98 protein-coding genes, 1 tRNA gene, 1 pseudogene and 1 riboswitch (2 of these 101 cut by a window edge) are annotated in these 115,343 nt (G+C 56.1%); of the genes and pseudogenes, 61 read left to right on the top strand and 39 right to left on the bottom strand.

The window, feature by feature from the left end:
• Window positions 1-1,449 carry the 5' portion of a thiamine pyrophosphate-binding protein gene (locus tag AC2FIB_RS08055; protein WP_496841917.1) on the bottom strand. Its footprint begins 246 nt before the window's first position, so only the first 1,449 of its 1,695 coding nucleotides appear in the window; the start codon lies at window positions 1,447-1,449; its stop codon lies beyond the left edge, outside the window.
• 108 nt (window positions 1,450-1,557) lie between these two features.
• On the opposite strand from AC2FIB_RS08055, the gene AC2FIB_RS08060 reads away from it, so the two are divergent.
• The 7 genes from AC2FIB_RS08060 to AC2FIB_RS08090 all read left to right on the top strand — a co-directional run bounded on the left by AC2FIB_RS08060 (window position 1,558) and on the right by AC2FIB_RS08090 (window position 7,419).
• The gene (locus tag AC2FIB_RS08060) at window positions 1,558-2,262 is read left to right on the top strand and encodes a GntR family transcriptional regulator (RefSeq protein WP_496734659.1); all 705 of its coding nucleotides are present in this window, start codon (window positions 1,558-1,560) and stop codon (window positions 2,260-2,262) included.
• On the top strand, window positions 2,259-2,978 hold the full coding sequence (locus AC2FIB_RS08065) for an aspartate/glutamate racemase family protein (protein WP_496734661.1): 720 nt from the start codon (window positions 2,259-2,261) through the stop codon (window positions 2,976-2,978). Before AC2FIB_RS08060 ends, AC2FIB_RS08065 begins: the two co-directional genes overlap by 4 nt.
• Window positions 2,979-3,107: 129 nt before the next feature.
• Window positions 3,108-3,806: a 7-cyano-7-deazaguanine synthase QueC gene (gene queC, locus AC2FIB_RS08070; RefSeq protein ID WP_496734663.1), complete on the top strand. Its 699-nt coding sequence runs from the start codon at window positions 3,108-3,110 to the stop codon at window positions 3,804-3,806.
• Complete coding sequence (gene queD / locus AC2FIB_RS08075) at window positions 3,806-4,159, top strand: 6-carboxytetrahydropterin synthase QueD (protein ID WP_496734664.1); 354 nt, start codon at window positions 3,806-3,808, stop codon at window positions 4,157-4,159. Before queC ends, queD begins: the two co-directional genes overlap by 1 nt.
• On the top strand, window positions 4,156-4,857 hold the full coding sequence (gene queE, locus AC2FIB_RS08080; RefSeq protein ID WP_496734665.1) for a 7-carboxy-7-deazaguanine synthase QueE: 702 nt from the start codon (window positions 4,156-4,158) through the stop codon (window positions 4,855-4,857). The genes queD and queE overlap by 4 nt, the downstream gene beginning before the upstream one ends.
• Window positions 4,858-4,873: 16 nt before the next feature.
• Window positions 4,874-5,338, top strand: coding sequence for a preQ(1) synthase (gene queF, locus AC2FIB_RS08085; protein ID WP_108859684.1), 465 nt, complete (start codon window positions 4,874-4,876; stop codon window positions 5,336-5,338).
• 224 nt (window positions 5,339-5,562) lie between these two features.
• Entirely contained in the window at window positions 5,563-7,419 is a 1,857-nt protein-coding gene (locus tag AC2FIB_RS08090; RefSeq protein ID WP_496734872.1) for an SLC13 family permease, read from the top strand.
• Between the two features lie 64 nt (window positions 7,420-7,483).
• Here the strand turns inward: AC2FIB_RS08090 and AC2FIB_RS08095 are convergent, their stop codons facing one another.
• The 3 genes from AC2FIB_RS08095 to AC2FIB_RS08105 all read right to left on the bottom strand — a co-directional run bounded on the left by AC2FIB_RS08095 (window position 7,484) and on the right by AC2FIB_RS08105 (window position 12,605).
• A complete protein-coding gene (locus AC2FIB_RS08095; protein ID WP_496734666.1) occupies window positions 7,484-8,746 on the bottom strand; it encodes an HlyD family type I secretion periplasmic adaptor subunit in 1,263 nt (420 codons plus the stop codon).
• A gap of 65 nt (window positions 8,747-8,811) precedes the next feature.
• A complete protein-coding gene (locus tag AC2FIB_RS08100; RefSeq protein WP_496841919.1) occupies window positions 8,812-10,905 on the bottom strand; it encodes a peptidase domain-containing ABC transporter in 2,094 nt (697 codons plus the stop codon).
• Window positions 10,902-12,605 carry an ABC transporter transmembrane domain-containing protein gene (locus AC2FIB_RS08105; RefSeq protein ID WP_496841920.1) on the bottom strand — a complete coding sequence of 568 codons (1,704 nt, stop codon included), beginning with the start codon at window positions 12,603-12,605 and terminating at the stop codon, window positions 10,902-10,904. Before AC2FIB_RS08105 ends, AC2FIB_RS08100 begins: the two co-directional genes overlap by 4 nt.
• Window positions 12,606-12,784: 179 nt before the next feature.
• Here AC2FIB_RS08105 and AC2FIB_RS08110 point away from each other — a divergent pair, with 179 nt between their 5' ends.
• Entirely contained in the window at window positions 12,785-16,345 is a 3,561-nt protein-coding gene (locus AC2FIB_RS08110) for a PA14 domain-containing protein (protein WP_496841921.1), read from the top strand.
• Window positions 16,346-16,351: 6 nt separating this feature from the next.
• Here AC2FIB_RS08110 and AC2FIB_RS08115 read toward each other — a convergent pair whose 3' ends face one another.
• The 6 genes from AC2FIB_RS08115 to bioB are packed head-to-tail and all read right to left on the bottom strand — an operon-like array spanning window position 16,352 to window position 21,734.
• Complete coding sequence (locus AC2FIB_RS08115) at window positions 16,352-17,110, bottom strand: methyltransferase (protein WP_496841922.1); 759 nt, start codon at window positions 17,108-17,110, stop codon at window positions 16,352-16,354.
• Window positions 17,107-17,727 carry a pimeloyl-ACP methyl esterase BioG family protein gene (locus tag AC2FIB_RS08120; RefSeq protein WP_496734674.1) on the bottom strand — a complete coding sequence of 207 codons (621 nt, stop codon included), beginning with the start codon at window positions 17,725-17,727 and terminating at the stop codon, window positions 17,107-17,109. Before AC2FIB_RS08120 ends, AC2FIB_RS08115 begins: the two co-directional genes overlap by 4 nt.
• The gene (gene bioA, locus AC2FIB_RS08125; RefSeq protein WP_496734676.1) at window positions 17,724-19,010 is read right to left on the bottom strand and encodes an adenosylmethionine--8-amino-7-oxononanoate transaminase; all 1,287 of its coding nucleotides are present in this window, start codon (window positions 19,008-19,010) and stop codon (window positions 17,724-17,726) included. The genes AC2FIB_RS08120 and bioA overlap by 4 nt, the downstream gene beginning before the upstream one ends.
• A complete protein-coding gene (gene bioD, locus AC2FIB_RS08130; protein ID WP_496734677.1) occupies window positions 19,007-19,627 on the bottom strand; it encodes a dethiobiotin synthase in 621 nt (206 codons plus the stop codon). The genes bioA and bioD overlap by 4 nt, the downstream gene beginning before the upstream one ends.
• A complete protein-coding gene (locus AC2FIB_RS08135) occupies window positions 19,624-20,757 on the bottom strand; it encodes an 8-amino-7-oxononanoate synthase (protein WP_496734679.1) in 1,134 nt (377 codons plus the stop codon). Before AC2FIB_RS08135 ends, bioD begins: the two co-directional genes overlap by 4 nt.
• Window positions 20,754-21,734 carry a biotin synthase BioB gene (gene bioB / locus AC2FIB_RS08140; RefSeq protein ID WP_496734680.1) on the bottom strand — a complete coding sequence of 327 codons (981 nt, stop codon included), beginning with the start codon at window positions 21,732-21,734 and terminating at the stop codon, window positions 20,754-20,756. The genes AC2FIB_RS08135 and bioB overlap by 4 nt, the downstream gene beginning before the upstream one ends.
• A gap of 389 nt (window positions 21,735-22,123) precedes the next feature.
• Between bioB and AC2FIB_RS08145 the strand changes: the two genes are divergently transcribed.
• On the top strand, window positions 22,124-24,103 hold the full coding sequence (locus AC2FIB_RS08145; RefSeq protein ID WP_496734681.1) for a bifunctional 2',3'-cyclic-nucleotide 2'-phosphodiesterase/3'-nucleotidase: 1,980 nt from the start codon (window positions 22,124-22,126) through the stop codon (window positions 24,101-24,103).
• Window positions 24,104-24,203: 100 nt separating this feature from the next.
• Here AC2FIB_RS08145 and AC2FIB_RS08150 read toward each other — a convergent pair whose 3' ends face one another.
• The 6 genes from AC2FIB_RS08150 to AC2FIB_RS08175 all read right to left on the bottom strand — a co-directional run bounded on the left by AC2FIB_RS08150 (window position 24,204) and on the right by AC2FIB_RS08175 (window position 31,623).
• Window positions 24,204-25,028 (bottom strand): AI-2E family transporter, encoded by an 825-nt coding sequence (locus AC2FIB_RS08150; RefSeq protein WP_496841923.1) that lies wholly within the window; start codon window positions 25,026-25,028, stop codon window positions 24,204-24,206.
• 2 nt (window positions 25,029-25,030) lie between these two features.
• Complete coding sequence (locus tag AC2FIB_RS08155; protein WP_496841924.1) at window positions 25,031-25,300, bottom strand: hypothetical protein; 270 nt, start codon at window positions 25,298-25,300, stop codon at window positions 25,031-25,033.
• A gap of 6 nt (window positions 25,301-25,306) precedes the next feature.
• The gene (locus AC2FIB_RS08160; protein WP_496734683.1) at window positions 25,307-26,110 is read right to left on the bottom strand and encodes a TIGR03084 family metal-binding protein; all 804 of its coding nucleotides are present in this window, start codon (window positions 26,108-26,110) and stop codon (window positions 25,307-25,309) included.
• An 80-nt stretch (window positions 26,111-26,190) separates the two neighbouring features.
• On the bottom strand, window positions 26,191-28,164 hold the full coding sequence (locus tag AC2FIB_RS08165; protein WP_496734684.1) for an acetyl/propionyl/methylcrotonyl-CoA carboxylase subunit alpha: 1,974 nt from the start codon (window positions 28,162-28,164) through the stop codon (window positions 26,191-26,193).
• A 55-nt stretch (window positions 28,165-28,219) separates the two neighbouring features.
• Window positions 28,220-29,839: an acyl-CoA carboxylase subunit beta gene (locus AC2FIB_RS08170; RefSeq protein ID WP_496734686.1), complete on the bottom strand. Its 1,620-nt coding sequence runs from the start codon at window positions 29,837-29,839 to the stop codon at window positions 28,220-28,222.
• Window positions 29,839-31,623, bottom strand: a complete 1,785-nt coding sequence (locus AC2FIB_RS08175; RefSeq protein ID WP_496734688.1) for an acyclic terpene utilization AtuA family protein — start codon at window positions 31,621-31,623, stop codon at window positions 29,839-29,841. Before AC2FIB_RS08175 ends, AC2FIB_RS08170 begins: the two co-directional genes overlap by 1 nt.
• A gap of 167 nt (window positions 31,624-31,790) precedes the next feature.
• On the opposite strand from AC2FIB_RS08175, the gene AC2FIB_RS08180 reads away from it, so the two are divergent.
• Both AC2FIB_RS08180 and AC2FIB_RS08185 read left to right on the top strand, forming a co-directional pair.
• Window positions 31,791-32,372: a TetR/AcrR family transcriptional regulator gene (locus AC2FIB_RS08180; RefSeq protein ID WP_496734690.1), complete on the top strand. Its 582-nt coding sequence runs from the start codon at window positions 31,791-31,793 to the stop codon at window positions 32,370-32,372.
• Entirely contained in the window at window positions 32,369-33,526 is a 1,158-nt protein-coding gene (locus AC2FIB_RS08185) for an acyl-CoA dehydrogenase family protein (RefSeq protein WP_496734692.1), read from the top strand. Before AC2FIB_RS08180 ends, AC2FIB_RS08185 begins: the two co-directional genes overlap by 4 nt.
• Window positions 33,527-34,103: 577 nt before the next feature.
• Here AC2FIB_RS08185 and AC2FIB_RS08190 read toward each other — a convergent pair.
• Window positions 34,104-34,188 (bottom strand) — tRNA-Leu (locus AC2FIB_RS08190).
• A 789-nt stretch (window positions 34,189-34,977) separates the two neighbouring features.
• Here AC2FIB_RS08190 and AC2FIB_RS08195 point away from each other — a divergent pair.
• The 12 genes from AC2FIB_RS08195 (at window position 34,978) to AC2FIB_RS08250 (ending at window position 50,751) form a co-directional block, all read left to right on the top strand.
• Window positions 34,978-35,373: a hypothetical protein gene (locus AC2FIB_RS08195; protein WP_174822482.1), complete on the top strand. Its 396-nt coding sequence runs from the start codon at window positions 34,978-34,980 to the stop codon at window positions 35,371-35,373.
• A 2-nt stretch (window positions 35,374-35,375) separates the two neighbouring features.
• Window positions 35,376-37,388 (top strand): dynamin family protein, encoded by a 2,013-nt coding sequence (locus AC2FIB_RS08200; RefSeq protein ID WP_282119377.1) that lies wholly within the window; start codon window positions 35,376-35,378, stop codon window positions 37,386-37,388.
• Window positions 37,389-37,396: 8 nt separating this feature from the next.
• The gene (locus AC2FIB_RS08205; protein WP_496734694.1) at window positions 37,397-39,106 is read left to right on the top strand and encodes a dynamin family protein; all 1,710 of its coding nucleotides are present in this window, start codon (window positions 37,397-37,399) and stop codon (window positions 39,104-39,106) included.
• A 32-nt stretch (window positions 39,107-39,138) separates the two neighbouring features.
• Complete coding sequence (locus tag AC2FIB_RS08210) at window positions 39,139-39,540, top strand: hypothetical protein (RefSeq protein WP_496734696.1); 402 nt, start codon at window positions 39,139-39,141, stop codon at window positions 39,538-39,540.
• A 23-nt stretch (window positions 39,541-39,563) separates the two neighbouring features.
• A complete protein-coding gene (locus tag AC2FIB_RS08215) occupies window positions 39,564-40,424 on the top strand; it encodes a hypothetical protein (protein WP_496734697.1) in 861 nt (286 codons plus the stop codon).
• Window positions 40,425-40,490: 66 nt separating this feature from the next.
• Window positions 40,491-42,533 (top strand): dynamin family protein, encoded by a 2,043-nt coding sequence (locus AC2FIB_RS08220; RefSeq protein ID WP_496734699.1) that lies wholly within the window; start codon window positions 40,491-40,493, stop codon window positions 42,531-42,533.
• Entirely contained in the window at window positions 42,530-43,816 is a 1,287-nt protein-coding gene (locus AC2FIB_RS08225; protein WP_496841925.1) for a dynamin family protein, read from the top strand. Before AC2FIB_RS08220 ends, AC2FIB_RS08225 begins: the two co-directional genes overlap by 4 nt.
• A 338-nt stretch (window positions 43,817-44,154) precedes the next feature.
• Window positions 44,155-46,317, top strand: coding sequence for a serine/threonine protein kinase (locus AC2FIB_RS08230; protein ID WP_496841926.1), 2,163 nt, complete (start codon window positions 44,155-44,157; stop codon window positions 46,315-46,317).
• Between the two features lie 206 nt (window positions 46,318-46,523).
• Window positions 46,524-47,525, top strand: coding sequence for an FHA domain-containing protein (locus AC2FIB_RS08235; RefSeq protein ID WP_496841927.1), 1,002 nt, complete (start codon window positions 46,524-46,526; stop codon window positions 47,523-47,525).
• Window positions 47,526-47,528: 3 nt separating this feature from the next.
• Window positions 47,529-48,314, top strand: coding sequence for a PP2C family protein-serine/threonine phosphatase (locus AC2FIB_RS08240; RefSeq protein WP_496841928.1), 786 nt, complete (start codon window positions 47,529-47,531; stop codon window positions 48,312-48,314).
• 22 nt (window positions 48,315-48,336) lie between these two features.
• Window positions 48,337-49,599 (top strand): type 2 periplasmic-binding domain-containing protein, encoded by a 1,263-nt coding sequence (locus tag AC2FIB_RS08245; RefSeq protein ID WP_496841929.1) that lies wholly within the window; start codon window positions 48,337-48,339, stop codon window positions 49,597-49,599.
• A 45-nt stretch (window positions 49,600-49,644) separates the two neighbouring features.
• Window positions 49,645-50,751, top strand: coding sequence for a peptidoglycan-binding protein LysM (locus AC2FIB_RS08250; RefSeq protein WP_496772684.1), 1,107 nt, complete (start codon window positions 49,645-49,647; stop codon window positions 50,749-50,751).
• Between the two features lie 277 nt (window positions 50,752-51,028).
• Here the strand turns inward: AC2FIB_RS08250 and AC2FIB_RS08255 are convergent, their stop codons facing one another.
• The 7 genes from AC2FIB_RS08255 to AC2FIB_RS08285 form a co-directional block, all read right to left on the bottom strand.
• Window positions 51,029-53,242 carry an NADP-dependent isocitrate dehydrogenase gene (locus tag AC2FIB_RS08255; protein WP_496734708.1) on the bottom strand — a complete coding sequence of 738 codons (2,214 nt, stop codon included), beginning with the start codon at window positions 53,240-53,242 and terminating at the stop codon, window positions 51,029-51,031.
• A gap of 219 nt (window positions 53,243-53,461) precedes the next feature.
• Window positions 53,462-54,487 carry a trans-3-hydroxy-L-proline dehydratase gene (locus AC2FIB_RS08260; protein WP_496734710.1) on the bottom strand — a complete coding sequence of 342 codons (1,026 nt, stop codon included), beginning with the start codon at window positions 54,485-54,487 and terminating at the stop codon, window positions 53,462-53,464.
• Between the two features lie 9 nt (window positions 54,488-54,496).
• Complete coding sequence (locus AC2FIB_RS08265) at window positions 54,497-55,735, bottom strand: NAD(P)/FAD-dependent oxidoreductase (RefSeq protein WP_496734711.1); 1,239 nt, start codon at window positions 55,733-55,735, stop codon at window positions 54,497-54,499.
• Window positions 55,732-56,664, bottom strand: a complete 933-nt coding sequence (locus AC2FIB_RS08270; protein WP_496734713.1) for a 4-hydroxyproline epimerase — start codon at window positions 56,662-56,664, stop codon at window positions 55,732-55,734. Before AC2FIB_RS08270 ends, AC2FIB_RS08265 begins: the two co-directional genes overlap by 4 nt.
• Window positions 56,655-57,614: a dihydrodipicolinate synthase family protein gene (locus AC2FIB_RS08275; protein ID WP_496734715.1), complete on the bottom strand. Its 960-nt coding sequence runs from the start codon at window positions 57,612-57,614 to the stop codon at window positions 56,655-56,657. The genes AC2FIB_RS08270 and AC2FIB_RS08275 overlap by 10 nt, the downstream gene beginning before the upstream one ends.
• Window positions 57,615-57,749: 135 nt before the next feature.
• Window positions 57,750-58,808 (bottom strand): ABC transporter ATP-binding protein, encoded by a 1,059-nt coding sequence (locus AC2FIB_RS08280; protein WP_496697943.1) that lies wholly within the window; start codon window positions 58,806-58,808, stop codon window positions 57,750-57,752.
• Window positions 58,805-59,611 carry an IclR family transcriptional regulator gene (locus AC2FIB_RS08285; protein ID WP_496734717.1) on the bottom strand — a complete coding sequence of 269 codons (807 nt, stop codon included), beginning with the start codon at window positions 59,609-59,611 and terminating at the stop codon, window positions 58,805-58,807. Before AC2FIB_RS08285 ends, AC2FIB_RS08280 begins: the two co-directional genes overlap by 4 nt.
• 149 nt (window positions 59,612-59,760) lie before the next feature.
• Between AC2FIB_RS08285 and AC2FIB_RS08290 the strand changes: the two genes are divergently transcribed.
• From AC2FIB_RS08290 to AC2FIB_RS08335, 10 genes are all read left to right on the top strand, one after another.
• The gene (locus AC2FIB_RS08290) at window positions 59,761-61,020 is read left to right on the top strand and encodes an ABC transporter substrate-binding protein (protein ID WP_058271992.1); all 1,260 of its coding nucleotides are present in this window, start codon (window positions 59,761-59,763) and stop codon (window positions 61,018-61,020) included.
• Between the two features lie 96 nt (window positions 61,021-61,116).
• Window positions 61,117-62,040: a carbohydrate ABC transporter permease gene (locus tag AC2FIB_RS08295; RefSeq protein WP_058271993.1), complete on the top strand. Its 924-nt coding sequence runs from the start codon at window positions 61,117-61,119 to the stop codon at window positions 62,038-62,040.
• Window position 62,041: 1 nt separating this feature from the next.
• Window positions 62,042-62,890, top strand: coding sequence for a carbohydrate ABC transporter permease (locus AC2FIB_RS08300; protein ID WP_058271994.1), 849 nt, complete (start codon window positions 62,042-62,044; stop codon window positions 62,888-62,890).
• Between the two features lie 22 nt (window positions 62,891-62,912).
• Entirely contained in the window at window positions 62,913-64,253 is a 1,341-nt protein-coding gene (locus AC2FIB_RS08305; protein ID WP_496734718.1) for an alpha-glucosidase/alpha-galactosidase, read from the top strand.
• A gap of 25 nt (window positions 64,254-64,278) precedes the next feature.
• A complete protein-coding gene (locus tag AC2FIB_RS08310) occupies window positions 64,279-65,988 on the top strand; it encodes an IlvD/Edd family dehydratase (RefSeq protein WP_496734719.1) in 1,710 nt (569 codons plus the stop codon).
• Window positions 65,988-66,755: an SDR family NAD(P)-dependent oxidoreductase gene (locus tag AC2FIB_RS08315; RefSeq protein WP_496734721.1), complete on the top strand. Its 768-nt coding sequence runs from the start codon at window positions 65,988-65,990 to the stop codon at window positions 66,753-66,755. Before AC2FIB_RS08310 ends, AC2FIB_RS08315 begins: the two co-directional genes overlap by 1 nt.
• Window positions 66,756-66,759: 4 nt before the next feature.
• Entirely contained in the window at window positions 66,760-67,653 is an 894-nt protein-coding gene (locus AC2FIB_RS08320) for a 2-dehydro-3-deoxygalactonokinase (RefSeq protein ID WP_496734723.1), read from the top strand.
• A complete protein-coding gene (locus AC2FIB_RS08325; RefSeq protein WP_496734724.1) occupies window positions 67,650-68,255 on the top strand; it encodes a 2-dehydro-3-deoxy-6-phosphogalactonate aldolase in 606 nt (201 codons plus the stop codon). Before AC2FIB_RS08320 ends, AC2FIB_RS08325 begins: the two co-directional genes overlap by 4 nt.
• Complete coding sequence (locus AC2FIB_RS08330; protein ID WP_496734725.1) at window positions 68,252-69,112, top strand: SMP-30/gluconolactonase/LRE family protein; 861 nt, start codon at window positions 68,252-68,254, stop codon at window positions 69,110-69,112. Before AC2FIB_RS08325 ends, AC2FIB_RS08330 begins: the two co-directional genes overlap by 4 nt.
• Window positions 69,109-71,025: a beta-galactosidase gene (locus AC2FIB_RS08335; protein ID WP_496734727.1), complete on the top strand. Its 1,917-nt coding sequence runs from the start codon at window positions 69,109-69,111 to the stop codon at window positions 71,023-71,025. Before AC2FIB_RS08330 ends, AC2FIB_RS08335 begins: the two co-directional genes overlap by 4 nt.
• Before the next feature lie 37 nt (window positions 71,026-71,062).
• On the opposite strand, the gene AC2FIB_RS08340 is transcribed toward AC2FIB_RS08335, so the two are convergent.
• The 9 genes from AC2FIB_RS08340 to AC2FIB_RS08380 all read right to left on the bottom strand — a co-directional run bounded on the left by AC2FIB_RS08340 (window position 71,063) and on the right by AC2FIB_RS08380 (window position 82,317).
• Complete coding sequence (locus AC2FIB_RS08340; RefSeq protein WP_496734728.1) at window positions 71,063-72,328, bottom strand: ABC transporter permease; 1,266 nt, start codon at window positions 72,326-72,328, stop codon at window positions 71,063-71,065.
• Window positions 72,325-73,245 (bottom strand): ABC transporter permease, encoded by a 921-nt coding sequence (locus AC2FIB_RS08345; protein ID WP_108859642.1) that lies wholly within the window; start codon window positions 73,243-73,245, stop codon window positions 72,325-72,327. Before AC2FIB_RS08345 ends, AC2FIB_RS08340 begins: the two co-directional genes overlap by 4 nt.
• A gap of 11 nt (window positions 73,246-73,256) precedes the next feature.
• On the bottom strand, window positions 73,257-74,369 hold the full coding sequence (locus AC2FIB_RS08350; protein ID WP_058272004.1) for an ABC transporter ATP-binding protein: 1,113 nt from the start codon (window positions 74,367-74,369) through the stop codon (window positions 73,257-73,259).
• A 118-nt stretch (window positions 74,370-74,487) separates the two neighbouring features.
• Window positions 74,488-75,612, bottom strand: a complete 1,125-nt coding sequence (locus AC2FIB_RS08355) for an extracellular solute-binding protein (protein WP_496706236.1) — start codon at window positions 75,610-75,612, stop codon at window positions 74,488-74,490.
• Window positions 75,613-76,070: 458 nt separating this feature from the next.
• Window positions 76,071-77,153, bottom strand: a complete 1,083-nt coding sequence (locus AC2FIB_RS08360; RefSeq protein ID WP_058272006.1) for an ABC transporter ATP-binding protein — start codon at window positions 77,151-77,153, stop codon at window positions 76,071-76,073.
• A 3-nt stretch (window positions 77,154-77,156) separates the two neighbouring features.
• Window positions 77,157-78,812 (bottom strand): alpha-glucosidase, encoded by a 1,656-nt coding sequence (locus AC2FIB_RS08365; protein ID WP_496841932.1) that lies wholly within the window; start codon window positions 78,810-78,812, stop codon window positions 77,157-77,159.
• Between the two features lie 9 nt (window positions 78,813-78,821).
• Entirely contained in the window at window positions 78,822-79,970 is a 1,149-nt protein-coding gene (locus AC2FIB_RS08370; protein ID WP_496841933.1) for a carbohydrate ABC transporter permease, read from the bottom strand.
• A 4-nt stretch (window positions 79,971-79,974) separates the two neighbouring features.
• A complete protein-coding gene (locus tag AC2FIB_RS08375; protein WP_496734732.1) occupies window positions 79,975-80,982 on the bottom strand; it encodes a carbohydrate ABC transporter permease in 1,008 nt (335 codons plus the stop codon).
• 66 nt (window positions 80,983-81,048) lie between these two features.
• Complete coding sequence (locus AC2FIB_RS08380; protein WP_058276650.1) at window positions 81,049-82,317, bottom strand: ABC transporter substrate-binding protein; 1,269 nt, start codon at window positions 82,315-82,317, stop codon at window positions 81,049-81,051.
• Window positions 82,318-82,533: 216 nt separating this feature from the next.
• Between AC2FIB_RS08380 and AC2FIB_RS08385 the strand changes: the two genes are divergently transcribed.
• From AC2FIB_RS08385 to AC2FIB_RS08415, 7 genes and pseudogenes are all read left to right on the top strand, one after another.
• On the top strand, window positions 82,534-83,565 hold the full coding sequence (locus tag AC2FIB_RS08385) for a LacI family DNA-binding transcriptional regulator (protein ID WP_496734734.1): 1,032 nt from the start codon (window positions 82,534-82,536) through the stop codon (window positions 83,563-83,565).
• Window positions 83,566-83,568: 3 nt separating this feature from the next.
• Window positions 83,569-84,873, top strand: a pseudogene (locus tag AC2FIB_RS08390) (GH1 family beta-glucosidase); the annotation flags it as partial.
• A gap of 39 nt (window positions 84,874-84,912) precedes the next feature.
• The gene (locus tag AC2FIB_RS08395) at window positions 84,913-85,893 is read left to right on the top strand and encodes a glucokinase (protein ID WP_496734873.1); all 981 of its coding nucleotides are present in this window, start codon (window positions 84,913-84,915) and stop codon (window positions 85,891-85,893) included.
• A gap of 37 nt (window positions 85,894-85,930) precedes the next feature.
• Window positions 85,931-86,857, top strand: a complete 927-nt coding sequence (locus AC2FIB_RS08400) for a carbohydrate kinase family protein (protein ID WP_496734735.1) — start codon at window positions 85,931-85,933, stop codon at window positions 86,855-86,857.
• A 17-nt stretch (window positions 86,858-86,874) separates the two neighbouring features.
• Window positions 86,875-87,540: a D-lyxose/D-mannose family sugar isomerase gene (locus AC2FIB_RS08405; protein WP_496734736.1), complete on the top strand. Its 666-nt coding sequence runs from the start codon at window positions 86,875-86,877 to the stop codon at window positions 87,538-87,540.
• A 165-nt stretch (window positions 87,541-87,705) separates the two neighbouring features.
• Window positions 87,706-87,981, top strand: coding sequence for a hypothetical protein (locus tag AC2FIB_RS08410; protein WP_496734737.1), 276 nt, complete (start codon window positions 87,706-87,708; stop codon window positions 87,979-87,981).
• Between the two features lie 10 nt (window positions 87,982-87,991).
• Complete coding sequence (locus tag AC2FIB_RS08415) at window positions 87,992-88,462, top strand: phage holin family protein (protein WP_058272016.1); 471 nt, start codon at window positions 87,992-87,994, stop codon at window positions 88,460-88,462.
• 6 nt (window positions 88,463-88,468) lie between these two features.
• Here AC2FIB_RS08415 and AC2FIB_RS08420 read toward each other — a convergent pair whose 3' ends face one another.
• Window positions 88,469-89,638: an acetate/propionate family kinase gene (locus AC2FIB_RS08420; RefSeq protein ID WP_496734738.1), complete on the bottom strand. Its 1,170-nt coding sequence runs from the start codon at window positions 89,636-89,638 to the stop codon at window positions 88,469-88,471.
• Window positions 89,631-91,025, bottom strand: coding sequence for a bifunctional enoyl-CoA hydratase/phosphate acetyltransferase (locus AC2FIB_RS08425; RefSeq protein WP_496734739.1), 1,395 nt, complete (start codon window positions 91,023-91,025; stop codon window positions 89,631-89,633). Before AC2FIB_RS08425 ends, AC2FIB_RS08420 begins: the two co-directional genes overlap by 8 nt.
• Window positions 91,026-91,218: 193 nt before the next feature.
• A riboswitch (cobalamin riboswitch) is annotated at window positions 91,219-91,424 on the top strand.
• A 101-nt stretch (window positions 91,425-91,525) separates the two neighbouring features.
• On the opposite strand from AC2FIB_RS08425, the gene AC2FIB_RS08430 reads away from it, so the two are divergent.
• The 13 genes from AC2FIB_RS08430 to AC2FIB_RS08490 all read left to right on the top strand — a co-directional run bounded on the left by AC2FIB_RS08430 (window position 91,526) and on the right by AC2FIB_RS08490 (window position 103,879).
• Window positions 91,526-91,882 (top strand): DUF1636 family protein, encoded by a 357-nt coding sequence (locus AC2FIB_RS08430; RefSeq protein WP_496734740.1) that lies wholly within the window; start codon window positions 91,526-91,528, stop codon window positions 91,880-91,882.
• Complete coding sequence (locus AC2FIB_RS08435; RefSeq protein WP_496734741.1) at window positions 91,879-92,664, top strand: ABC transporter ATP-binding protein; 786 nt, start codon at window positions 91,879-91,881, stop codon at window positions 92,662-92,664. The genes AC2FIB_RS08430 and AC2FIB_RS08435 overlap by 4 nt, the downstream gene beginning before the upstream one ends.
• Window positions 92,665-92,673: 9 nt before the next feature.
• Window positions 92,674-93,624, top strand: a complete 951-nt coding sequence (locus AC2FIB_RS08440; RefSeq protein ID WP_496734743.1) for an ABC transporter substrate-binding protein — start codon at window positions 92,674-92,676, stop codon at window positions 93,622-93,624.
• A gap of 1 nt (window position 93,625) precedes the next feature.
• Entirely contained in the window at window positions 93,626-94,639 is a 1,014-nt protein-coding gene (locus AC2FIB_RS08445; protein WP_496734744.1) for a FecCD family ABC transporter permease, read from the top strand.
• 151 nt (window positions 94,640-94,790) lie between these two features.
• Window positions 94,791-95,306 carry a ferredoxin-type protein NapF gene (locus AC2FIB_RS08450; protein WP_496734746.1) on the top strand — a complete coding sequence of 172 codons (516 nt, stop codon included), beginning with the start codon at window positions 94,791-94,793 and terminating at the stop codon, window positions 95,304-95,306.
• On the top strand, window positions 95,303-95,596 hold the full coding sequence (locus tag AC2FIB_RS08455) for a chaperone NapD (RefSeq protein ID WP_496734748.1): 294 nt from the start codon (window positions 95,303-95,305) through the stop codon (window positions 95,594-95,596). The genes AC2FIB_RS08450 and AC2FIB_RS08455 overlap by 4 nt, the downstream gene beginning before the upstream one ends.
• The gene (gene napA / locus AC2FIB_RS08460; protein ID WP_496734750.1) at window positions 95,593-98,085 is read left to right on the top strand and encodes a nitrate reductase catalytic subunit NapA; all 2,493 of its coding nucleotides are present in this window, start codon (window positions 95,593-95,595) and stop codon (window positions 98,083-98,085) included. The genes AC2FIB_RS08455 and napA overlap by 4 nt, the downstream gene beginning before the upstream one ends.
• Window positions 98,086-98,112: 27 nt before the next feature.
• Entirely contained in the window at window positions 98,113-98,931 is an 819-nt protein-coding gene (gene napG, locus AC2FIB_RS08465) for a ferredoxin-type protein NapG (protein WP_496734752.1), read from the top strand.
• Complete coding sequence (gene napH / locus AC2FIB_RS08470; RefSeq protein ID WP_496734754.1) at window positions 98,928-99,845, top strand: quinol dehydrogenase ferredoxin subunit NapH; 918 nt, start codon at window positions 98,928-98,930, stop codon at window positions 99,843-99,845. Before napG ends, napH begins: the two co-directional genes overlap by 4 nt.
• A gap of 12 nt (window positions 99,846-99,857) precedes the next feature.
• Window positions 99,858-100,295, top strand: a complete 438-nt coding sequence (locus AC2FIB_RS08475; RefSeq protein WP_282119339.1) for a nitrate reductase cytochrome c-type subunit — start codon at window positions 99,858-99,860, stop codon at window positions 100,293-100,295.
• Window positions 100,296-100,324: 29 nt separating this feature from the next.
• Window positions 100,325-101,026 carry a NapC/NirT family cytochrome c gene (locus AC2FIB_RS08480; protein WP_058272027.1) on the top strand — a complete coding sequence of 234 codons (702 nt, stop codon included), beginning with the start codon at window positions 100,325-100,327 and terminating at the stop codon, window positions 101,024-101,026.
• Between the two features lie 13 nt (window positions 101,027-101,039).
• A complete protein-coding gene (locus AC2FIB_RS08485) occupies window positions 101,040-101,297 on the top strand; it encodes a hypothetical protein (protein WP_058276668.1) in 258 nt (85 codons plus the stop codon).
• 194 nt (window positions 101,298-101,491) lie between these two features.
• Window positions 101,492-103,879: a fatty acid cis/trans isomerase gene (locus tag AC2FIB_RS08490; protein ID WP_496734756.1), complete on the top strand. Its 2,388-nt coding sequence runs from the start codon at window positions 101,492-101,494 to the stop codon at window positions 103,877-103,879.
• Window positions 103,880-104,195: 316 nt separating this feature from the next.
• Here AC2FIB_RS08490 and AC2FIB_RS08495 read toward each other — a convergent pair whose 3' ends face one another.
• Window positions 104,196-104,807, bottom strand: coding sequence for a TetR/AcrR family transcriptional regulator (locus tag AC2FIB_RS08495; protein ID WP_496734758.1), 612 nt, complete (start codon window positions 104,805-104,807; stop codon window positions 104,196-104,198).
• Window positions 104,808-105,220: 413 nt separating this feature from the next.
• On the opposite strand from AC2FIB_RS08495, the gene AC2FIB_RS08500 reads away from it, so the two are divergent.
• From AC2FIB_RS08500 to AC2FIB_RS08535, 8 genes are all read left to right on the top strand, one after another.
• A complete protein-coding gene (locus AC2FIB_RS08500; protein WP_496734760.1) occupies window positions 105,221-105,487 on the top strand; it encodes a hypothetical protein in 267 nt (88 codons plus the stop codon).
• 66 nt (window positions 105,488-105,553) lie between these two features.
• Window positions 105,554-106,618 (top strand): hypothetical protein, encoded by a 1,065-nt coding sequence (locus AC2FIB_RS08505; RefSeq protein ID WP_496734762.1) that lies wholly within the window; start codon window positions 105,554-105,556, stop codon window positions 106,616-106,618.
• 208 nt (window positions 106,619-106,826) lie between these two features.
• Window positions 106,827-108,245 carry an MFS transporter gene (locus AC2FIB_RS08510; protein WP_496734764.1) on the top strand — a complete coding sequence of 473 codons (1,419 nt, stop codon included), beginning with the start codon at window positions 106,827-106,829 and terminating at the stop codon, window positions 108,243-108,245.
• Between the two features lie 170 nt (window positions 108,246-108,415).
• The gene (locus AC2FIB_RS08515; RefSeq protein ID WP_496734766.1) at window positions 108,416-108,688 is read left to right on the top strand and encodes a hypothetical protein; all 273 of its coding nucleotides are present in this window, start codon (window positions 108,416-108,418) and stop codon (window positions 108,686-108,688) included.
• An 18-nt stretch (window positions 108,689-108,706) separates the two neighbouring features.
• On the top strand, window positions 108,707-109,138 hold the full coding sequence (locus AC2FIB_RS08520) for a DUF2141 domain-containing protein (protein WP_282119331.1): 432 nt from the start codon (window positions 108,707-108,709) through the stop codon (window positions 109,136-109,138).
• Window positions 109,139-109,304: 166 nt separating this feature from the next.
• Window positions 109,305-111,077: a DUF1800 family protein gene (locus AC2FIB_RS08525; protein WP_496734768.1), complete on the top strand. Its 1,773-nt coding sequence runs from the start codon at window positions 109,305-109,307 to the stop codon at window positions 111,075-111,077.
• A 4-nt stretch (window positions 111,078-111,081) separates the two neighbouring features.
• On the top strand, window positions 111,082-112,464 hold the full coding sequence (locus tag AC2FIB_RS08530) for a DUF1501 domain-containing protein (protein ID WP_496734771.1): 1,383 nt from the start codon (window positions 111,082-111,084) through the stop codon (window positions 112,462-112,464).
• A gap of 252 nt (window positions 112,465-112,716) precedes the next feature.
• Window positions 112,717-113,253, top strand: coding sequence for a TetR/AcrR family transcriptional regulator (locus tag AC2FIB_RS08535; RefSeq protein WP_496734772.1), 537 nt, complete (start codon window positions 112,717-112,719; stop codon window positions 113,251-113,253).
• 26 nt (window positions 113,254-113,279) lie between these two features.
• Here the strand turns inward: AC2FIB_RS08535 and AC2FIB_RS08540 are convergent, their stop codons facing one another.
• From AC2FIB_RS08540 to AC2FIB_RS08550, 3 genes are all read right to left on the bottom strand, one after another.
• Complete coding sequence (locus AC2FIB_RS08540; protein WP_496734774.1) at window positions 113,280-114,341, bottom strand: 2Fe-2S iron-sulfur cluster-binding protein; 1,062 nt, start codon at window positions 114,339-114,341, stop codon at window positions 113,280-113,282.
• Window positions 114,342-114,424: 83 nt separating this feature from the next.
• The gene (locus AC2FIB_RS08545; RefSeq protein ID WP_496841936.1) at window positions 114,425-115,300 is read right to left on the bottom strand and encodes an ABC transporter six-transmembrane domain-containing protein; all 876 of its coding nucleotides are present in this window, start codon (window positions 115,298-115,300) and stop codon (window positions 114,425-114,427) included.
• Window positions 115,297-115,343 carry the 3' end of an aromatic ring-hydroxylating oxygenase subunit alpha gene (locus AC2FIB_RS08550; RefSeq protein WP_496841937.1) on the bottom strand. 1,105 nt of this gene lie beyond the right edge of the window, so the window shows 47 of its 1,152 coding nt (coding positions 1,106-1,152); its start codon lies beyond the right edge, outside the window — the gene reads right to left on this strand; its stop codon occupies window positions 115,297-115,299. The genes AC2FIB_RS08545 and AC2FIB_RS08550 overlap by 4 nt, the downstream gene beginning before the upstream one ends.

Below are 115,343 nucleotides of genomic sequence, written 5' to 3' on the forward strand. Positions count from 1 at the left end.
GACCGAGTTCGAGAATACGATCGAGGTAATCGGCATTTTGTGCCGCACCATCGTTTCAAACTCACCGCAAGTGAAGCCAAACGATCCATCCCCCATAACGGACAATGTCTTGACCGATGGTCGACCTACATGGGCGCCCATCGCCGCACCAAGCGAATAACCCAACGCTCCATGCGCCCGATTGGTGATAAAATGCCGCCCCGGTTTGCGCCAGCGGTAATGGGCGCTGAAGTAAGGGCACGGGGTGCCCGGATCAGCGACAACAATCGCATCATCGTCCAGGATGTCTGCCAGAGCCGCCATTACGGCTTCGGGCCGGATCGGGGTGTCGCGACTGGCCGCAAGCGGTGCGAACGCTTGCAACTTGGCCTCCCAGGCCGCACGGGCTTGGGCCGCTCCACCAAAACTTGGCAGATCGTGCCGCGTCTCAAGCGACCCCGCCAAAGCCTCTAACGCCAAACGGGCATCGGCACAAATGGCGACTTCGGTCTGATAATTTGCGCCGATCACCATCGGGTCGCTGTCTATATGGATGATGGTGGCATCCCGCCCGGGGCTGCGCCAGCGTTCGGTCGTGACCGACCCCGCGCGGCATCCGACAAATATGACCACATCGGCCTGATCCACAATGGCGCGCGTGGCCGGAACACCACCGTTCGAGCCAACGACGCCCAAGGCCAGCGGATCCGTTTCGGCAATGGCACCCTGACCGGAAACTGTTGTGGCAACTGGGATATCTAACAGGGTGGCAACACGGTGCAATGCCTCTTCAGCCCCGGACAGAACCGGCCCGCCGCCGCAAACGATGACTGCTGATTTGGCTTTGGCCAGGATATCCGCGGCCGCTTCAATGGCATCCAGATCCGGTCCAGCCCGTTCAGCGGGATAGCTGCGGTGGCGTGCATCTGCCCAAACCTCAGCTTCGTCCACCGGACCTTTCTGAGTATCAAAGGGCAGCGCCAGATGTGTGGCGCCCGGCGTTCCGGTCGTCATGGCCCGAAACGCAGCCCGCACCATCGCAGGTAAACGCGAGGCGTCGTCCAGAGACGCATTCCACTTTGCCAACGGCTTGAACAGCGCAGCCTGATCTAACTCAGTCAACGGGTGTTTTCCGCGGCTGGTCGTCGCCACGTCAGAGGTGATCGCCAGAATGGGAACCGAGCTTTCGCTGGCCTCGATCACCCCCGGCAGTATGTAGGTCGCCCCGCCTCCGGACGGGCCTTCGCAGACGCCCGGCTTGCCAGTGACGCGAGCGTATCCATCCGCCATATAGGCCGCGTGACGCTCATCCCGGGTCAGAATGTGCTGAATACCATGATCCATACGCGCCAATGCATCATAGAAAGGCAGCGTTGTATCACCACACAGGCCGAACATGTGTTTCACGCCGTGTGCTTCCAGCATGCGCACCATTGCTTCGGCTCCCGTCAGATAGTTCGTCCCTGTCATGGCTCGGTTCCCTTGATTCTGAACTGCACACAGAACTGTATACAGTTTTGTATATTGATTTCAAGAACGACCTGTGGCACGCCTTGGAAAACGAAAAAGGCAGTACTTATGGCGGGTCCACGCGTTGACGACATCTATGAACAGGTAAAGGCGATGGCCGTCTCGTTTCGCCTGCGGCCGGGTGATCGATTGAATGAAGTGGCACTATCGAAAGAATTGGGTGTCAGCCGAACCCCCCTGCGCGAAGCGCTGAATAGGCTAGTGGCGGAACGCCTGTTTGATTTTCGCCCCGGTCAGGGGTTTTTCTGTCGCCCGCTGGATGCGCAAAGTGTGTTCGACCTGTTCGAACTACGCCAAATCATCGAATCCGCCGCAGCGCGCAGTGCCTGCGAAAAAGCGTCAGACGCAGACCTTCAATCACTTCGCAATGAGCTTTACGCGACCGGCATCGACATCACCGGCCTGACCGTCGAAGAAGCCGTCAGCAGGGACGAGGCCTTTCATCTGGGCATCGCCAAACTGTCTGGCAACAACGAACTGGTGCAAACCCTGACCCGGATCAACGAACGCATCCGATACATCCGCTGGGTTTCCATGAGCTTGGATCGGGTTCAACGCTCGAAAGACGAACATAAACAGGTCATGCAGGCCTTGCTGGATCGCGACGCGGATGAGGCCGCGCGTGTGTTGGGTACCCATATTTCTAAGCGAATGGATCAGGTGCAGGACGCCGTGCGCCACGGGATATCCAGCATCTACATGGAAGGGTTCGAAGACATCTCGGCCCGCATTATCGAGGAGGCGCACGGATGATCGCCCAAGGTGGTAAATCCATTTACGGAGCGTCGGTGGGCATACTGATGCTGGACGCCCAATTCCCACGCATCCCCGGTGATATGGGAAATGCGCTGACATGGCCTTTTCCGGTGCTCTATCGCATTGTTCGGGATGCCTCACCGGACCTAGTCGTTCGACACCGGGCTGATGGCATGTTGGGCGCATTCATTGATGCCGCGCGAGAACTGGTCAAGGACGGCGCGGATGGCATTACCACCAATTGCGGGTTTCTGTCCCTGTTTCAGAAAGAGCTATCCGAGGCTGTGCCGGTTCCGGTTGTGACCTCATCTTTGATGCAGGTGCAGATGGTGAACGGTATCCTTCCGGCCGGAAAACGCACGGGAGTTCTGACCATTTCCGCCTCCACTTTGACCCGTGATCATCTGCGCTGTGCTCAGGTACCAGATGACACACCCATCGGTTCCACCGAAGGTGGGCGCGAGTTTACCCGTGCGATACTGGGGAACGAACTTAGCCTGGATGTCGATAAGGCCCGTGCCGATAACATTGAAGCCGCCCTTGCCTTGCAATCCGAAAACCCTGACCTCGGCGCGATTGTGCTGGAATGCACGAATATGTGCCCATACGCGGCAGATATTCAGCGCGCTACCGGTTTGCCCGTCTTCTCCATTGTGACATTGGTCAGTTGGTTTCAAGCTGGACTTGTGCCGCCGCGCTTTCCCAATCCCTAAAGGGCGCGGCAGTCAGGCCTAAGGTCTCTTTTGCCCACCAATTCGTGCATTGCGCATACCGGAAAAAGACCGTAAGCGTCCCGCCCGCCGGTCGCAGCCTACCCGGTTATCAAAACAAGGACTGAAAAAATGAAAACTACATTGGTCTGCTCCGGCGGACTGGATTCCGTGTCGCTTGCCCATGTGCTGGCCGCGGAGGGAAACCTGTCACGGCTTGTGTCTTTCGACTATGGCCAACGCCACACCAAAGAACTGACCTTCGCTGCCCTCTGCGCGCAGAGGCTGGCCGTGCCCCATCACGTTATTGACCTGCGTTCTGTCGGGGCGTCGCTGACAGGCTCGGCCTTAACCGACGACGTGGACGTGCCTGACGGGCATTACGCGGAAGAGACGATGAAGGTCACGGTTGTCCCCAACCGTAATGCGATCATGCTGACCATCGCTTATGGTGTGGCAGCAGCGCAGGGGGATGATGCGGTTGCTACTGCTGTGCATGGCGGCGACCATTTCATCTATCCCGATTGCCGCCCGGCATTCACAGATGCGTTTGACACCATGCAGCGCGCCGCGTTGGACGGCTACGCGGATGTGGTGCTGCATGTGCCATTCGTGCACCGCAGCAAAGCCGATATTGTCCGCGAAGGCGCGCGCGTGGACACCCCGTTCGATCAGACATGGTCCTGCTACAAAGGCGGTGACCAGCATTGCGGCCGATGCGGAACATGCGTTGAACGGCGCGAGGCGTTCGAGCTGGCCGGAGTGCCGGACCCAACCAAATACGACGACGCCGAATTCTGGAAATCAGCCATCGCAGGAGCAAGTGTCTGATGTACCGGATTACTAAGGAGTTCCACTTTTCCGCCTCACATCAGCTGACCCACTTGCCCGATGATCACCAATGTGCCCGGATGCACGGCCATAACTATATTGTCGTGGTCGAATTGGCCGGGCGCGATTTGAATACGGGTGGGTTCGTGCGGGATTACCACGAGCTGAAACCGCTCAAGACCTATATCGACGATGAATTTGACCACCGGCACCTGAACAATGTGCTGAACGTCGTGTCGACCGCTGAAAACCTCGCGCGCCATTTCTTTGACTGGTGCGCGGCCCGCTGGCCCGAAACCGCTGCGGTGAAAGTGTCCGAAACGCCCAAGACATGGGCCGAGTATCGCCCATGACCCTTAGAATATCTGAAATATTCGGCCCCACGGTACAGGGCGAAGGCGCGCTGATCGGTCAGCCGACGGTATTTGTACGCTCGGGCGGGTGCGATTTCCGGTGCAGCTGGTGCGACAGTCTGCACGCCGTCGACAGCGCCTATCGCCACGATTGGGCAGCAATGGACACGCAGGCCGTCTGGTCCGAGGTTCAGCGTTTGTCAGGCGGGCGGCCACTGACCGTGTCTCTGTCTGGCGGAAATCCCGCCATTCAGGATTTTGGCCCGCTGATCCGGCAGGGCAAGGCGGAAGGCTATGCCTTTGCATGCGAAACCCAAGGATCAATCGCAAAGCCGTGGTTTGCCGATCTTGCAATGCTGGTTCTCAGCCCGAAACCGCCCAGCAGTGGCGAGGATATGGATTGGACGGCGTTTGACGCCTGCCTCAACGTGCGCCCTGCGCAAACTGTCCTCAAGATCGTGATCTTTGACGACACGGATTTCAGCTGGGCACGCAGCGTAGCCGACCGGTATCCGGATCTTCCGCTGTACCTTCAACCCGGCAACCCGGAAACTGATCCGGCCAGCCCGGTTGATTTGACCAATGCCACCAGCCGTATGGAATGGCTGATCGACAAGACTTTGAATGCCGGTTGGTTCGCGCCTCGCATTCTGCCCCAGCTACACGTGCTGATCTGGGGCAACAAACGCGGCGTCTGACCGCAGGAGAGATAACATGACTGATAGTATCTACAGCAACCTCACCCAGTTGGGCGGAGACACCAAAATGCCAGCCAGCCCGGAAGAGGCGGTTCTGGAACGCGTGCAGAACCCGCAGGCTGATGTGGATTACAACGTGCGCTTTACAGCGCCCGAGTTCACCTCGCTTTGCCCGATGACAGGCCAGCCGGATTTTGCCCATCTGGTGATAGATTACGTACCCGATCAGTGGTTGGTGGAAAGCAAGGCACTCAAGCTGTTTCTGGGCTCGTTCCGCAATCATGGTGCCTTTCACGAAGATTGCACCATCTCGATTGCCCGCCGGCTGCAGGAGTTTCTGGAACCCCGGTGGCTGCGTATCGGAGGGTACTGGTATCCGCGCGGGGGCATTCCGATCGACGTGTTCTGGCAAACTGGGCCAACGCCCGAAGGCGTCTGGATCCCGGATCAGGGTGTGCCGCCTTACCGTGGGCGTGGTTGAGCACGATGACTTGAGAGGCGTGAAGGCCCCAGCCTGACAAGCAATCAAAGGGGCCCCCGCACCGGTTTGAAACGTGGCGTTTTGGCAGTGGTGGTAATTTTGTTTCGCCCGAGCTTGCGGTTTTGAAACATCATGACAATCCAACATTGATGGGTTAGATGTTTCCTTAATGTAAGAACAAATTCCTGGTGACGATTGTGGAACAGGTGGCCTTCAATTTTGAGATGGGAGTCGTTTGCGCCCTTCTTGCCTTCACCGTATTTCTCTTTGTATCCGAAATCGTCAGAATTGACCTTTCTGCCATACTTGTTCTGGTCCTTATCGGCCTTCTCAGTTATGCGCCCGGGCTCGAAAAGCTCGCTGACGTGCCGCACCTGTTTGATGGATTTGCATCCAATGCGGTGATTTCCATTATCGCGGTCATGATCGTCGGCGCGGGCCTCGACAAGACCGGCATAATGAACAAAGTCGCCGCCGTTATTCTGAAATATGGCGGTACGTCCGAGAAACGCGTGCTGCCGATTATTTCGGGCACCGTAGGGGTCATTTCCTCGTTCATGCAGAACGTTGGGGCCGCCGCGCTATTCCTTCCGGTCGTCAGCCGAATATCTTCCCGATCAGGCATCCCGTTGTCGCGTTTGCTGATGCCTATGGGGTTCTGCGCCATCCTTGGCGGCACAATGACGATGGTCGGATCTTCGCCTCTTATCTTGCTGAACGATCTGATCCAGTCGGCCAACAATGGCCTGCCCGAAGGTCAGAAAATGGAACAGTTCGGCCTGTTTTCTGTGACACCAATCGGGATTGTTCTGATCCTGACCGGCATCGCCTACTTTCTGCTGCTGGGTCGGTGGGTTCTGCCGGGTGATGAGGGATCGGAAAACACTGGGACCGGACAGGGAACGCAAGAGTATCTGCAACGTGTCTACGGCCTGAAAGCCGATGTTTTCGAAGTAATCGTTCCAGCCGAAAGCCCTTTGGTCGGGCAGATTTTGGCCGACATAAACCACGAAAACCACCTGTACATCATTTCGACATTCTATCGCGGAAAAACCTCAATGGTTCAGGTCCTGACGGCCGAAATTGCCGCGCCTTGCCGATTGGCGATCATTGGCCGGCGCTGGGTCGTAGAGGAGTTTGCGCAAAAATACGGGCTAACCGTCCTGCCGACGTTGGACATCTTTGTCGAAGAATTCGCACCAACCAATGCAGGTATCGCCGAAGTTGTCATAACACCCGACAGCAAACTGATTGGGAAATGCCCACGCGAGCTATTGTTCCGCAAAACATATGGCATGTCGTTGCTTGCCATTCATCGCGGCGAGGAAACGCTCAGCCATGTTGAATCCGAAACGCACGAGTCCACTCAAATCGGGCTTGAGGAGTTTCACGCAGGCGACATGCTAGTGGCCCATACACGGTGGGACAACCTGATGCGGATCAAGCGCGATCCCGATTTTGTGGTCGTCACCACCGACTTCCCACAAGACGAACTGCGCCCGCAAAAGGTCGGTTGGGCGCTGGCGTTTTTCGCCGTTTCCTTGTCGATGATCCTGTTCACCGACATTCGGCTCTCGCTCTGTCTATTAACCGGAGCCGCGGGAATGATGCTGACACGTGTGTTGAGTGTCGATGAAGCCTACCGTGCGGTCGGATGGAATACTGTTTTTCTGCTCGCATGCCTTATTCCATTGGGTCAGGCGGTACAGAATACCGGCACGGCTGCGTGGATTGCACAACAGATCATGATCATTCTGGACGGCTGGCCGATCTGGTCCCTTCAGGCAGGCGTTGCGGTTCTGGCTACGGCGTTTTCGTTGGTGATGTCCAATGTCGGCGCCACTGTTCTGCTTGTGCCATTGGCCGTTTCCATTGCGGTGGCAGCTGGCGGAAATCCGGCCGTGTTTGCCCTGACGGTTGCCATATCAACATCGAACAGCTTCATAATCCCGACCCATCAGGTAAACGCCCTGATCATGGGTCCTGCAGGGTATAAAGTCATGGACTTTGTGCGCTCAGGGGGGGTCATGACGATCCTGTTTCTTGTTGTTTCACTCCTGATGCTCAATTTGCTGTACTGACCGCTTAGACAAGCAGGAATGGGTCCATGGTGCTGACAATGCGCTGACGCTCTGCAGCTGCAAACTACCGCTCACTGAATGCACGTTCCATTGTCATCTGCACCGGCTTCAACAGGTAGGAAAGCAGCGTCTGTTCGCCCGTCGTCATTTCCGCAACAACAGTCATCCCAGCTTGAAGTGGACGTTCCCACGGGCCCGTACCAACCTTGGTTTCGGCCAATTGAAACGAGGCCCTGAAATAGGTTTCACCGGTTTGTTCATCGGTCAGAGGCACAGGATAGATGGATTGCAGGCGTCCTTCAACCTTACCGAAACGCCTGGCATCAAACGTGTCTACGCTTACTGAAACCGGCTGATCCACCGCAACATGGCCGACCTCGGAATTGGTGATACGTGCTTCTACGACCAAGGCGCGACGGGTTGGCAAAATCTCAAAAATCACTTCGCCCGGCGCGATGACTTCCCCTGGGTTAGGAAATGTTACCGCCTGTATAGTTCCACGTGCTGGGGCAGAAATACGCAGTGCAGACAATTTGGAATTTACGACGTCTAGCGATATCTCCAACTCCACGCGCTTTTGCTCAAGTTCGGCCCATCGGGTCAGCACCTCATCTCGCAACGCCAGGGTTTCTTCTGCTTTGGCTGCGCGGGCCAGCATCAATGCGCTCTGGGCTTCGGCAAGGCGCACCCGGGCGTCCGATGCAGCCGCGCGAACCGCGTCCACTTCATCCTCTTCCTCAAGGAAATCGCTCAGGGATTTTAGACCCTGCGTCCGTAGCTGCGCATATCTCTCCAGAATCTCCTCTTTCTTTCGAACGCGGGCCTGAGCGAACTGCGTGGCCCGTGTCAGGATATCCAATGTCCCCTCTTGCTGCTTGATCGTGGCCAGCTGAATGCGTTGGCCTTCAGCATAAAGGTCCAACCTTGCCGCTGCAGAAATCAGGCCCTTGCCTTTGAGCGCATCAATTTCCGCCTTGTCAGGCACAGCTTCGCGATCCAATACCGCCAGTACAGCGGACGCTGTGGCCAAGTCTCGCTGAACCGCAGCAAGCTGGCCCGACGTGACGTCTCTTTCCCGCGTCAGATCCGGGTGATGCAGTTCAACCAGTAAATCCCCCGCCTCAACCAACTGGCCATCGCGGACATGAACAGCCCGGACAATGCCGCCGGGCATCGTTTCGATTTGTGGATACGCGCCAACTGGCAGGATCGTCCCTGGGGCGCGGGTTACCTGGGGAACAGTAGTTTGCCCTGCCAGAACCACCAAGCATCCAACCATGGCCGAAACCGCAAGCGAGAGGAAGGCCGCAAATCTAGGCCGCCGCATTCGGCGCCTCCAATTTGCACGTTGCATTGGACCGGACGTGTCACGTTTCTTTGGACCTGATTTCACTATACCCTCCCAAGCGTTTTCAATACGGCCTGAAGTCTCTTGCGCCCCGCATCACCAGCGCTGTTCACGACAACCTTGTCGCCATTCAGAAAGATGAAACGGTTGGCGATCTGCATGAATGAGCGATCCGCCGTTGCGATTATCACAGTCCTGCGCCCTTGCTGCGCGCGAATCCAGTTTCTGAAACACATCCGTCGATGATCAGACAGGCCGTTGGTTGGCTCGGAAAACAGATAGACCGAAGAAGGGCGCGCCATGCTGCGTGCAAGAACCAGCGACTTTAAGGTTGCCGATGGCATCTGCGCCAGGTCACTGTCGGTCAAACGAGTGTCGATGCCGTCTGGCAGAAGACCTTGGTCATCCAGCAAATCCATATCAGTCAAAGCAGCTATAATATTGTCATCATTGAGAGACGGCGAGGCCAATCGAAAATTCTGGGCGACGGTGCCGTAGAACATCGACATGTCGTAAGTGGCGTAGGTTATGGATTTACGCAATTCGTCCCTGGCAATTTGACGAATGTCGATGCCGCCATGTTCAATCGTACCTGCCAGAGGCGCGTAAAGGCCGTCGATCAGATCCAGCACCGCTGTGCGACCGGCCGCATCGCTGCCCATGACCAGCACCACTTCGCCCGGATCACAGTTGAAACTGGCTTGCGAAAGGACAGGCGCGTTCAAAGGGTCCGGCCGGTACGTGACCGAAGAAAACGCAATCGCGCCGCTTAATGTTTTTTGATGCGTTTGTTCCAGCCCCACCTCGATCTCCACGCCAAGACTAAGGACACGATCCGCCTGATTTCGACTGCGTCGGAAGGAAAGGATCTGGGGGAAGCTGGAATACAGAGACTGAATCGGCGCCAGAATTTTGGACACCAACGCAATCGAGGCGATCAACGCGCCAAAGCTGATATCACCGCGCAACGCGCCATGCGCACACAAGATGATGGCCCCCATCGTCGCAAGTGCCGTAACGGATTGAACCAATGATTGCGCAAGCGCCTGAAACTGACGGCTGCGGCGCGCGGCCGTTTCTGCGCGCTGTGCAAGAGGCATGCAGCGGTCCAACCATTGGTTTTGCATCCCCAGATTTGCAATGGCCCGCTGGTGAAGAATAGCGTCCTGAACGGCCGACTGGCTAGCGGCGGCGGCCTCTGCCGTTTTTTGATCCAACCGTTTTTGGTGTGGGATGATGATTGCACCAAGCAAGACAAGAAAGACCGCCAAGCCGAGCGTCAGCAGCCCGACCTGCGGTGCGAGATATGCAAGGACCGCAAAGAAAATCACCACAAATGGCAGATCCAGAAGGGTCGTCATGACCTGCCCGGTAAATGCATCGCGCAAGGATTCGAATTGGCGAAAACGCGATAGCTGTTGGTTTACATCCGCTTTCCCGAGCTGGCTCAGCGGCAAGGACATCAGTTTGCGAAACAGGGCAACCATCAACTGACGCTCTCCACGCCAGCCAACATATGCCAGCGCCCGCGTGCGCGCATGGCGGAAGCACAGGTCTGACGCCCCCACAATCACCACACCGATCATCAGCGAAACCAGCAAGCTAATAGAACCTGACGGGATGACCCGTTCGTAGATGCCCATGATCAGCAAGGGAGCCATAAGCCCCAGAATGTTGGACAACAACGAGGCGATCAGCAGCCAGGGCAACATCGGGCCTAATTCTGCGAATGCCGAACGGACAGATGTGAACCGCCTGTCTGTCTGGTGATGCGTGAAGCGGTCGATCCGGATGACGGTGCACCATCGGCGGCCGGGCTTGAGGTGGGTCAGATCTGGGTTCAGATCGTCGTTGATTTGCAGCGTGCCACCTATCCGATCCAACGCAAGGTAGCAGGCACCATTGCTCGGTATGATCAATGCCGGGCATTCGTGATCCGTGATCTCGCGTTCACGACATCTGATCTGCGTGTAGGGGATATTGAGGTTTTCCAACGTCTCGAAAATGTCATCCGGGCGGAGCCGATCCAGCACGTGCGGAAACGCCTCAAGCAGCCGGTCTTCATTATTGCGCCAACCGCCCGCCAATAGCAGTCTAAATAGCAACCCGCTTGCAATCTGAGTGTTCATTACGGTCATGCGGCACCCTTTTTCCAGGCTTCCGCAGCAATCCGTTCAAGATCTGCGTCCACCGCCCATGCCGCCAGATCCAGGGCGTTTGACAAACTTAAGAAAACGCACCTGTGCATTATCTGCCTCATCCGAGGGTCCGGGCTTGCCACAAACATCGTAGGCCGCGGAGAAACGGATTGGAGGTAATCCGCCAGAGCTTGGCGTTCCGTTGTATCTAAAACCGCTGTTGGTTCATTCATCAAAAGCACCCGCGGCCGCAGCGCCAAGGCCCGTGTCAATGCAATGAGATGACGGTTCACCGGGTCGGCCTCAAACCCGGTTCCGGTGTTAAGCTGGGTTGCATAACCCATGGGCAAACGGTGAATGCGTTTCTCTAGCCCAAGTGCGACGGCAATCTGCTTGGCGCGATCAATGGTCTCTGCGTCACCAAAAGCGCTGATGTTTTCAAGCAGTGTTCCCGACAGGATCGCGGGCTCGGCTTCGAGCGCAACCAGCGCATCGTGCCCGCGCCAACCGATCAGCTGTGAGGCCGGCATGCCACCTATGGACAACCTGCCCTCATCTGGCTCTCGCTGCCCCGTCATTGCGTCAAACAATGCTTCGACCATCCAGCTTTCTTCGGGCTCAATCAAAACGCCCTGCCCTTGCTCCACCTGAATGTTGAGGGGCGAGAAAGCTCCCCCCTCTCCTTTCAAACGGCGCATGGACAAGCCGGAAACCCTGATCTGACCCAAGTGATCGCAGGAAAGCCCTACACTTTGCCCGATTTCAAGCTGTTCCATTTCGTTCAATCGTGCTTGTGAAATGGCAGAGTTTTCCGACTGAACCCACATCGCCATGAGTTTGGTCAAAGGCTGGATAATTCGGCCATTCAACAGCATGCAGGCAGCCAATTCGGCGATCCCGATCAGGTTGATGATCACCAGGTAGGCCCCCAGCAGCCCCATCGCAGCAACAGTCATCTGCGAAAAGATGGCTCCAAAGCTTTGTGCAAAGCCCGAGAAATGGATCAGCTTTTTGCTGTTATCGACGGTCTGATCTTCAAGCAATTCAAAGCGGCGGGCCATTTGTGGCTCCATCCGGTTAGCCTTGACCGTGGGCATGTTCGACAAAATCTCGGTCAAGAACGCGTATCGGCGTGTGTCCAGGGACTTGCGGTGTTTGAACAGAGCCCACTGCCCCCGCTTCATGACCGCTGCGAAGATGATCACAACGCAGAACGCGCCCAATGGCACCAAAATCAGCCACCCTCCGATCAATCCGATCAAAATCGCAAACAAGACCGTAAAGGGCAGATCAATCGAGAGTGTTTGCCCCTGTCCCGAATGGTAGTCCCGCAACTGGCCGATAGCTGCGTAGCGTTCCGCATAATTGCTGGCGGGTTCGCGCGAGAAGGCCAGAGAATTCGCGTTCAGGACTTTGATCAAAAAGCGGCGGTAATTCCAGACCGCTGCCCCCTCAGCCGTGGTTGTCAAAAGGACAGCACGGCACTGTCTAAGCAACAGCTCCATAAAGGCTCCGATCACCAGTGCCACCGTCAATACGCGCAGCGTGTCTGTAGACTGAAATGGGATAACCCGATCGAATATCAGCAAGATGGAAATCGGCATCAAAAGCGACAGAACATTCATAGTCAGAGAGGCAACCCAAAGCGGGATATCAAAGTGAGGTGCCGAAATGCGACCAACAAATCCACGCGGTTCCATGATGCTTTTCACCCCCTTGGTCATTTCAGCAGGAGTGGTCGGCTTCCGTTTAAGACCCGTAAATTCTCCGGCACATCTTGCCTAAGATTTGCCCTTAAATTTAATCGCTTAGTTGCCCGTTATGGGCGGAGGCGTGTTACCTAAAACGGTGAATCAGCTGTTGTTTGGGGAATTGTGCGATGGGTAAACTAGAGAACGACCTGAATTTTAAAACAAGGTCCGCACAGGCCGATATGGACGAACAACACGAGATCGCCTCTCATCTTTCCCGCAGTGTTGTCGAGCCAAGCGAAGATCCGACGCGCAGTTCGTTACACACAGGCCAACAGTTCTCTGGAACATTGGAACGCAACACTCGGAACGAGGGAGCCCCGGAAGAGTTGAGCCCTCGCACCGTGCATGCGCAACAGCCCGGCAACGTCACAAACACTGATCCTGTCGCCCATACCTTTCATTCAACGAACACGTTGGCTGGATCAATTACACAGAACACCAGGGCAGAGGCGATGAAAATCGTCGAAAGCGCGGCCGGGGTGGAAACATTCATTGTCGCAAGTCCAGCGGCCCAAACAAGCGAAGGTGGGGGAATTACTCATGTAAGCGGTCCGACCTCTCGTCCGGAGCTGCCAAGCGTACCCAATCTGGATGCAGCCCCGGCAATACCAACGGACATGCAGACCGAAAACAACGCACCGCAAGAGGTCACTCTAGACAACATCTCTGTCGCAGAGAACGCCATTGGCGCGGTGATCGGGAACATCTCGGTCGTAGACCCGGACGCGGCGGACACGCACAGCTTTGAAATCTCTGACGATCGTTTTGAAATCGTGGGCGACAAGTTGCAGCTAAAGCCCGGCATTGCACTGGATCATGAAGAAACAGCACAGATAGCGGTCGACGTCACCGTCACAGACGCTGGCGGAGCCACCCTGACCGAGCGTTTCATCGTGGACGTTCTGAATGTGAACGAGGGTCCGACTGGACTGGCGCTGGACAACACTTCAGTCGCCGAGAACGCCAAAGGCGCGGTGATCGGGAACATCTCGATCGTCGACCCGGATGCGTCGGACATGCACAGCTTTGACATCTCGGACGACCGCTTTGACATCGTTGACGACAAGTTGCAGCTAAAGCCCGGCATTGCACTGGATCATGAGGAAACGGACCAGATAGCGGTCGATGTCACCGTCACGGACGCTGGCGGGGCCACCCTGACCGAGCGTTTCATCGTGGACGTTCAGGATGTGAACGAGGGTCCGACAGATCTGGTGCTGGACAACATCTCTGAAAACCTCATTCAGAATGGCAGTTTCGAAGAATTTGACTTGGAAAAGGGTAAATGGAAAGGCTTTGGCTCGGATGAAAGCGGGTCCTGGCAAGACGCGCATGGATTGGAAATCTGGGATCATTTAGGCGATACGAAAGCGTCCGATGGCGATCAGCTGCTTGAGATGGATCATGGTCGGGGCATCGACAGTATTTCCCAGGCCATCCAGACAGAGGATGGTCAGCTCTATGATCTGGGCATTGACCTGCGTGAGCGCCTCGCAGGCGGAACCGATACAGTCGAGGTCTATTGGAACGGCAATCTGGTGGCGGAGCTGGACCCGCAATCTGCAGATTGGGAAACGTTCCAGCCGCAGGTCGTTGGGACCGGACAAGACACGCTGGAACTGCGCGAACCTGAGGGCCAGAATGATACCTACGGCGCCCTGGTTGATAACATCACACTGACCGCCGCGCAGCAGACCGTGGCCGAAAACGTCGATGGGGCCGTTGTGGGGCAACTCAGTTTCGTGGATGCGGATTTGCACGATACCCATGAGTTCGAAATCTCGGATGACCGGTTCGAAGTTATTGACAATCAACTGCGTCTGAAGCCCGGCGTGGCACTGGACTATGAAGAGGCATCCTCGGTCACTATTGATGTCACGGTGATTGACGAAGGCGGGTTACGTCAGACCGAAAGCTTTACGGTCAATGTGGCAGATACGGAGGAGATGACGTTTTCGTCAGGGTTTCACGCCAAATACTTCGACGTTGATCATCGTCTTTCCAAACTGGAAGACATCAACTGGACCGCAGAGCCGAACCATGAAGAAATTAAGCCCGAAATCAACTACGCTAACGGTCACGACACATTCTGGGATGGAGGCGCAAAAGACACGTTTGGCGTCCAGATCAATGGTAGTATCGAGGTTGAGCAAGGCGGAACATTCACTTTCTTTCTGGGCGCCGATGATGGCGCGATGTTGGTAGTCAACGGCCAACCGGTCGTTGAAAATGACGGGCTACACGGGTTTCGAACTCGAACTGGTGAAGTTGAGCTTGAACCGAGAACACATTCGATCGAAATCCGATACTTCGAAAATTACGGCCGGGCTGGACTGAAGCTTGAATGGGAGGGCCCAGGTCTTGACGGACGTGAGGTGGTTACAGCCCCGGACATGTTCGAGGCCCAAACCGTTTCGGGCATGCCGCTGGCCATTGATGTGGACATGGGAACGCTCAGCGTGACCGATGAAACCTCATTCGAACTGACAGGTCTGCCCACCGGAACAATTGTCGAGATTGGCGGAACCGAATTTGCGGCAAACACGGACGGGATCGCAGAGATGGGAGGCTGGCAAGGTGGGATGATCACCGTAACACCGCCGCCAGAATTTGAGGGAACGGTCGAAGCGGCTCTGCATCATTCTACGCCAACCGGTGAAAACAGCAGTCACGACGGCGTACAATACCTGACTTTCGAAGTAACTCAGGCTGACTTGCCCTCACCAGATGCCAAAATTGTGGGCGGATTCCGTGCCAGCTATTTTGACATGTACAACAGGTTGTCAAAGCTGGACGACATCGACTGGTCCGCTGACCCGACGCATCAGGAATTTGTGTCTGAAATCAATTATGAAAACAGTCGCAACTCATTCTGGGAAGGCGGTTCAAGGGATACCTTTGGGGCAAAACTCGAAGGTAAAATAACAATCGAAGAAGGCGGTTCTTACACTTTTTTTGCCGGTGCGGACGATGGCGTAGCGGTCTTCGTCAACGGGCTTAGGATCGTGGACAATGATGGTCTGCATGGGTTCCGGACGCGGTCCGGAGAAATCGACCTGGAACCCGGCACTTATGATATCGAAGTTCGGTATTTTGAGAACTACGGCCGTGCGGGGTTGAAATTGGAATGGGATGGGCCCGACACAACGGGGCGTGAGCTTTTGCAGGCCGACCCAGCCCCGATTTTTGGCGAAAGCGGTGCTTTTGAAGCCGCAATCGAGCTGAACCAAGCAAGTGATCAGGCTGCTGTATCTTTGGAAGGACTGCCACCAAATACGCTACTGATCAGCGGTGAGGATTCACTGATGACTGATGGCGGTTCGGCGGATCTGTCCGGCTGGGATCTCGGCTTTCTTGAGATTTCCCCGCCCCCAGGATTCGAAGGCTCAATCGACGGGGAAATCTTGGTGACTGACACCGGATTTAATGGGGCGCAATTGACCTCGGAGATTCCCTTTGCACTGGAGGTCGGGCAGACAGATGAATTTGCAAAAGAATTTGCCCCTGATCTGTCCGAAACGCTTGCTGCGACAATGCAGGTTGAACCGCCGGCGCCGTGGCACATGGATCAGTCGCAAAGCCACGGGGAAAACGACGGCGATGTCATGGCCGAAGCGGTACTAACCAACCCGGGCTCTGGGATCTCGTGTATTGAGACCGAAGTCTATGAACGCATTGATTGGTAGCGGCACTCAGCCATGTTTGTGGGCCACGATCCACGTCGGGTTATATGTCAGGGACACGCCATCATCGTCGCCAAAGTGCCGGACATATTGTTCCGTGAATTGGGCAAGACTGGTTTTGGTCCAGACCTTCTGCGCGCGCCCGTTGACCCCAGTTCTTCGAAGGTGATTGAGAACGCCTCGGGGCGTATCGAAGTGCAGTGCAGAAAGGTTTTCGCCGCAACTGATAATCTCTAATTGGCCTTCGACTGCCGCGGCCAAATCTTCAGATCGGCACAAGCCCGGCGCTTTGGCAGTGGAACCGACTTTCACCAGTTCCCGGTACTGTTCCGGTCCAAAACCTGAAACCGCCAACCACCCACCAGGAGACAATGCTTTGGCTGCGCGCTGCAGAAAGGTTGCAGGGTCATGCAACCATTGGACCATAGACGCTGACGTGATTAGCTTTGGCTGAATCGGCCATTCGACGATTTTGGCGTCGCCGCACAAAAAGTCCGCACCGACTGCCGTTGCGGTCTCAGCTGCTTCGGGCGACAGGTCATTGACCGTCAACTGGCCAATATCGAATGCGCTACACACCCGATGCGTGAGGTGGCCGGTACCACACCCAAATTCCAATCCGGTCGCGAAACGATGCGGCGCGCCGCCGACCCGCATCTCTTGGACCAGCCGATCCGCGATTTTGGCCTGCTGGCTGGCCGAGCCATGATAGCTGCGGAAACTGCGGCTGAAACTGCGCTGGACGCGGTCCGCGATCTGGACGTTCATGCGACCCACTCCTGCCAGTTCTGACCGTCGCTAAACGGGACATGCGGGGTGGCAATTCCACGCACGGCAGATTGTTGGTGCGCCCATGCCGCCTCTTGCGCGGGGGTCGGGAAAATACGGTCCTGCTGGGGGATCCAAATCCGGTCAAACGCCATCTCGGGTGCGCCACCACGGTCGATCACGGCGTGAAGCTCTGCCTGCGCAGCCTCCAGATCAATTTCAGGAACCGGCCCGTTCAATCCGGCACGGCGACAGAACTTTGAGAAACTGGCTGCGGTCAGGTTTTCCGCCGTGGCGCGGATCATATCCGGTGCGATGCCACGCTCGGGGTCAGCCGGGCAGAGCGTGCCGCTGACTGCAATCAGCCGATCGGGACAAAATCCAGTTTGCTCCAACCAATGGCCCGCGGATGCGACGCCAAAAGAAAAGGCAATCAGATTGACCCGGTCATATTGCGCAATATCAGGCAGAGGATCGTCAAAGTGGCGGAAGTCGTCGACGAATAGCACATCGCCGCGCCCTGTAAGTCCAGTAAAAGGCGCAGCCCCCAGCGCCCAACCGCCAAAAACCAGAATCAACTCGTCCGTTCCCGAACGCGATAACCACTGCTGTTTCATGGTATGCCTTTGACGAGCGAGATCATGGCCGATGTTACACGGCTCAAATCATTCGCAGAGATGATGTAAGGCGGCATGCAATAGATGTTGCGGGCAAACGGGCGCAACCAAACGCCGGTATCGGGTGCGAGCGCATGCGCAACCGCAGGATCAACCCATTGCTCCATTTCGATGACCCCGATCGCGCCAAGCACGCGCACATCGGCAACGCCTGGCAATTCACGTGCGAGGGCAAGCTCTTGCTTCATCTGGTCGGCGATCGCGTGCACTTCGGCGCGCCAATCTCTGACCGATAATTGTTCCAGACTGGCCACCGCGGCAGAACAGGCCAGCGGGTTGGCCATATAGGTCGGGCCATGCATCAAAACGCTGGCTTCGCTTTCCCCAATTCGGCGCGCGACATCTTCAGTCGTGGCGGTCGCGGCCAGAGTAATATGGCCGCCAGTCAAAGCTTTGCCCAAACAGATGATGTCCGGAACCATTTCGGCGTGGTTCATCGAGAACAGTTCGCCCGTGCGACCAAACCCGGTCGCGATTTCGTCAAAAATCACAAGAATTCCGTGTGCTTTACACAGGTCTTGCGCGCCTTTTAGCCACTTGGGGTGATAGAAGTACATACCACCCGCGCCCTGCACCACTGGCTCAAGGATCAGGGCCGCGATCTGATCGGCTTTGGTTTCCAGTAGCTCTTCCAAAGCATCCAGCCCATTCAGGGTTGGATCATCCGTCCATTCCTGCTCAAACGATATCGGCGGGCGTGGCAGGAAATGTTGGATCGACAGCGCGCCACTGAACAGCCCGTGCATCCCATTCTCGGGGTCGCAGACGCTCATCGCTTTCCATGTGTCCCCGTGATAACCGCCGCGAATGGTCGCAAACTGCGTGCGCCCCGTGTGACCCAGCGCCATCTGATACTGCACGGCCATTTTCAAAGCGACTTCAATCGCGACCGATCCGCTGTCGCTGTAGAAAATGCGATCCAGCCCGTCAGGCAACAGCTCGACCAGCTTGCGACCCAGTTCAATTGCGGGTCGATGCGTCAGGCCACCGAACATGACATGGGGCATTTGCTGCAGCTGTTCTTGCATCGCAGCAGTGATGGCCGGATGACGATGCCCGTGCACCGCACACCACCACGACGACATTGCGTCGATCATCCGAGTGCCGTCTTCCCGGGTCAGCCATACCCCTTCGGCCTCGGTGATCAGATGCATCGGACCGGGGTTCAGAACATTCGTATAGGGATGCCACAGGTGGCGAGCATCAAACTCCAGAGCGGTCACAGAGCTCTCCGAATTGTTGCTGTGTCAATCGCATCGAAAGCATCCGACAGCGTTTCTCGCGACAGGGTTTCAAGATACGGCAAGCGTCCCAAATGGGTAACCTGACACATCTCGGCGATGGTCTGTTCAACCTCTGGCTCAGCGTCGCCTACAAACGCAACGCCCAAAACGTTGCAACCTGCACCCCGCAAGGCCATCAGGGACAGGCTTGTGTGATTGATCGTCCCCAACGCGGTCCGGGCCACAAGAACCACGGGTGCCTGCCACCCCGAGATGACATCAAGGAAAAAGGTCTTGCGGTTCAGCGGCACCATGATCCCGCCTGCCCCCTCGACGACCAAGGGGCCGTTGACCTGCGGCAGCGCAAGTCGATCCGGCGAAATCTCGACGCCCATGTCTTCGGCCGACAAATGTGGTGAGGCTGGCATGTTCAGGCGATAGGCTTCCGGCAAAATTACAGCACCGGAAAGCGTCGCGACGGTTTCTGTGTCCGTTGCATCCTCAAGCCCGGATTGCACCGGCTTCCAATAGGTTGCGCCAAGCGTGGCCGTCAGGCCCGCAGCAAAAACCGTTTTTCCGACACCAGTGTCGGTGCCTGTGACGATAACAGCGCTCATGCCGCCTCCGTCTGTTGATGCGCCAGTGCTTCGAACAGGGCGCTTATGTCATCCTTGCCCACGTTGCCGGTGATCGACACGCGCAGGCGCGACGTGCCCCGTGGCACGGTCGGCGGCCGGATACCACGGACATCAAAACCTTTGGCCTGTAACGTTGCGGCCATTTCCATGGTTTTGGCGTCATCGCCCAAAATTATGGGGATAATCTGGCTGTTCAGCGCCTCTTGGGGTATTCCGATCTGACGTGCAACGGCATGCGCGTGGCGAATGCGGGACAGGGCATTTTGGCCCATCAAGCTATCTGTTTGAAGATGCTGCAGAACCGCGCGAACAAGCGCCGCGTTGAACGGTGATGGGGCCGTGGCAAAGATAAACGGGCGCGCGCGGTTGATCAGTGTTTCGATCACTACCCGGCGGCCGCAAATCAATCCGCCCGAAACCCCCAACCCTTTGCCGCATGTGTGCAAAGTCAGCAACTCAGCCTTGAGGCCATGCGCCAGACCCTTTCCGTTCGGGCCAAATACTCCGGTCGCATGAGCCTCATCCACGATCAATATGGCACCGTGTTCACAGGCCAGTTCAGACAGCGCGGCCAAGGGCGCAATGTCGCCCTCCATGGAATAGATGCTTTCCACGGCGATCCAGATTTGGCCAGACCCGCCTTCTGCCAACCACGCCTCAATGGCCAGACGCGCTGCGGCAACATCATTATGGGCAAAAGCACGTGCTTGGGCACGACCCATCCGCATGCCTTCATGCGCGCTTGCATGAACCAAAGCATCGTAAAGGATCAGATCTTCGGCGGCAGGAAGGGTCGAGAAAATCGCCTGATTGGCCTGAAACCCGCCGCCCATGAACAAAGCAGCCTCAGCATCAAAAAAGGCGGCTGCCTCGTGTTCAAGCGCCTCATGTTCGGGATGATTGCCCCGCAAAAGGCGAGAACCACCGGATCCCAGCGGTACGCCCTGCGCCAATGCCGTTTGCGCGGCATCGCGAAGGAATGCCGATTGCGCCAATCCAAGGTAATCATTGGACGCAAAGTCCACACCGCGTGGCGGTGCCAACACCCGGCGGCGGTGCCGGGTGTCCAGCTGTGCAAGCATCGAGTTCAGACGACTCAATGCCTTCATTCAGCAGCGTCCAAACAGGATTTTTCAGCCGAGGTTTCGGCCTGCAGCCCAAGCTTCTTGAACAGAATGGCATCAGTGTCTTCTTCGGGGTTTTCTGCTGTCAAAAGCGTTTCGCCAACAAAAATCGAGTTCGCACCGGCGAAGAAGCACATGGCCTGCAATTCCTCACTCATACCGCTGCGCCCGGCGGAAAGCCGTACATAAGATTGTGGCATCATGATCCGCGCAACGGCTATGACCCTTACAAAATCGATCGGATCGATCGGTTTAGCGTCTGCCAGAGGCGTGTCTTCTTGCGGCATCAACATGTTGATCGGCACTGAATCCGGTGCCGGGTTCATATTGGCCAGTGTGACCAGCATATCGACACGGTCTTGAACCTCTTCCCCCATCCCGAGGATACCGCCGGAACAGACCTTGATGCCCGCTTCTTGCACGCGGTTCATCGTGTCAATGCGGTCCGCAAAGGTGCGTGTTGTGATGACTTCGGGATAGTACCGCTCGGACGTGTCGATGTTGTGGTTGTAGTAGTCCAGCCCCGCATCGCGCAGACGAACCACCTGATTATCGTCCAACATGCCAAGGGTCATGCAGGTTTCCATCCCCATCTCGCGCACACCTTCGACCATTGCGACAAGCGCATCCATGTCGCGGTCCTTGGGTTCGCGCCATGCGGCACCCATGCAGAAACGGGTTGCACCGCCGTCGCGGGCCTTGCGGGCTTCGGTCAGAACGCGCTGAACCTCAATCAGTTTCGAGGCCGACAGCTTTGATCCGTTCCGTGCTGATTGCGAGCAATAGGCGCAATCTTCGGCACAGCCACCTGTTTTGATCGACAGCAGTTTCGATGTCTGGACCTTGTTGGGATCAAAGTTCTCCCGGTGCAATGTCTGCGCGCGAAACAGCAAATCCATCAGCGGAAGGTCATACAGAGCTTGAGCAGCGTCGCGGAACCATATCGGGGCGGTGTTTTTCATTTTATAGATACTTTTCGAGAACTCTCATGGCTACGCATTCTTTTATAGATAAAGATCGTTATCACAACCAGATTATGCCATCTGCGTCACTCAGGCGGAAAAACGCGGATGCTTGCAATGGTCCGCTGTGCCAACGCCGCTTTAGCAAACGATGCGGAACATTCTATCCCAATGCGGCTGCCGCCATTTCCGCAATATGCACCGCGCGAAAATCAACCGTCTCAAATCGACACATGTTGCCATGATTGGGTAAGCAGATCACAATGGGCATCAGTACCAAACATTCCCGCATGCGCCGCGCCGCTGCAAACGCGTTGGATACCAGTGTCACACGGTTGTTTTGTAAGTCATGCAGAAGGCGCGTTAGCCAACATATTGAAAGGTTCCGAATGACCTCCTCCAGCCATTTTTCGATGTCTCGCCGCCAGTTCCTTGCCACAACCACGGCCAGCGCCGCCGCAATCACCCTGCACCCGTTTTCGGCCGCCGCTGCCGACAATCAGGCGCATCTTCGGATCATGGAAACCACCGATATCCATGTGCATGTATTCCCTTATGATTACTACGCAGACAAGCCGCGCGATACGGTAGGCCTGTCGCGCACCGCATCGATCATCAATGACATTCGGTCAGAGGCGACCAACTCGTTGCTGGTGGATAATGGCGACTTTTTGCAGGGCAACCCGATGGGTGATTACATCGCCTATGAACGCGGCATGAAGGAAGGCGACGCCCACCCGATCATAACCGCATTCAATACAGTCGGCTATGACGCTGCGACCTTGGGTAATCACGAATTCAACTACGGCTTGGATTTTCTGGAAAAGTCGCTCGCTGGCGCAGATTTCCCTGTCGTGTTGGCCAACGTCGCCAAAGAACAAGGCGCGGGGCCACGCGACGACAAAACATTGGTCAAGCCTTACGCCATTCTTGACCGCGAAATAGAAATGGGTGACGGCACCAAGCATCCAATCAAGGTTGGCGTCATTGGCTTTACCCCACCTCAGATCATGAATTGGGACCGCAAGCACCTGGAAGGCAACGTTCAGGCCCGCGACATCGTCGATACCGCGAAAGCGTATGTGCCAGAAATGCAAGAGCAAGGCTGTGATTTAATCATCGCCCTATCGCATTCGGGTATCGGTGAGGCCGATCACACTGATGGTATGGAGAACGCCTCGGTCGTGCTGGCCGGTGTTGAGGGCATCGACGCGCTGGTCACAGGCCACAATCACCTAGTCTTCCCTTCGCCCACCTTCGCGGATCGTCCAGGCATCGACGTCGAAAAAGGCACACTATTGGGCAAACCGGCGGTCATGGGCGGATTCTGGGGCTCGCATCTGGGTCTGCTGGACCTGCTGCTGGAACGCGACGGGAATGAATGGCGCGTTGTAACAACGACATCCGAGGCGCGCCCGATCTCAAAGCGCAACGAAGATCGCTCAATCACCGCGCTGGTTGGCGACGACCAGACCGTGCTGGATTCGGTTGCCAAAGATCACGACGAAACACTGGCATATGTTCGCCGCGCCGTAGGGAAGACGTCCGCGCCTTTGCACAGCTATTTCGCACTCGTCGCGGATGATCCGTCGGTGCAAATCGTGTCGATCGCACAAAAATGGTATGTTGAAGAGATGATGAAGGGCACTGAGCACGAGGGGCTGCCCATCCTATCAGCCGCAGCCCCGTTCAAGGCCGGTGGCCGTGGTGGGCCAGAGTATTATACCGACGTTCCAGTGGGCGATGTGGCTATCAAAAACGTGGCTGACCTGTATCTCTATCCGAACACCGTGCGGGCGGTCCGCGTGAACGGCGCACAGGTTCGAGGCTGGCTAGAGCGTTCGGCAGGCATGTTCAATCAGGTAGAGCCCGGCTCGGCCGATGCAATTCTGCTGAATCCAGAGTTCCCATCCTACAATTTTGATGTAATGGACGGCGTAACTTATCAGATCGACCTGTCCCAGCCCTCGCGATTTGGACCAAAAGGCGAAGAAGTGAACCCAGCCGCGGCACGGATTGTGAACCTGTCCTTCAACGGCACGCCAGTTACGGATGATATGGAGTTTATCATCGCCACCAACAATTACCGCGCGTCTGGCGGCGGGTCCTTCCCGGGCGCATTGGGCGACACGATTGTCTTCGAGGCCCCCGACACCAACCGCGACGTCATCGTGCGCTACATTGTCGATCAGGGCACAATTGATCCAAAAGCGGACGCCAACTGGTCCTTCGCCCCGCTCGCAGATACCACGGTACTTTTCGAAACCGGCCCCAAAGCGCGCGACTATATAAGCGATGTCAAAGGAGTGGTGATCGAAGACGCAGGCGAAGGCGCCGATGGTTTCGCCGCGTTCCGCATTAAACTTTAAGCGCCAAAGATTTTAAGCCGGCCGTCACCCCGACTAATGGGTGGCGGTCGCGCACCGAAGATGGCGAATTTTTAACATCTAAAACCGGGCTTTGGAGCAATCAGTCAAGTTCGCCGCTTTCTGACATCAAAATCGCCAGCGGTCGCGTAGAATGGATTTGCGACAAGATGATCATCACCACGGCAGTCAACGGTATCGCCAATATGGTGCCTGCCAGGCCCCACATCGCGGTCCAGATCGTCAGCGAAAACAGCACCATAAATCCGCTCAGGTTCACCGAGTTTCCGACAAGCCGTGGTTCAAGGAAGTTTCCTACAAACAGCTGAGCTGCCATAAGAGCGATCAGCGCGACACCGGCGTGCCAGATGCCGCCGAATTGCACAAGGCTCAGCATGACGGGAAACAGAACACCCACGATTGAACCCAAGTATGGAATATAGTTCAAAAGCCCGATCAATATGGCCCAGAACATTGCGAACTCGATCCCAAGCAACAACATGATCACATAGGAGATCACAGCCAAAATGACGTTGATCAGGGTCTTTGCACTTAGGTAGCTGCCAATCTTCTGGTTTATCTGGGCGACGATTTGCAGCGATCGGTCAGCTGTTTCGGCATCACCCAAAGCCTTTCGAACTTTTTCCGGCATGTCATCCAGATCGGACAGGATGAACACAATATAAAGGATTGTCATCAACATGACCGTCCCGAAACCCTGCACTGTAGAAAGCGTCCCCTGCACAAACCCCAAAATATCGAACTTGCCGGCAATCGTCTGCTCGATCGTGGACCAATCTGGCAGTTTTTTGACGCCCAACATCGCCATTGCCGAGTCAATCAGCGCTTTTAAGTTGGTTTGGTAACGCGGGATATTCTGGGCGACCGCTTGCGCGTTTGCCTCAAGAAAGACCCCTATCAGAACCAACGTTAGAAATATGGCAAGCAGCGCCCGCGGCGTGGTATGTGGCGCAACCCCGGAACACGGCCGATTGTCGAGGCGGTCGAGTCCAGAATGTATATCCCGATTATGCCTAAAAGCACCGGAAGAAGGATACTTTTGCCCAGCACCAGCAGCCAGCCGATGACAACAGCGACGATTAGGCCAGATGCAAGTTTTGTCACATTAAACAGCAGCATATCTTCGCTTTCGGTCGGACGGGTGGTTCCTTTTGTGCCGGGTTCAAGGCTTACATTCAACTTCTTTCACGCGATCTGCGAGCCCCGAGCGCGGTGACGGCTGCCCGGTGCCGGGGGCGTTTCGCGACCACCGGCAAAACATTGCGCGATTGACATCCATTCGGCAGCAACCGGCCCCTCCACCTTCAGCGATGTATCCGCGATGTTGCGGGTTTGGGCTGAGACCTGTGCAAACTCTACCGCAGAGCCTGTTATCCGATTGTCCCCCCGTTCACCGAACTCCCACAAGGCTCCGGATGGCGCGGTCAGTTCAAGCCGCGGCATCGCCTCGGGCACAGGTTTGCCGTTGACCTGATAGGCCCAGCCAAAGGTGTTCACACCCAGAATGACGATGTTCTTGACCCGGTCCTGTTCGACGCGCTCGACACCAAGAACGTCAAAGACCTCTTGCCCGTGTGCCCAAGTCTCCATCTGGCGGGCCGTAATTGATGAGCGTACAGACATATCCGGACCGGCCCATTTCACCCGGTGCTTGGGATCGAGATCGGCCCAACGTGTGCCAATATCTGTGTAAAGCGTCCGCCAGGAATCGCGCAGCTCGTTCCCGCGCAGCAAGATCGCTTCGTTCTCGGCTGCGCGCAGCCCTTCGGCCTTGGCTTTGACAAACAATGCGCCAATGCGGGCTGTGAACGCGTCGGGGTCCTGAAGCGACAGATCTGCCATCTGGTTCCAATAGTGCAGATGCACCAGAACATCGTTCAGCGTCCATCCTTTGAACTGTGTTTGTACTTCCCATTGTTCGCCCGAAATATCGCCCAGAATGGCAAACAATGCCTCGCTTTCTTGCAGAAAATCCGTTGCCTGTTGCACTGCTTGTTCCCTTGATTTTGTGTTTGCCTATTCGATGTCCCCGGATGAAGTGGCGGTGGCCGACACACACCCAATTCTATCTATATTTCGTCAATCTCGATCATCACATCCCCCGCGCTCAGCTGTTGCCCGACCTCAACGTGGACAGAGGTGATGACGCCAGCAACGGCGGCAGTGATCTGGTGTTGCATCTTCATGGCTTCGAGAACGGCCAGACAGTCGCCTTTGGAAACGCTTTGACCGGGTCTTGCCGCCACCTCGACCAGGACACCCGGCATGGGGGCGGTGACGCGACCGCTAACGATCGTTCCCGCATCCAATACACCGGGACGCAGGCGTCGAAACGTCAGGCGCTCGGCGCCGATGGCGATCTGGGCTGTGTCGCGGGTTATGTGTGCGGTGGCGTCGACGGTGTTGTCATTTATGCGTGCCCGGACCTTCCCGCTGCTGCGCTTGATAAACGAAACATCATACGCGTTGCCCTCAACCCATACCGTCCATCCATCGGGGCAGACGCGTGCGCGCGTTTGTATCTCTTCGTCACTATAGGCAAGCGTCACGGCGAACGGCGGTAACGCCGCGCTGGACCAACCCAACTGTTCGGCGGATACATAGCCCGCCGCCGCCCTTGCGCGGGCCTGATCCGCACCCAACAACAGCGCAACCGCCAAGGCGACGTCCTGCGCAGTTACCCAGTACGCAGGAAAGCCCCGGGGGTAGGTCCGATCCAGAAATGTTGTCGTTGCATCGCCGGCAATGAAATCTCTGTGCTGCAGCACATCTGCAAGAAACCGCGAATTTGTCACCGTTCCCAGCAAAATAGTTTCATGCACAGCTTTGATCAGCCGCGCACGTGCCGTTTCGCGGGTTGGACCGTGCGCGATGATCTTTGCAAGCATGGAGTCATAGAAAGGCAATACCTCTTGTCCCTGCTGAATGCCGAAATCCACACGCATTCCGGGACCGGACGCAGCCTGCCAGAAATCAATTGGACCGGTCGCCGGCAGATATCCGTTAGCGGGGTCTTCGGCATAAAGCCGCGCCTCAATGGCGTGGCCGGTCATGGTGACGTCTTCCTGAGAGATTGGAAGGGCGTCACCCTGCGCGACAGCGATCTGTAGCGCCACTAGGTCGAGGCCAGTGACCATCTCGGTCACAGGATGCTCAACCTGCAGTCGGGTGTTCATTTCAAGGAAATAGAACACGCCGGACGGTTCAAATAGAAACTCCACGGTTCCGGCGCCGCGGTAGCTCACCGCACGGGCCGCCTCAATCGCCACAGCCCCCATTTTTGCGCGCAACTCTTTCGTCATGACCGGGCTTGGGGCTTCTTCGATGACTTTTTGGTGGCGACGCTGAACCGAGCATTCCCTTTCGCCCAGATGAATTACGTTCCCGCACCTATCGGCAAAAACCTGAAATTCGATGTGGCGCGCATCACCGATCGCTTTCTCAAGGATCAGTTCGCCGGATCCAAAAGCGCTCTCGGCCTCGGATCTTGCGATTGAAATCGCCTCAGAAAGAGCGTCGGCGGATTGGACCACGCGCATTCCGCGTCCACCGCCACCAGCTGCGGCTTTGACCATGATGGGAAAACCGATTTTGCTCGCTTCAGCGACCAGTGCGGCAACCGATTGATCATCGCCTTCATACCCTGGAACGCAGGGAACGCCCGCGCCAATCATAAGGCGTTTGGCGACGGCCTTGTCGCCCATCAGCCGGATCGCTTCGGGATCGGGTCCGATAAAAGTCAGACCCGCGGCCTCGACTACCGCTGCAAAACCCGCATTTTCGGACAAAAACCCATAGCCCGGGTGGATCGCCCCTGCCCCAGCTTCCTGAGCCGCAGCAATGATCTTTTTTGCGTTCATATAGCTGGCACCAATCGGCCCTTCACCGATCCAAACCGCCTCATCAGCAAGTTCGACATGGGGTGCCCGAGCGTCAGCGGTTGAATAAACGGCCACTGTGCGCAGGCCAAGCGACCGGGCGGTTCGCATGACACGCGCGGCGATTTCCCCACGATTGGCAACGAGAAGCGTGTCGAATGTCATGCCTCAGCCTCTGCTATCTGTCTTGGATGTGGATTTGGTGAGCTATGCAGCATGGTCAAAACCTGTGCACCCCGTACGAGCTGGGTTTGACCGTTCTCGCGCGACCCTCAAGGCAAGTTTCAAGGCAAAAACCTAGCACACGCCGCGTGTCGCGGGGGTCAATGACGCCATGATCGATACAACGTCCCGAAGTGTAAAACGCATTCTCTTGTCGTGTGAAATGTGCTGTGATCGCTGCCTTTTGCGCTGCCAGTTTGGCTTCGTCGGGGTCGATCCCTTTGCGTTTAAACCCTGCGCGCGCAACCAGTTCCATCGTCCCGGCGGCTTGCTCGCCGCCCATCACGCCCGTTGCCGCATTGGGCCAGGCGAACAGAAAGTCTGGGTCATAGGCGTAGCCGCACATCCCGTAATTGCCAGCCCCGAAACTTGCCCCGACATAGAGCGTGATCTTGGGCACATTGACTGACGTAACGGCCTGAATCATCTTGGCCCCATTTTTGATCATGCCGCTTTGTTCATATTGGGTGCCGACCATGAACCCTGTAATATTGTTCAGAAATATCAGGGGAATGTCAGACTGACCGCATAGCTGGATAAACTGTGCGGCTTTGTTCGCGCCTGCAGGGTCCAGTGGCCCATTATTTCCAAGAATACCCACAGCGATACCATTGATTGCGGCCTGCAAACAGACAGTCGCCGAGCCATAGTCGGGCTTGAAATCCTCAAAATCCGAGCCGTCTACTATGCGGGCCACAACCTCGCGGACGTCATAGGGAACGCGATAATCGGTTGGAACAATGCCTGCGATCTCTTCCGTATCATATTTCGGTGGCTGCACTTCTTTGCTGCGACACACAGGCAAGGATTTGTTCCAATCCAGCCGGGCCATCACGTTCCGCGCCATTTCGATACCGTGCGCATCATCCTCGGCCAGATAGTCGACCAGCCCGGATGTGGTGGCATGCATCTCGGACCCGCCCAGATCACGGTCATTGGCCTTTTCGCCCGTCGCCGCGTGAACCAAGGCGGCACCGGCCAAGGCGGCCATGCCGTTGTTCTTCACGCCAACGACATAGTCTGCAAGGCCGGGCATATAGGCCCCACCGGCGGTTGACGGGCCGTGCAGCACTGCAATGTTGGGCAGCCCTGCGGCCGAATGGCGGGCCAGATTGCGGAACAGTTTGCCGCCATTGGCCCAGAATTCGACCTTGTATTCCATCAGGTTTGCACCGGCGCTTTCGACAAGATGCACAAAAGGCAGGTTCTGTTTCAATGCCATGTCTTGCGCGCTCAGGAAGGCCGCAGCTGACATCTCGACCATCGCGCCGGCCTTGATCCCTGAATCGTCGACGATGATCATGCAGCGCACGCCCGAGATGAAGCCGATGCCGATGATCAATGACGCGCCCGGAACCGATTGCTCGGGATCGTCTGTATCGACGCAGTAACCCGCCAACCCATGCAGTTGCAAAAAAGGCATTCCGGGATCCAACAGTTGGGCCAAACGGTCACGGGGTGTGATCTGCCCCCGGGCCTCCATCCGTTCGCGCCGTTTCTCTGACAGGGCGACAGGACGCGCTTCAAGCGCGCGCATCTCGTCGACAAGAGCCAGCATATCGCCTCGGTTCTTGGCAAAGCTGTCAGAATCGCGGACGACTTTACTGACAAAACCCATCAGTTTTCTCCTCGCTCAGGATATGAGGATAACTTTGCAGGAATCCTGATCGGTGTGGCCAGCAATATCTGGGCATAACTCTTGCCTTGCGCGTCGTTGCGCAACGAGGCGACGCCACCGCCACCCAGCGCATTGTGCAGCAGAATGTTCATGGAATGTGTTCCTGGAAGATAGAACCGCTCGATCCTGCCGGATAGATGGTCAGAAAAAACATCTGCCAGCGTCGCTTCGGTCAGCGCAGCCCAAATATAGGGCAAAAAGGTAGCATGGCGCGCAATGACCCCAATGTTTGCGGTGTCGCCTTTGTCCCCAGATCTTGCCCAGGCCAAATCTTCCAAAGGGCATGTGATCCACTCGGTCACCTTTTCATCGGTTATTTCCGGGGCTTTTGCCGGGACAGGTTCCGGGTCTTGTGGGGGCGTTTTTGGCTGATTGTATTCGATATCGTCCCCATCCATCGTTATGCAATAGGTCAGCGTGTTGTTTGGCACCAAGAAGGAAAACAGGGCAACGACTGGCGAGGGCTTTGGACGCCCTCCTCCGGTAAAGATGTGCAACCCCGGCGGTGCGGCCAGTGCGCACCCGGTCATTTCACGCAGGAATACGCCAACCGCGCGAGGGTTATCGTGTTTCACGGCTACCTTGAACGAGATCTCTTCGTAATCGCCGTCGCCAGGCCGACCTCCAAAGGTTTCAAACGACACCTCGCGATAGTCGGGGGAGCCCATCCGTTGCAGGACAGCGCGCGCGCGTTTCAGCCCCGCTTGGGTAAAAGCCTTCGCCTTTTGTCGTGCCTCACGCCCGTTGATCAGAATCGTCATGCCCGCGCGATAGCCATCCGCCCAGGTGGCGGACACTTTGAGCTGCCCTGTCGGCGCGCGGCCTTTTGCACCCGAAACGGTTACATAGTCTGACTCGGCTTGCTCAATCCTGACATTGGAAAAGTCGCAAATCACGTCAGGCAGAATATAGGACTGCGGGTCGCCGATCTCATACAGCATCTGCTCGCAGACCGAAGCCAGGGTCACACGTCCCGTCGTGCCCTGCGGCTTAGTCAGGGCCAACCCGCCATCGGCGTTTACCTCGACAATTGGATAGCCGATCTTGGCGATGTCGCCTGCCAATTTCCAGTCCGTGAAATTCCCGCCAGTGGCTTGGGGTCCACATTCCAGCAGATGCCCCGCTAGCGACCCGGCAGCCAGTAAGTTGTGGTCCTCGTGTCGCCATCCAAAATGATACATGCACGCCGCCAACGTCAGCGCGCTGTCGACGCAGCGGCCTGTGATGACGATGTCAGCCCCGGCGTGCAGCGCCGCCAATATCGGCCCTGCCCCAATATAAGCATTCACCGAGGCGATCTTTTCTATCGGTGGCATCGGCGCACCGGAAAACATCTCAGTCCGATCGACAAACTCAGCCATACGCGGCAGCAGGTCGTCGCCTTCGACCACTGCAACTTTCAAGTTCAATCCCAACTCAGCAGATTTGCTACGCAATGCATCAGCACAGGCCACTGGGTTGACCCCCCCTGCATTCGACAAGACCTTGACGCCTTGCTCGGCGATTTGGGTTAAATTGTTGGCCATAACGTCAGAGACGAAATCCACCGCATATCCCTTTTGGGGGTCTTTAAGACGGGCGCGGGCCATGATCGACATGGTGATTTCGGCCAGGTAGTCGTAGACCAGAAAGTCAATCTGAGGGGCACGCAGCAATTGCTGTGTCGCATGAGGGGTATCCCCCCAAAAACCACTTGCTCCTCCGATCCGCAGAGAATGTGTCACGCCACGTCTCTCCCGCTTGGGTACGATCTGCAGTTTACAGACCGACTGTTCTGTTTTTATGATCCACTGACCGCCTTGGTCAACGAAGATTTGCCACTGCGACGCGACGGAAGATGACGGAATCGATGCCAAAAAAACCCTCGGTCCAGGATCAAAGGTCCCGGGATATGCAAGCCAAAATCTGCAATGCGACGGTCACCTGTCTGGATCAGCTTGGGTATGCCGAGACTACTTTTGCCAAGGTGCAGGCCAAGGCAGGCATCTCACGCGGGGCAATTACGTATCACTTCCCCACGAAACAGGCCCTGGTCGCAGCTACCGCGATGCGACTGCTGGGCAATGCGCAAAACCCGCTCTGGCCACATGATCGCGCCCCTCAGCCCGTCTATGATCTGATTATGTCCGCCTGGGCCAATATCGTAAATTCCGCAGGCGGACGCGCCATAGTTGAGATTCTGGTTGCTTGCCGAACCGACCCGGCACTGTTCGGAATGCTGGAAAAAAGCCTGAGAGACTGGGACAAATCGAACCTCAGCCTGATCTCCGCCCGGTATGTCAGCGCAACAGGCGACCGTGACGACACTGAATTATTGTGGAGTATCGCCCGGAACTTCCTGCGTGGTTTGTTGTTGCATGAGAAATTCGTTTCGTCGCCAGAATACCTTACGCAGATGATGGATCGCTTCGCCCGCATGATGGAAAGCCAGCTTCAGGTATTGCCCGAAAATGACGTTGAGAAGGTCAAATGACCCTGCCATCCCCTTTCATGACCCCTGAACGCGAAGCTTTCCGCGGAAATTTCCAGCGTTTTGTCGATGCCGAAATCAAACCTCATATTGAGCAATGGGAGGCGGATCGCAGCGTCCCGTGGGAGTTGCATGCCGCAATTGCTGAGTTCGGCGTATTTGGCTTTGGGATCGATGAGGAATACGGCGGTCTGGGTTTCGACAACGCCTTTATGCGCCATGATTATAGTGAAATCCTGTTCGGCTGTGGGGCATCCGGTATCGGAGCCGCCGTTGGGGGACGTACGATTTCCATCAGCCCAATTGCGAAATTTGCTTCCGAGGAGTTCAAACAGAAAGTGCTGCCCGAGATCATCTCGGGGCGCATGATGTCGGCCCTTGGGATCACCGAACCAGGCGCAGGGTCGGACGTTGCCAATATTCAAACAAGTGCCGAGCGCAAAGGCGGCCGATGGATTCTGAACGGGGAAAAGACCTATATCACCGGGGGTATGGATGCCGAATGGTTTGTGATCGGCGCCCGCACTGGCGGCCCGGGCCTGACTGGTATCTCATTGTTTTTGGTCCCTCATGACGCGCCCGGGTTCAGCCGCACGCCGTTGGGTGGCAAGATGGGTTGGCACAGTTCACAGCAAGCGACGCTGCATTTCGGTGATTGCGAGCTGGATTCTACTGCCCTGTTGGGGCCTGAGAACAGGGGCTTTATCGCAATCATGAACAACTTTAACTTTGAACGGCTTGGCCTGACATCCGCTTCGTTGGGTATGATGAAACTATGCTACGATAGTGCCTTGGACTGGGCACGGGAACGCAAGACATTCGGCAGGCGACTGGTCGAACATCAGGTCATTGGCCACAAGTTTGCAGAAATGTCTGCCCGGATTGATATGAATGAGGCATATATCGAACGGATCTGCTGGGCAATTGAACAGGGCCTGATGCCAGTCGCTGAAATTGCAAAGGCCAAGGTTCAGGCCACGACGTCACTGCAATTTGTTGCTTCCGAAGCGATGCAGATCTTTGGCGGTGCCGCATACATGCTGGGCAATCCGGTCGAGCGGATCTGGCGCGAAATCAAAATAATGGCAATTGGCGGCGGATCCGAAGAGATAATGCGCGACCTGGCCGTGCGCCAGATGGGATTGGCCGGGCAATAGTGGCGGCGTTGTGGGTCCGCAAGCGCGTGCTATGGACGTGAAGAGATCGCTGAAAGGCCGACATTAACCAAATTCTTTGGTCAGCAATTGCCGAAAATGATCAATGCACAATTGCGCAATCATTTTTGACAACCTAAGTTGCGCCAAACTCATCACGCGAGGGAATTATGGATATTTGGTTTTATGTGGGGCTTGGCTTGTTGTTATGGGCTATCAGAGACTTGGTGTTTGGTTCGACCTACTTGTGGGAACGGGTAACCCGCGCTGAAAATCCGGGAACCTACTGGGTTTGCGTTTTGGTTTGGCTTGTCGTTGCATTGGCTATTTTAGCCACGTCCCCAACGACCTACTACCTGTTCTCCTGACTGCGCGTTCCGAAATGCAGGCCATGTAACCTGCATTTCCAAATCATAGAGGCCGGTGTTTTCACCATGGATGCAGTCACCTAATCGTTCGCTTGGCGAGCGGACCCGACTGTTCAAACATCAAAATCCAGTCGGCTGTCCAGTACAAAACTTTGGTGATTGCCTGAAAGCCCTCAAAGGCGGTCCGGACAGGAAAATTCTCTGAAATGATATGGTGCGGGTGGAGGGACTTGAACCCCCACGCCTTGCGGCGCCAGAACCTAAATCTGGTGCGTCTACCAATTTCGCCACACCCGCAACCCAGGCACTCGGTGCCAGAATGTCGGGGTGAATAGCAAAGCTTGCCACGGAGTGCGAGAGGGAAAATTGAGTTGTGCGCAAGATTATTGATGACATCGGCGCAACATGCTTCTGAACTGACCGTCGTGCACATATGGTGTCTGCCGGACGCTGCCGCTAAGCGGGATGCGGGATATTCTCATGTGTTGCTGTTCGCGGCAGGAAAGCAGCCTGATTTTTTGGCGTTCTACGAGTAGATAGAAAAGATTACTTGGGCAAGTTTGACTAATTTTATTGTTTTGTATTTAGCAACATTCAGGTCCCTTTGGTGAGAAGGAGAAAACTATCTTACGTTGAGTAAAATGCCCCTCATCTAAGGGCGGGCTATGATGAGAACCCAAAGACGAATGCAACATACATATATTTTACAGACGTCCGCTGGGTAGATTTGGTGTCAGGTTGATTTCAAAAGATAGAGTAATTACTGTTTATGAACAGTGCTATAGACGCACTACCAAAAATACAACACGTGCGCATCGTTGCAAGTTTTCTGCTCTTGAATGCTGCTAACGATAAATGGCGCTGTTCACATTGACGCCGAAAATACGCCCGTAGGTTGTGGTTGAAAAATGTTACCAAACACAATTGCGCCACAATTCAAACGCCAAAAAATCTTATTCGCGTCAAAATAAGACCGCCTTGAAAGTCACTTATGAGCAGTAGGAGTTAATGAGTCTTTTTTGCCTTCGGGCGCTGTACGAGTTTTTTTCGCTCAACTCCAGTACAAGGGTCTGAAACGTGACCAATATGATGAACTCCGCTGCTGCCGAGCAAGAAGCCGTTGGCCTTGCGCGTGAAAGTTTTCTTGGTGAACTCAAATCCCTGAACCGCGACCATCCAAACACCGGGTTTGGCGTTTCGTTGCGCACCCGCTCCGGGCGGCGATATTTGCTAGCCAACTCGCGTATGCCGCTGCCCGAAACCAAATCCGAGGGCTTTCCGACCGGGCGTCGTCTTGCCCGCCTTGAAAACAGCGAGCGATTTAGCTCGATCGAAGTTCTGGCGGATTGCCACACCTTCGAATCGATTTCGCCTGGTGCCGAAGCCGCAATCCTGGGCAATGCGCTGAATCTGATCGCGCGAATCGACACCATGACCAGCACGCCAACTGACACGTTGGCCGCGACAGGAACCGGAGGCTGAACATGGCGCGCAACGACCATCTTTTGTCAGTTGGCAATGAGGCACTGACGCCTATGACGTCAGCGATGAACTCGCTGACCGCACAGATTGATCAATTGACAGAGGTGGCGGATGCACGTTCGTCCGCCCGTCTGGCCACGCTCAAGACCCGGATGGAGAATTTCTCGGCCAGCGTTACGATGGTCGGGCAGGTCAAGGCCGGCAAGTCTTCGATCGTGAACATCCTGGCCGGGCGCCCTGCCCTGCTGCCATCGGATGTAAACCCGTGGACGTCGGTGGTGACTACACTGAACATCAACACCCGAACCGAAGGCGACAAACGCGCCAAATTTACCTTCTTTGAACAAGAAGAATGGGACAACCTGATGGTCGGCGGCGGCCGTCTGGGTGAACTGGCAAACCGCGCTGGCGCCGATGATGAGATGGATGACATTCGCCGCCAGATCGGCGAGATGAAGGCTAAATCCGAATCCAGATTGGGCCAGCATTTCGACCTGATTCTGGGGCAGAGTCATCAATATGACTACTTCGACGAAGAGTTGATCCAGCGCTATGTCTGTCTGGGTGACGAAGATGACCCGGACATCAACCCCAAAACGGGGCGGTTCGCCGATGTGACGAAGTCGGCAGAACTGTATATGGACATTCCGCAATACCCGATTGCGTTGAAACTGTGTGACACGCCGGGTGTCAACGATACCTTTATGGTCCGCGAACAGATCACCCTGCGCAGCTTACGTGGATCTGAAGTCTGCGTTGTTGTTCTTGCCGCCAGCCAGGCGCTTACAACCATGGACATGGCGCTGATGCGGATCATCGCCCAGTTTGAGAACCGGCAGATCATCCTGTTTGTGAACCGAATTGACGAATTGGCGGATCCGGTCAATCAGGTCCCGGAAATCCGTGACCGTATTCAGGACACGCTCAAGCAGAACAATATCGATGCCAGTACCAGCGTTGTCTTTGGCAGCGCATTGTGGGCTGAGGCCGCGTTGACCGGCAACCCCGAGATTCTGTCCGATGAATCGCGCGAGGCGTTGAACACGTTCTATCTGGCCGCCGGGTTTGGCGATCAGGCACCCTCGCTCGACAAAATCTGGGCGCTGTCCGGTCTGCCCGATCTGCTGTTGGCCATGAACGAGCGCATCGCCGAAGGCGCAGGCACCCGTTTGCTGGATCGCGTCCGCCACCGCGCCCGCAATATCGCCAGTCAAATCCGCGCCACGGCCGTTGCCAAGACCCTTTCGGGCGGTGAAGGTCTTGTGCGTGATCTGGATGGTGTATCGCCAGAGGACGCGATTGCCACACTCTCGGATCAATACGAAAAGAAAGTAGCTGAACTGACCGCATCCTTACGTGCGAAGGTGTTGGAGAGACTGAATTCAGCGGAAACCAACTTTGTCAAACGTGCAACGGATTCGCTGATTGCCCACCTTGAGCGGAACGGCGAACAAGGCACGTGGCAGTATGACCCGGCGGGTCTGCGGACCTTGCAAAAGGCCGCGTATTTCAGCTTTGCGCGGTCGATGCGCAAAGAAGCAGGTGCGCTGTACAATACGGCGGCCGCAGATATTGAGACGCTGTATCAGAAGATACTGGGCAACCACCTGGGTGAGTTCAGTATCGAAGCACCCATTGTTCCGCGTGTCCCACCCCCACTCGGAATTGGACGAACAATCGCATTGGACTTGCAAAGCACCTGGTGGCGTCGCTGGTGGCAGCGCCGCAAAGGGTTCGAAGCCTATGCAGCCGACTATACGCGCCTGATCGCGTCCGAGGCGAATTCGATCACCAAGGACATCGAGGAAAATCAGGTTGCAGCCGTGTTGGAAAACGTTCGCGCGATCCTGTCGGATTTCATGCGCGAGCAGAAAGAGACGTTGCTTAGCATTTCGGCTTCGGCCGAGAGTGACCCAAGCCGCAACGCAGCTCTGATGGCAGGACTGACACCACAGAAATCGCGTGACGATATTCTGGGCGACATCCTGAAAGATCTTAGTAACGAGGCAGCATAAGTAGCGATATGGCAAAAGACTCACAAACCCGTTTCGTCTCGCCCAAGGCATGGGAACGCATTGAGCAATGGTCCCGCCGCAAGCCGATCTTTGCGCTTATGGGAGAGTTCAGCGCCGGAAAGTCGACGCTGATCAACTTTCTGCTTCGGTCGCACACACTGCCGACTCAGGTGACTGCCACGCAGTTGCCGCCCGTCTGGTTCAGCTGGGGCAAGCAATCTGCATATGTACAGCGTCATGACGGCAAACGCGAAAACATCGAGCTGGATGCGTTGGAATCTGTCGGCGTCAACGACGCCCAATTCGTTCGTATTTACCTTGAATCCGACATTCTCGAGGCGGTTGATTTGATCGATACGCCCGGCATCTCGGACCCCAAGATTTCAACCGATGTCTGGCGTCGCGCCGTGGGCCAGGCCAATGGGGTGCTGTGGTGCACGCACGCCACCCAAGCCTGGCGCGAGACCGAACGGGCGACATGGGTCGCGCTGCCGGAACGGTTGCAACACAACTCGCTGTTGTTGGTCACCCGCGCGGATACACTGGGCACGAAGGACCGCCAGAAGGTGTTGCGCCGGGTCAACCGCGAGGCAGGGCATCTGTTCAATCGATCGATTTTGTTCTCTGCCCGCGATGCGATTATCGCACGCGACAAGAGCGGCGACGCCGAAATGTGGGGACGCAGCGGCGGCGGCAAGATGGTGGACAGCTTTCTTGAGATCACCGAACAGATCATGGACAACCGTGCAGACATGCTGGCGCGTTACCAGATCGACAACAGCCTTGCCCATATACCCAGTGTGCAACCTATCCGTCCTCGCAAATCCGCGGCAAGTGCAGAGCAACCTGCCCCATTGAAACTGGTTAATCCGGTTCACGACGAAAATGGGCATGACGAAGTCGTAACGAGCTTTCCGGTACGTCCTGCACGTGTGGAAACACGCTCAGGCGACACCGAACGCGCCCCCCGGATTGACGCGGATGAGGCCGAACGCTTGCGGGTCGAGATGACTGCAATCCCGAAAGAGACTACACCAGAACCCGATCAGGACGAACTGCGCTCTTTTTTCCGGGAAACGCCCAGTCAGCCTTTGAATTTGGCCGATGTTGCCGAGATCCCCTCCGAAGAAAACGCATTTCTTGAACTGGATGACGAGGATTTCGAGGAAGAAGAGTCACTGAAACTAGAAGGTGAAGCAGGGCAGGCTGACATCAACACCGATGGTCAGGATCCCGTTTTGACGTCGCTTGGGGACAAACTGGTTGGCATGCCTGAGGCTATTGAAGCCAGCATACCCGAAACGGACGCACAAGGCGCAGAAACATCGGTGTCGTCAATTGTGGCCTTGCTTGCCGAACAATCGGATGGCGCGGCCGACGAGTTCGAATTGGAACCCGAAACCAGCGGCCTGACCAAAACACAGGTCGTACCAATGCAGAACGGCACTTTGTCCGAGACAGAGACCGAGTCTCAAGCGCTTGAGCAACTGCTTAGTGTGGAGGCCGGATCAACACTCAGCGCATCGGCGATGTGGCGCGAGATCACAGCTGGTGAGGATCTTCCCGACGACTCGGAAGGCCTGAAAAAGGTTTTCAGGGCCTTCCTGGTAGAGTTCGACAAGATCGCCGCTGAACACGGCACCCGCGACGCGAAAAAAGACGTTTCAACGCTTCCGAAAGCCGGGAACAAGGGCGGGGCTGAATGGCATGTTTTATAACGTGAAGCCAAGGTAGAAGGACGGGAAGCCCGATGTCTATCGAAGCCGCACTGAAATCTGCGATGGAAACGATACCCGACTGCGTCGCAGCCGGGTATATCGACATGGAAACAGGGATGTTATTGGGGACCAGTGTCCGCGATCAAGAGGACGCCGAAGTGCTGGACAGTCTCGCGCTTGCAGTGGCGAACCTTTTTCAGGGCGGCGGCGTGGGTGCTTTTGAAGCATTGCTGCGGAAATCGGGTAATGCTGATACCGAAAATCCGGAATTTGGGGAAATCGCGGTGTTTTCAAAGGATCGGTTGAACATTTTTTTGCGGACGCAGGCCTATCCGGATCATGTGGTCTGCTACATCTGTCGCAACAGCGCGAATGTAGGGTTGGCACTGACAAAATCGCATCTCAGTCTGGGGCCCGTCGCGGCCGCAGTTTAGACGGGACCAGAGGGGGTCACGGCATGATGGATACAAACATACTCGATTTGCTCGAGGACATTGGGCGATCATCGGTTGCCCGACTGGAGCCAGCCGTCGCGCTTGCTGGTGACACTGCGCTTGAGCGCCGCGAAAAGGTATTGCAGTCCATCCGTGGCACTGTTTTGCCGCGCCGGTTAGAGTTTACGGCTGCCAATGGCGATTGTCTCGCGATTGAGGTCAACAGCTCTCGGGTTACTGATGTCTTTCGTGTCCGGTCCGGCGTTGCGCCTGATTTTGAAACCGAAGAGCGCGATACGCTGGCTGGACAATTGGCGCAACTGGTAACCGATATTGCCGCGGCGCCTGCACCGCTCAGCCTGATATCCCTACGGCCGGACGCCACGCTGGAAGCGGACGATGTCGGAATCACTTTTAGCGAAATCGCTAGTGCTTGCACGATGATCGAAATGCCTGCTGAACCCGTCATAGCGGTCGTTCCGGACACAGCCGAGCCCGCAAATGACGTGGAAGCAACAGACCATGCCAGCGATTTGGCCAACCAGTTCTATCTCGGTAGCCAGCGTTTGGCTGTTGGTCGCATCCGGGTCAAAGCTGAAGGCGGGGAAATGGTTCAGTCTGACGGCGATTGTAGTGAAGGTCAGCCATTACATGCAGATGAAACTTTGCTGGCGCAATTCGCGCGCGACCTGTTGGGCTGGGATGATGACGCGGCCGCCGCGCTGGATCATCCGCAATTGATCGTCATGCGTCCTTCAGGTGGCAAGGGGTCTGGTTTGGCCGTCCTGAACGACGGCGAAGAATTTTCCATGGTCTTTCACGAGGCGCGCAAGCTAGGCGCCATTGTGAATCTGTGGACATCTCTGACGGAGCGTTCCGAATGAGCGCGCCCGTAATATTCAATTTTTCGACTAATTCAATCTGTGATTGCAAGTGCCCAGGGTAACAGTATGAGTGAAAATAACCGTCGTGAGTTAATAAGAATCGCCGAAGATATGAACGGGGTCAGCAATGACGAGACCCGCCAGTTCATTTCGCGTATTGTCGGCGACCTTTCAAATCTAAAACCGTCAATCGCATTTGTCGGGCAGATCAAGGCTGGCAAGTCTCGCCTGATCAATGGCTTTACCGGGCAGGCCGAATACCTGCCTTCGGATGTGAATCCGTGGACGACCGTGATTACCGATATGCATTTCGGTCACCCCTCGGGTCGGACCGAAGGGGCCGAATTTCATTTCTTCGATAACCGTCAGTGGCAGGCGCTGATCGCCGAAGGTGAAGAGCTGCGCAACATGTTCCCCGATGACGAGGACAGCTATAAACGCGAGATGATCGAAGAGCAGGTCGACGCGATGAAAACCCGCGCCCAACTGCGATTGGGCGACAGCTATGAGCAGTTGCTTGGTCAGCATCACGATCTGGAGCAGCTGAACTCGGACGATCTGGCCCGCTATGTTTGCGCCGGTGACGATCCAACCGACGGTGAAGAATACGACCCCGGTTCAGATCGGGGACTATACAGTGACATCACACGCAAAGCCGAGGTCTACTTTGACATTGGCCATTTTCCGTTCCCGCTGACGGTCACGGATACGCCCGGCGTCAACGACCCACTGCTGATCCGCGAAGAAATCTCGCGCCAGTATCTCAAAGAATCCGATTTCTTTGTTGTGGTTTTGTCTGCGCATCAGGCCCTTTCACGGGCAGATCTGAAACTGTTCCGCCTGATGCAGGCACTGGAACTGGGGCAGATCGTCGTCTTCATCAACCGCGTGGACGAACTGGGCGGCGGCGCTGAGGACGCTGGAAAAGTCCGGACGGACGTGTTGGATGGCCTGGAAAAAGCCCTGGGCAACTCGGACATTGATGTTCTGATGGGCAGCGCCCAATGGGCCCATTATGCCTTGACCGGTGACGATACCGGCGTGAACCACGATCACGTTCTTGCTTGGCTGCGCGCCCACCCCGAGCAGATGAAACAATATCTGGACGGTGTAGAAGAGATCAAACAAGGTCCCGGCCCGATCAGCCGTGAGGGCGTGTTGCGCTTTGCCGCAATGATCGCCTCGGGTCTACCCGATCTCCGCCGCCATGTTACCAACGCCTTGACGCATGGGGCCCGTGACGAACAGCTCAAGATGGCCTGGCAGCACCTTAACAGTTTTGCCCAAGGTGAGCTGGAACGGTCCAAGGCCCATCTGCGCGTAATTGACGACGAAAACTCCGCCGACATGACCGACGGCGACGAAAACGACAAAACATTGGCCGAGCTGCGTGCGCTGGTTTCGGAAAAAACCACACAGATCATTGACGATATGGATGATGTGTTGGCCAATCTTCGCGGCGTCATGGATGACACTGTGTCCGAGGCCGTTTCTGCTGTTGTCCGAGGGCCGAATGGCGATTCCCCTTTGTTGGCCAAGGGCGGTGACACCGAATTGAACTTTTCGCCGCTGCGGGACCGCATGCGCGAGCTGGTTCAGGGTGCGACACAGGTGGTGCGGCAGCGAATGCTCAGCGAGCTTTATGCGGTCGACATGAACAGCAATGCCGCACTTCGCGCCCTGCCCGGCTGGCAAGACCCGACCGACAGTCGGATGAATACCAGTGCGGTTCGGTGGTTCCGTCCGGATACCACCGCACTGACGCGTGGCATTACCGTGGAACTGCGCGTCAGTTGGCTGTCCCGTCTGATTTCGCGTAAAAGTGTGGTCGCTCGGGCCGAACGGATGATCGTTCAGGAATTCGAAATGATCGGGGACGATCTGGTGGACACGGCGCGCGCCGATCTGCTTGAGCGTCTGAACACCGTTCTTGATCACTATCTGGCCTTGTTAGCCGGACATCTTGAACAACGCGCCGGAACCGGCCAAACCAATGTTCGTGCAGAAGCACAGGCAGCATTCGATCAGGCACAACGTGTTGCAGATGATCTGGATGCGGTATTTGGCGGCAATAGCGCGGATAAGAAATTAGCAGAGGCTGCGGAATGATTGAATTTCCCGGAACCGAACAGGAAGTACGAAAGCTTGAACGCTTCCTGACCGCCACCGAAAACCTGCCGTCAGAGGCCGGTCTGGACAAGATGCGCGAGCGCGCCTTGTTCCATGCCGAACGGCTTTCGAATGCGGTCAATATCGGTTTTGCCGGGGAATTCGGGGCCGGGAAATCCAGCCTCGCAAACATGCTGGCCGGGGCGGACATTCTGCCCACGGGTCCGCAGCATCTGAAGCTGCCATTGGTCATCGTGGCCTATGCGGACGCACCGGAAACCACGGTTGGCTGGTGGGACAAAGAGCCCAAAGTCTATTCCGGCATTGCGCTGGAAAAAGCCGCGGCTGATAACCCTGATTTTATCTCGGTTGGGTTGAATACCCCTGCCCTGCAAGAGATCTCATTGTTCGATCTGCCGGGAACCGGCGCACTGGATGACACCTACAAGTCCACTTTGGACCTATTGTCCTATGTCGATTGTGCCATCTGGTGCACGAACGGAACCAATGCCTGGCGTGAGACTGAGCGCCACCTGTGGGCACAAGTTCCGCAAGAGTTGCGCTCGAACAGTTTGCTGGCCGTAACCCACGCGGATCTCCCCCCGGTTCGGGACGCGCTGGACCGTGTTCTGCACCGGTTGGAAAAAGAAAAAGGTAAATTCTTCCGGTCTGTTGTGCCTATTGGCACACCGGTCGCCGTCAAGGCTATGGCGCAAGAACCCGAGCCTGATTTTGATCTGTGGGAGACCTGTGGCGGTCAAAGTCTGGCCGAACAGGTCCTGCAAGTTGCATCCGAGCGGCGTTTGAAGGATTTGGAAGCTGCCCGAAATGACATCGAGCAGGAGTTTCTTCCGTTTCTGGCCAGCCTGAATATGGCAGAAGCTGAACCAGCGCAGGTCGAAGCGCCCTCGATCCATGCGACGCTGGAATCCGCCCTGCCCCCGCTTGAAAACCCGATTCTTGAAGACTGGCTGGCGGCAATCGCCAGCATCTATGACGACTTGCGCGAGACATCGGATATTGAACCCGCCGCATTCCTGAACAGCTGTCAGGAAATCGTCGAAGATTTTGCAGAGCGTCTGGAGCAAGGGGGCGAAATCGCCACTGAAGCCGACTGGATTCCCGGTGAGTTTGAAAAGGCCACCGATCTTCTTTTGCTGCTGCAATTCGAAAGCGGTGACGCGCCACTGAAGGACGCAATTAGCATCCTCGCCCAGCTCAGCGACAACCTCGCCTGGGCCGGCAGCCGCGTCGATTCCGTTCAGGCAAAAACCGGAACCTGACGCCTACCCGTTTTAATTGAGCCGCAATGCAGCGATTCGAAGCCCTCAGAATCGCGCGTTTATTGTTTCGGATTTAGTGACCAATCCGCGAAAAATTGGCACTCAGTCCGCAAGTTTTACCGGTAGAAAATCAACATTTAGATTCACGGGCACGCAATGGCACCATATGTGGATTTTCTTGGCGCTGGGTTCTTAGTGAAGCCATCAGGCGGCCCCAATAAAGTCAAATTTGAAACGTCTAACGTACTTGAGTGTCCTGCGGTTGTGTTTGGTTGTGAGTTCGCGGGCTGAAAGCCCAGTTAAGTAAGCCGCAAAACGATTAGAACGGGCGGAAAGAAATGAGCCACAACCAGGCCGTCGGCGCGACGCACGACGAACCGAAAATTGAAGGTCTTCAACCAGGCGCCAAGCTGTTGCGCGGGCAGTACGAGATCCTGCGCTTTATCAGCAATGGCGGATTTGGTATCACCTATCTTGCGCGGGACAGTCTGGAACGCGAAGTTGTGATCAAAGAGTGCTATCCCGGTGCCCTTTGCCGTCGTAACGGCGATATGGTTGAACCGGTCGCGCCGGACTACAAGGACGATCTGCGCGCAATCATCGACTTGTTTATTCTCGAAGCACGCAATCACGCTCGCTTGGTACACCCCAATATCGTCGACGTTCATCAGGTGTTCGAAGACAACGAGACCGCTTATATCGCGATGGATTTTATCCGTGGCTGCGATCTGCTGGATTATGTTGAAGATTCCAAAAACAAAGCTGGCCCGAACTTTATCGTTCAGGTCACCGAAAAAATGCTGTCGGCGGTGTCTTTCATCCACCAAAGCGGCATGCTGCATCGCGATATTTCGCCCGACAACATCCTGATCGACGAAAATGGTGATCCGGTTCTGATCGACTTCGGCGCCGCGCGCGAACAGGCTGCCCACCAGTCCGCCGCGCTAATGACCCTGCGGGTTATCAAGGATGGTTATTCGCCGCATGAGTTTTATGTACGCGGCGCGGAACAAGGGCCAAGCAGTGACCTCTATGTTCTTGCGGCGACCCTGTATCACGCCATCAGTGGCGAACGTCCGATCGACGGTCAGACCCGCCTGAACGCATTCAACAACGGTCAGACGGACCCCTACACACCGCTAGCGGGGCGTATCGAAGGCTACCCCGACGGGTTCCTGGAAGCCATTGACAAGGCGATGGAAGTTCACGCAACGGATCGCCTGCAGACCGCAATAGATTGGCTACGCATGTTCCGCGGCCCCGGCGTGATGTTCGACAGCTTTGACTATCGGCCGGTGTCGGTGATCGTGGCGATGGACCAAAAAGACGAAGAAGAAGAGAAAGCCAGGATCAAGGCTGAAAGCGAAAACGCCGAAGCCGTTGTCACCGCATTGCTTGCCGGAAACACTGACATTGCACTGGGCAATGAGGACAAGAACGACGACGGGCTCGCCACGTTCACATCGAAGGATGAAGTTCCGGTTGCGGTGGATACCGTGGTCAAAAGCGGATCCAGTGGTGCAGGCAAAATTGTTGCGGGTGTGGCCTTGGTCGCCGCTTTGGCGGCGGGCGGGTTCTTCCTGATGTCCGGAGAGGAAACTCCGGCCGAAGACACCGCATCGACGCCCACGCCCGTAGTAACGGAAAAGGTGGAAGAAACCGCCTCAGTCGAAACATCCGAGCAGGACCCGGTCGAACAAGTGGCCGCAGCCGAAGTGGAGCCGGCACCAGAACCAACTGAGACCACGCAGGCCGAGGTCGCACCCACTCCAGAGCCTGTCGAGCAGGCGCAAGAAGATCCGGTTGTCACGGAGCAGGAAGAAGCTGCGGCGACGGAAACGGCTGAAGCCGAGACCGTCGAGCCGACACCGCCTGTTCCGGCGGAACCGGTGAACCTTGCAGAACAGCAGATCGCATTCTCTCACTGGGACGTAGACATCCCGTTTCAGACATCACGCCGCCGAGCTTCGACCGGCAACGTGATTGCGATAACTGGTGTTGACCAGGATATGGACGCGTCAATTGTGGGTGAGTGGGTCACGCGCGGCGCCACGATCTTCACCCTGAACGGCAAGCCAGTGCAGGCAGATACGACTTTTGCTGCTCAGGTGTTGAACGATCTGAATGTGGACCCGGACGGCTACATCCGCGTTTCTGCCCGCTATCGCACATTGGGTGAAACCCGCCCTCAGAACGGATTGTTGGCACTGCCCACAATGCGCGTGATCGGCTTGGAAAATGGCTACGTTTTCACAATTCAGAACAAAGACGGTGCGGGTTGGACAACAGTTCTAAGCTCGGTTCCGCCGGAGGCGACAGGCAGCTTGCAGGAAGGGGATGTCCTGGTCTCAGAGACAATTTCTGGCACTGGCATTGATGGCTCGGACAGCCTTGATGTTTTGTTGGCCAAACTCGTTTCCGAAGACCAGCCGCAGGCCCGTTTCGGCGTTTTGCGCAGCGGCGTCGAGACGGATGCTGACATGCCATTAGTGCAGGAGTGATCTGACCGGTTCATATGTGATCTGCCAGTATGTATTTGCTGAGGGTAGCGCCAAATTCGGCACCCCTGACGGGAACCGGCCCGTCGCGGAAATAGAAAGTGACCTTGTTGTCACAAATATCCGTGCCGTTGTGCAACCGCGCACAGAGGTAAGAAGCAGCCCCATAGGACCGTTGTCCTGTGCCAAGGAATAAAGGTGTCGACACCATGTTCAAATACAAAAGCCCTCTTAGCCGGCTTCTCGAAGGTGCCGGCAAACCGAAAGAGAACGAAGCCGAGGAAGCTGTAACGCCAGAGGCGGAAAAGACCGAACCAATCGCCGATTTCAATGCCCTGCGCGAAGCGCTGGCAGGTGGCAATATGACCTCGGACAGCTACGAAGAAACCGATGAGTTGGTACCCGAAGAGAAAATGCCAGATTTCTCTGAGGAAGGCGCGCTGGACACAACTGAGGCTGAGGATGAAATCGTCGTCGCTGAAGTTATCGCAGAAGTTCAGGACGTGGCGGACGAGGCACCCGCGCCCGAAGCAGAGACCGTGTTGACGCTGCACTCGGCAGTTGAGGAAGAGGTCGAAGCGGTCACTGAAGAGGTTGTCGAGCACGAAGTAGTTCAAGTCGAGGACCCCGAGCCGGAACAGATTATCGAGGTTGTCGCTGACGAACCCGCCGCAGAACCAGTGGCAGAAACACCGGTCGCCGAAGAACTGTTGGTTGAGGTTGCACCGGTTCCGCAACCCGCGGCTGCCGAAGATCGTCGTGGTCGCGTCAAGACAACCTTCCTGGGTTTCGAACGTGCCGATACACATGTGCAGGACCTCATTGAGACAGCAGAACCTGCAGCCAAAACCGACAATGCCGAACAGTCTTTCCCGGTTGGTTGGCTGGTCATCACTGGCGGTCCGGGTCGGGGTGCAAGCGTAACGCTGACCGAGGGCTTGATGCAGATTGGCCGCAATGACGATCAGGCCATTCAATTGGATTTTGGAGACACTGGTATTTCTCGCAGCAACCATGCGGTGATTGCTTATGACCCCGAGGACCGCAAATGTTATCTGGGACACGGCGGCAAGGCCAACCTGGTGCGTCTGAACGGCAAGCCGGTTCTCAGCACCGTCCCACTGTCCAGCGGGGACCTGATCCGCATCAGTGAAACCTCAATCCGCTTTGCCGCCTTCTGTGACGATGGCTTTGACTGGCGGGATTCCTGATAGATGCTGGCGACACCGGCATATGATATTGCGCTGATCCTGGACAAGGGCCAGCGTGACACGCAGGAGGACGCGGTTGCCTCGCGCATGTTCGATGCGGCGAATGCAAGCTATGTCATCGTCGCTGACGGCATGGGCGGGCATGCGGCGGGAGAAGTCGCCTCTGACCTTGTGATCCAGGCCTGGCGTGACGCGTTAGATGCCGAGCTTGAAGGTACAACATCACCCGAGTCCGCATTGATCGACGCGTTGCCCCTGGCGGCGATGCAGGCCAATGCCTCCATCGCCGGCTATTCCGAGGAACAAGGGGCTGGATTCAACATGGGCTCGACCATGTTGGGCACTTTGTTGCTGGGCCAACGGCTGTTCTGGATTTCGATCGGCGACAGTCCACTATACTTGTTCCGGGACGGAGAGCTGTCGCAGATCAACGAAGATCACTCGATGGCACCCATGATTGATGCGCAAATGGCCGAAGGCACTTTGACCGGAGCCGAAGCGCTGGCGCATCCTGACCGCAACCAACTGACTTCGGTCATCATGGGTGCTGCAATTCCAAAGGTCGATTGCCCGGAAACCCCGTTGGACCTGACACCTTCGGATGTTTTGGTTCTGGGAAGCGACGGCCTGCAATATCTCAGCAACGCTGAAATTCAGTCCATTCTTCAATCCAATGCCAGCGGGCTTGCACAAGACATAGCCGGGGCGCTGCAGGCCGCGCTGAACGCTAAGGGCGACCCAGATCAGGACAACATCTCAATCGGTGTTGTCAAACTTACAAAAAACTAAACAAGGCAAAGCAACAGGACCCATGAGAAACCATCTGATCATATCAAGCCTGGCACTTGCTGCCGCTGCGGGTACCGCCTCGGCACAACAGGCATGCTCAACCTACGAAATTCAACGAGGCGACAGCCTGCGCGAGTTATCCATCGAAGTTTATTCGACCGAAGACTTTCGTATCATTTACGATGCAAACCGGGACGTGATCGGAAACAATCCGAACATCATTCGGGTAGGCGACGTTCTGACCATGCCTTGTTTGGAAGAGATCGGGCGCGCACCGGCCGCGCCGCAGACTGAAGCCGAAGCCATGGCCGCCGAAATGGCAGCCGAGTTGGTCAAGGCAGCCGAGAATCGCGCGGCAAAAGCCATCGCAGAGGCGGAAGCCCGCGTTGCCGAAGCCGAAGCTGAAGCCAAAAAGGCAAGCGAAGATGCGGTGATCGCTGCAAAATCGGCTGCCAAGGATGAGATCGAATCCGCGCGGGCAGAAGCCGCAGCGCTGATCCGTAATGCAGACGCCGGCGAACGCCCCGAAATCCGCGACCGTCAGTTGTTGCTTATCACTGGCGGTAACTATGCGCCTTTCACCGACGAGGCCCTGCCCAATCGCGGGCTCTACACCTACCTTGTCGAAACAGCGATGCTGCGCGCCGCGCCTGAACAGTCCTATAAAATCCAGTTCGTCAACGACTGGTCGTCGCATCTGGACCTTTTGATGCCGACACTTGCTTTCGATGCCACCTTCCCCTGGTCGCGTCCAAACTGCGAAGAGGCCGGGGCGCTTTCTGAAAAAGACCGCGCGCGGTGCGATACATACAACTTCTCTAACCCGTTCTATGAAGTTGTGGACACGTTCTTTGCCCGCGAAGGCTCGGGCTATGAGCAAACTCTGACCTATGCGGACTTTGCCGGGACAACTATCTGTCGCCCGGAAGGCTGGTCGCTGTCGCACATGGACGCGGTCGGACTGTACGCACCGGCGATCTCGCTAATGCGCCCGGTTTCACCCGATGACTGCTTTCATGCGCTTATGAACGGGACAGCCGATATCGTCGCGATCGAAGCTCATCTGGCCTTCGAAGCAATCGGACGGCTGGGGTACGAACACCGCATTGTAGAAAACCCCAATCTGGCGGCGATCAAGTCGCTTAACGTCATGACCCATAAAGATAATCCGGATGGAGAAGCGATCCTTGAGACGCTCAATCAGGGTTTGGACATCATGCAGCAATCCGGAGAGTGGCGAGACATCGTTTCAACCGCTCTGCGTCATCAAATGGAAAATGGCTAAGGCCCCATGTGGCCTAACTAGAAGAAAAGTCTGGAGGAAGTGGACATGTTTGAATTGAACCTTAAGAAAGTTGCACTGTCGGCCACCGCCGTCACCGCTCTGAGCGCCGGTGCCGCCGCCGCGCAAGAAGCTTGTACCAATTATACAGTTGCGGACGGCGACACGATGGCGACCATTGCGATCGCGGCATACGGCACGTCGAACTATCAGCCGATCTTTAACGCGAACCGTAACATCATCACCAACCCAAACGCACTTGAGCCAGGCCTGGTTCTGGCCTTGCCCTGTGAGGATGGTAGCCTGCCAAACGGTCAGTCCGCGCAGGAACTGATCGCAGCAGAAGAGCAGCGCGCGGCAAGCGTCAAGCGATCAAATGTTTATGCCCCCCCAATCAAAATGGTGGCGGGTAACGGTTGGGAACCCTTCACCAGTGAAGCACTGGGTGGCGGCGGTATTATGACCCGTCTGGCAACAACCAGTCTTCAGCGTGCAGGCAACAGCCGCGATTACTCCGTCAGCTTTGTCGACGACTGGAGCTCGCACTTGGACACATTGTTGCCGCTGGGCGCGTTCGATATTTCAATCGCCTGGACCGTCCCGGATTGTACGAACCGCACATACGAATGGTCGTCCGAAACTGAAGCGCGGTGTACCCAATTCGTGGCTTCTGTCCCCGTATACGACATCGTAGGTGGCTTCTTCACTCTGCCGGAAAGCGACTATGCAAGCGCGACAAAGTTCGAAGACTTTGAAGGTTCAACCATTTGCCGCATGTCAGGTTGGAGCATGGTGGTCCTGGAAGAAGTCGGACTGAACCGCGAAAATACGAATGTGGTCCAACCCAACTCTGCTCGCGAATGCCTTGATGCCGTTCTGACCGGCACAGCGGATGTCGCCGCGTTTGAAGTCGATCTGTTCGCTTCGACCATGAATGACATGGGATTGACTTCGACAGATCTGGTCGAAAACCCCTATGTGTCGACCTTGTCCTCGATGAGCTTTCTTGCACACCGCACCAACCCGTTCGCACGTGAGTACATTGCGATGATGAACAAGGGCCTGAACGAAATGCGTCAGTCCGGCGAATGGTACGCGATTATCTCGGACACCCTTCGCGAACAAAATGAAAAGCTGAACGCAGCATCTAACTGATCATTCGACTTTTCGCGCGAATTGGGCCGGTCATTTGACCGGCCCTTTTTCGTTTTAAACAGGTGGTTTAGCTACAGGTTGAACCCAAAGGTCCCAAAAGTACGGGAATCCCCTAATTTCCAAAACTCGTGGATTAGTTAACGTGAAATCAACTACACCGGTGAGGCTTCGGCCTGACCACTCACTCAAAAAAGGGCCGACTTTGGGGGTCGGCCCTTTTTTCTATTGATCTCATCAATCCGACAATACCCACGCTGCAAAACGTGGGTACTGTTTATCAGCCGATGATCGCGTTCAGTGTTGCGCTGGGGCGCATTACTGCTGCGGTCTTGGCAGGATCGGTGTGATAATATCCACCAAGATCCGCGGCAGCACCCTGAGCGGTCGACAGTTCAGACAGGATCTGATCTTCTTTATCCGCCAGCTCTTTTGCAATCGGCGCGAATTCTGCTGCCAATTCAGCATCAGCCGATTGCGCGGCAAGAGCCTCAGCCCAATAGCGTGCGAACCAATAGTGGCTGTCACGGTTATCTGGCTGCCCAACTTTACGGCTGGGCGATTTATTGTTGTCCAGGATGCCTTGCGTAGCCGCTTCGGCCGCAGCACCCAGAACACCCGCTTTGGCGTTGCCATTATTGTCGGCCAGGAAGTTCAGTGATTCACCCAAAGCACAGAACTCACCCATCGAGTCCCAGCGCAGGTGGTTTTCCTCGACCAATTGCTGCACGTGTTTCGGAGCGGACCCACCCGCGCCGGTTTCGAACAGACCACCGCCATTCATCAGCTTCACAATCGACAGCATCTTGGCCGACGTGCCCAGTTCCAGGATCGGGAACAGGTCAGTCAGGTAGTCGCGCAACACGTTGCCCGTGATAGCGATGCTGTCCTTACCTGCCGTAATGGTTTCCAACGACTGGCGGGTCGCCTCGCGCGGAGCCATGATCAGGAACTTGTCGGCCACACCAGCTGCCTCGAGCGCAGGTTTGACGTATTTGATCAGCTCCGCGTCATGGGCGCGGTTTGCGTCCAGCCAGAAGATCGCTTCGGATCCAGTCAAGCGCTGCCGGTCCATTGCCAGCTGGATCCAATTTTCAATTGGTGCCTTTTTCACGGTGCAGGCGCGCCAGATGTCACCCTTTTCAACGTCATGCGAATGCAGCGTCTCTCCATTGGCCAAAACGATAAGGATGGCACCGTCGGCCGGCGCTTGGAACGTTGTTGGGTGCGAACCGTATTCTTCCGCTTTTTGCGCCATCAGGCCGACGTTGGCGACAGCACCGACAGTTGCAGGGTTCAGCGCGCCATTGGCTTTGAAAAAGTTGATGCTCTCATCATAAACCGATGCATAGCAGCGGTCGGGGATAACACAATTAGTGTCGCCCTTGGCACCGGCCTCGTCCCAGCCTTTGCCGCCTGCCCGGATTATGGCGGGCATCGACGCATCGATGATCACGTCTGACGGCACGTGCAGGTTGGTGATGCCTTTGTCACTGTCGACCATATACATCGACGGGCGATCACCTTTGATCGCGTCGATGGCGGCCATGATGTCGGCATTGCCCTGAACACGTTCCAGCAAATCGCCCAGACCAGAATTAGGGTTTACACCCAAAGCGTCCAGTTCAGCGCCGAACTTTTCGAATACCGGGGCCAGCCAGGCTTTGACAGCATAGCCAAAGATGATCGGGTCCGAGACCTTCATCATCGTGGCTTTCATGTGCAGTGAGAACATGGTGCCGTCTTTCTTGGTGTCCTCAATCGCATCTGTCAGGAAGGATGAGAGCGCCTTGACGGACATGAAAGTGGCGTCAGCAACTGTGCCCTCGGCCAGCGGCCAGGCGTCTTTCAGGATAGTGACGCTGCCGTCTTTGCCGACGAATTCGATCTTGGCATCACCCGCCTGAGTGGCAGTAATGGTGGCGGACTTCTCGTTAGCGTAGAAATCATTGCCAGACATCGACGACACTTTGGTTTTGCTGTCCGACGCCCACTCCCCCATCGAATGCGGGTTCTTCTGAGCATAATTCTTCACCGCACGCGCCGCGCGACGATCCGAGTTACCTTCGCGCAGTACCGGGTTCACAGCCGAGCCTTTGATAGCGTCGTAACGGGCACGGATCGCCTTTTCTTCATCGGTCGACGGCTCTTCGGGGTAGTTCGGAATGTCATATCCTTGCGACTGCAACTCTTCGATTGCCGCCACCAACTGCGGGACCGACGCCGAGATGTTGGGAAGTTTGATGACGTTTGCATCCGGAGTTTTCACCAACTCGCCCAGAGCCGCGAGATCATCGGTGATGCGTTGCGCGTCAGTCAGGTTCTCGGGGAACGTTGCCAGAATACGGCCCGCCAGTGAAATGTCCTTGGTTCCGACACTGACACCCGCCGCAGAGGCGAATTTGCGAATGATGGGCAGAAACGATGCGCTGGCCAGTTCGGGCGCTTCGTCTACAATGGTATACAATATGTCGAAGTTTGAGTTATCTGCCATATTCTTTTACCTTTTTTAAGCCTTTCGGGGCGTGCGATCCTAGAGTGTGCCACAAACGGGTAGCGAAGGATGGGCGTGTATAACCTACCGCCCAACGGTGACTCTGTGTTGACTGGGCCTCCCATAAATCACGATCGGCTTGGGATCAATCGTCTTGTGGCCGCGCATATTGACACGGGGCACATAAAAGCCATCGATTCTTGAAGTTGTGCTGAAAAACTAAGCGCCCCAAGTGTCTCGAACACGGTAGCCATCCGGCCACGGGTCGTCAGGATCAAGCATGTACTGATGGATACCGGTGATCCAACCGCGACCGCTGATCTCGGGGACGATCGCGGATAGGGCACCCATCTGCGTTTCCTTGACAATGCGTCCGGAAAAGCGTGAGCCAATTATGGATATTGCTTCGAATGTCTGGTCGGCGGTCATCTGCCCTTTGGCCGCCATTAGCGCCATGCGCGCAGATACCGCTGTGCCAGTGGGCGAGCGATCCACCTTTCCGGGCTGGATGGCAACGGCAGATTTACCGCGCCAACCAGTCGGGGTTTTTTCGAGCGGGCCACAAAAAGCGCAAAAGGAAATGTGAGTCCAATCCGGGTTCTCGGGATGTGAAAACCCCAATTGGGCATTGGCGGCATTCGTAATTGTAACGCCGGTCCGGGCGATTTCACGCGCTTCGTCTTGAGTTATATCAAACCCCAGCTTAGCAGCATCTACAACCACGAAACTGTCGCCTCCAAAAGCCGTATCAACAGTCAGCGTGCCAAATCCCGGAACCTCTAACGGGACAGAGAGCTTACCTGCAAAACTGGGGAGGTTCTGCACGTGGATCCGTTCTGCCTTGCCGTCCCGGCATTCAGCGCGCACGCGAACCAGGCCTCCGGGCGCTTCAAGCGTCAGAATTGTCTCGGGTTCTTGCATTGAGATGATCCCGCTATCCAACAATACCGTGGCAACACAGATCGAGTTTGAACCAGACATGGGTGGAGTGTCCTCGGGTTCCATAATGATAAAGGCGGCGTCAGCATCGGGATGTTTGGGCGGAACCAGAAGATTGACATGACGAAACACACCGCCTCTCGGTTCGTTCAGTACGAAATTCCTAAGCGTCTGATCGTTGGCAATATGCGTCCGTTGTTCCCAGATCGTGTCACCGGGCGGCGGCGAGACGCCGCCAACGATGACGTCGCCGACCTCGCCTTCGGCATGGGCCGACACGACATGAATGGTCTTAATGCTGCGCATATCCCCTCCTTAGAATCGGGTGGCGGCGTAAGGCGATAATGATATTGGTGGGTCTTGCCCATCGACCAGCACCCCGACGAGTTCCGCAGTTCCCGCAGATTGGGTCAGGCCCAAATGCCCGTGCCCGAATGCGTAAACGACATCCGCCGATTTACGAGACGGGCCGATCACCGGAATGCTGTCCGGCAACGATGGACGATACCCCATCCATTGCGTGCCACCTTCGGTTTTTAGTCCAGGCAGGAACGCCGCCGCCTTTTCCAACAAAATATCGGCGCGCTTGTAGTTTGGCGGTAAGGTTAACCCGCCCAGTTCGACCGCCCCTCCGACGCGCACGCCGCCATTTATTTTGCTGGCAACAAAGCCGTGGCGCGAGAATGTTAGGTGCATACGCAAATCAAATGCGCCTTCCGGCAATGTCGTATTGTATCCACGCTCGGTTTCCAGCGGGATGCGATCGCCCAATGTTTGCACGATGTGATGAGACCAAGCACCTGCTGCAATCACCACTTTGGCCGCATCTATTGTTCCGTCCGCGCATGCGACCCGCACACCATTTTCCTGCGGTGACAGGGTTCGGATATCTTTCCGTTCAATCTGACCGCCGCGACCCTGAAAGACCTCAGCAAGGTGTTCGACCCATCGCTTTGGATCAACAGTGTTCAGCCAGTTCGGTGTAAACCCCGCATGAGTGAACCGAGGGCTGAGGCCCGGCTGCATCTCGGCAATTGCGGGCGGGCTTTCAAGCAGTTCAAATTCGATCCCGTGTTCGCGCCGCAAGTTCCATGTCGGCAAACTGGCGCGATATTCAGCCTCGCTTTCATACAACTGCATCTGTCCATCGCGTTGCAGCAAGCGCTCGCCATCAACGGTAGATATCAGCTGATCAAGCGCAGTTTTGGAAAACGCCATCAAACTGGCTTGTGCACCAAGCAAGTTTTCATAGTGGTCCGGTCGGCTGGCGCGCCAAAACCGGTACATCCACGGCGCAATTTTCAAGGCGTAGGCCGGCGGGATAGATAGTGGGCCCAACGGATCCAACAACCACTTTGGTGCTTTGCGCATGATGCCGGGCGTGGCTAGTGGTTCGACCTCAGAAAAGGCAAACGCCCCGGCGTTACCAGCTGATGTTTCAGCCGCGATGCCCTTGCGGTCCAGGACAAGCACGGAATGGCCCCGTCGTTGCAGTTCGAGCGCGGTCGTAATCCCAATTACTCCGGCGCCGATGACAACGACATGTAAGGTCATGTTTCGATCCCGGCTCTGAAAGGATCGTTTTCGTTGAACAACAACGTCGCTTCGGCCATGACGAATGCTTGTCCGGTGATCGAGGGGATAACACCCCCGTTTAGCCCGGGCTGGTAGGACAGTCGATAGGAACTGCCAATCACGCTTTGCTGGATGATCTCCTGACTCGGCGCTAAGCGCCCGTCCGCCGCCAGACAGGCCAGTCGGGCCGAGCTGCCCGTTCCGCACGGTGAGCGGTCATAATTGTCATCGGGGCACAGAACGAAATTGCGACTGTGAACTGACGGATCTGGTGAATCATCTTGAAAGATAACGTGGTCAATTGGTTCGCCTTTTTCGCCGCCAACCCCGCGCGTGATCGAAGCCTCTCGGATGGCGACGGTCATATCCGTCAGTTCGCGAATATTGGCAGGCTCGACCGGGATCGGGCTGGGTTCAACGATGAAGAACCAGTTGCCGCCATATGCAACGTCGCCTGTGACATGGCCATAGCCCGCGACATCCAGTGTAACGGCCTGATGAATTCTGCGGCTTTCAATGTTGGTCACGGTAACGGTGTTTGCATCGTGCAACTTGACCGTCACTACACCAGCGGGCGTTTCGATCCGGTGTTGACCCACGTCGATTCGCCCCAGATGAGCCAATGTGACCGCCAGACCGATGGTTCCGTGCCCGCACATGCCCAGAACGGCATCTACATCGAAATAGATCACACCAGTCACGCATGTCGGATCAACCGGCTCGACCAGTAATGCAGCGACCATGGCCGGCTGGCCGCGCGGCTCTAACATGACAGAGCGATAGAACGCCTCATGCTCAATAGCCAGCCGCTTTGCTCGTTCCGCCAACGGCCCAGAGCCCAAATCGGGCGCGCCATCCAGAATGACACGCGTCGGCTCGCCGCCTGTGTGACTGTCGATCACGTGCATTCAGCGATCACCCCACCCTGTTTCGACCAATCGGCATACCAAGTCTGGAAAAGTTCATATTGCTGTTCGCAATAGTTACGTTGTGCATCCGTCAACTCATCCGTCTCGTTAAAGTGCAATCGGTATTCCTGTTCCCCATTCAGGACCAGCAAGTGCTTGTAATACAGCACCAGATCCGGGCCTTCGTCAAAGCTGGAAAGCACCTGAATAGCCTCGGTCAGTTCCAGCGCGCGCTGGCGGGCCTCAACATGGCCTTGCGCCGCTTTTTTGGACAAAGCAGCCAGCAGCAGCGCTTCGCGAGGCAAGGCTGTGCCAATCCCGGTGATCGACCCGGTTGCGCCGCAGTTTACGAAACCGTGGAAGACTTCGGTATCGACACCCACCATCAGGGTTACCTGATCATCCTGACTGGTAATGTTCTCGGCCGCATATCGCAGGTCGTCTTTGCCACCAAATTCCTTGAAGCCTATCAGGTTTGAATGTTCTGCGCGCAGAGCAAAGAACAGGTCGGCGCGTGTAGCAAAACCATAATACGGACTGTTGTAGATGATCGCCGGAACATCGGGGGCGGCTGACAAGATCGCTTTGAAGTGGTTCCTCTGCGCGGCAGGTGAACTGCCGCGGGACAGAACGCGCGGAATGACCATCAGGCCAACGGCGCCTACCTTTTGCGCATGGGCAGCATGGGCCACAGCGGATTTGGTGTTGATGGCTCCGGTCCCGACCACAACGGGCAAACCCGCGTCGACCAAACGCTCGACACCTTCCATCCGCTGTGCATCGGTCAACAAGGGCCAATCCCCCATCGAACCGCAGTAGACCACCGCGGACATACCCGCGTCGATCATCTGCTTTCCTTTGTGCACCAACGCATCAAAGTCAGGCGTCCGGTCGGGTTTGCATGGTGTCATCAGAGCGGGCATCGTGCCGGTGAACACATTGGTCGACATTGGTAAATTCCTCGATGGCTGGGCGATTACACACGCTTTTGGAATCGCCATAACGGATATTGGATACAAAATCCAGAAAAATTGAGAACGCGCCGGATCGATGATCGGGCGCGCTCAAATTACAAAATGGATTTTTCAGCGAAGGCGGTGACCCGTTTCGGGATCGAACAGCATCGCGCGTTCCGGTCGCACTGACAGCCCGATGCGTTCACCCTGTTTGCTGCGCTGATCTTCTCGTTCCTCGACAATCAGCTTATCGCCATTGGGCGTCAGCAGATATGTATAGCTGACACCGCCAAGCGCTTCGGTCAGATCAACCGTGCAGGTATCGCCTGCGCGATCCACTGCGATGTGTTCCGGACGTATGCCAAGGGTCACTTTACTCATCCCTGCCGGTACGTTTACAGGCACATCCAGCGGCTCGCTGAGAGCCGGGTGCGAAACCTTTCCATCGACGATGTCGCAATCAAGGAAATTCATGGCAGGTGACCCGATAAATCCCGCCACAAACCGATTGTCTGGGTCGCGATACAAATCCATCGGCGCGCCGACCTGTTCGATCCGACCATCACGCAGGACAACGATCTTGTCGGCCATTGTCATTGCCTCGACCTGATCGTGGGTCACATAGATCATCGTCGCGCCAATTTCATTGTGCAGCCGCGCAATTTCAACCCGCATTTCGACCCGCAATTCCGCATCAAGGTTGGACAAGGGCTCGTCAAACAAAAACACCTCGGGCCCCCGCACGATGGCACGCCCGATGGCGACCCGCTGGCGTTGACCGCCAGACAGGGCTTTGGGTTTGCGCTTAAGGTATTGATCCAACTTGAGGATGTTCGAAGCGTCTTGCACTTTCTTGTTGATCTCGGACTTTTCCACGCCATTCATGCGCAAACCAAAACCCATATTCTCAGCCACAGTCATGTGTGGATAAAGGGCGTAGGTCTGGAACACCATGGCCACGCCACGCTTGGCCGGGTCCATATGGGTCACTTCGCGGGCACCTATATGGATTTGCCCTTCGGTTGTTTCCTCAAGGCCCGCGATCATCCGCAGCAAAGTGGATTTACCACAACCCGACGGGCCAACGAAGACACAGAACTCTCCATCTTCGATTTCCAGATCAATGCCGTGAATAACCTGCGTCTCGCCATACCGCTTGATCGCCTGGTTCAGAGTCACACCTGTCATGTTGCTTGCATCCTGTCTGTGTCGGCGCTTGGGCGGGTCTCGGGGAACCGCCAGGCCTGTGCTTCGGCTCCGATTTGTTCGGCCACACGGCGAACACGGGGAACCCAGGTTTCCAATTGGTCGAAATTCATCCTCTCGGTCGATCCGGTCACGGAAATCGCCCCCAACATCCGCCCGCCCGAGGTGAGGATAGGACAGGCAATGCAGATGATGCCGGGCTCATGCTCTTCGTCATCGACGGCATAGCCACGGCTGCGGATCAGTTGGAGATCAGCGCGCAACGCCGCCTCGGATGTCAGTGTCTTGTCGGTAAAGCGGTGGTAGCTTTGCTGGGACACTGCGCGGTTCAGCGCGGCCTCATCCAAAAACGCCATCATGGCCTTACCGACGCCGGTGCAATAGGCCGGGCCGACCTTGCCAGCCTGCGAATACATCTCAATCGGCTGGGCCGCATTGCGTTTATCCACGTACAGCACCTGATTTGAATCAAGCTGTGCCAAATGCACCGTTTCCCCGGTTTCCCGGCTCAATGCATCCAGAAAAGGTCGCGCAATTGGCGCGAGCGAGCTTTGTGTCCACGCTGCATGAGCCAGCCGAACCAATCGCAACCCAGGCGTATATGTCTGTCGGTCCGGATCATACGACAGCATTCCCTGATTGGTCAGCGTTTGCAGGAACCGATACAGGGTCGCCTTGGGGAAATTGCTGCTTTCCAACAGCTCTGCGAATCGAACCGGGCGCGCGAACGCAGCCACCTGATCCAGCACATCACATGCTTTTCCTATTGTTCCGTCACCAGCCACGGATGCCTGTTCTCCTCCAATTAACCCATCGCAATCGGCACGAGGGTCTTGACAAGACTAACCGAGTTGATGTGTAGTTTTCAATATATAAAACACAGTTTCATTATTTGGAACTGAAAAATATAAAATGGAAGCTAAGGGAGGAAACCATGCATTCCATGTACAAGCGCACTGCCGCCGCTTTGGCAGCCAGTGTCGCACTTGCCGCACCTGTCGCCGCCGAACTGACCGGTGAGCTGCGAATCTTTCTCGATACCTCCAACCCGGCGCCGCGCGCGACGATGGAGGCAATGATCGACCGTTTTGCGGAACAGCATCCGGGACTAGAGATCGAAACAACAGTAATCGACCGCGAGGCGTACAAGACCCAGATCCGCAACTTCCTGACTGCGGATACGCCGGACGTGGCGACGTGGTATGCGGCAAACCGCATGAAGCCCTACGTCGAGGCGGGCCTGTTCGAAGATGTATCGGACTTGTGGGCCGAACCTGAGATCGCCGAAAATCTGGCGTCGACCAAGGGTGCGATGACCATCGACGGAAAGCAGTGGGGTGTACCCTACACCTACTATCAGTGGGGTGTTTACTATCGCAAAGACATCTTTGACGAGCTGGGCCTGACCGAGCCAACGACTTGGGAAGAAGAGCTGGCGAACTGCCAGAAGATCGTCGATTCGGGTCGCGCCTGCTATACGATCGGCACCAAGTTCCTGTGGACCGCTGGCGGCTGGTTCGACTACCTGAACATGCGCACCAACGGGTTTGACTTCCACAACCAGCTTGCCAATGGCGAAATCAGCTGGGAAGACGACCGGGTCAAGCAGACCTTCGCCAACTGGAAACAGCTGATCGACATGGGCGCGTTCGTCGACAACCATCAGACGTACAGCTGGCAAGAGGCCCTGCCCTTCATGGTGAACGGCGAAGCCGCCGCGTACCTGATGGGTAACTTTGCAGTTGCGCCGCTGCGCGAAGCGGGACTGACCGACGACCAATTGGACTTCTATCAGTTCGTTTCTATCAACCCGGATGTAGAATTGGCGGAAGATGCGCCAACTGATACTTTCCACATCCCGGCCAACGCATCGAATAAAGAAGCCGCGCGTGAGTTCCTGCGCTTTGCCGTTTCCGCAGACGAGCAAACTCAGATCAATAACGGCGCAAACTTGGGCCAGCTGCCTGTGAACGCTCAATCGTCTGTAGATGAAGACAAGTTCCTGCAGCAAGGCTTTGAGATGCTGTCCGCCAACAGCCCCGGTGGCGTCGCGCAGTTCTGGGATCGTGACGCACCTGCAGAAATGGCGAAGGTGTCGATGGAAGGGTTCCAGGAATTCATGGTCAAGCCGGACAATGCTGACCGTATCCTGTCCAAACTGGAACGCGCACGTCAGCGTATCTACGAAAACTAAACCGGTCGGGCCGGGCTTTTGCCCGGCCTGCACCACTTCGTGCGTAAGGCGGGTGCATACCCGGCTTACTCCTTTGATCCAAAACCGAGTGAGCGCATGTCAGCCGTCGATGTCCCTGAACAGGAAAGCTGGTTCCACAGAAATCAACAGCGCATAGCGCCGTGGCTATTTTTGGCCCCGGGTCTGCTGTTCTTCATGGTCTATGTGATCATTCCGGTGTTCCAATCCTTCAACTTGTCCTTGTACGAATGGGATGGGCTTGGCGCAGCGGAATATGTGGGTTTTCGCAACTACGAAGACCTGTATTGGGAATTGGCCGATCGCGACGCGTTTTACATATCGCTGAAGAACAACCTGATCTGGTTGATCATGTACCTGCTAGCAATCCCGGCTGGTCTGTTCATTGCTCTTTTCCTGAATCAAACCGTCTGGGGTATTCGGCTCTATAAGTCGCTGTTCTTCTTCCCCTTTGTCATCTCACAGGTCGTGGTTGGACTCGTTTTCACGTGGTTCTATGACCCAACTTTCGGCCTGTTGAACGAATTCCTGGGCTTCTTCGGCTTCGGCCCGCTGAATGTTCTGGGGGATGAGCGTTTCGTCACCTACGGCATCATCTTTGCCGGACTCTGGCCGCAAACAGCCTACTGCATGATCCTGTATCTCACAGGCCTGAACGCTGTGGATCCTGAACAGATCGAGGCTGGACGTCTGGACGGTGCAAAAGGCGGGCGGATGCTGTGGCACATCATCCTGCCTCAACTACGCCCCGCCACCTTCATTGCTTTCGTGGTCACCATCATCGGCGCGCTTCGGTCTTTCGATCTGATCTCAATCATGACCCAGGGTGGCCCCTTCGGCTCGTCCCGTGTGCTGGCCTATTACATGTTCGAAGTCGCGCTGTCTGAATACGGCTTCCGCATGGGATATGGCGCCGCCATCGCGGTGATCCTGTTCCTGATCATGCTGTGCTTCATCGCTTATTTCCTGTGGTCGATGTACCGCGAAGAAAGGGGGCATTAAGATGTTTCCCAAACCCATCGAAAAACAACCCCGCGGGGCTCAGATCACCTACCAGGCGATGCTGCCCCTGGCACTGCTGCTGTGGCTCGGCCCCCTGCTGGCGGTAGCGCTGTTCTCGGTCAAGCCGGCAGCCGACTTTACCAATGCGAACTACTGGGGGATGCCGTCCAGCTTTGAGGGTGCCTACAACTATGGGCAGGTATTCTTCAACTCGGACATGCCACGCTATTTGCTGAACTCGTTCATGATCACCATTCCAACAGTGATCGGTGCTGTTGCGCTTAGTTGCATGACCGGGTTTGCACTGGGGATCTATAAATTCCGCTCAAACATCTGGATCTTTTTCATGTTTGTTGCCGGCAATTTCGTACCATTTCAGATCCTAATGGTTCCGGTGCGAGATCTGACTCTAGAGCTGGGTCTCTACAACACCAAAACCGGCCTCGTCTTGTTCCACATTGCTTTCCAAACGGGCTTTTGCACGTTGTTCATGCGCAACTTTATCCGCGCCCTGCCCTTCGAACTGATCGAGGCAGCTCGCGTTGAAGGCATCAGTGAATGGCGCATTTTCTGGTACGTGGTCCTGCCGCTGATGAAACCGGCGATCGCGGCCCTCAGTGTGTTGATTTTTACCTTCATCTGGAACGACTACTTCTGGGCTGTCGTCCTGACACAGGGTGCGGAAAGCCAACCCGTGACAGCAGGTATAACCAGTTTTAACGCCCAATTTCGGGCGGCCTATCAACTAATGAGTGCCGGTTCCATCGTCGCGGCTCTGCCGCCGGTGGCCATGTTCTTCCTCATGCAGAAACACTTCATCGCGGGTTTGACCCTCGGTGCCGTAAAATAACGTCAAACCAAAGGTTTGCCACATGACCAAGATCACCTTTATCGGGGCAGGTTCCACGATATTCATGCAGAATATCGTGGGCGACGCCCTGTTGACCCCTGCACTGGCCGACAGCCATTTTGCGCTGATGGACATCGATCCCGTGCGCCTTGCCGAAAGCGAGGCCGTCGCCAAGGCGATGATCCGCTCTGTCGGAACAGGGGCATCTGTCACTACGCATACCGACCGGCGCGCCGCGCTTGAAGGCGCTGATTTCGTCATCACCGCCTTCCAGGTCGGCGGCTACAAACCCTGCACGGTGACGGATTTCGAGATCCCCAAACAATACGGCCTGCGCCAGACCATCGCTGACACCCTGGGCGTCGGCGGCATCATGCGAGGCCTGCGCACGGTTCCTGTGTTGTGGGACGTTGCACAAGACATGATGCAGCTCTGCCCAAACGCAACGCTGCTGCAATACGTGAACCCGATGGCGATCAACACATGGGCGCTGGCAGAACGTTTCCCGGCGCTGAAACATGTCGGCCTGTGTCACTCTGTCCAAAACACCGTTGAAGAACTTGCTCACGATCTGGACCTGCCCAAGGACGAGTTCCGCTACAAGGTGGCAGGCGTTAACCACGTGGCCTTTTTCCTGAGGCTGGAACACGAAGGGCGCGACCTCTACCCGGCGTTGCGGCAAGGGTATGCCGGCAGGCAAATTCCCAAACCACCGCTTTTGATGCCACGTTGCGCCAACAAGGTGCGGTATGAGGTGATGGAACATCTGGGCTATTTCTGCACGGAAAGTTCAGAACACTTGGCGGAATACGTTCCATGGTTCATCAAAGACGGCCGGCAGGACCTGATTGAGCAGTTCGGCATCCCGCTGGACGAATACCCAACCCGCTGCGAAGAACAGATCGCCAGTTGGAAAGAACAGGCCAAGATCCTGACAGACGGGCGTGATATTGAAGTGATCCGAAGCCATGAATTCGCCGCTGACCTGATGAATGCGATCGTGACGGATACGCCCTACGTGGCGTATGGGAATTTGCCCAATACTGGACAGATCCCTCAACTCCCCCTTGGAGCGGCTGTCGAAACACCTTGCCTTGTCGACACTAACGGTGTCCAACCTTCGGTAGTAACAGATATTCCGCCCCAGTTGATCGCGCTGATGCGCAGCCAGATCAACGTGCAGGAACTGACTGTACGGGCATTGGTTGAGCAGAACCCAGAATACATTTACCACGCCGCTATGATGGACCCGCATACGGCCGCTGAACTGGACCTGCGTCAGATCCGCAGCTTGGTTAGTGACCTGTTGGTGGCACATGCCGATTGGTTGCCAGACTGGTGCAAACCCGCCAAGGCGGCCTGATCCCAATTTTAGAAGGCTGAAAATAATGACAAAAAAACGCCGCTCTCAGCATTGGTATGGCAAGCTGGACAAGGATGGCTTTATCCACAGATCGTGGATGAAGAACCAAGGCTTTCCTGATCACGCCTTCGATGGTCGTCCGATCATTGGCATCTGCAACACGTGGTCGGAACTCACACCCTGCAACTCGGGCCTGCGTGATCTGGCCGAAGGTGTCAAACGCGGCGTGTGGGAGGCTGGAGGGTTTCCGGTCGAATTTCCCGTCATGTCGCTGGGCGAGACCCAAATGAAGCCCACCGCCATGCTGTTCCGCAACCTGCTGGCGATGGATGTCGAGGAATCTATTCGCGCCTATGGCATCGACGGCGTAGTCCTGTTGGGTGGTTGCGATAAGACCACGCCGGGGCAGCTGATGGGGGCCGCTTCGGTAGATCTGCCCTCTATCGTGGTCAGCTCTGGCCCGATGTTGAATGGGAAGTACCAGGGAAAAGACATTGGTTCGGGCACGGATGTTTGGAAATTCTCAGAAGCTGTGCGCGCTGGTGAGATGACACTGAAGGACTTCATGAATGCCGAGTCCGGCATGTCCCGCAGCGCCGGGGTCTGCATGACCATGGGCACAGCCTCGACCATGGCGTCGCTGGTCGAAGCAATGGGCATGTCCCTCCCGACCAACGCCGCCCTACCAGCAGTTGATGCCCGCCGGATGGCGCTGGCGCATCTGACAGGCAAACGGATTGTCGAGATGGTGGACGAAGATTTAAAACCGTCGGACATCCTGACCAAGGAAGCGTTCGAAAATGCCATTCTGGCCAATGCAGCCGTTGGCGGCTCGACCAATGCAGTGGTGCATTTACTCGCGCTGGCGGGCCGCGTGGGCGTAGACCTGACGCTGAAAGACTTTGAAATCGGGTCGGAAATCCCGCTGCTGGTGAACTGCATGCCCTCAGGGAAATACCTGATGGAGGATTTCTGCTACGCAGGCGGTGTGCCCGTGGTTCTGAACGAGTTGAAACCCTTCCTGCGCCCTGCAAAAACCGTTCTGAACAAAGATATCTCGGCGCATTTTGAAGGGGCAGAATGCTTTAACCCCGACGTCATCCGCCCCTTCGACGATCCGGTGAAACCCGCCGCGGGATTGCGCGTGCTGCGCGGGAACCTCGCGCCCAACGGGGCCATTGTGAAACCCTCGGCCGCGACGGATGCACTACTGGAAACCGAAGCCGAAGCCTACGTTTTTGAGAGCATCGAAGACTTGAAAGCCAATATTGACCGGGATGATCTGCCAGTAACGTCTGAAACCATTCTGGTCCTGAAGGGCTGCGGCCCAAAGGGCTATCCCGGCATGCCCGAGGTCGGCAACATGCCGATCCCGGCCAAACTGGTGAAGGAAGGCGTCCGCGACATGATCCGCATATCCGACGCCCGCATGTCCGGCACCGCCTATGGCACCGTCATCCTGCATGTCAGCCCCGAGGCACAGGCAGGAGGTACGCTGGCACTCGTCAAAACCGGGGACCGTATCCGGGTTTCTGCCAGCAACGGGGAATTGGAGTTGCTTGTCGCCGCTGAGGAGCTGGAAACCCGCCGCGCCGCGTGGCAACCGGATGATCCGCACTACACGCGCGGTTATGCGAAACTCTATGTCGACCACGTGCTGCAAGCCGATCAGGGCGCGGACCTAGATTTCCTCGTCGGCAAAGACACCCGCCTTGTGACCAGAGAGAGCCACTGATGGACCATCCAGCCACTTTCCACGATCTAAACGGCGCCTCGGTCTATATTACCGGCGGCGGCTCTGGTGTAGGGGCCGCACTGACAGACGGTTTTTTGGCCCAGGGCGCAAACGTTGCCTTTATCGGCCGCTCGGACGCCAGCGCATTCGTTGAGGAAATGCGAGACAAACATGGTCGCGCGCCGCTGTTCATGCAGGGCGACATGACGGATACCGAACTGCTGCACGCCACAATGCAAAAGGCTGCCGAGGCACATGGACCTTTGGATGTGTTGGTCAACAACGCCGCTAACGACAAGCGTCACTCGCTTGAGGAAACCACCGCCGAGTTCTGGGACTGGATGATTGAGGTGAACCTCAAGGCCTACTACTTCGCCTGTCAGGAGGCTGCGCGCCAAATGACTAGCAAAGGGGGTTCAATCGTCAACTTCAGCTCGATCAGCTACATGATGGGGAATGCGGGGTACCCTATCTATACGACGTCGAATGCCGGTATCACGGGGATGACGCGATCATTGGCGCGCGAGTTGGGGCCGAAAAAAATCCGTATCAATGCGCTGGCTCCCGGATGGGTTTTGACGCAAAAGCAACTTGATATGTGGGCGACGCCGGATGACCTGGCAGCGCATTTGGAGCGCCAGTGCCTGAAAGAACACCTGACGCCCGAAGACATGATTGCACCGACATTGTTCCTGGCCTCGGATGCCAGCCGCGCGATGACCGGACAGTGCATGGCCGTCGATGGCGGCGTTGTGGTAACGGGGTAAGGCCATGAATGCAGAGTGGATAGCCGTCGACTGGGGAACATCCCAACTGCGGGCCTGGGCCATGCAGGGCGACACCGTACTGGCGCAATCCCAGTCTGATCGGGGAATGGCCCGGCTGAGCAGAGATGCGTTTCAATCTGCCTTGCTTGACCTGATCGCCGACTGGCTGGGTCCTGAACCTGTCGACGTTGTGGCTTGCGGTATGGTCGGTGCACGGCAAGGTTGGGTTGAAGCACCCTACTCGGCCGTCCCGTCAGCGCCGCTGCCGGATGCGCCCATACGGGTACCCGGTACAGATGCCCGGATACGCGCATTCGTGGTGCCTGGTCTTAAACAGAACGCACCGCCAGACGTTATGCGCGGTGAGGAAACTCAAATATCTGGCTTTCTGGCAACCCGCCCGAACTGGGACGGGGTTATCTGCCTGCCCGGGACGCATTCAAAATGGGTTCAGATCAGCGCAGGAGAAGTCGTGAGCTTTCGAACGTTCATGACGGGTGAGATGTTTGAACTGCTCTCCGAGCAATCAGTGCTCAAGCATTCGGTCGGTGACGGCTGGGACGCCGACGCCTTCGCAGAAGCTACAGCAGACGCGTTGTCCAAACCCGAACAATTGGCTGCGCGCCTGTTCGGACTGCGAGCGGCGGATTTGTTGAACAATCAGGACAAGGGGACAGCCCGAGCCAAGTTATCCGGGCTTTTGATTGGGGCCGAGTTGGGCGCAACACGCCCCTACTGGTTGGGGCAGCAACTGGCAATCATCGGCGCTGAGGGGATGTCCCAAATCTACGCACGTGCGCTGCAATTACAGGGCGCTTTCGTAGACACAGCTAACGCAACTCAATGCACATTGGCAGGTCTGGCACAGGCCCGCAAACTAACGAGGCAAACCGCATGAGCCGCCCCATCATCGCCATTTTGCGTGGCTTGAAACCGTCAGTAGCTGTCGAAGTGGGCCATGCACTGATCGAATCCGGTATCGACAAGATCGAGGTGCCGTTGAATTCGCCTGACCCGCTGAACAGCATTGAATCGTTGGCCAGCTCATTCGGCGATCAAGCATTGATCGGCGCTGGCACGGTTCTGACCCCCGAGCAGGTAGAGGCCGTTTCGCAAGTTGGCGGTAAGCTGATCGTTTCCCCAAATTATGACGCCGAGGTCATTGTGCGTTCTGTCGCGCTTAACATGCAAAGCTGGCCGGGCGTCTATACCCCGACCGAAGCGTTTGCCGCGCTTAAGGCTGGCGCGACGGGATTGAAATTGTTCCCGGGTGTCACCGCCGGACCAAGTGGTTTGGCCGCACTGCGACCTGTATTGCCATCGGGTACTTTGGTCTATGCCGTTGGTGGCGCTGGACCTGAGAACTTCGCCGAATGGATCAAGGCTGGGGCAGACGGGTTTGGCATCGGATCGGCCCTGTTCAAACCGGGGATGTCCGTCACGGAAATTGCCGGTCAGGCCAAGCGGATCGTCGCTGCCTATGACGAGGCTGCTGGATGAGCTTTGTTTTTGATGATCGCCCTTGTGAGCTTGGCGAAGGACCCCTGTGGCATCCTGAACGCAAGCAACTGTTCTGGTTCGACATCATCAACAAACGTTTGATGACGCAGAGCGGGGTTGAGCAACACAGCTGGCAGTTTTCGGAACATGTCTCAGCAGCAGGTTGGGTTGACCGGGATACAATAGTGATGGCCTCGGAAACCGGTCTGTGGCGGTTTGGTTTGAACAGTGGTCAAAAAGACCTGATCGTCTCGCTTGAGGCGAACAACCCGGTCACCCGCTCCAATGACGGGCGCGCAGACCCGTGGGGCGGGTTCTGGATTGGGACGATGGGAAAAAACGCCGAACAAGAGGCGGGCGCGATCTATCGGTACTGGCAGGGCGAACTACGCCTGCTTGTGCCCGAGGTCACAATCTCGAACGCGATCTGTTTTGCCCCAGACAAGTCCCGCGTCTATTACACCGATACAGTCACACAACAGGTTAGGCGCTGCTCGCTGGAGCCTGAGACGGGGTGGCCCGAAGGCAATAGCATGGTGTTTCTCGACTTGCGCGCTGATGGCCTTTATCCCGATGGCGCTGTGGTTGACGCAGAAGGCAATATCTGGATCGCCCAATGGGGGGCAAACCGTGTCGCTTGCTATGACCCGAACGGGCGGTTTCGGCATGCTGTCTCGTTTCAGGCCGCACATACATCTTGTCCCGCCTTTGGCGGCGACGATCTGACAACGCTGTTTTGCACCACTGCCCGTCAGGGGTTGAACGCAGACACTGTTAAAACACAACCAACCAATGGCATGACCTTTGGCGCATTGGGCGCGGGCACAGGCCAGGCAGAACACAGAGTCCTTCTATGAAACCAGAACTTGGCGTTTGCTATTATCCGGAACACTGGCCCGAGGCATTGTGGGCCGAAGATGCGGCTCGGATGGTGGAAACCGGCATAAGCTTGGTCCGGATCGGTGAGTTTGCCTGGAGCCGGATGGAACCTGTTCCCGGTGAAATGCAATTCGATTGGCTTGATCGCGCCATCGACACGCTTGGGGCAGCAGGGCTAAAGGTCGTATTGGGGACGCCCACGGCAACTCCTCCGCGGTGGATGCTTGAGAAACACCCAGACATGCTGGCAGTTGATGCGCAGGGGAAAACACGAAAATTCGGCTCACGCAGGCATTATTGTTTCAGCCATTCAGGTTATGTCGAAGAATCCGTTCGCATCGCGCGGATCATGGGCGAGAGGTATGGACGAAACCCGCACGTCGCGGCGTGGCAGATCGACAATGAATACGGGTGCCATGACACGACCATAAGTTACAGCCGATCAGCAATGAGTGCCTTTCGGAGTTGGCTAGAGGATCAATACGGCAGCATTAACGCGCTAAATGAGGCGTGGGGTAACATATTCTGGTCGATGGAATACGCCGAATTCGACCAGATTGATCTGCCCAATCTGACAGTGACCGAACCCAACCCCGCACATGTATTAGCGTTCCGGCGATTTAGTTCGGATCAGGTTGCAGCGTACAACAAGGCGCAAGTGGATGCGCTGCGGGGACTGACGGATGCACCTTTGTTGCATAACTATATGGGGCGGGTGCTGGATTTCGATCATTTCAAGGTTGGCGACGATCTGGATATCGCCACTTGGGACAGCTATCCAATCGGTTTCCTCTCTGACCGGCTTGAGGCGGACGAAACGCACAAGACCACCTACCTTCAGCAAGGTGACCCTGACATGCAGGCGTTTCACCACGACCTGTACCGCGCGGTCGGCCGCGGACGTTGGTGGGTGATGGAGCAGCAACCCGGCCCGGTGAATTGGGCGCCATACAATCCGGCACCACTACCCGGAATGGTGAGGCTTTGGTCGCTTGAGGCTATTGCGCACGGGGCTGAGGTCGTCAGCTATTTCCGCTGGCGGCAAGCCCCATTCGCACAAGAGCAAATGCATGCGGGGCTGCTGACACCCAACAACCGCCCTGGCCCGGCGCTGGTTGAGGCGAAACAAACCGCAGACGCTTTGTCGGAACTGGGCGACATCGTTCAAACGCAGGCTCAAGTGGCGATCCTGTTCGATTACGCCTCAGATTGGGCTTGGGCGACACAGCCCCAGGGGGCGGGATTTGACTACTTTAGACTGGTGTTTTCGACGTATCGCGCCTTGCGGCGGGCGGGGTTGTCAGTAGACTTTGTTTCACAGGACACCCTTCCGCAAGACAGGTATAAGATCATATTTACTCCGGGGCTGGCAACGGTAGACCGCGATATAGAGCGTCGTCTGGGGGAGTCCTGCAATCTGGCCGTCCTGGGCCCACGCAGCGGGGCTATTACGCATGATTTCCAAATTCCAGAGGCGCGCCCCGGTCTGCATGGACTGAATTGCAATGTTGATTTTGTCGAAACCTTGCCACCAAACATACGGCGCAGCGTTGAAGGCGGCGGTGCGGCCCAACATTGGGTAGACAGGGTATCTGGCTCGGCCACCGACTTATTGCGATTTACAGATGGAACGCCCGCGCTGTCAGGAGATGACGACCTTTGGTATCTTGCAGGCTTCCCGGATGACGCATTGTGGAATCGGGTCGTCGAAATGGCCGCGCGCAAAACGGGTGTTGCCCTGCATCAGATGCCCGAGGGGCTACGTCGGCGTGAAACGGCCACGCACGTGTTCCTTATCAACTACAACGCGCAACCGATCGCGTGGAACGGCGACGTCGTTGACGCCTGTGACGTTGCTGTCACGCAGAAAGACGCGCCCGAAGAGGAATAGCCTCTCCGGGCGTTCGTTTTGGATTTAGCTTCAAAACCTACTGGTCAGTCTGCAGGCTGTTCGGGTCGAACACGCCCCCAAAGCCACCGTTGTTTGAAGGCGGAGTTTCAGTATCTGAACTCTCCTCCTCCGCGTCCCCACCCAGAGTATTCGGTGCGAAGACATTGCCAAAACCACTGTTGTTGGATGGTTTCGGTGTGGATTGCTGCGCACCACCTTGTTCGGCTTCTTCGGCCTCACGCTTCTTACGCTGTTCTTCGCGCTGCTTGCGCAGCTCTTGAATGCGTTGTTCCGCTTCCAGGCGTTTCTGCTCTTTCACATTGGCGATGCATTGGCCGGGGTTGTAGGCCGTTGCGGTGCCAACGACAGTGATCGTCGCCACCGCAAACACAACAAGCAAAACAGCCGCCATGTTGCCAGCAAAGAAGCTGGGCAGCTTAATCTTGCCGGCCAGCTCCTCAACTGTGGCACTCTTACGGGCTGCAGCCACCAGTTCCTGCCGCTTCAGCTTGGCTTCGTTCAACAAGGCAAAGAACACTGTCAGTGCCACGATGATGAAGGCCAGAGCCGAAATGGAGGGCGTGATACCATACCGGACCTTTTGCGCCAGTTCGATCGTCAGCGTCGGGTATTCACCAAAGGTGAAAGTGGTGGTGTTGTAGTTCTCGAACGAAGCGAGGAACGCCAGAACCGCCGCCGACGCAATCGCAGGACGCATGAAGGGCAACAGGATCTTGCGGAAAGCCTGAGCATGCGTTGCACCAAGGTCCAGCGCCGCTTCGGTCAATGCCACATCGTAACGCTGCAGGCGCGCCACCAGAACCAGCATGCAATAGCTTGCAATAAAGGTGGATTGGCCGATTACCGTCAGAAAGATACCGTTGGACAGGAAGCTATCTGCACCCAGTCCCAGCATCCGGTTGATCCGATCCCAGAACACCAAAGTCGAAATGCCCAGAACAACACCCGGGATCAAGATCGGAGCGATGATGATCGTATAGTAGGTCGCCCGCAACTTAGGCCAGATCTGCGTCAGCATCAGCGCACCGGCCAGACCCATCGCCACCGACAGAACAACCGTTCCGGCGCCAATGATCAGCGAGTTCTTGATGCCGTTCAGGATACGCTGATCCTGAAACAGCTCGCCGAACCACTGGAAGGTCAGACACTCCCACGGCGTCATGCGCGGGAAGGCCGACGAATTGAAGGCCGTGACCGACATGATTACCAGCGGGCCCAGCAGGTACAGGAAGAAGATGACCAGATAGACCCAGATGCTTACACGAAGGAAGGAATTATTCATTTCCCGATATCCCCCATGTTCACCTTGAACAGGCGCATCATCGCCAGCACGAACAGGATACAGGTCACCAGAAGAACGATGGCGTAGGCGGCACCCTGCGGCCAGTCATTGTTGTCATTGAATTGCTGGTAAATCAGCTGCGTGAACCACAGGCTGGACGGTCCGCCTAGGATTTGCGGCGCGGCCAGCGCACCGGCACTTAGCATGAACACCATGGTACAGCCCGAGCTGATGCCCGGTTTGGCGTAAGGAATGACCACACGCCAGTGAATCCGCCACCATGGCGCACCAAGATCGCGCGCAGCCTCGATCTGGTTTTTGTCCAGACTTTCGATCACGTTGTACATCGGGAAGATCATCAGCAGGATGTAAGCGTAACCCAGACCGGCATAGAGCGCGATGTCGTTGCGAATAAAGTCAAACGGCGTATCCCAGATGCCCAGCCCCACGAACAGGGTATTCAAAACACCGGTCTCACCAAAGATGATCCGCAGGGCAAAGGCACGTAAAATCTCGTTGATCCAGTATGGGATGATCAGCATGATCGCGAAGATGCGAATGTGGTTGCCCTTGGACTGGCCCAGATAATAGGCAATCGGATAGCAGAGGATCAGGTTGAAGACCGTCACACAGACTGCGGCCAGCAGTGTGCGAAAAAAGACCCTCAGGTCGACTGCATTATAGGACTGACTACCACCTTCGGGGCCATAGATCAGGTACTTGTAGTTCTCCAGCGTATAAACGTCCTTAGGCCCGCCAATCTCGGGCGGTGGCAGGTTCGGACGGAAGGAAAAATCCAGCATCGACAGCTGGGGCAGAATGATCAGGCCAATGGTCCAGAACAGGACAAGACCCAATATTGCGGCGCCCATGCCGATGCCGTTTCGGTTAAAGAATTCTTTCAGGAAGCCTGGCATAGTCGGCCCCCTTATTCCGCGGCCAATTCACCCGCCGGAACCAGAACCGCATTGCGGGTCTCATATTCCAACGTGATGTTTTGGCCTGTGTGGTCATCGAATGATTGGCCGAGGTTTGGCAAGGACACCTTGATCTCTTTACCGCCGTCACCTTCGGTGAAGATGTTGAAGACGTTACCTTCGAATTCTTCGTGGTTCACCCGCGCGGTGACAAAGTGATCGCCTGACGCACCATCGGAGGCGATCGCAAAAGCCTCGGGGCGAATGAACATCATGGCGTCATCACCCACTGCCAGCTTTCCTTGGTTGGCGGTCGAGATGCGTGCAACCAATTCACCAGACCGGTTCGTTGAAATCAGCGCTTCGTTCCCCATAATCTGTTTAATTTTGCCGCGGAACACGTTGTTTTCACCTACGAAAGAGGCCGCGAATGCAGTGTTGGGATCATTATAGATGGTCTTGCCATCGGCGATTTGATCGATGACACCAGCCCGCATGACCGCGATATTGTCTGACATGGTCAAGGCTTCGCCCTGGTCGTGGGTGATATAGATGAAGGTGATGCCGACGCGCTTTTGAATCTCACGCAGCTCGGTGCGCATATGCTGGCGCAGTTTGAGGTCCAGCGCGGACAACGGCTCATCCAGCAGCAGTACATCCGGTTCCGCACATAGCGCGCGGGCGATGGCAACCCGTTGTCGCTGACCGCCGGACAACTCACTTGGCAGCTTGTCACCTTGATCGGGCAGCGCGATCATGTCCAGCAGCTCATCGGCACGCTTCCGGCGCTCTTTTGCGCTTGCGCCACTGATCTCCAATGAGAAGGTGATATTTTCCCACACTTTCATCAGCGGGAACAACGCGAGGTTCTGAAAAATCAGGGCGGTCGGGCGTTTGTTCGGGCCGATGCCCCGCATATCCTTGCCGCCGATCAGAACTTTGCCTTCGCTTGGTTCAAGAAAGCCCGAAACTGCCCGCAGGATCGTTGTTTTGCCGCACCCCGAGGGACCGAGAAACGAAAAGAAATCGCCCCCGTTGATGTTCACGTTTGCATCCCTCACGGCAACAAAATCACCGAAACGGATCCACAGGTTCTCAAGATCTACACCGACCCCTGCACTCATTTTTGGTATCTCCGTCAGGTACGGTCCATGACCGCACCGAAATAGCGTCCGTCACGCCATTGTGGCATGCGGGTTGATAGCCCTCCGCACAGTGGCGGAGGGCACCTTGTCAAAGCAATCAGGCGCTTTTGAACTTGTTGACGAACTCAGTCCGAGTTTCGGCATACCACGGAGCCTCAGCAGGCCATGGGTTCAGGTTTGCCAGCGAGTCGCCCGGATAGGCCTCGGCGAAGTTCTTCTTGTAGGTGTCGCCCGCATATTGGTCGGCACCCAGAACTGGCGAGTTGTAGCCGTGGCTGTCGATGGCGACACCTGCGGGCTTGGCCTGATAGGCGAAATCGATGAAGGCATAAACCTGGTCGATGTTCTGCGCCCCGGTCGGCATCGACATACCGTCGACCCATGCCATCGCACCTTCGACCGGAGCCTGATAGTGCACCGGCTCACCAGCTGATTTCAGCGCCAGCGGCGGACCATCCCAGGTCTGGCCGACAATAACGCCTTCGTTCAACAGGCCGTTTTTCTGGGTGTCAGCGTCGTTCCAGATCAGCTTGATCCGGTTCTTCCGCTCGACGCACCAGTCGGTGATCTGACCCCAGACCTTGCGCATGGTGTCTTCGTCGCCGTACGCGGCCCAGACAGAGCCAGGCTCCATCTCACCGGAGGCTTCCATATACAGACCTGCGCCCAGCATCATCGAGTGTGCGCGACCCATGGTTTTACCTGCGTTTGCTTCGGACCAAACGTCCCCATAAGACGGGGCGTCGCCCTCGGGCAGCCACAGGTCGGTGCGGTAGGCAATGCCCTCGGTACCCCAGATATGCGGCAGCCAGTGCACTCCGCTGTCACCAAAGTTCCAAGCGTCGGTGCCGATCTGCGCCATCGCAGGGTTCACCAGATCAATCGGAACCTTGTTCATGTCGAAGGGCTGCAACAGTTCCAGCGGCCCCCACTGCAGCGAGCGGTTGTTCGTCGGCGATACGATGTCAAAGCCTTGGCCCTTGGTGGCCTTCATCTTGTTGATGATTTCTTCGTTCGACCCGATACCGGTATAGTTCACCTTGATTCCGGTCAGAGTTTCAAACTCTTGCAGGAATGCGGGCGGCAGATAGTCCGACCACATCAGAATGTTGATTTCACCCGATGATGCCAGCGCGCTTTTGCTGTAAAGCGGTGCTGCCAGTGCTGCTGCGCCCGCGCCTTTCAGGACCGAGCGTCTGGAAACGGTTTTCCGTTCAGCCATATTTTAGTTCTCCCGTTATTGGACTGTGTTGTTTTGTTATTATGGTTGCCACGCTAGAACTTTGCGGGGGCATTGTCAGGCCAAAAGTGACGGATTGGCAATTTCGTATGTCCAGATTACGATTTAATCTAGCAAATATAGCTAGTTACCCCCTAGGTCCGCAGTCACATATTGAGACCGAAGTAGCCTATTTTTGCCACGTTTCTTAAGAAATTAACACCGTTGCCCGTCCGATCCGGGACCAGATTTTGGGCCGCAATCCAATTGGGGAAAAGCGGGTTCAGTCATGCCAGACCGAAAGAAATCACGTCAAATACAGTCGTAAACTGCATGCTTTTGGCAACGCACACAGATCCCGGGACTTGCTGCCGTGGGGCCCAGACAACGTTCCAAGCCGTATGAAAAGGGACATTCGCGTGCTGCATCGCACCCGTCGATCCATCAGGTTTGGGTTACAGTTATTTTCTCATAGACAGGCCCTGGTGAAAAAGGTGAACCTTGCCCGGATCTGCTGAAACGGCAACCGTTTGGCCCCGCATGTTTTTTTGGACGCCCGGCAGTTTTGCGATTGTGGCGTCCTCCCCGTCTTTTGCCGCAAAATACAGCAGTGTGACTTCGCCAAGGGCTTCGGTAAAGTCCACAATCCCTTCCATAATCGGATTGCTTTCAACGGGGTGAAAGTCTTCGGGGCGCACTCCGATATTTACCTGTTTACCCTCGTCAGCTGCATCGGTAGGGATGCTGGTCACCGCGGTCCCACCACCATCCAGTTTTACGACGGTGCGCTCACCAGCCTGCGTGATGACACCCGGCAAAAGGTTCATTGCAGGTGAGCCAATAAATTGCGCGACAAACTCATTGTCAGGCGTTTCATACAGTTCGAGAGGGGTGCCAACCTGTGCGATCCCCTTGTTGGCCAGGACGACAATCCGGGTGGCCAATGTCATCGCCTCGACCTGATCGTGGGTGACGTAGACCATCGTGCTGTCCGGCATCGCCTCTTTCAGGCGGGCGATTTCGATGCGGGTCGCGACGCGCAGCGCTGCATCAAGATTGGAAAGAGGCTCATCAAACAGATAAACTTTTGGGTCGCGCACGATCGCCCGGCCGATTGCAACCCGTTGCCGCTGACCACCGGAAAGGGCCTTGGGAAGTCGGTCCAGAAACGGTTCCAACTGTAGGATACGAGCTGCGCGGTCAACTGCTGCGTCGACCTCGTCCGATGGCATTTTGGCGATCTTCAATGCAAAGGCCATATTCTCGCGCACCGTCATGTGCGGATACAGGGCATAGCTTTGAAAAACCATCGCAATGCCCCTTTGCGCGGGCGGTACATCGTTCATCACCTGACCTTCGATCTCAAGCGTTCCGCCCGAAATCTTCTCTAATCCCGCAATCATGCGCAGCAACGTAGATTTTCCACAGCCAGAGGGCCCGACAAAAACGATCAGTTCACCGCGTTCGATGTCCAGGTTGATGTTTTTGAGCACATCGACGTTGCCATAGGTCTTTGCCACATCCGTGAGATTGAGTTCCGACATGGCTTACTCCTTTTCGCGCATCATCAAACAGAATTGAGCCGCGTCGAGGGTGATTGTCCCCGCCCCTTCGACGCCGCCCAACTCTTGCCCGATTGCCTGCCAGTTACCGTCGGGCAGTGTGATTTCCGCGCTGTCAGATCCAAGATTGAATGCGCAGAATATCTGTTGGACATTGTCCTCACGCAGGAAGGCAAGGATCGGTCCAGACTGCGCCATCTCGCGCTGTTGGCCAGACATCAATGCGGAATGCGCGTGGCGCAGCGCAATGGCACGGCGATAATGTTGCAGCATGGAGTTTGGGTCTTGCTCTAACCTGTCTACTGCACGCTCGGCCTGCGTTTGGCTGACGGGCAACCAGGGGGCTCCAGTACTGAACCCGGACTGTTCGTCCTGCGCAGCCCAAACCATTGGAGTGCGGCAGCCATCACGGCCCTTGAACTCCGGCCAGAATTCTATGCCGTAAGGGTCCTGCAGATCTTCAAACGGTACGTCCGCCTCGGGAAGACCAAGCTCTTCTCCTTGATACAAGCACGCTGACCCACGCAGGCACATCATCAAAACGGCGTGCTGACGGATGGCAGCGTCGTCTAGCGCCCACCGCGACGCGTGGCGCTGAACATCGTGGTTCGAGAAAGCCCAGCAAGGCCATGCATCGCCAGCCTTTTCTTCCAACTGATCAAACACCTGCTTGGCGTACGCGGCGGTCAAAGCGCGTTTTTCGAGAAACTCAAAAGCATAACACATATGCATGCGTTTATCGCCGCTGGTGTACTCGCCCATGATCTCAAGACCGCGCTGCGCGTCGCCAACCTCGCCCAAACAAGCGCGGCCTTCGTATTCGTCCGTTAGTGCGCGCAACCGTTCGAGGAAGGCGATGTTTTCCGGCTGGCTTTTGGAATGAAGGTGATCCTGATGGTTATAGGGGTTCACCATGGGCGCGATCGAGGCATTGCGCTGATCCATCGGCAGGCCAGGGTTGTCGCGCAGTTGTTTGTCGTGGAAATAGAAGTTGATCGTGTCCAGACGGAAACCATCCACGCCCAAGTCCAGCCAGAACCGCGCCACATCCAGCAATGCATCCTGCACGTCCGAGAAATGGAAGTTCAGATCCGGCTGCGACGTCAGGAAATTGTGCAGATAGTACTGCAAGCGCCGGGAATCCCACTGCCATGCGGACCCACCAAAAATCGACAGCCAGTTGTTTGGCGGCGTGCCGTCGGGCTTGGGATCGGCCCAAACATACCAGTCGGACTTGGCATTGTCGCGACTGGACCGGCTTTCCTTAAACCATGGGTGCTGATCCGACGTGTGCGACAGCACGAGGTCAATCATCACCTTCAGCCCAACTGAATGCGCCTGATCCAAGAGTTCCTTAAAGTCCTCCATGGTTCCGAACATCGGATCAACATCACGATAGTCGCTGACATCGTAACCGAAGTCCTTCATCGGTGATTTGAAGAAGGGCGAGATCCAGATTGCGTCGACGCCAAGCGAAGCGATGTAACCAAGCCTTTGGGTGATACCCTTGAGATCTCCAATTCCATCGCCGTTGCTGTCCTGAAAACTGCGTGGATAGATCTGGTAGATCACCCCGCCCCGCCACCATTCGACGGCTGCTTTGGTAGCTGTTTCGAGTTTCACGGTGTTCTGCACGTTCATCAGACGCCTCTACTTAACGGACCCGGCCAACAGACCGCGGACCAGATATTTTTGCATTGCGAAGAAAACAATCAGCGGGACGATGATCGAAACAAAGGCCGCTGTGGCAAGGATTTCCCAATTCCCGCCGCGCGTGCCCAAAAGCTCGACGATGCGGTTGGTCATGACAGTGGTCTGTCCGGATGCGTCGATCAGGAACACCTTGGCGACCAGCAAGTCATTCCACGTCCAGAGAAACTGGAAGATCGCAAAAGACGCCAACGCTGGAAAACTGAGCGGCAAGATCAACTTGGTAAAGATCTGAAACTCGGTCGCGCCATCGACCCGCGCGTTTTCGATCAGATCGCGGGGCAGACCCGCCATGTAGTTACGCAAAAGATAAATCGCCAGCGGCAACCCGAACCCGGTATGTGCCATCCAAACCCCCAAATACCCTTTGCCAATCCCGATATTCAGGTGGAATTTCAGCAACGGGATCAGGGCCAGTTGCAGCGGGACAACAAGCAGGCCAACGACAGCCGCAATAAGCAACGCGCGCCCGGGGAAATCCATCCAGGCCAGCGCGTAGGCTGCAAAAGCCGCCACGAGAATCGGAATGATCGTTGCCGGTATCGTCACGGTCAACGTGTTGAAAAATGCGCGTCCCATACTGTCGGTGCTGTCTTCTGCCAGAAGAACCTTGTGATAATTGTCTAAGGTAAACTCAGGCGGCAATTCTGCAGTTACAAAAACACGCGATCCGCGGCTGCCGGTGAACTCGTCCGGGTTCTCCATGCGGTAATTCCCTGCGGCATCTACGGTGATTGTGCCGCCCTTTCGCAGCTCAGCTGTTTCGCCGGGGGCAAAGGCATCAATCGCGCGAGAGCTGATCCCCCATTTTGAGATTGTCGCCTTCGTCCCTTCGTCAAACAGATTGCCTTCGATCACGTAGATCCCTTTTTCCAGAACTTGGGTTTCCGGGTCAGCGCTGCGCAGTGTTAGGTTCTGCTCGGACGGAAACAGCGACCGCCACCAACCGCTGGTTGCGATTTGATCCGCTGTCCGAAAAGACGAGATCAAAAGGCCCAGAGTTGGCACGACCCACAGCACCACCAGAAAGAGGACCGAGGCATGGACGACCCAGCGAAGGGCGGGTTTGGTTCCTGCGATATCGCTCATGACCCTACTCCATCTCTTTCCGCGCGTTGCGCACATTCCAGACAAGGATTGGAGCCACTAAGAGCATGATCACCATGGCCGAAGCCGACCCGACGCCCCAGTCGTTGGCGCGGAACAGCTTGTCATACATGTAGTTGGCCAAGACCTGCGTTTCCCACTGGCCATTGGTCATTGCAAAAACGATGTCAAAGACCTTGAGGACGGTGATCGTAATCGTGGTCCAAACGACAAGGATTGTGGTTTTGATCTGCGGCACCTTGATCCGAAAGAATATCTGAAACGGATTGGCCCCATCCAGAATTGCGGCCTCAATCGTTTCCTCGGGGATTCCGCGCAGGGCGGCCGATAAGATAACCATGGCAAAACCGGTTTGGATCCAGATGAGGACAACCATCAGCAAAAAGCTGTTCCAGAACGGTATTGTCAGCCACGTCTGCGGCTCGGTCCCACCAAAGAAAATATAGAGCGCATTGAGCATGCCAATCTGATCTTGTTCAGCCGGACGAGTGTCATAGACCAGCTTCCAGATAACCGATGCCCCCACGAACGAGATCGCCATTGGCATAAAGATCAGCGACTTGGCGAGATTGCCCCAACGAATGCGGTCAGTCAGCTGTGCCACCAACAGGCCAAAGGCCGTCGACATTGCTGGCACAATGATCAGCCAGAACATGTTGTTGCGCATCGCTTCCCAAAACTTGGGCTCCTTGGCCATCTGGATATAGTTGTCCAGCCCGACCCATTTGTAGCCGCCGCCCGGGACACGATCAGTCAGTGACAGGCGCAGGGTTTCGACAACCGGATAGGCCAAATACAAGCCCAAAGCAGCCAGCGCTGGGAACAGAAACAACCAAGGCCGGATCATGTTCGCGCGGTTGATATTGCGGCCAGAATTCGGCCCCCGAGGCGGGAAAAGAACTCTGTCCAGAAACTGGTTGGATAGATAGAAATAGCCCACGCAACCTGACACGCCAATGGCGATGGTCAGCAGGCCTTGAAATGCCGGGTGCATGCCGCTCTCCCTTGCGACGATGGGTTCGGGCAACCCGACAGAGCGGGTTGCCCAATCTCAGACGCTTTAGTCCAGCGCGTCCCACGAGGACTGGATTTCGTCGGCGACGTCCTGGGCAGGTGTTCCGCCCGTATAGTCGACCATTCCAGTCCAGAAGGTGCCTGCACCCACGCCGCCCGGCATCAGGTCGGAACCGTCAAACCGGAAGGTGGTGGCCCCCAGAAGAATGTCGTTCATCTTCTTCAGCGTTGGGTCTGAGAAGACCGAGGTATCGACGCCTTTGTGCGGCGTCAGGAACCCGGTCAGAGCCATCCAGGCTTCATGCGCCTCCGGCGTTTCCAGGTATTTCATCAGCGCATGCGCGCCCGGGCTGTCATTGGTAATGGCCCAAACTGTGCCGGCCCCAAGGACCGGGCTGCCGAGGTCTTTACCTTCATAGGCCGGGAAGTAGAAGAAGTCAGCATCCTCGCCCACAACCGTACCTTCGGGGAAGAAGGCGGGAATGAACGAGGCCTGACGGTGCATGTAACACTGCGGAGGCGAGCTGAACATGCCCTTCGGGCTGTCACGGAAGTCAGTCGTTGCAACCGCACCGGCTCCGCCGGCCACGTAATCATCGTTGCGCGCAAACGCTCCGAATTCTTCAATAGCGGCGACAACCTTAGGATCGTTAAATTTCAATTCGTTGGCGACCCAGGCGTCATAATCTTCGGGCGGTAACGTGCGCAGCATCATGTCTTCAACCCAGTCAGTCGCTGGCCAACCGGTCGCTCCGCCGGACCCCAGCCCGATGCACCATGGCGTTTCGCCATCCGCAACGATCTGATCAGTCAGCGCCTTCAGCTCTTCCATTGTGGTCGGGATTTCATAGCCGGCGTCTTCGAAGTTCTCCGGCACAAACCAAACCAGCGATTTCACGTCGACCTTGTAGAAAAATCCATACAGATGGTCCTGCCCGTCCGGGCCCTGATAGGTTCCCAGATCCACCCACGACTGACCGGCCGCATAGTTGTCGCGAATCCAATCCGCAGTTCCTTCACTCAGGGGAGTCAGGAAACCCGCCTTGGCCATATCTGACGCCAGACCGGGTTGGGGAAACACTGCTACGTTGGGCGCCGATCCGGCTTCGGCATCAATTCTGATCTGCTGCTCAAAGCTGTCCGAGCCGACATAGCTGTACTCATGCCCGGTCGCCGCGGCAAAGCCGTCCAAAACCTTTTCGACATTTTCCTGATCAGGCCCCAGCCACGGGCCAAACACGGTGACCTTGTCGGCATACGCCGCGCCCGCCATCAGGGCGAACGTGGCCGCGCCTGCATAAAGCGAGTGTTTCATAAAGTTTCCTCCCAACTTTGTTCGCGCTCTTGAGACTCATTTTCAAAGCGCTTTGGATACCGAACTTTATCCGCTAACATTCAATTTTTGTCAATAATCTGTTTACTGTTGCGTATATTATTAATATTCAGGGCAGTGTCAGCAAGATGTGGCACTCGGGCGGGAAGCGCCCGCAAATCTGAAAATGATCAAATTTGAAGGCGCTTTGAGGCGAAGATGAATCTAAAGCAGCTCTCAGAAATCCTTGGTTTATCTCAAACCACTGTCAGCCGCGCGCTGAATGGTTACCCCGAGGTGAACGAGGATACGCGCCTGCGCGTCCAAGCCGCCGCTGCCAAGCATAGCTATCGACCGAACAGCCGGGCCAAGGGACTGGCAACAGGGCGCTCGATGGTGATTGGGCACGTGATTCCCTCCTCATCCCAGCATGAAATGGTGAACCCGATTTTTGGTGATTTTGTCGCCGGTGCTGCACGCAAGTATTCGGATCATGGATATGACATGATGTTCACTAATGCAGATGACACCTCAATCGAGGAAGCCTATCGCAGTCTTTTCCAGCGTGGCGCGGTCGATGGTATTGTATTGCAAGGCCCCAAGGTCAACGAACACCGGATCGAGGTCCTAACCAGAATGGGCGTACCCTTTATCGTTCATGGCAGATCAACCGGGGTGGACGTGCCCTATGACTGGATCGACGTGAACAACAAAAGTTCGTTCCTACGCGCCACCCGGTTTCTGATCGACCTTGGGCATCGCCGCATTGCCCTGATCAACGGGCTTGAGGATATGGATTTCGCTCAACGTCGCCGCGACGGATATCTTGAAGCCCTGCATGAGGCAGGTCTGTCCCCCGACTCGGAATTGATGCGCAGCGCCGAGATGACCGAGGTTTATGGCCACCATGAAACCCGCGCTATGCTTCGCCTGGATGACCCACCTACGGCCATCCTGACCGCATCCATGATTTCCGCGATCGGTGTGCGCCGTGCACTCAACGAAGCGGGGTTGAAGATGGGCAAGGATGTCTCGGTCATCGCCCATGACGACGACTTATCTTACCTCAAGAACGGTCAGGACGTACCGATTTTCACCGCTACAAGATCGTCTGTACGTAGGGCCGGAGAAATGGCGGCTGAAATGCTGATCGAACGTATCAAATCTCCGGAAGACCCGGTGAAAACTAGATTGCTGGAGGCCGAACTGGTAGTTGGCGGCTCAACCGGCCCCGCCCCAAACAGGTTCTGAAAAATGAAATATACACGCTCGGACTTCCCCAAAGATTTTCTCTTTGGTGTCGCAACCTCGGCTTATCAAATAGAAGGCCACGCACAGGGTGGCGCGGGGAAAACCCATTGGGATAGCTTTGCCGCTTCACCCGGAAACGTGGTGCGAAACGAGAATGGAGATCTGGCCTGTGACCACCTGAACCGTTTTCCACAGGATTTCGATCTGGTGCGGGACGCGGGTTTTGATTGCTACCGGTTCTCGACAAGCTGGGCGCGAGTTTTGCCTGAAGGGCGTGGCCCGGTAAATCAGGCAGGTCTGGATTATTACGACCGGCTTGCCGACGCCTTGTTGGAACGCGGCATTCGGCCCTGTGCGACCCTTTATCATTGGGAATTGCCTTCTCCGCTTGCTGATCTGGGCGGCTGGCGCAACCGGGATATCGCAAGCTGGTTTGCCGATTTCACCGAGGTCATCATGGGCCGCATCGGCGACCGTATGTACAGCGTCGCCCCAATCAATGAGCCATGGTGTGTCAGTTGGCTGAGCCATTTTGAAGGACATCACGCGCCTGGAATGCGCGACATCCGCGCCACGGCTCGCGCGATGCACCATGTTCTGCTGGCTCATGGTCGCGCGATCGAGGCGATGCGGGGCCTCGGGATGTCGAACCTGGGCGCTGTGTTCAATCTGGAATGGGCCGAGCCCGCTGATGACAGCCCCGCCGCGCGCAAGGCGGCTGAGCTTTATGACGGGATCTACAACCGGTTTTTCCTAGGTGGTGTGTTCAAAAAAGCCTATCCGCAAAATGTTTTGGACGGGTTGGAACCTCATCTTCCATCCGGCTGGCAAGACGACTTTGACACCATTGGTACACCCGTCGATTGGTGCGGTCTGAACTACTATACCCGCAAACTGATCGCGCCTGCCGATACCGCATGGCCAAGCCTGAAAGAAGTACCCGGCCCGCTGCCCAAAACCCAGATGGGGTGGGAGATTGAACCCGATGCCCTGACGCGCTTTCTGACCCGTACGGTGCGCGATTATACCGGCGACTTGCCGATTTATGTCACCGAAAACGGCATGGCGAGCCCGAAACGCCAGCAAGATGACGACCGCATTGACTACCTCAACAAACACCTTGGTGCCGTTCAAAACGCGCTGGACGACGGCGTTCCAGTCAGGGGCTATTTCATCTGGTCTTTGTTGGATAACTACGAGTGGTCCTTTGGCTATGAAAAGCGGTTCGGGTTGGTTGATGTAGATTTCAATACGCTCGAGCGGACGCCAAAAGCCTCGTACAACGCGCTGAAATCGGCCTTGTCCGGTGGGCCTGTTTCTCTGCCGATGGCTCAGCCTGCCGGAACAATGCACGAGCACTGGAATCTTGTCGCGGACATCGGTGGCACAAACACACGACTGGGTGTCATCTCGAACGGACAACTGACGGACCTTCGCAAATACCCAACCGGGTCGTTGCAAGAGCTTCTGGATGCGTTCCACAGCCTGCGTGACGAGATTGGCACCGACCCTCGCGCCGTCGTCGCGGCCGGAGCAGGTCCGGTAAAAGACGGGACAATCCGCCTGACAAATGCACATCTTGATTTGTCCGAAAGCGACATCGGCAAGGCAACAGGCGCGCAACACACCTTTGTTATCAATGACTTCACCGCGGCCGCCTGGTCGGTCGCCGAAATCACCGGTGACCATGTCGAGGTCCTTCAAGGGGCTGAGACACCGCCGGTCGGAACCCGGCTGGTTGTGGGCCCCGGCACAGGCCTTGGCGTCGGCGCATTGCTGTATTCCCAAGGGCGATACCATACCGCGTCGGGCGAAGGTGGCCATGTCGGACTGTCCCCACGCCACGAGGATGAGGTCGAAGTCTTCAAAGCGGCACGCCATATCGCGCCCGAATGCTTCTTTGATGACAGCCTAGTGCTCGAAGCGGAAATGTTCCTTAGCGGCACCGGCCTTCCCATTCTGTACCAAGCCGCCAGCATGGCCGCTGGACAGTCCGATGCTCCAAGGCGCAGCGCCAAGGATATACTGCAGGACGCGCTGGCGGAATCCGACCCGATTGCGATCAAAACTGCGCATATGTTCAAAATCCACCTTGGTGCCATCATGGGCGACCTGGCCGTTGCCTACATGCCGACGGGCGGTGTTTTCCTTGTGGGCGGTGTCGCCGAGAAAAACCGGTGGCTGTTCAAGGATGCGTTCCGGGATGCCTTTAACGCCGGTGGGCGGTTCAGTGACTTGCGGCGTTCAATGAACCTGTATGTGTCTGAGCAGGATGAATTTGGCATTGTTGGCGCTAACAATTTCTGTAAAAGTGCGCTCGCGCGGTAAACTGACCGCCTGACCTGATTACAGAAAGGACCACGGCATGATTTTGTGCTGCGGTGAAGCCCTGATCGACATGATCGCCGAGCCAACCGTTTCTGGGTCGCGCGGATTCGTGCCCCACTCCGGCGGTGCAGTGTTCAACACAGCCATTGCTTTGGGTCGGCTGGGCGCGCCGGCGGGTCTGTTGACAGGCTTATCGACAGATATGTTCGGACAGCAACTGGCAGACGCGCTGCAAGCCAGCCATGTGGAAGCAAGCCATGTGATCCGATCGGATCGCCCCACGACACTGGCCTTTGTACAGCTAGTGGACGGCCATGCCACCTACAGCTTTGTCGACGAAAACTCGGCTGGGCGCATGTTGATGCCTGAGGACATGCCAAAACAGCTGCCTATTGTATCCGCCTTGTATTTTGGTGGGATCAGCCTTGCATGTGAACCCTGTGCGGACGCCTACGCGGCCCTGCTGGAGCGCCACGGATCAGACCGGGCAGTCATGTTGGACCCAAACATCCGACCCGGATTTATCAAGGATCAATCACGGTATCGTACACGATTGAACCGTATGATCGCTCAATCCGACATCGTGAAAGTCTCGGACGAAGACTTGGACTGGATTGTTCCGGGCCCTGAAACACTGGCAGAGAAAGTCCCTCTGCTGCTGCAAACAGGTCCTTCCGTGGTTATCGTAACGCGCGGCAGTGATGGGGCGTCGGGATATCTGGCGGACGGGTCCGAAACTTCGGTGCCTGTCAAAGCGGTCGAGGTCGTGGATACTGTGGGTGCCGGTGACACGTTCAACGCCGGTGTCCTTGCTGAATTGGAGCGCACAGGTCGATTGACCAAGTCCAATCTGCGGACGTTAGGCCAGGACAACTTGCGCGCGGCGTTGGCCAAAGGTGCAGACGTCGCCGCCATCACCGTTTCCCGCGCCGGCGCAAACCCGCCCTGGGCGCATGAACTTTGACCCCCTAAGGGACCGAGATGAAAAGATCAGATATCAACGACATCAAAACCGAAGCCGAGGCCTTCATTCGCTCGTTCGGGGCCGTCCTGCCCCCCTTTGCCAACTGGTCGCCGGAACAAATGCGTTGCGCACAGGCACAAGGCATCCGTGACCGCGGTCTCGGGTGGGACATCACCGATTACGGCCAAGGCCGGTTTGATGAGCTTGGCCTGTTCCTATTTACCCTGCGCAATGGCGATGTGCAGGATCTGAAAAAAGGTCGCGGCATGCTTTATGCAGAGAAGCTTTTGGTTTCTCGGGACAAGCAACTCTCCCCGATGCATCGCCACATCATCAAGGCCGAAGACATCATCAACCGGGGCGGCGGAGATCTGGTCATGGAGATTTATGCCTCGGACCCTGAAGGCGGTATCGACCGGGATAACCCGGTGGTTGTTCCCAGCGACAACTGCCCTGTCACCATCCAACCTGGTGAGTTGCTGCGGCTGAAACCCGGTCAGAGCGTAACCCTGATGCCGGGTATCTGGCACGCATTCTGGGCGGAACAGGGCGACTGCCTGATTGGCGAAGTGTCAACTGTCAACGATGACCGGACCGATAATGTGTTCGAGGATCCCATTCCGCGCTTTGCAACGATTGAAGAAAACACAAAGCCCGATTTCTTGCTGGTATCGGACTATTGATAACCGGATAGCGCGTGCGCCGGCTTGATCACATCCGGGCCGGGTGCTGATCGCTGCATCGGGATAACACCCTTTCCCGAATTCAAAAAATTGAATTAACATGGCCCTTGACAAAGGAAAAAGTCGCGAGCCTGATTTTTGCGCGACCATCGAAGGACCCAAGTGATGGTAACCAAAGCACAGCTAGAAGCCGAAGTCGCAGAGTTGCGGCGTCAACTGGCCGAACAATCCAGCGCACGAGAAGGCATCTCAGATTCGAACAGCGGCAAACAAGCTGATCCAAACAAATCGATGACGGACGGAATTGTCGAAAGCCTGGATGAGTGGTCAACGCAATTAGAAGAAGTCATGACAGAGCTTGAGGAGTTTCCACATAAAAGGCCGATCCTATTCGCCCTTGGGATTTTCACACTTGGCTATCTTCTAGGCCGTTCTCGGTAGGAGCCCGAACATGAACCGCATTTCACGCAACATTTCGATCATCCTGCGAGCCGAGCGTCTTATTGCTCAAAGGCAACTGTCCGTCGCGGCAAAACGCACAGGCTTTTACGCTGCTGCCGGGTTAGCCGTTGGGCTTGCAGTAATCATGCTGAACGTCGCCGGGTTCTTTTGGCTGTCCGAGACCATGTCAAAGTCTCTGGCCGCGATCATAGTGGCCGGGGTGAACCTTGTTCTGGCCGTGATCCTCGCACTGGTCGCAAATTCCATGACCGCCGAAAGTGACACTTCGGCTGCCGTCGAATTGCGGGATATGGCGCTGCACGACATCGAGGACGAAGTCCGGGACAACTTCGCCGAAGCGCGCAACACAATCGTCGGCCTAAAGCGCGATCCGATCGGGATGCTGTCACCCGATATTATCAGCACGGTTCTAGGCGTTCTGCTCAGATACGCGCGGCGTGGAAAAAACAAACCGGATTAGAAGCGATCATGCCATTCTCGCCGCTGCACGCGCGATCACCATCTCTTCGTTTGTGGGAATAGCCAGAATACGCACCCGGCTGAAATCAGTGGACAGAACCGTAGCGTTGTCGGCATTTCGGTTCGGGTCCATATCAATCCCGATCCAGCGCATCCCTTCGCAAACCATCTGACGGATACGGGCGGCATTTTCACCGATGCCTCCGGTAAAGACCAAAGCGTCGATGCCTTCCAGTGCGGCAGACAAGGCGCCCAGTTCACGGCGGATGCGGAAGACATAATACTCAATCGCCTTGCGCGCGTCCGGAGTGTCAGCAGCCAACAGGGTGCGCATGTCCGAGGACATGCCGGACAGGCCAAACAAGCCGGACTTTCGATAGAGAAGCTCAGCGATTTCGTCTGCCTCCATCCCTTCTTGCTGCATCATGTAAAGCACGACCCCCGGGTCCAATTGCCCGCTGCGGGTGCCCATGGGCAGACCGTCGAGCGCCGAAAATCCCATGGTCGAGGCCACGGCCCGGCCACCCGACACCGCACACATCGACGCGCCATTTCCCAAATGCGCAATGACGACGCGACCGTCGTACAAACCCGGCGCAATTTCTTTCAGCTTTTGCGAGACGTAGTCATAGCTCAGCCCGTGAAACCCGTATCTGCGAACGCCCTTTTCGTAGAATCTTTGAGGCAATGCGAAGGTATCATTCACCCAAGGGTGTGTCCTGTGAAACGCGGTATCGAAGCACGCAATCTGGGTGGTACCCGGAAAGGCTGCCGCGGCCGCCTTGATACCCGCAAGGCTGTAGGGTTGGTGCAAAGGCGCGAAGGGAATGAAACCGCTTAGCGTATCAAAGACGTGCTCGTCCACCACGACAGGTTCCGAATAGACTGGCCCGCCGTGAACGACGCGGTGGCCCACGGCCCGGACGTGAATGTCCGGCAGGTATTCGCGGGTAAGTTCAAGAAACGCGCTGATGGCCTCGTCATGTGTTTTGGCTCCAGACAACTGACGGTCGACAGACCGCCCCCCTGCTGATTGGGCCAACAAGCGCGGTGCATCCCCCAACCGCTCGATCTGACCGCGCCAGCGCATACTGGGACGTCGGTCCTCGACCAGTTCGTAAAGCGCGAATTTCAACGAGGACGACCCGGCATTCAGCGCCAAAACATGTTCAGCCATGGATTTTGCTTTCATTAGCAATTGCATGCAGCGCCGCGACAGCACAAGACGCCAGCCGCGAAGCATCATCATCTGCCCGAGATGTCAGGATAATCGGTGCCGCAGCACCTATCACAACGCCGGCAGCCTCGGCATGAGAGATATATGTCAGCTGTTTGGCTACCATGTTGCCGGCTTCGATATTCGGAACAACCAGAATGTCTGCGACCCCCGCGACTGGTGAGGTGATGCCTTTTGTCCGCGCCGCGTTCAGATCAACCGCGTTGTCCATGGCCAAAGGACCATCGACCAGCCCGCCGGTGATCTGCCCACGCTCGGCCATTTTCGACAACAGCGCGGCATCGACAGACGACGGTAAATGCGGGTTGATGGTTTCAACCGCTGATAAGACACCAACCTTGGGCATCTCGATGCCAATAGAATGCGCAAGATGGATGGCATTCTGAACAATGTCGGCCTTGGTTTCGAGATCCGGAGCGATATTCACCGCCGCATCAGTAACCATGATGGGCCGGGACATGCCCGGCACATCCATAACGAACACATGCGACAAGCGTCGCCCGGTCCTCAGGCCGTTTTCGCGGCGAAGAACGGCGCGTAACAAGACATCCGTGTGCAAATGACCCTTCATCAGCATCCGGGCCTTACCTTCAACGACCAGTCCGACCGCGCGTTGGGCGGCCACTTCGTGGTCTCGCGCTTCAATGATTTCAACTCCGGACAAATCGGCCCCAAGCTGGGCGGCAGCGGCGGTGATTTTGTCCGGGTCGCCCACCAAAATCGGAGTAATGATGCCGTTTTCCAACGCGAGCAATGCCCCGCCTAGCGAATTCGGCTCTTCCGGGGCGACGATCGCTGTGGCCATCGGGTCCAGAGGACGTGCCTTTTCCAACAAAGCGTCGAAGTGCCGGTGACGCTGAACGATCAGTCCCGGTACCTCGACCGAGTCGAAGGTCAAATGCCGCGACGGTGGCGTGACCTGTACGGTGCCGCTTAGGATCAATGCGTCATCCCCGACCCGGCGCACTTCGGCGGAACAGGTCAGGTCGCCGTCTTCACACTTTTCTGTAACAGCCACAAAGGCAGTCAGTTCTTCGCCTGCCAAAACCGAAGCATGAAAACTCAGATCCGCCCGACGTGTTTGCGTACCGGCCCCCGGCAAGATGTTCCCAATGACTGCGGCCACCAGACCAGCAGGCCACAAAGCGGGAGCGACAGCCTCGGGGCGCCCATCTCCATCACCGTCATAGGCCGCCAGATTCAGCGGGTTGTGGTCACCCGAAGCCGAGGCAAACGCGTACAAGTCGTCCACGGTGCACAATCGGGTGACCTGCGCCTTGTCGCCCACCTTCAGTTGAGAATAGGTTCTGTTTTCTTGAATTTTCATCTCGTCCGGCTTTGTTTTTGAATGCGTGTTCGTTGTTTCAAACATTGGATGTGCGGCCCCCCGGAACCAGAACATATCCACCTTTGTTGCTACATTTCTGCAACGCAGCGTAGTCAGATCATTGGCAAATGACAAATGACCTCTGTGCGTGGGGTGGCGCGGATTATCGCTTGACCCAAATTCGGAACTCGGGCAAGCATCACCGCGATGGTTCCCTATGGTTCGCCACGGGATGAAAAGGGAATACGGTGAGGTTGCCAACAAGCGCTAAGTCCGTGACTGCCCCCGCAACTGTAAGCGGTGAGCGACGCCAAATACCCACTGACCACAAATGGGTCGGGAAGGATGGCCAAGCCACGACCCGCAAGTCAGGAGACCTACCATCCGATGTTCAACCAACCCGGGGCGGGGCGTCCTGGAAGGAGGCTTTATGACACGTCTAAGACGTGATGACATGATTGGCACCTTCTGCCCGCGCTTGGCAACAGGCGGAGTGGGCCATGTCGATCAGTCCTGATCATTTCCTTCTGATTTGCGAGACCTGCGAGAGTTCTGACCGGGCGGATTCATTGCGCGCTGCGCTTGCAAGCAAGCTTCCATCCAGTTTTGGCATCCGCAGCGTTTCCTGTATGGCCGGTTGCGGTCGTCCCACAACCGTCGGGTTTCAGGCATTCGACAAAGCGCGGTACCTTTTCGGTGACATCCAATCGGCTGAGGACGTGGATGCTTTGGCCGAATTTGCACATCAATACCATCGCATCGCGGATGGGTGGACCAGCGCAACGCAGCGCCCGCCTGCCCTTCTTGAAAAGACTCTGGCGCGCCTGCCGCGGCTAAAAGTGGAGACAAGCGCATGACCTGCGGAGCTTTCCTTGAGGCGCGCGGGCTGGAGTATTACGCCCTGAACGGCGACGTACTGCTGCAAAACATCAACTTCGAACTGAATGAAGGGGCCACTCTGGCAATTGCCGGCCCAAACGGTGCGGGTAAGACAACGCTGCTGAATCTTTTGTGCGGCGGTGAAGAGATTGTGCTGGGGGACGTTTTGGTAAAGGGGCGCAGCCTTCGGCAGCTTTCGGCGATGGACCGCGCCCGAATAATCGCCGTAGTCAGTCAGCAAGAATCGCCGGACGGGCGTTTGTTTCTGCGCGACTACGTGGCCCTTGGGCAAATCCCAATCCGCGCTGACCGATCTGCGGCTGAGCACGCCCTGGAATTGGACCGCATCCTGAATCTGACCGGACTGGTTGCCCTCGCTGACAAGCGGATGGCCGTATTATCCGGCGGGGAACGCCAGCGTGCTCATATCGCAAGGGCGCTGGCGCAAAACCCTTCGCTTTTGTTCCTGGATGAGCCGACGAACCATCTGGACCCGGACGCCAAGGGACGCATGCTGTCGCTGGTGGCCGAGCTGGGCATTACGGTCGTCATGATCGTCCATGATCTGGTCATGATCCCGGAATTCGCGACCCATGTCGCCTTGATGAAATCCACACGCCTGACCGGTTTCGGCCCAGTGCACGAAGTGCTGACACCCGAAAGGGTCCGTGAAACGTTTGGTGTCGATTATCTTAGCTTTCAGCATGAAGGCCGCATGATCCCGGCACTGGATATCCGAAGAACCACTACCTCAAACTAGGAAAACAACATGAACAAAACTCTCTGGTGCGCTGCACTGATCAGCGGCATTGCAAGTGCCGCGACAGCGCGCGAGATCACCGTCGACAATTGCGGCGAGCCGCTGGTGTTTGAAACTCAGCCCGAGCGGCTGGTCGTGCACGACATGAACATGACCGACATGGCTTTTGCGCTGGGTTTGCAGGACAAGATCGTGGGCCTGACGGGCATCACTGGCTGGTACAAAACCAGCCCCGAGTTTGAAACCCTGCGCGGCGACATCCCGGAACTTGCGCCTAAGTACCCGACAGTTGAAAATCTGGTCGCTGTCGAACCCGACCTTTTCTTTGCGGGCTGGTACTATGGGATGAAGCCGGGCGGTGACGTGACCCCCGACACGCTTGCGCCGTTTGGCATCAAAACGATGATCCTGACGGAAAGCTGCGTACACCTGGATAAGGATCGCCCCGAAGCCAGCATGGATTTGCTGTTCACCGACGTCCTTCGCTTGGGCAAAGTAATGCACGTTGAAGACAAGGCAGAAGAGCTGGTTTCCGGCTGGAAAGAGGAACTGTCCGCGATTCAAACACAGACGGCCGACCTGCCGAAGCCCCGCGTTTTCCTGCTGGACGGCCCCGCCGATGCCCCGTTTACGGCTGGTAAGTTTGCCATTCCCGACGCGATGATTGTTGCCGCTGGCGGCGAGAACGTCACCCATGACATGGACACCAGCTGGGGACGTTCCTCGTGGGAGGCTGTTGCCGCTTCGAACCCGGAATTCCTGGTTTTACTTGATTATCAAACTGGAAATGGCGCCGCGGATACCTTCAAGTTCCTACAGGACCATCCTGTGATGTCTCAGACGGACGCAGTCAAGAACGAACGCTGGATTGGTCTGCGCTACGAAGAACTGACACCCGGACCTGCAAATATCGAGGCAATCTCGAAAATGGCCAAGGCTATGCATCCGGGTCTGAACTGATATGGGCCGACTTGGCCTGACACTCTTACTGGGGGCGGCTGTACTGGCCGCCCTTTTGCTGACCTCGACTATCTACGGAACCACATCCATTCCGGCCTCTGACGCGCTAGCCGGTGTCTTGTTGGGCACAGGATTGGTGGACGGAGAGATGTCTCCGCTCCACCGCATCGTGTTTGACCTGCGCTTACCACGCGCGCTGTTTGCCGCCGTGATCGGTGCCGGATTGGGCATCGTCGGCGTCGTCCTGCAAACCACCACACGCAACGATCTGGCGGACCCGTTTTTGTTCGGCCTGTCCTCTGGCGCTGCGGCGGGAGCAGTCTTTGTCATTACAGTAACCGGAGATGTGCTGGGCTTTTGGACCCTGCCACTGGCCGCGTTTTTCGGAGGGCTTGTCGCATCAGGCATTGTGCTGGCTTTGGTTCATGGGCTGCGCACAAGTGCGCCCGAAAAACTGATCCTTGCGGGGCTTGCGGTTTCGTTTTTGTTTTCAGCTATTACCAATTATCTGATTTTCGCGGGCGACAGCCGTGCGGCGCATTCTGTTATCTTTTGGATGCTTGGGGGTTTGGGTCTTGCCCGGTGGGAGACATTCCCTCTGGTCTGCGCAGGTTTAGCATTGATCCTCGCCTATGCAATGTACCGTAGCCGCTGGCTTGATGCGCTGCTGACCGGTGATTTGACCGCCGCCACCCTGGGTGTGCCCGTTCAGGGATTGCGGTTCCGAATGTTCTTCGTCGCAGCTCTTGCAACCGCTGTGTTTGTGTCCGTCGCGGGTGTGATCGGTTTTGTCGGCTTGATGGTTCCCCACATCGCACGCGGTATCGCGGGGCCTTTGCACAGCCAGCTTGTGCCTACCGCCGCCATTGTCGGAGCAGCTTTGCTTACAGGCTCGGATATCCTGAGCCGTCTGTTGCTTGCCCCGCAAGAGCTGCCTGTTGGGATTGTCACGACATCGCTGGGATCGGTTTTTGTTTTTCTTCTACTGATCCGAACCGCGCGCCCTCGCAGATGATCTCAATGGGTCGCTTCAGCAAAAAAAATTTAAAGTTTCCTAAATGACTAATATTTAACAGGCCAAATGACCTAAATCAAAAAAGGCTCCCACAGATCACGGTATGCGATACACTCGATTACAGGAATCGAGTGTAGCCAGGTCGCATGCAATGCAACAACTGACCAGCCGACGCGCGTTTCTAAGCGCAAAGATCAGACCAGAGGACGGTAATATCGCCAGACCTCCGGGCTCGGTTGAGCTGTGCTTTGTTGAAACATGCAGTAAATGTGGTGATTGCGCAGATACTTGCCCCGAAGATGCGATCGTCATCGGGACAGATGGATATCCCCGATTCCAGCCCACTGACAATCCCTGCACCTTCTGCGGTGACTGCGCCCGGATTTGTCCAACCGAAGCGATATCGATTGACCGTTTGCCAGATTGGCCATGGCGCGCCGCGCTTACAGTGGACACCTGCCTATCTATGAACGGCATCAGTTGCCGCATCTGTCAGGACAATTGCGAACAAAGCGCGATCCGTTTCAAACTGATGACCGGCGGCCGCGCAGAGCCGGTGCTTGACCTTGATACATGCAACGGCTGCGGGATTTGCCCAAGTTTATGTCCCGCCGATGCCATTGCGTTGGAACGCCAACCTCAACCACAAATGGAAGCTACTCAATGAACATCTGCGGTTGTCTCGCCCATGTCGCACCTGATCACACGAGCGCAGCAGCGCGCGTGATGAAGGACACGCCGGGTGTCGAAATTCACGCTGAAACGGAAGATGGCCGATTTGTTGTCGTCGTCGAAGACACTCTAACCCGTCTTGCATCCGAAACCATCATGGATCTGCACCAGATCCCAGGCGTCATCTCTTTGACCCTGACTTATCACCATTTCGAGGATCCCGCGGACGCCCATCCGCAGCCCGATGCCCCAAGCCCAACCACCAGCCGGAGGCCCACGCAATGACACATTCTGAATCCCGTCGGACTTTTCTCAAGGCCTCAGCGGCCGCAGCAACGGCGTCGGCCGCTGGTATTCCGCTGGCGGCCGGTCAAGCCAATGCCCAGGCCGGAGCGCCAGACATCCGCTGGGACAAGGCGGCTTGCCGGTTCTGTGGTACAGGCTGCTCTGTTCTGGTTGGCACCAAAGAGGGTCGCGTCGTTGCGACGCAAGGCGATCCTGACGCGCCTGTGAACCGCGGGCTGAACTGTATCAAGGGTTATTTCCTGTCCAAGATTATGTACGGCAAGGATCGACTGACTACGCCTTTGCTGCGCAAGACCAATGGCGAATACGACAAAAACGGTGAATTCGAACCGGTAAGCTGGGACGAAGCGTTCGATGTCATGGCCGCAAAATGGAAAGAGGCGCTGGCCAAGAAAGGCCCGACCAGTGTCGGCATGTTTGGTTCCGGCCAATGGACGGTTTGGGAAGGCTATGCGGCCTCCAAACTGATGAAAGCCGGGTTCCGGTCTAACAATATCGACCCCAACGCACGGCACTGCATGGCATCAGCCGTTGTAGGCTTCATGCGGACGTTCGGCATTGATGAGCCGATGGGCTGCTATGACGATTTTGAGCACGCGGACACGTTCGTTCTGTGGGGTTCGAACATGGCCGAGATGCACCCGATCCTGTGGTCGCGCCTCACCGATACACGTCTGACCAAACCGGATTGCGAAGTGCATGTACTGTCGACGTTTGAGCATCGCTCGTTTGAACTGGCGGACAACGGCATCGTTTTTGAACCGCAGACCGATCTGGCGATCCTGAACTACATCGCCAACTACATCATTCAAAATGGCGCGGTAAACGAAGACTTCGTCAAGAAGCACGTCAACATCACCAAAACCGCTACCGATATCGGCTATGGCCTGCGCGACACCAACGCGCTGCAGCAAGAAGCCGAAAATCCGAACTCGGGCAAGATGGATCCGATCAGCTTTGAAGAATACGCCGAAGCCGTCGCGCCCTACACGCTGGAATACACCTCTGAACTGTCTGGTGTCCCTGCAGACAAGCTGGAGAAACTGGCCCAGCAATATGCCGACCCGAACCGTAAAGTGATGAGCTTGTGGACCATGGGCTTCAACCAGCACACCCGTGGGTCCTGGGTGAATTCGCTGATGTATAACGTGCACTTGCTGGTGGGAAAGATTTCCGAACCCGGAAACTCACCGTTCTCGCTGACGGGTCAGCCGTCGGCCTGTGGTACGGCGCGTGAGGTGGGGACCTTTGCCCACCGTCTGCCGGCGGACATGGTTGTTACGAATGATAAGCACCGCGAAATCTGCGAAACCGCATGGAACATCCCCGAGGGCACTATCCCGCCCAAGCCCGGCTTCCACGCCGTGTTGCAGCACCGCAAACTGAAGGATGGCGAACTGAACGCCTATTGGGTCCAGTGCAACAACAACATGCAAGCCGCGCCCAACATCAACGAAGAAGGCTATCCTGGTTACCGTAACCCGGAAAACTTCATCACAGTCTCGGATCCTTACCCAACTGTCACCGCAGTTTCGGCCGATTTGATCCTTCCCACGGCGATGTGGGTTGAGAAAGAAGGCGCCTATGGCAACGCCGAACGCCGTACGCAATTCTGGCGTCAGCAGGTGCAGGCACCGGGTGAGGCCAAGTCGGACCTGTGGCAGCTGATGGAATTCGCGAAACGTTTTACCATCGAAGAGGTCTGGGGCGAAGAGCTGCTGGCCAAGATGCCCGAGCATCGCGGCAAGACCATGTATGACGTGCTTTATGCCAACGGTAAGGTCGACCAGTTCCCGCTGTCGGAAACGGCGGAAGGGTTCCACAACGACGACGCCGAGCATTTCGGCTTCTACGTTCAGAAAGGTCTGTTTGAAGAATATGCCGATTTCGGACGCGGCCACGCGCACGACCTTGCTCCGTTCGAGATGTATCACGAGGCCCGTGGCATGCGCTGGCCTGTCGTCGACGGCAAGGAAACACTCTATCGCTTCCGCGAAGGGTATGATCCGTATGTGCCGGAAGGCGCAGACGTTAAGTTCTACGGCTACGAGGACGGCAAGGCCAAAATCATCTTTGCCCCCTATGAGCCCGCCGCCGAGGTACCGGATGAGGAATTTGATCTGTGGCTATCCACCGGTCGCGTGCTGGAACACTGGCATTCGGGTTCGATGACCCGCCGCGTGCCCGAACTGCATCGCGCGTTTCCGTCAGCCGTTGTCTACATGCACCCGGAGGACGCCAAGGATCGCGGTCTGCGCCGTGGGCAAGAGATCGTACTCTCCACCCGCAGGGGCGAGGTGACCAGCCGGGTTGAAACGCGCGGTCGCAACAAGGTTCCGCGCGGACTGGTCTTTATGCCTTGGTTCGACGAGCATCAGCTGACCAACAAGCTGACGCTGGACGCAACCTGCCCGCTGTCGAAAGAGACCGACTACAAAAAATGCGCCTGTAAGGTCGAGCGCGCGTAACGGACAAGCGAGGCAAAGGCCGTCCCCATGCCCTTTGAAGGTAAACCTCTTTCGCCGCAACGGCGTCGCTTCCTGCAGGATGCGGCGCGTGCGTCGGGTGGCTGCGTGGTCGCCGGGTCATTGTTGGCCTGGCTTGCCCGCGATGCTCGGGCGTTACCGGCCGAAGCGTTGCGCCCCCCCGGCGCGCTACCGGAAGAGGCGTTTCTGTCTGCATGCATTCGCTGCGGGCTTTGCGTGCGGGATTGTCCTTACGACACATTGAAACTGGCGGAATTGGGCGTGGATGCGGTTGCTACAGGGACGCCCTATTTCACAGCGCGGGACGTGCCTTGTGAAATGTGTGACGACATCCCTTGCGTGACCGCCTGCCCCACCGGCGCATTGGATCCGGCCCTCGACAATATTGATGATGCCAAGATGGGTGTTGCCGTCCTTGTCGATCAGGAGAACTGTCTGAACTTCCTTGGCCTGCGCTGCGATGTCTGCTACCGCGTCTGCCCCGTGATTGATGAGGCAATCACGCTGGAAACGGCCCATAACGAACGTTCAGGCCACCACGCAATGTTCATCCCGACGGTTCATGCGGACCACTGCACAGGCTGCGGCATGTGCGAGAAAAGCTGTGTTCTGCCCGAGGCCGCGATCAAGGTCCTGCCTGCGCGTCTGGCGCGCGGCAGTAGTGCCGATCACTACCGCAAAGGCTGGGAAGAGAAAGAGGCCAAAGGCGGTCCCCTTGTTGAAGGCCTCATCGATCTGCCGGACCGACTGCCCGGTCCCGGCACCGACAACCTTGCAGCGCCGGGCGGGTTCGCCCCCGCATACGAATTGCCGGGGGTCGGGCAATGAGAACGCGCGCACATATGCCGGCCGGAATGGAGGCCATCGAGGAAAAAGGTTGGGTGCGCGCCCACAAATACCTGCTGCTGCGCCGCGCAAGCCAGTTGCTCTTTCTGGCTGTGTTTCTTCTGGGACCGTGGTTCGGCATCTGGATCGTTCAAGGCACGCTTGCGGGATCTTTGACACTGGGCGTGCTGCCGCTGACCGACCCGCTTATCCTGCTGCAAAGCGTGATCGCTGGGCATTGGCCGGAATTGACGGCCCTGATCGGCGGAGTGATCGTTCTCGCCGCTTACGCTCTGATTGGTGGGCGCGTCTATTGTTCATGGGTTTGTCCGATCAACCCAGTCACCGACGCAGCCAACTGGTTGCACAGACGTATGGACCTGCCGAAAGGCTGGCAGCCCAAGCGCGGCACCCGCCTTTGGATATTGGCCACTGTCCTTATCGTCTCGGGCGCTACAGGCGTGATCGCATGGGAGCTGGTCAACCCGATCACCATGCTGCATCGCGGGCTGATTTTCGGCGCGGGGTTCGTGTGGGCCATGATCATTGCCATCTTCGTGTTCGACCTGTTCGTTTCGCGGCACGGTTGGTGCGGTCACATCTGTCCGGTTGGCGCATTTTACGGCCTGATTGGCGCGAAAGGCCTGCTGCGAGTTAGCGCCTCAAATCGCGCAGCCTGCGATGATTGCATGGATTGCTATGCCGTTTGCCCAGAAAATCAGGTCATATCTCCTGCGCTGAAGGGTAAGTCGGGTTCCACACCACTGATCCTTTCCCCTGACTGCACCACCTGCGGTCGTTGCATCGACGTATGCGCCGTCGACGTTTTCAAATTTACTCACCGGTTCGACGACAAGGTCGCCGCACCTACCGATCCAGTTCCCGCGCCCGATCCGCGCGCAGCCAGACCTATCTGAGGGAGTGCCAAGATGAACAAGCCAACCCGAACAGGCCTTATAGCCCTTATCCCCGTTTTGCTCTTGGGCGGATTCGCCCTTGCGCAATCAGCTCAGGTAGAATCCCTGCGGGGTGCCGATGTGGATGAACTTATCCCTCTGGAACAGATCCACAAGAACGTCGAAGGGCGCATGCAGCGCAACTATCGCCAACAACCGCCGCTGATCCCGCACTCGGTCGAGCAATATCAGATCGACACGCGCACAAATCAGTGCCTGTCCTGCCACGACTGGACCAAAGCCGGCGAACGCAACGCCCCGACATTGTCGATGACTCACTATCTGGATCGCGACGGCAATGAGTTGGATCACATCGCAGGCACCCGTTATTTCTGCAACCAATGCCACGTGCCACAAGCAGACGCACCGCCATTGGTTGACAACGTCTTTCAACCGTCCTCGGGCAATTAATCCAACGCAAGAATGAAAGGAGCACCAACATGGCAGACTCTCCTGAAAAACGCGGGTGGATTGGCCGCATCTGGAACTGGATCTGGACCCCGGCGGTTGCCTTTAGCTCGGGCTTTCTGATCCTTGCGGGTTTTCTGGCTGGAATCCTGTTCTGGGGCGGGTTTCACTGGACGCTTGAGCTGACGAATACCGAGGAGTTCTGTACCTCGTGCCATACGATGGAGACTAATCTGGGCGAGTATCGTGAGACGATCCACTACAACAACCACTCCGGTGTGCGGGCCATCTGTTCCGATTGCCATGTGCCGCATGAATGGAACCACAAGATCAAAGCCAAGATCATGGCGGTCAAGGACGTCTATCACGAGCTGGCAGGCACGATCAGTACGCCCGAGAAATACGAAGAGCATCGTCTGAGCATGGCGACCGCCGTCTGGAAGAAGATGAAGGCCTCAGACAGTCGCGAATGCCGGAATTGCCACAACTTCGACTATATGGATTTCACGTTGCAGGAAACGCGCGCTGCCTCTGAGCACCAACGCGCCATTGATGAAAACATGACCTGTATCGATTGCCACCAGGGCATCGCCCATAGCCTGCCACCCGGCTATCAGGAGCGGTATCAGGAAGTGACCGAAACCTTGGCCAGCAAAGCGCAGGGTTCGTTGCAACAACAGGCCGCAGCTGACGGCGATGACATCAAGTCATTCCTGAGTACTCGGGCAGACTGAAAAGGGACACGAAATGCTGGAAATTCTGGGAACAATCGGGGCCAACGTCATCAGTCTGCCGGGTATCCTTGGGCTGGCCCTGGGAATGATGACTCGCCGCGTTTGGCTGGGCGCATTGATGGGGGGCATTGTCGGGGTGTTGGCAACCTTCGTATTCGCTCATGGTTCATTTGCCGCGGTCGATACATTTGAGCTGTTGGTCGCAATTGGCATTGGCCTTTGCGCTGGTAGCGTGGGATCGGCCATACGCATCAAGGGGGCAACGGTCTGACACTATTGGCAATCTAAGATCCAATTACATTTACTTTGCCGCATGTGAAACTGCGGCAAACACGCCCAACGATGCCTCAACGTAAAAGTTCAGGAAACGCGACAAACGAAATCAATTCAGTAGTATAAACCTGTTAGGGCCTATGGGCTTTGCGTGATGGTCAATAAAATCAAACCATTCAGACGGGGGCATCTATGCTGCGAACATTACAAGATTGGTGTTTTTTCACCCGTGTTTTAGCGGCTTCGATTGCATTTTTGCTTGCTGATCAGGGTTTGGCCCAGTCAAATGCAGAAGCACCCGGCGCGACCATTGACGACAAGCTGGAAAATGCGGACTGGGCTAACGTGCAGGATATCCTGAACCGCCGCTGCGTGGTGTGCCACAGTTGCTACGACGCACCTTGCCAACTCAAGCTGACATCTCCTGCCGGCCTTTTGCGCGGCGCCAGTAAAGAGGCGGTTTACCACTCCGAACGACTAAAAGATGCGCAACCAACACGGCTTGGAATCGACGCGCGGACAGTTCCCGGGTGGCGGGATCTTGGTTTTTTTCCCGTTCTTCCGTCATCAGAGGTGACCGGCACGAGCGGGTCGGTGTTAGAGCGCTCCCTTAACCTCGGCAGGCAAGCCCGTTTGACGGCTAACGCACCTGTCCCAACCCAGCTTGGTTTGTCGATTAATCGCCCCTTGACCTGCCCTACAACGCAGGAATTCGACGCCTTCAGCACGGCAAACTCAAGGGCGGGAATGCCCTACGCCACAGCCCCACTGAGTGAGCAAGAATACCAAACCCTCATGTCATGGCTTAAAAATGGTGCGCCTTTGCCATCGGCCACACCAGAAATCCCTCAGGACATTCAGGATCAGATCACAAATTGGGAGGCCTTTCTGAACGCGCCCGACCTGCGCCATCAATTGATGAGCAGATATGTATACGAACATCTGTTTCTGGCGCGTCTCCATTTTCCATCCGACAATCCAAGACAGTTTTTTCAGCTGGTGCGGTCCGCCAGCCCACCAGGATCAAAGATTGAGATCATCGCGACACGCCGTCCCTTCGATAGTCCCGGCCCAAGGCCGTTCTACTATCGCCTGCAGGCATTCGACGAAACGATCGTGCACAAAGATCATCTGGTCTATAGTTTTGGTATGGATCGTCTGGCGCGATACCAGCAGCTATTCCTTGATCCGGCCTGGTCCGTCACCGACTTGCCTGCGTACGGAGAAGACGAAGGCGGCAACCCCTTCAGCACCTTTACCAACATACCGGCCCGCAGCCGTTATCAGTTTCTTTTGGACGACGCATTGTTTTATGTACGCAGCTTCATCCGCGGACCGGTCTGTCACGGCGAAACCGCTGTTGACGTGATTGAAGATCGGTTCTGGGTCAGTTTCCTTGATCCGGATGCCGATCTGTCCGTCACAGACCCCAGCTTTTTGGCGGACGGGGCGGCCTTTCTGGAATTGCCGGTGAGTACTGCAGATATAGGGTTCTTGGGGGACCTTCACGGAATGTCGCACGAAAACCAGATCAAATACCTTGAGTTTAGGGATGCCCGATATCGCAATAGCGCGGCGCACAAAAACGGGTTTGGATATGACGCAATCTGGGATGGCGAGGGCACCAATCCCCAGGCGCTGATTACCGTGTTTCGGCATTTCGACAATGCCTCTGCTATGACCGGGTTCCACGGCGGCATCCCCGAAACCGCATGGGTTATCGATTATCCGGTGTTCGAACGTATCTATTACGACTTGGTCGCCGGTTTTGATGTTTTCGGTCGGCTCGAACACCAGCTTTCAACCCGGTTATACATGGACGAGCTGCGGATGGAGAGTGAGGACACTTTCCTGAACTTCATGCCGCGCGGCGACAGGCAAAGGATGCACAAGACCTGGTACCAAGGAGCTCTGGCCGAGCTGCACACGTATTGGCACCGGCGCCGTGTCGATGACAGTTTTCCGACTGGCATAGATTTTAAAACGGACACGCCTAAGCAAGAGTTCCTCCTGGAACTTCTAAATCGCGGCAACGGTCTTTGGGCCATCGAGGACACGATCAACAGATGCAGAGGGGCCGTCTGCTCGAATAGCAATGCAGAAATTGTGAACAATTTGCGCGACATCGCAGATCAATCCGGCGATTGGGTCAGGTATCTTTCAGATGTTTCCCTGCTTTTGGTGGACAACGAAGATGGTTCCACGTCTCTCTATTCGCTGCTCCACGACAAAGCCCATTACAATGTGGCGTTCCTGTTTGAAGAAAAAGATCGCCGGAATCAGCAAGCCGACGTGCTGACCATCCTGCCGGGGGTGATCGGAAGCTATACGAACTTCTACTTTCGAGTTCAGGAAGCCCAGCTGGCGTCTTTTGTTACCGACCTCAAATCAGTGCGGTCGCAGACCGAATGGCTCGATTTCGTAACCACTTATGGGCTGCGCAGGACAAGCCCGGGGTTTTGGGCAACCAGCGATCAGGTGATGAATATGTTTCTGGCAAGCGACCCTATTCAGGCAGGCGTGCTGGACCTGAACCGGTATAAGGACCCTAGATCCGATAGCGATCCTGAAAACAACTAAGTCAGCCCGTTGAAACAGGAGCGCCTGATCATTCGCGCTCTATCAACTTGACGCAGAAAGAAAGCCTAATACCTAGGCCACGTCATCGGGCCAAACTGAAGTAGCGGTAAGCACTGAAAACACGGTTGATGCAGCATTTTTCAAAGCCAATGCGGCTTCGTTAGTTTTATTTTCACTAATGACATTATATTGCATGCAAGAGCTCCGTCAGCCCCAGATAATCGGCGGGAAACCTTGTCTGTAACCCGAGCGGAAACAGAACGAAATACACACCTCGGCAAGCGAATTGCGAGATGGCGGAATATTGGTCCGCAACTTACTTTTCACCCGTCAGGTAGCCTATAATGCGTTTTAAGTGCCGCGCGATGTCCTCGGCGGTGAGTGGCATCCCGGCAATGCTTTGCTGAATGTAATACCGGTAGGCGCCGTCCAGCATCACATAGATGTCCACACCACGCACATCATTGATCGCAAACTTCTTTCCAAGCTCGTCACAAATTGCGATATACCGGGCCTCGACGTCAGCTACTCGCGGCCTGAGCAAACCATCGAACATAGCCTGATTGCGGATATCATACCAAAGCCTGTGCAGATGCGCATAGTTGATGATCGAATGGGCAAACAGATCGATATAGGCGCTGCGCGCCTCGCGCGGGCTGAGTTCTGCATCAAGAATTTCGTTCAGCTGTGACGTGAACCGGTCGACCGACAGATCTACGCAATACAACAACAATCCCTCTTTTTCGGGAAAATAATACTGTATTTTGCCCAGCGATACGCCGGTAGAGGCCGCGATATCCCGCAAAGTGGTATTGGCATATCCAGCACGCGCAATTGTCGCAATCGCGTTCTCGGCAAGTTCCCGTCGCTTCTGTTCTCGGTTCCTGTCGCGCTGCTTGGCCCGATTCTCTGTCAAATTTCGCGTCATCTGCCTTTCCTAGCGCAAATCCCGCAAAAGTGTGAGCGGAACCCTGGTGTTTGTGGGAACTGGATCAAAGCCCTGAAAATACAACGTTTGGCGCGAAATACTATTACAATTCTGACGTACAATACAAACGTATTGAAAAGTTGTCAGCTATGTGCAACAAATAACTGTCATATCCGACAACAAACAAATCGACGGGTAAACAGCAGCGGCAGATCCATGACCAATTCAGAGCACATTCGGGTCATTGATGAGGTTCGTGCAGGACAGTTGTTCGGTAACGCGGCGCAGACCCAAGAGGAGCGTGCCAATCAAAACATCTAAACAACGAGGAGGTGTCAGCCCGGGGATACTCGCACCGCAATAACCAGACCAAAACCCGGCCTAAGACTGGGCTGCAATAAACGACAGGGACTATGAAAAATCGCGCAATCGGCTTGTTTGCCGAACCAATTGGTATTGCCTGCTGCAAAGCGGCCCACATCAGGGTCGAGGCATTGCATTCAAACGGAAGGCAACGTTCCGCCATCGCACCTAATTGCGACGGCCTCACGCTGCGCGCCTCCCTGCTGCACCACAAACAGTTTCACAAGCCGGAAACGCAACCATTTGAAGACACGTCATTCGATGGTTGCACGACCATGCGCAAACCACGGCGCTTTCAACAGGCCGCCGCGCCCTAGCGCCACGGTCACATCAGGTCCCCTCGGCACAATTAAAGACACAAAGCCGAGGAAAGGGAGGGAAGAATGAATAAAATTGCAACATTGGCATTGGGCGCGGGCTTGATTTCAAGCCCAGCATTTGCCGGCGGAATCGAGGGGTTCCCATCGGTAAACCGGTTCCTTTTTGAGCAGGGCCGTTATGTCGAAATCACCGGAGGATGGGCCGATTCAAAAACCGAAGGCACTGAGTTCGGACAGCCAACAGGTAATGTTACACCCAGCATTAGCGGCCTGTCCCTGGCTTACAAACAGGATGTAGGCGACAAATGGGCAGTCGCAATCCACGGCTTCAACTCGGTCAACTATAAGCTTCTATACCCAACTGGTACGGGCGCCCCGTCTGCTGGCACCAACGTCCGGTATCGCGGCACCGAAGTCGCTTTGATGGCGCGCTACAAATTCAATGAGAATTTTAGTGCCTTTGCCGGGGTACGGTTCGAAAAAATTAACGATTTCAGCGGTGCACTGATAAATCCCTCTCTAAGCTACTCGCTGGATTCCGAGGGTGACTTCAATCCCGGTTTCCTTGTGGGTGCCGCGTATGAGATCCCGTCGATCGCGTTTCGCGCCGACCTGACATACTACTCGGAAATTGATCACGATCTGGATGGTGTCGAACAGCTGCAACCCCTTTCGCCATCTGACGTGACGACGCAATTGAGCACCCCTCAGACAGTCGCCCTGAACGTACAAAGTTCAATCAGCGGCCCTTGGGGCGCCTTCGGGTCGGTCCGTTGGAGGAACTGGGATGATGTCGCCGTACAGTCTCCGGTTCTTGGCGGTCCGCTTGCGGAATTTGCGGAAAACTCGGTCGACTACCAAATTGGCGTCGGCTACCTACTGAACCCGAAATGGTACTTCTACGGCATTCTGTCCCGCTCTGAACCTGAAGGCGGTTTTGTTGGCTTTGACTACGAAGGCGGCGGCAAAGGTATCACACTGGGTGCCGTTCACTCGATTGGTCAGACCCGAATTCTGGTTGATGTCACGTATGGCACGCTTGGCGATGTGAACGAACCTGACGCGGGCCTGCAGATCCGGGATGTTTCCGGCACCGCTGTACGTGTGAGCCTGTCGCATAACTTCTGATCAAGCACCCGACCGCGAACGCGGTCGGGCTTGGCACTCAACTAAGCGAATGGCCCCTGCTTGTTGCCTGTTGCTTCGGCGGTCATTTGCTTCTCAAACGCGGTCGTTAGGCACCTTTTCTAACACCTTTGACAAAAAACGATCCTTGTGATCTGTTTTAAGTGATCGATCACTCACAGCATTGCTGCAACCAAGATCCGGAGGAAAAATGAACACCAGTACTGAAAGTCCACCGGTCAGCATGCAGTTGTTTTACGGGGCGGGCGGTATAGCCAACGGCATCTTGTCGAACGGGCTGAGCTTTTTCCTGCTTATCTACTACAATCTGGTCATCGGTCTTCCGGCCGAGACGGTGGGGTTTGCCCTTTTCATTGCTCTGATGTTCGACGCTGTGTCCGATCCTGTTGTCGGTTACTTGTCGGATAACACGCGCTCTCGGGCCGGCAAGCGCCACCCGTTCATCTACGCGGCGATCATACCTGTCGCACTCCTGTTCTGGTTTATTTGGAACCCACCTGCAGCACTGACCTCAGAGACCCAGCTGTTCTGGTTCCTGCTGATCACAACGATCCTACTGCGGACGGCGATGACGTTGTTTGACGTTCCACACAACGCGATGGTGCCAGAGTTGACCAAGGACTATGGCGGACGAACCATGTTGTCTGGCCTCAAGGTCTCGGTCACCTGGATTGCCGGTCAGATCATGGTCATCGCGATGTATGTGATCTGGTTGGTTCCGACCGACACGATGCCATACGGCATCCTAAACCAGGCCGGCTATCAGGAAGCAGGCCTTGTCGGCGCAATCCTCATAGCGCTGGCTATCACTGTCACCGCCTTGGGCACGCGCAAATGGCAGAATAGAATGCTGGATATTTCGCATGTGGCGACCTACAGCATCTCTGGGTTTTTCAGACAGTTCTTCGCAGCGTTCAAGCTGCCTGCATTACTTGCCATCTTTGTCAGCTCGGCCGCTTTCGCGGTGGGCGCTGGGATCGGAGCAGCTTTGTGGACCTACCTGACCTCGTTCTTTTGGGAGCTGAACAATGACCAAATAGCTCTGATCCTGTTGGCCAACCTGATCGGCGCTTTGATAGCGGGCGTAACCCTGAAACCTATCGCACGATCCGGCGACAAAAAATTGAGCGCCATATACTTGTCGATCCTCTCGGCAATTGTCGGTGTCGCCCCTTACGTGCTGCGTGAAATCGGGTTCTTCCCTGCAAATGGCACCGAGCTTCTGATCTGGTTGCTGTTTGTTCACGGCATTCTGCAAATCATCCTGATTGTCTGGACCACGTCTTTGCTAACGTCGATGACCGCCGACGTCGTCGAATTGGGTATCAGCCAGAACGGTTTCCAAAACGAAGGAATTATCACATCGGTCATCACATTCGTGCTTAAGGCGGGGACGGCTGGCGGGTTGGCGATCTCTGGAATGTTCCTTGCATATGTTGGCTTTCCGGAAACGCCAGATCAATCGAATCTGACCCCCGAGGTCACCCGTGCACTGGGATGGAACTATGCCTGCCTTAGCCTCTTCATTTACATGGCCTCGATTGTTGCCCTGATGTTCTACCGGTTGGACAAGGCGCAGTTCGACCAGCTTCAGGCAATCCATGACTAAACAGCTGGCAGGTCGCCCACGTGGACGGAGCTTCAACTGATCTGCAATGGCCGTAAGCCAGAAAATTACACTGCCTCTTCAAAGCCACGCAGTTTTTTGAGGCATAGGTATCCCTTCGTCGTGCCCACTTTGATGCGGGCACAAACCCCGAAAATAGATAGAGAAGCTCAATGCAATACCTCAAATCCCACCCTTTTTCCTGGATCATCTTCTTATGCTTGCTGTTGGCAACATGGTTTCAGATCTACGCAATCTGGGGGCTGCTGTTCATGTGGTGGGCCGCCTCATCCTTCATGACAGGCCAGGCCTTTTTGATTGAGACAATCGACAGCCAGGAAAACCCGCCCCTTTTCTACGCCATTACGATCATGTGGTTCGCCTTCGGGCTGCTTTACGTCGTGCAGGATCTCGCATGGCGTCTGTTTGGAATTTACATCGGTTAACTGTTCAGGAGAAACTCAATGACCAAAACTGCATTCATCGCTGGCCTTATGGCTCTTGCAGCATCTCAGGCGGCGGCCGGGGATATACAGATCGATATCTCTGGTGTCGATGCTGGACGCGGAGGCGTCATTCACATCCTGGCCTTTGACGATAAGACCGCGTTCGACCAAAGCCAGATGGCGAAAATCGTAGGCTACGCGAAGATCCCCGCCTCAGGTAGCACAGTTTCCGGCACGCTCGAGAACCAGAAACCCGGACAGCTTGCGATCATGATACACCACGACCAGAACGACAACGGCCAGTTCGAGATGAAAGGGCCGATCCCGCAAGAAGGTTGGGCATATTCCAAAGGCGCGGGCGTCAGATCGTTGCCGGCGTTCGAAGACGCGGCGATTGAATACGATGGCAATACCTCATCGCTTGGTTTGAAAATGAATTACGCAAACTAAAGCTACCTTACAAATTTGACCCCAACTGCCCCGGAAACGGGGCATTTTTTTTGCGGATATCGAAATCTTCGGGTTGAAACGGCGGGGCTAAGTTTTATTTTGTCTTCCATGACAGTATATGCCAATCCCAGCTACTGTCGTCAGATCTAAAGGACCGCCATCCACCATGAAGTCATCCTTGGAAGACACCAGTCGATTCTTGATGCAGGCCACGCTTGGGGCCGATCAGAGGTTACTGCATCAGGTTAGCAAGACCGGCCCGGAACGCTGGTTGGATGATCAGCTGAACGCCTCGATCGGTAACAAAGGGCCGTTCGAAAAGTCCACTCGCAAGATTTGGAAGAGCTTCCGAAAGCGCTTGAAGCGCGCGCATGGCGAATGGGCGATCAACGGCGACGGCAACAACCCCGCCCTGCCCTATAAATGGTATTTCCACATGGCCTGGTGGAACCACACCCTGACGCAACGCGACGACCTGCTGCGCCAGCGTGTTGCGCAGGCACTGTCCGAGATCCTGGTCATCTCGGACGCGTCATCGCTGGAGCTGGATGCCATCGGGATGGCGAATTACTATGACCTGCTCTATAAGCACGCGTTCGGCAGTTATTCAGACCTTCTGTACGATGTGTCGATGCACGCGATGATGGGTATCTACCTGTCGCATATGACCAATCAAAAGGCGAATAAGGCCAAGAACATCCATCCGGATGAAAACTATGCGCGTGAGATCATGCAGCTGTTTTCGATTGGCTTGTTCGAGCTGAACCCCGATGGCACGGAAAAACTGGATTCCAGTGGGGATCCGATCCCGACCTATGACAATCGCGACATAAAGGAACTGGCTCGGGTCTTCACCGGCTTGCTGCCCGCGGCCTATGAATACGAGTGGAACACGTCGTTCTGGGAAGACAGCTATAATGGTTATCCAGTTCAGTTCGATGATGGGGTCGAAAAGGCCTATAAGACAGTGCCCTTCATTGACGCGACCAAACCGATGATCGTGGAAGAAGCCTTTCACGACCGCGGCGCAAAATCCCTGCTGAACGGTCGCCTTACCCTGCCCGGCGATCAGTCCGGCCCAAAGGAAATTCATTCGACCATCGACCAACTGGTTGCCCACCCCACGACCGCGCCGTTCATCGCAACCCATCTGATCAACCGGCTGGTCACCTCCAATCCCTCGCCCGCCTATGTCGAAGCGGTGTCGCAGGCATTTGGCTCAAACGGAGATCTGAAAAGCGCGGTTCGCACAATCCTGACCTACCCATTGACCAATGAGGTTGCCGCTAAACGTCTGCCGTCAGCATACAAATCCCCGACAAAAGTAGTACAGTCCCAAAAGCTGAAATCGCCCCTGCATCGCGTCACGCAGGTTCTGATTGCGTTTGGAGCGCATAACCAGACCGGCAAGCTGTGGCTGCTGGGTGATGACATTCAAGAGGCGCTGCAGATGCATCCACTGTCCGCGCCCACTGTGTTCAATTTCTACAAACCCGATTTCACCCCGCATGGCGCATTGCAGAAGATGGGCCTTCGCGCTCCCGAGTTTGAGCTGCACACGGCCGCAACCTCGGTCGCTTATGTCAACAATATCTACTACTGGTTCTTTGGTGGCTACCTGCCGCTGGTCTCGACCCAGATCGGTTCGGGCCCCGAGCAGATGATGGTGATGGAGTTTGACCCCGAAACGCTATGGGCCAATTCCCAGAACGCGCTGCGTTTCGATTTGAGCGAAGAGATCAAAATCGCAAAGAACCGAGGCCGTCATGATGAGCTGATAGATCGGATTTCGGTCCTATTGACCGGTCGGACTGATGCCGAAGTGCGCAAAAGGATCAAACAGGCCTATGTGCAGTATGCAGACAATCCCGAATGGGTGGTGCAGACCATCGCCTTCATGATTGCCGTTTCCCCAGAATTCACCGTGCAGGAGGCCTGAGCCCATGCTGACCAAATCCTTTACGCGACGGCAGTTTTTGGCCTCGACCGGTGTTGCCGCAACTGGCGCAATGATGGGTGCCGCCCTGCCCGGTTTGGCGCAGGCTGGATCGGGAATGATCAAGCCCGCCCGCAGGGCGCTTGTTTTTGTTATGTTGGATGGCGGCAATGACAGCTTTAATATGCTGGTACCAAATGACAAAATCGCGCACGGCCAATACTCGGAAACGCGGGCCAATCTTGCCCTTTCGCGAGGTGAGCTGCTGGACTTGGATACGCCCAAAGATCGGCTGGGCCGCCGCTTTGGCCTGCACCCGTCGATGCCCGAAATGGCCGAGCTGTTCGCTCAAAGGCGCCTCTCTTTTGTCGCCAATGTTGGGCCCTTGGTCGAACAGGTCCGGAAAGAGCAGTTCTATGACGGCTCGGCCGCACTCCCCCTGGGACTGCTGAGCCACGCGGACCAGTTCAAACACTGGCAAACCTCGCGCCCGGATCTGCGTGTGAACGACGGATGGTTCGGGTTCTTTGCTGATGACCTGCAGTCCTCAAAATCGGCGCACGAGATCGGAATGAACATCTCTTTGGCCGGAAACAACATTGCGCAGAACGGCAAGATCGACTTGCCATATTCAATCACAGACAAGGGCAGCGTCGGTCTGTATGTTAAAGAAGAGAAGAGCCCACTCAACGACCTGCTTTTGGACAGTTTCAACCGAATGATGAACGCCGATCAAAACGGCGATCCCTTCCGCGAGACATATCTGAACCTGACCCGCGACGCGCAGTCCAAACACGAGACGTTCAAATCAGCGACCCGCGGGATCAAGATACCCCGGTCCTTCCCGTCTTCGGACCTTGCACAGCAATTGCGCATGGTCGCCAAAACGATTGCCGCCTCGGACCGGCTGGGTCACGAGCAGCAAACGTTTTTTGTGCGCTATATCGGCTGGGACCATCATGATGAACTGTTGGCGAACCATGCCCGTATGCTGCGCGTTTTGTCCGAAGCGTTGGGAGCGTTTCAGGCAACGCTTGACGATATGGGCTTGGCGGATCGTGTTGTGACGTTCACGGGATCAGATTTCGGCCGGACGCTGACGTCGAATGGCAACGGTACGGATCATGGTTGGGGCGGCAATACCCTGGTTATGGGCAATGCTGTCAAAGGCGGGCAGATTCTGGGGGACTACCCCGAACTTGGCCTAGCCAGCGACAACGCGCTTGATGTGGGCGACGGCGTTTTGATCCCAACGACCTCGACCGATCAACTTTATGCTGACCTGTCTCTTTGGTTTGGTGTGCAACCGTCGGCATTGAACACTCTGTTCCCAAATCTTAATAGATTTGCGGATGTGGCAGGCGGAGAAAGGCTTGGGCTTTTCACCTAGGCCCACCGCCCCAAAACACTTCGCCCTACAGGGACGCTTGAACATCGCTTGCGTTAGGTTGCCTGCTGGAACGGCGGGCGATAGCTCAGAAAACGTTGAAGAGCGGTAGATATTTTGGAGTTAAATTGACTGTCAGTCTTGACAGTCAATCTCGACTAAGATATCTCTAAAATTCCGTTCTTACGTAAGGGTCATCGCATGGGTCGCCCCTCTGTACAAGATCAACGAAAAAAAGAAGTCCTCGATGCATTTATGTCGTGCGTCGTTCGCTACGGCGTCGAAGGGGCCACACTTGAACATATTGCGGCACAAGCCGGGCTGAAGCGCCCACTGATCCGCCATCATCTTGGCAACCGCAAAGCAATGGTTCTGGCGCTAGGTGAGCATGTCGTCGAAACGTTCAGCAAACAGACCGAAACATTGCGCGTTGCGCTGGCCGAGAATCCCGATGTCCGCAATCTGATCGAGGCCCTGTTCAACTCTGACGGTGAGATGGATCCGCGGATCAACATTTGTTATCAGGCGCTCGTAAACTCGATTGAGATTTATCCAGAACTTCGCAAACCGTTGCTGGAATCGATGGAGGCCTTTTACAAGGTCGCGATAGATATCGTTCTTGCCTCACACCCAAAAGCCGACAAACAAGCCTGCGAGATCGTCGCGCACGGAATCATAAACCTTTTTATCACCACGGATGCTTTCATTCCGCTTAAACCACCAAAAACATGGGGTTATTCGTCCTATTTCGCTGCGCTGAAATTGGCTGAAACATTGGAAGAAAAAACCTGACAGCGACGGCCCGGCCAACGGCCGGGTTAATCGTAACTAACCGCAAGCTTGTCTGTCGTGGCAACCGCCTGGCAAGACAGGACCGCACCTTTCGCGATCTCATTATCATCCAAAGCGGTTCGCGCCCGCATATGAACTGCGCCCTTATTCACCTGACACCGGCACGCGCCGCAGACCCCAGACTGGCAGGAATATGGCGGCTCCAACCCCGCCTGTTGTGCAGCTTGTAAGATCGTCTGACCGGATGCCATCTGAACCGATTGTCGCTGACCGTTCAGCGTTATGTCCACAACAGCATCAACGCCCTTGATACTGTCATCGGTCTCTTGCACGCCGCCGTAGCTTTCCATGTGAATCCGATTGGCGGGCACATCCAAAGACATAAGCGCGTCTTTGACCGCTTTGTTCATCCCGCCGGGACCACAGATGTAGTACTGGGCATTCTGGGCATAAGGCGGATTTTCTGTGATCAGCGCCTCGATCGCATCCTTGTCGATGACACCCCGGCGCCAATAAGCGAAACTGGACCACATTGAGGGTTTGGAAAGAAGGTGATGCACCGTCAGGCGTTCAGAAAAAGCCTGCTGGTATGCGGCAAACTCATCTTTGAACAGGATACTGTCCGCGTTCGCATTACCATAGGCCAGATGTGCAACCGACCAAGGTTCGGCCAAAAGCACGGACTGAAGCATGGAATGCAACGGGGTGATGCCACCGCCAGCCCCAAAGAAGTAGTGTGTGCGCCGTTCCTCCGGGTCTGTATCCAGACAAAAACTGCCAAATGGCGGCATGACGTCGATCACATCACCCTTTTGAACCGTATCGTTGATATGGTTGCTGACGAGCCCCTTTTTCACCCGTTTGACCGTGATACGCAGCGGATCCCCTGAGACGGGCGAAGACGAGATCGAATAGCTTCTGCGCAGCTCTTCACCCTTGATCCAAAAGCGAAGGGTCAGGTGCTGACCGGCACGCCAGGCAAAGTCTTGGGCCAGGTGTGGCGGCACGTCGAACATGACGGATTTGGCCTGCCCGCCGATCTCACTACGCGTTTCAAGCACCTCAAGCGGGTGAAAAACTCTGGTCATTTGAGCCCCCGAAATTCGTGCCGTGCGAAAGGGCAGGATGTGTGATGATACCCGATATGGGACGGGTGTTTGAATTAAACGTATTAGGCATTGGCACCCTGTTTCGATGCCGGTGCGTTGATCCGCTCGGTGATCTCGGACAAGCGCGCGAGGCTTTGCAGGACCATCGGTAAAATCACGACCGATTGCACAAACTCGAACGAATAGGTAACAACCGAGAAGATCTGCCCTGCCGTCGCCCCGCTTTGCGTCGCCGCAAACCACAGGTTGAAGGCCAGCATGCTGAGCAAGACAGCAAAAATCGCAGCATAGACAAGTGCCTCGGAATCCGACAACCGAACCTCATGCGTGCGCAATCGGAACAAGTGCTGGCCGATCTTTTTCAGATCCATGCTTTGCAACGCAGTCACCTGTCTTTCTGACTGGTGGTTCAACAGCCCATTCAGGCGGAAGAAGCGACGCGAAAACAGGGTAAAGATGATCAGGATAATCACAGCAGCGGCCCCTGCGGCGGTGGCAAGTGCCCCGTGAAAGGACATCAGAATACCAACCGAGACCAGAACCTGCACGACTGCACCCATCGATTCAGGGGCCTCATTCTCCAGAAAATCAACCAACTCGCGGGCCATCAGTACCCGCGCATTTAGCACCGAGACCTCGCGCCCCGCATCCCGTTTGGCCTGCGCCTTACCCAATTCGACGCGGATCGTGCCATAGGCCCGCGTGTCGTAAACACGCCGCAACGTCGACACAACCAGCAGCGCTGCCATCGCAACACCGAAATGGATGAACGACTTGTAGTCCCCATTCGACAGGCCGTCGATCGAATAGCCGATCAACAGGGGAAGGAAGATAAACAACCCCGTTTCAACCAGGGTCAGACCCCAAGTCGTTGCGATTTTTGTGCGGAAGACCCGCAGCAAGGTCGCAATCGACAACCGGTCGTCGGGGTTGATCATTCTTCTTGCAACCAATCGCGAACGACCCTTTGGTGTTGAACCA

It is taken from the genome of Ruegeria sp. YTSA072 (genome assembly GCF_059610285.1).

Bases quoted from the DNA above. Each gene is read 5' to 3' on its own strand.
- AC2FIB_RS08060 (WP_496734659.1), top strand. From the start codon at position 1,558: ATGGCGGGTCCACGCGTTGACGACATCTATGAACAGGTAAAGGCGATG.
- AC2FIB_RS08065 (WP_496734661.1), top strand. From the start codon at position 2,259: ATGATCGCCCAAGGTGGTAAATCCATTTACGGAGCGTCGGTGGGCATA.
- queC (WP_496734663.1), top strand. From the start codon at position 3,108: ATGAAAACTACATTGGTCTGCTCCGGCGGACTGGATTCCGTGTCGCTT.
- queD (WP_496734664.1), top strand. From the start codon at position 3,806: ATGTACCGGATTACTAAGGAGTTCCACTTTTCCGCCTCACATCAGCTG.
- queE (WP_496734665.1), top strand. From the start codon at position 4,156: ATGACCCTTAGAATATCTGAAATATTCGGCCCCACGGTACAGGGCGAA.
- queF (WP_108859684.1), top strand. From the start codon at position 4,874: ATGACTGATAGTATCTACAGCAACCTCACCCAGTTGGGCGGAGACACC.
- AC2FIB_RS08090 (WP_496734872.1), top strand. From the start codon at position 5,563: ATGGGAGTCGTTTGCGCCCTTCTTGCCTTCACCGTATTTCTCTTTGTA.
- AC2FIB_RS08095 (WP_496734666.1), bottom strand. From the start codon at position 8,746: ATGCGGCGGCCTAGATTTGCGGCCTTCCTCTCGCTTGCGGTTTCGGCC.
- AC2FIB_RS08100 (WP_496841919.1), bottom strand. From the start codon at position 10,905: ATGACCGTAATGAACACTCAGATTGCAAGCGGGTTGCTATTTAGACTG.
- AC2FIB_RS08105 (WP_496841920.1), bottom strand. From the start codon at position 12,605: ATGGAACCGCGTGGATTTGTTGGTCGCATTTCGGCACCTCACTTTGAT.
- AC2FIB_RS08110 (WP_496841921.1), top strand. From the start codon at position 12,785: ATGGGTAAACTAGAGAACGACCTGAATTTTAAAACAAGGTCCGCACAG.
- AC2FIB_RS08115 (WP_496841922.1), bottom strand. From the start codon at position 17,110: ATGAACGTCCAGATCGCGGACCGCGTCCAGCGCAGTTTCAGCCGCAGT.
- AC2FIB_RS08120 (WP_496734674.1), bottom strand. From the start codon at position 17,727: ATGAAACAGCAGTGGTTATCGCGTTCGGGAACGGACGAGTTGATTCTG.
- bioD (WP_496734677.1), bottom strand. From the start codon at position 19,627: ATGAGCGCTGTTATCGTCACAGGCACCGACACTGGTGTCGGAAAAACG.
- AC2FIB_RS08135 (WP_496734679.1), bottom strand. From the start codon at position 20,757: ATGAAGGCATTGAGTCGTCTGAACTCGATGCTTGCACAGCTGGACACC.
- bioB (WP_496734680.1), bottom strand. From the start codon at position 21,734: ATGAAAAACACCGCCCCGATATGGTTCCGCGACGCTGCTCAAGCTCTG.
- AC2FIB_RS08145 (WP_496734681.1), top strand. From the start codon at position 22,124: ATGACCTCCTCCAGCCATTTTTCGATGTCTCGCCGCCAGTTCCTTGCC.
- AC2FIB_RS08165 (WP_496734684.1), bottom strand. From the start codon at position 28,164: ATGACATTCGACACGCTTCTCGTTGCCAATCGTGGGGAAATCGCCGCG.
- AC2FIB_RS08170 (WP_496734686.1), bottom strand. From the start codon at position 29,839: ATGGGTTTTGTCAGTAAAGTCGTCCGCGATTCTGACAGCTTTGCCAAG.
- AC2FIB_RS08180 (WP_496734690.1), top strand. From the start codon at position 31,791: ATGCAAGCCAAAATCTGCAATGCGACGGTCACCTGTCTGGATCAGCTT.
- AC2FIB_RS08185 (WP_496734692.1), top strand. From the start codon at position 32,369: ATGACCCTGCCATCCCCTTTCATGACCCCTGAACGCGAAGCTTTCCGC.
- AC2FIB_RS08195 (WP_174822482.1), top strand. From the start codon at position 34,978: ATGATGAACTCCGCTGCTGCCGAGCAAGAAGCCGTTGGCCTTGCGCGT.
- AC2FIB_RS08200 (WP_282119377.1), top strand. From the start codon at position 35,376: ATGGCGCGCAACGACCATCTTTTGTCAGTTGGCAATGAGGCACTGACG.
- AC2FIB_RS08205 (WP_496734694.1), top strand. From the start codon at position 37,397: ATGGCAAAAGACTCACAAACCCGTTTCGTCTCGCCCAAGGCATGGGAA.
- AC2FIB_RS08210 (WP_496734696.1), top strand. From the start codon at position 39,139: ATGTCTATCGAAGCCGCACTGAAATCTGCGATGGAAACGATACCCGAC.
- AC2FIB_RS08215 (WP_496734697.1), top strand. From the start codon at position 39,564: ATGATGGATACAAACATACTCGATTTGCTCGAGGACATTGGGCGATCA.
- AC2FIB_RS08220 (WP_496734699.1), top strand. From the start codon at position 40,491: ATGAGTGAAAATAACCGTCGTGAGTTAATAAGAATCGCCGAAGATATG.
- AC2FIB_RS08225 (WP_496841925.1), top strand. From the start codon at position 42,530: ATGATTGAATTTCCCGGAACCGAACAGGAAGTACGAAAGCTTGAACGC.
- AC2FIB_RS08230 (WP_496841926.1), top strand. From the start codon at position 44,155: ATGAGCCACAACCAGGCCGTCGGCGCGACGCACGACGAACCGAAAATT.
- AC2FIB_RS08235 (WP_496841927.1), top strand. From the start codon at position 46,524: ATGTTCAAATACAAAAGCCCTCTTAGCCGGCTTCTCGAAGGTGCCGGC.
- AC2FIB_RS08240 (WP_496841928.1), top strand. From the start codon at position 47,529: ATGCTGGCGACACCGGCATATGATATTGCGCTGATCCTGGACAAGGGC.
- AC2FIB_RS08245 (WP_496841929.1), top strand. From the start codon at position 48,337: ATGAGAAACCATCTGATCATATCAAGCCTGGCACTTGCTGCCGCTGCG.
- AC2FIB_RS08250 (WP_496772684.1), top strand. From the start codon at position 49,645: ATGTTTGAATTGAACCTTAAGAAAGTTGCACTGTCGGCCACCGCCGTC.
- AC2FIB_RS08255 (WP_496734708.1), bottom strand. From the start codon at position 53,242: ATGGCAGATAACTCAAACTTCGACATATTGTATACCATTGTAGACGAA.
- AC2FIB_RS08260 (WP_496734710.1), bottom strand. From the start codon at position 54,487: ATGCGCAGCATTAAGACCATTCATGTCGTGTCGGCCCATGCCGAAGGC.
- AC2FIB_RS08265 (WP_496734711.1), bottom strand. From the start codon at position 55,735: ATGACCTTACATGTCGTTGTCATCGGCGCCGGAGTAATTGGGATTACG.
- AC2FIB_RS08270 (WP_496734713.1), bottom strand. From the start codon at position 56,664: ATGCACGTGATCGACAGTCACACAGGCGGCGAGCCGACGCGTGTCATT.
- AC2FIB_RS08275 (WP_496734715.1), bottom strand. From the start codon at position 57,614: ATGTCGACCAATGTGTTCACCGGCACGATGCCCGCTCTGATGACACCA.
- AC2FIB_RS08280 (WP_496697943.1), bottom strand. From the start codon at position 58,808: ATGACAGGTGTGACTCTGAACCAGGCGATCAAGCGGTATGGCGAGACG.
- AC2FIB_RS08290 (WP_058271992.1), top strand. From the start codon at position 59,761: ATGCATTCCATGTACAAGCGCACTGCCGCCGCTTTGGCAGCCAGTGTC.
- AC2FIB_RS08295 (WP_058271993.1), top strand. From the start codon at position 61,117: ATGTCAGCCGTCGATGTCCCTGAACAGGAAAGCTGGTTCCACAGAAAT.
- AC2FIB_RS08300 (WP_058271994.1), top strand. From the start codon at position 62,042: ATGTTTCCCAAACCCATCGAAAAACAACCCCGCGGGGCTCAGATCACC.
- AC2FIB_RS08305 (WP_496734718.1), top strand. From the start codon at position 62,913: ATGACCAAGATCACCTTTATCGGGGCAGGTTCCACGATATTCATGCAG.
- AC2FIB_RS08310 (WP_496734719.1), top strand. From the start codon at position 64,279: ATGACAAAAAAACGCCGCTCTCAGCATTGGTATGGCAAGCTGGACAAG.
- AC2FIB_RS08315 (WP_496734721.1), top strand. From the start codon at position 65,988: ATGGACCATCCAGCCACTTTCCACGATCTAAACGGCGCCTCGGTCTAT.
- AC2FIB_RS08320 (WP_496734723.1), top strand. From the start codon at position 66,760: ATGAATGCAGAGTGGATAGCCGTCGACTGGGGAACATCCCAACTGCGG.
- AC2FIB_RS08325 (WP_496734724.1), top strand. From the start codon at position 67,650: ATGAGCCGCCCCATCATCGCCATTTTGCGTGGCTTGAAACCGTCAGTA.
- AC2FIB_RS08330 (WP_496734725.1), top strand. From the start codon at position 68,252: ATGAGCTTTGTTTTTGATGATCGCCCTTGTGAGCTTGGCGAAGGACCC.
- AC2FIB_RS08335 (WP_496734727.1), top strand. From the start codon at position 69,109: ATGAAACCAGAACTTGGCGTTTGCTATTATCCGGAACACTGGCCCGAG.
- AC2FIB_RS08340 (WP_496734728.1), bottom strand. From the start codon at position 72,328: ATGAATAATTCCTTCCTTCGTGTAAGCATCTGGGTCTATCTGGTCATC.
- AC2FIB_RS08345 (WP_108859642.1), bottom strand. From the start codon at position 73,245: ATGCCAGGCTTCCTGAAAGAATTCTTTAACCGAAACGGCATCGGCATG.
- AC2FIB_RS08350 (WP_058272004.1), bottom strand. From the start codon at position 74,369: ATGAGTGCAGGGGTCGGTGTAGATCTTGAGAACCTGTGGATCCGTTTC.
- AC2FIB_RS08355 (WP_496706236.1), bottom strand. From the start codon at position 75,612: ATGGCTGAACGGAAAACCGTTTCCAGACGCTCGGTCCTGAAAGGCGCG.
- AC2FIB_RS08360 (WP_058272006.1), bottom strand. From the start codon at position 77,153: ATGTCGGAACTCAATCTCACGGATGTGGCAAAGACCTATGGCAACGTC.
- AC2FIB_RS08365 (WP_496841932.1), bottom strand. From the start codon at position 78,812: ATGAACGTGCAGAACACCGTGAAACTCGAAACAGCTACCAAAGCAGCC.
- AC2FIB_RS08370 (WP_496841933.1), bottom strand. From the start codon at position 79,970: ATGAGCGATATCGCAGGAACCAAACCCGCCCTTCGCTGGGTCGTCCAT.
- AC2FIB_RS08375 (WP_496734732.1), bottom strand. From the start codon at position 80,982: ATGCACCCGGCATTTCAAGGCCTGCTGACCATCGCCATTGGCGTGTCA.
- AC2FIB_RS08380 (WP_058276650.1), bottom strand. From the start codon at position 82,317: ATGAAACACTCGCTTTATGCAGGCGCGGCCACGTTCGCCCTGATGGCG.
- AC2FIB_RS08385 (WP_496734734.1), top strand. From the start codon at position 82,534: ATGAATCTAAAGCAGCTCTCAGAAATCCTTGGTTTATCTCAAACCACT.
- AC2FIB_RS08395 (WP_496734873.1), top strand. From the start codon at position 84,913: ATGCACGAGCACTGGAATCTTGTCGCGGACATCGGTGGCACAAACACA.
- AC2FIB_RS08400 (WP_496734735.1), top strand. From the start codon at position 85,931: ATGATTTTGTGCTGCGGTGAAGCCCTGATCGACATGATCGCCGAGCCA.
- AC2FIB_RS08405 (WP_496734736.1), top strand. From the start codon at position 86,875: ATGAAAAGATCAGATATCAACGACATCAAAACCGAAGCCGAGGCCTTC.
- AC2FIB_RS08410 (WP_496734737.1), top strand. From the start codon at position 87,706: ATGGTAACCAAAGCACAGCTAGAAGCCGAAGTCGCAGAGTTGCGGCGT.
- AC2FIB_RS08415 (WP_058272016.1), top strand. From the start codon at position 87,992: ATGAACCGCATTTCACGCAACATTTCGATCATCCTGCGAGCCGAGCGT.
- AC2FIB_RS08420 (WP_496734738.1), bottom strand. From the start codon at position 89,638: ATGGCTGAACATGTTTTGGCGCTGAATGCCGGGTCGTCCTCGTTGAAA.
- AC2FIB_RS08425 (WP_496734739.1), bottom strand. From the start codon at position 91,025: ATGAAAATTCAAGAAAACAGAACCTATTCTCAACTGAAGGTGGGCGAC.
- AC2FIB_RS08430 (WP_496734740.1), top strand. From the start codon at position 91,526: ATGTCGATCAGTCCTGATCATTTCCTTCTGATTTGCGAGACCTGCGAG.
- AC2FIB_RS08435 (WP_496734741.1), top strand. From the start codon at position 91,879: ATGACCTGCGGAGCTTTCCTTGAGGCGCGCGGGCTGGAGTATTACGCC.
- AC2FIB_RS08440 (WP_496734743.1), top strand. From the start codon at position 92,674: ATGAACAAAACTCTCTGGTGCGCTGCACTGATCAGCGGCATTGCAAGT.
- AC2FIB_RS08445 (WP_496734744.1), top strand. From the start codon at position 93,626: ATGGGCCGACTTGGCCTGACACTCTTACTGGGGGCGGCTGTACTGGCC.
- AC2FIB_RS08450 (WP_496734746.1), top strand. From the start codon at position 94,791: ATGCAACAACTGACCAGCCGACGCGCGTTTCTAAGCGCAAAGATCAGA.
- AC2FIB_RS08455 (WP_496734748.1), top strand. From the start codon at position 95,303: ATGAACATCTGCGGTTGTCTCGCCCATGTCGCACCTGATCACACGAGC.
- napA (WP_496734750.1), top strand. From the start codon at position 95,593: ATGACACATTCTGAATCCCGTCGGACTTTTCTCAAGGCCTCAGCGGCC.
- napG (WP_496734752.1), top strand. From the start codon at position 98,113: ATGCCCTTTGAAGGTAAACCTCTTTCGCCGCAACGGCGTCGCTTCCTG.
- napH (WP_496734754.1), top strand. From the start codon at position 98,928: ATGAGAACGCGCGCACATATGCCGGCCGGAATGGAGGCCATCGAGGAA.
- AC2FIB_RS08475 (WP_282119339.1), top strand. From the start codon at position 99,858: ATGAACAAGCCAACCCGAACAGGCCTTATAGCCCTTATCCCCGTTTTG.
- AC2FIB_RS08480 (WP_058272027.1), top strand. From the start codon at position 100,325: ATGGCAGACTCTCCTGAAAAACGCGGGTGGATTGGCCGCATCTGGAAC.
- AC2FIB_RS08485 (WP_058276668.1), top strand. From the start codon at position 101,040: ATGCTGGAAATTCTGGGAACAATCGGGGCCAACGTCATCAGTCTGCCG.
- AC2FIB_RS08490 (WP_496734756.1), top strand. From the start codon at position 101,492: ATGCTGCGAACATTACAAGATTGGTGTTTTTTCACCCGTGTTTTAGCG.
- AC2FIB_RS08495 (WP_496734758.1), bottom strand. From the start codon at position 104,807: ATGACGCGAAATTTGACAGAGAATCGGGCCAAGCAGCGCGACAGGAAC.
- AC2FIB_RS08500 (WP_496734760.1), top strand. From the start codon at position 105,221: ATGAAAAATCGCGCAATCGGCTTGTTTGCCGAACCAATTGGTATTGCC.
- AC2FIB_RS08505 (WP_496734762.1), top strand. From the start codon at position 105,554: ATGAATAAAATTGCAACATTGGCATTGGGCGCGGGCTTGATTTCAAGC.
- AC2FIB_RS08510 (WP_496734764.1), top strand. From the start codon at position 106,827: ATGAACACCAGTACTGAAAGTCCACCGGTCAGCATGCAGTTGTTTTAC.
- AC2FIB_RS08515 (WP_496734766.1), top strand. From the start codon at position 108,416: ATGCAATACCTCAAATCCCACCCTTTTTCCTGGATCATCTTCTTATGC.
- AC2FIB_RS08520 (WP_282119331.1), top strand. From the start codon at position 108,707: ATGACCAAAACTGCATTCATCGCTGGCCTTATGGCTCTTGCAGCATCT.
- AC2FIB_RS08525 (WP_496734768.1), top strand. From the start codon at position 109,305: ATGAAGTCATCCTTGGAAGACACCAGTCGATTCTTGATGCAGGCCACG.
- AC2FIB_RS08530 (WP_496734771.1), top strand. From the start codon at position 111,082: ATGCTGACCAAATCCTTTACGCGACGGCAGTTTTTGGCCTCGACCGGT.
- AC2FIB_RS08535 (WP_496734772.1), top strand. From the start codon at position 112,717: ATGTCGTGCGTCGTTCGCTACGGCGTCGAAGGGGCCACACTTGAACAT.
- AC2FIB_RS08540 (WP_496734774.1), bottom strand. From the start codon at position 114,341: ATGACCAGAGTTTTTCACCCGCTTGAGGTGCTTGAAACGCGTAGTGAG.
- AC2FIB_RS08545 (WP_496841936.1), bottom strand. From the start codon at position 115,300: ATGATCAACCCCGACGACCGGTTGTCGATTGCGACCTTGCTGCGGGTC.